This window comes from Ferrimonas sediminicola (assembly GCF_005116715.1).
Lineage (GTDB): Bacteria > Pseudomonadota > Gammaproteobacteria > Enterobacterales > Shewanellaceae > Ferrimonas > Ferrimonas sediminicola.
This window is the reverse complement of record NZ_SWCI01000005.1, coordinates 1-115,343: the sequence shown is the minus strand read 5'-3', so window position 1 is coordinate 115,343 and position 115,343 is coordinate 1. Positions and strand designations below refer to the sequence as shown.

The following is a 115,343-nucleotide window of genomic DNA, read 5'->3' as shown; positions in this document are numbered from 1 at the left end:
GGATAGTGGCTGCGCAGGTGAATCAGGGTGGAGTAGCCTCGGGAGCCGGGCATCTGCAGGTCCAGCAGCACCAGATCGATTGCCGGCTCATGGGTAAGCAGTTTTTCCAGAGAGTCGGCACTGTCTGCCTCCAGCCACAGGGTATCCTCCATAAACAGACTGAGAGACTGCTTCAGCGCCTGACGAAACAGCGGATGATCGTCGGCAATGAGGATGGCGCGTGAGGGCTGGTCCATGGCTTTATGGGTCCTTTTTCTTGTAGTGCCACTACTTTATGCAAATTTGGCCGAAAAACAAAGGGGCGCCGTATGGCGCCCCTGGTCATCGGATCAGCGTTGTCGCCGCGCCCGGCTGGCCCTGGCCAGATCCCGAAGCAGGACCTCGCTCTCCTCCCAGCCCAGGCAGGCATCGGTGATGCTCTTTCCGTAGATAAGGCTTTGGCCGGGAATCACCTTCTGATTGCCTTCATTGATGAAGCTCTCCGCCATCACCCCGGCGATGGCGTGGCCATGGGGCTGCTGCATCTGCTCCATGATATCCGCCGCCACCTCCAGCTGCCTGCGGTGCTCCTTGCGGCTGTTGCCGTGGGAGAAGTCCACCACCAGCCTGGGATTGATCCCCGCCTCGGTCAGGTGCTCGCTGGCGTTGATGACATGTTGCGCCTGGTAGTTGGGGCACTTGCCACCACGGAGGATGATGTGGCCGAACGGGTTGCCATGGGTGCGGTACACCGACATCTGTCCCTCCTTGTCGGGAGAGTAGAAGATGTGGGGCACCCGCGCGGCGCGCACGGCGTCGATGGCGATCTGCAGGTTGCCGTCGGTGCCGTTCTTAAAGCCCACGGGGCAGGAGAGGGCGGAGGCCATCTCACGGTGGATCTGGCTCTCGGTGGTGCGGGCGCCGATGGCCCCCCAGGTGACCAGATCGGCAATGTACTGACCATTGACCATGTCCAGAAACTCGGTGGCGATGGGCAGGCGCAGCTCAGAGATGTCGGTCAACAGCTTGCGGGCCTTGCGCAGGCCCTTGTTGGCGCTGAAGCTGCCATCGAGATCCGGATCGGAGATCAGCCCCTTCCAGCCGACGATGGTACGCGGCTTCTCGAAGTAGACCCGCATTACGATCATCAGGTCCTCGGCCAGCTCCTGCTGAAGCTGAGAGAGACGCTTGGCGTAGTCCAGGGCGGCATCGGCATCATGGATGGAGCAGGGGCCAATGATCACCAGCAGACGGGGGTCCTCACCGCTGAGAATCGCTTCCACCTGGCGGCGTGCGCCGAGCAACGCCTCTGCTGCACCATCGGAGAGAGGGTATTCGCGGGCCAGCTCCGCCGGGGAGATCACCTTGCACAGCAGGGTGGTCCGCAGTTCATCGGTTTTAAAAGTCATGTGTGCCTACAACAGAGCGGGACCGGGCCCGCCGTTTGCAACAAATTAGACGGATTATACCGAATCTTTCACTTTAGGTAAGGAAACAATCCAAATCCAGCCAATGCCTTGGGGTGATTTGTATTAAAAAACAACAAAAAGCGAAGAGGGGTTACCCCCTCTCCAGTCAGCATCAGCGCATGGCGGATTGCTTATCTAGGTTCCACAGCACGTTCTGGTCGCTGCCCATCATGGTGCTGGGCAACTTGCCGTCCCAGTTCTGGGCCCGGACATACTCCACCAGCAGCGGGCTCTTGGCGATCGCCTGGGCCTTCTCATGCATCGCTTCCGCTTCGGCCAGGCCCTTGAGCTTGATCGCTTCAGCTTCCGCCTGGGCTTCGGTGAGAATGGCGTAGGCGTTACCGTCTGCCCTGGCCTTCTCGGCATCCCGCTTCGCCTCGGCGGTGTTGACCTCCCTTTGTGCTTCCAGCTTCTGCCGCTCCAGGCGGTGTTTTTCGGCTGCCGCCAGGTTCTTCTCCGTCTGTTTGGTTTCGATGCTCTGCAGGTACTTCTGCGGCAGAATCAGGTTCTCGATCTGGACGCTGTCCAGTTTCACCGGGAATTCGCTCATGGTGCTGATGACGTTCTCCTCTATCTTGGCGATCACCTGGCCGCGGTTCTGGACGATCTCTTCCGCCTTATAGCGGGCGATGGCGTCCTTGGCAGCGGAGCGCAGCCTCGGATCCAGGATGCGGTTCTCGAACTGGTCCAGGCCGCCATAGTTGCGGTACAGGTCAAACGCCTCGCTGCGGATCACCGTCCAGTTGATGGAGACGTCCACATCCACCGGCATCTGTTCATGGGTGGCTGCCTTGAGGGTCTCCACATTCTTGCGGGTTCGAATCTCCAGCTTCTGCACCGAATCGGCCAGGGGGATCTTGAAGTGCAGTCCGGGATTCACCTGTTGCTGGGCTTCGCCGAAGCGCTTGACGATGCCGACGTGGCCCTCGTCCACGGTGTAGAAGGTGGAAAAGATTGCCACAGTAGCCAGAAAAATTCCGATGGCAACGGGAGCCGCTTTAGCCGCCAGCTGAGTCTTGCCTGAGTTGGTCATTGTTATCTCCTTTGTGTATTACCTGATAAGTAAATTAAATCTATGGGTTCAATATACCAATATTTTATCAATATAAAAAGCGAACTGATTGGGCTTTTACATCGATAAAACCGAATGGTGTTCTGTTTGAGGTTAACGGCGGCCGGAAAATTATGGTTTTCTCGGCAAGTTGGTGTGTCACCAACCATACTGCTTGTGGACTATGTCGATAGAGGGGGTGAAAAGGCGCCAAGTTTGAGCCAGTTGTCTCTTGGAGTCAGATCATCCCCGGTTAAGGAGAACAAGGTATGAAGAAGGTGATGGTATTGCTGAGTGTGTGCCTGGGGCTGCTGTCTCCCCTGGCCTGGTCCCACTGCCAGGTGCCCTGTGGGATCTATGATGACCATGCCCGGGTGACCCAGATGCTGGAGGACGCGGCCACCGTGGCCAAGGCCACGGCGATGATGGCCGAACTGGCGGGGAAGGAGGATGCCCAGTCCCAAAACCAGATGGTGCGCTGGGTGGTCAACAAGGAGCAGCATGCCCAGAAGGTGATCGCCACCATCAGTGACTACTTCCTGACCCAGCGGGTCAAGTCCAGCCAGAAGGATTATCAGCAGCGGCTGGTGAAGCACCACGAGGTGATCGTGGCGGCGATGAAAGCCAAGCAGAACGCCGACTCCAAATACGCCGAGGCGCTGACCAAGGCGATTGAGGCTTTGGCGCCCTATTATCCGGAGCATAAGCATTGATTGCCGGATGACCCTGATGGGAAAGGGCGCCGGCTGGCGCCCTTTTTTCGGATCTGAGTCTCAGAACATGCTCCGTTCCAGGCCGGTCTCCGAGAGGATCTTGGTGGCGATCTCCTCCACCGAGTTGTTGGTGGTATTGAGGAAGGGGATCTTCTCCTTCTTGAACAGCAATTCCACCTCCTTGACCTCCATGCGGCACTGGCGGGGGGAGGCGTATTTGGAATCCGCCAGCCGGCTCTGGCGGATCTCGGTCAGTCGCTGGGGATTGATGGTGAGGCCGAACAGCTTCTTCTTGTACCGCTTCAGTTCCGGTGGCAGCTTCAGGTTCTCCATATCCTCGGCGATAAAGGGGTAGTTGGCCGCCTTGATGCCGAACTGCATGGAGAGATAGAGGCTCGACGGGGTCTTGCCGCAGCGGGAGACGCCGATGAGGATCACGTCCGCCTCCTCCAGGTTTTTCAGGGTGACGCCGTCATCGTTGTCCATGGCGTAGTGGATGGCGTCGATCCTGGCGTTGTAGGACTCGTTGGCGATGGAGTGGGTGCGGTGGGCCTTGGGGTCGGCCTTGAGCCCCAACTGCTGCTCCAGGGGGGCGACGAAGGTGTTGAGGAAGTCGTAATCCAGCCCCTCAGAGGAGTAGATGATGGCGCGGATCTCCGGGTTCACGATGGAGTGAAAGATCAGAGGTCGCTCTCCCGTCGTAATAAAACAGTCATTGATCTGGTTTCGAACCTCCTCCGCTTTCGCCAAGGTTTCGACAAAAGGGATGGTTCTTTGTTCAAAAGCCACTGGGAACTGAGACAAAACGGCGTGTCCGAACACTTCTGCCGTAATGGCTGTTCCGTCGGAGATGTAGAATACTTTGCGGGTCATCCGGGCCTCATGTAGTAATAAAATTACAATAAAAATTGGGCTTTTATGGCGATTTGGGCCCAGTGTATGATGCCAGCGACCCCGTAGGAAGGGGCGTCATAATAAATCTGCGGTTGTGAGGACTGAACAGTGACCCAATATGTACTCTGGTACCAAGAACTTGGCATGAACGACGTCAATCGTGTTGGCGGTAAGAATGCTTCTCTCGGTGAGATGATCAGCAACCTGGCGAATGCCGGCGTTCAGGTTCCCGGTGGTTTTGCGACCACTGCGGAGGCCTATGATGAGTTTCTTGAGCAAAGTGGCCTGAACGAGCGTATCCACACCGTTCTGGATACCCTGGATGTTGATGACGTCAATGCCCTGGCCAAGGCCGGCAGCGAGATCCGTCAGTGGATCATCGACACCCCCTTCCAGCCCGCCCTGGAGCAGGCGATCAAGGAGGCCTACACCGAACTGAATCAGGGTGGTGCCGAAGATGCCTCCTTCGCGGTTCGCTCCTCCGCCACCGCCGAAGATATGCCCGATGCCTCCTTCGCCGGCCAGCAGGAGACCTTCCTGAACGTCCGCGGTATCGAGGCCGTGATGGTGGCCATCAAGCACGTGTTCGCCTCCCTGTTCAACGACCGCGCCATCTCCTACCGGGTGCATCAGGGCTATGACCACCGCGGCGTGGCCCTGTCTGCCGGTATCCAGCGTATGGTGCGTTCCGACAAGGCCTCCTCAGGGGTGATGTTCTCCATCGATACCGAGTCCGGCCACGAAGACGTGGTGTTTGTCACCTCCGCCTACGGTCTGGGTGAGATGGTGGTTCAGGGTGCGGTAAACCCCGACGAATTCTACGTACACAAGCCTACCCTGGCCCAGGGCCACATGGCGGTTCTGCGCCGTAACCTGGGTTCCAAGCTGGTGCAGATGGTCTACTCCGGTGACGAAGCCCACGGCAAGCAGGTTGAGATCATCGATGTGGACGCGGAGCAGCAGAAGCAGTTCTCCGTGACCGACGAAGAGGTGCTGGAGCTGGCCAAGCAGGCGATGATCATCGAGAAGCACTACGGTCGTCCCATGGACATCGAGTGGGCCAAAGATGGCATCGACGGCAAGCTGTACATCGTTCAGGCCCGCCCCGAGACCGTTCGCTCCAACGAAGACGCCCAGGTGATGGAGCGCTTCAACCTGGAAGGCAAGAGCGAGGTGATCACCGAGGGCCGCGCCATCGGCCACAAGATCGGTGCCGGTGTGGCCAAGGTGCTGGACTCCATCGAGGATATGGACAAGATCCAGCCCGGTGACGTCCTGGTGACCGACATGACCGATCCCGACTGGGAGCCGATCATGAAGCGTGCCAGCGCCATCGTGACCAACCGCGGTGGCCGCACCTGTCACGCCGCCATCATCGCCCGTGAGCTGGGCATCCCCGCGGTGGTGGGGTGTGGCGACGCCACCGCCAAGATCACCAATGGCAGTGAAGTGACCGTTTCCTGTGCCGAAGGTGACACCGGCTACATCTACGACGGTAAGCTGGGCTTCTCCGTAACCACCTCCCGGGTGGACGACCTGCCTGAGCTGCCGATGAAGATCATGATGAACGTGGGTAACCCTGACCGCGCCTTCGACTTCGGTCGTCTGCCCAACGAGGGGATCGGCCTGGCCCGCCTGGAGTTCATCATCAACCGCATGATCGGTGTGCACCCCAAGGCGCTGCTGAACTACGACGATCAGGAAGCCGATGTGAAGGCGGAGATCGACGAGCTGATGGCCGGCTACGCCAACCCGGTTGAGTTCTACATCGCCCGTCTGGCGGAAGGTGTGGCGTGCATCGCCGCCTCGGTTTACCCCAAGCGTGTGATTGTGCGTCTGTCTGACTTCAAGTCCAACGAATATGCCAACCTGGTGGGCGGTGATCGCTACGAGCCCGAGGAGGAGAACCCCATGCTGGGCTTCCGCGGGGCCTCCCGTTACATCGACGACTCCTTCCGCGACTGTTTCGCCCTGGAGTGTGAGGCGATCAAACGTGTCCGCGGCGAGATGGGCCTGACCAATGTCGAGATCATGATCCCCTTCGTCCGGACCCTGGGCGAAGCGGAAGGGGTAATCGCCGAGTTGGCCAAGAACGGCCTGAAGCGTGGCGAAGATGGTCTGCAGGTACAGATGATGTGCGAGCTGCCCTCCAACGCCCTGCTGGCTGACCAGTTCCTGGACCACTTCGATGGCTTCTCCATCGGCTCCAACGACATGACCCAGCTGGCCCTGGGCCTGGACCGCGATTCCGGCATCATCAGCCACCTGTTCGACGAGCGTAACGACGCGGTCAAAGCGCTGCTGTCCATGGCGATTCAGGCGGCCAAGGCCCGAGGCAAGTACGTGGGTATCTGCGGTCAGGGTCCCTCCGATCACGAAGACTTCGCCGCCTGGCTGGCCGAGGAGGGGATCGACTCCGTCTCCCTGAACCCGGACACCGTGGTGGAAACCTGGCTCTACCTGGGCAAGACCCTGACTCAGAAATAAGTCTGGTCAATACTAGGATAATGAGGGGGGCGCTGCTAAAGCGCCCCCTTTTTTTATATGATTCGGGCAAGTATTCATCAGCGGACTTGCGGTCACATGATCCCATCCTTGCCTACGGCGCAAACAATGGACGCGCGCTACAAGAACTTTACGGAACAGTTGGCCCAACGGGGGTTTAGTGGCGAGATCGATCTCAGCTACAGTGCCCGGTTGGCGATGGCGGTGGACAACAGCGTCTACCAGTTTATGCCCCAGGCGGTGGTCTACCCCAAGGATGCCCATGATCTGCAGCTGATGCTGCGCCTGGCCCGCTCCCCGGCCTTCAAGGGGCTCCACTTCGCCCCCCGGGGGGGCGGCACCGGCACCAATGGCCAGGCCCTCAACTTTGGCCTGGTGGTGGACACCAGCCGTCACTTCCAGAGGGTCAGTAACATCGATCCCCAGGCGCGCAGGGTCGAGGTGGAGTGTGGAGTGATCAAGGATGCCCTCAATGACGCCCTGCGCCCCCACGGGCTGTTCTTCGCCCCGGATCTCTCCACCTCCAACCGCGCCACCATCGGCGGCATGATCAGCACCGACGCCTCCGGTGCCGGTTCCCTGATCTATGGCAAGACCTCGGATCATGTGCTGGGGGTGACCTGTGTACTGGACGACGGCACCCTGCTGACTACCGGCCCCTGGGATGCGCGGGCCCGCGAGGCCCTGACCGGCCGTGCCAGCGAACTGGCGGAGGCGGTGCTGACCCTGTGTCGTGACAAGCAGGCGCAGATCAGGCAGACCTTCCCCGAACTGAACCGCTTCCTCACCGGCTACGATCTGCGCCACGTCTACGACGCCGACAGAGACACCCTGGATCTGACCCGGCTGATCTGCGGCAGCGAGGGCACCCTGGCCTTCGTGGTCAGTGCCACCCTGGATCTTACCGAGATCCCCACCGACCGGGCCCTGGTTAACATCAGCTACGACAGTTTCGACTCTGCCCTGCGCCATGCGCCCCGGTTGGTGGAGGCCCAGGCCACCGCGGTGGAGACCATCGACTCAACGGTGCTGGGGCTGGCCAAGGAGGACATCATCTGGCACCAGGTCTCCGAGCTGGTGCCCAGCGCCTTCGACGAGACGATGGCGGGGATCAACATGGTGGAGTTTGCCGGCTCCAAGGAGGAGGTTGACACCAAGCTGGCCAGTCTGGAGACGCTGCTGGGGGAGGGGACCAAGGGGGTCCTGGGGCACCGGGTGTGCCTGGACAAGGGGGAGATCGCCCGGGTTTACCAGATGCGCAAGAAGGCGGTGGGGCTGCTGGGCAACGCCAAGGGGGCCCGCAAGCCCATCGCCTTTGCCGAGGACACCGCGGTGCCGCCGGCGCAGCTGGCCGACTTTATCGCCGAGTTCCGCACCCTGCTGGACGGGCACAAGCTGCGCTACGGTATGTTTGGCCATGTGGACGCCGGGGTGCTGCACGTACGTCCGGCGCTGGATATGTGCGATCCGGCGGACGAGGCGCTGCTGCGCACCGTCTCCGACCAGGTGGAGGCGTTGACGCGAAAATATGGCGGCCTGATGTGGGGCGAACATGGCCGCGGGGTGCGCTCCGAGTATGGTCCTGCGGTGTTCGGTTCGTTGTTCGATGACCTGCGCCGCATCAAGGGCTGGTTTGACCCGGGCAACCGTCTTAACCCGGGCAAGATCTGCCCCCCCTTCGACTCCCAGGAGGAGCTGTACAGCATCGATGAGATCAAGCGGGGCAGCTTCGACCGCCAGCTGCCACAGGCGGCCCGCAGCCAGTTTGACAAGGCAATCAGCTGCAACGGCAATGGCCTCTGCTTCGATTACAACGCCAACAACCCCATGTGCCCCTCCTACAAGGTCACCGGCAACCGGGTGTGGTCACCCAAGGGCAGGGCGACCCTGATGAGGGAGTGGCTGAGGTTGCTGGAACAGGAGGGGGTGAATACCGCCGATCTGGACGCGGTGCCGATGGCGTCCCTGCGTCAGCGCATCAAAGCCAGCCTGGGACAGCATAAGCGTCAGGACTTCTCTTATGAACTCTATGAGGCGATGCAGACCTGCCTGGCCTGTAAGGCGTGCAGCGGCGGCTGCCCGGTGAAGGTGGACGTGCCCGATTTCCGCGCCCGCTTCCTGCACCTCTATCACAAGCGCTACCTTAGGCCTGCCAAGGACTACCTGGTGGCGGGGATCGAGTCGGCCCTGGGGTGGATGGCCAGGGCCCCCAGGCTGGTGAACCTGATGACTCAAAATCCGCTTTCCGGCTGGGCCGCAGGCAAACTGTTTGGCTATGTGGATACGCCGGCGCTGTCGGTGCCTACCCTGGCCCGGCGCCTGCCCGCCGCGCTGCGCCTGGATGAGGCGGAGCTGGCCAGATTGAGCGAGGAGGAACTGGTCAACACCCTGGTGATCGTCCAAGACCCCTTCACCAGCTACTACGATGCGGTGGTGGTGGAGCGAGCCGCCCAGCTGTTGCAGGCCCTGGGTTACCGGGTGCGGGTGATGGATTACCAGCCCAACGGAAAGCCGCAGCACATCAAAGGCTTCATGGACAAGTTTACCGAAACCGCCACCCGCAGCGCCCGCGCCCTGAACCGGGTCGCCAGCTTCGGGGTGACTCTGGTGGGGGTGGACCCGGCCCTGGTGCTCACTTACCGCGATGAGTACAACCTGGTTCTGGGCGATGCCCGTGGCGACTTCCAGGTGCTGCTGCTCAACGAGTTTCTGGTGACTCAGCTGGAGCGCTGGCCGTCAAAGCCCAGGGGCGAGGCGGTGTACAAGCTGATGACCCACTGCACCGAAAACAGCCTGAGGCCTCAGGCGGTGGCGGAGTGGCAGACCCTGTTCAGTCACTTCGGCGGTGCGCTGATCCATCAGCCCGGCGGTTGCTGCGGCATGGCCGGTACCTTCGGTCATGAGAGGGGCAACCTGGCCATCTCCAGGGATCTCTATGAACTCTCCTGGAAGCCCGCCATCGAGGCGGCCACCGAGGAGGTGCTGGTCTCCGGGTACTCCTGCCGATCCCAGGTGAAGCGTCATGAGAAGCAGCGGCCCCGTCACCCTCTGGAGGCATTGCTCGATCTGGTGGTCTAGGCCGGTATCGATGGCATAAAAGGGCGCTTCGGCGCCTTTTTTGATCCTGGTGCGAACGCCCCGGGCGGCCATGTGATCCGGATCCCCCTGGCTTCGGCGAAAAACCAACCGGGATCACGCTCTTGGCTGAATATGAATAATCTGAAGCGGGTTTGCTGAGGTAGGGGTGGGGCACAGCAGAGGGGATAACGTCGTATCACCACTCTGCCGGCGACCTTGTCACCTTGTATATGACGCGGTCGACGCGATCAGGACAGTAGGTAAGGGAGCACTGTCTGACCGGGCCCGGCAGCGAAACAAAGGGCTAACTCGATGGGTTCACTCACTGGTTTTGTGAACCCTGTCCCGCTGTCGACCCTTGCATGCTACTTAGTCTTGCGCCCTTACGACAGCGAATTATCATTATCCTCGAATTAATCCCGTTAATCCGAGGTGGCTATGCTAAACGGCGCGATACTCTCTTCGCTGCACTGCTTTGAGTGCGCGGCCCGTCATCTGAGTTTCACCAAGGCGGCGGAGGAGCTCTACCTGACCCAGTCTGCCGTCAGCCACCGCATCAAAAAGCTGGAGGAGCAGCTGGGGTTCAAGCTGTTCCTGCGCTTTAACCGTCGGTTGCAGCTGACCGACCAGGGCGCTGGATTGCTGGCGGAACTGGATCAGTCCCTGGGTAGCCTGGAGATCGCCATCCGCGATCTGAAACAGCAGGACTTCTCCTCCACCCTGAGCATCGCCGTGCCCCACAGCTTTGCCCGCTGCTGGCTGGCGGAGCGGCTGGGGGATCTGCACTCCAAGTTTCCCCGGCTGACCCTGCAGGTGCGGGCCCGCTCCCGAGCCACCGATTTCCAGCACGAGTCGGTGGATCTGGCGGTGTACTACTCCGATCATCTGGCCACCGGCCTCTACGGGACCGACCTGATGGAGGAGAGCCTAGTGCCGGTGTGCAGCCGGGAGTATGCCGATCTGCATGAGTTGTGGAACAGTCCGGAGCGCCTGGGGCAGTGTCTGTTGCTCCATGATGAGACCGCCTGGCAGAGCGCCGGCTTCTATACCGAGTGGCAATACTGGGCCCGCCTGGCGGAGATCGAGGGCTTGTCGGTGGACCGGGGCTTCGTGTTCAACCGGGCGGACCTGGCTTACCGGGCGGCGATGTCCGGCCAGGGGGTGGCCATGGGGCGCTGGAGCATGGTGGCGCCCCAGGTGGAGGCGGGCAACCTGGTGGTGCCCATCGAGTCCTTCGTCCCCGCCGGGCAGCGCTACTACCTGGTGTGCCACCCGGACCGCAAGGACACCCCGGCGGTGAAGGCGATGTTCGACTGGATGCAGGAGCAGGCCGCCCAGCGCATCTCCCTGGGGGAGGCCAGCATGGCCAAGTACGCCGACCAGGCCAGCCAGCGCGCATTCTAACCCCCCTGCTATAGTGTAAACGTCGCTTCATCCGGAGTGGGACGGCGCGTTGTGGTTGCAACCGTCTCCCGCCTGTGCCACTGGTCTGTCCATCTGAGCCCGGAAAGTCGGTATCCTGTTGGGTTTAGAGTTATTACGCCATTTAAGAGATGCTTCTGAAGGAATGACAGTGCTTCAATACCACGCCAACCAGATCCCCACGACGATCCCCCTGATTGCCCGCGCCATTCTCAAGCGTACGCCCCCGGCGCAGCTGCCTGAGAAAGCCATCGAGGTTCAGGGATTTCGCTTCGATGCCGGCAAGCTGGAGAAGTACAACACCTTCTGTGGTTTTCCCAAGGAGAGCTTGCCCCTGAGCTACCTGTTTGTGGCAACCCAGCCGGTGCAACTGATGCTGCTGACTCAACCCGACGTGCCGGTCAAGCCGTTGGGGATGATCCACCTGGGCGTCAGCTTCGAGCAGCATGCTCCCATGAGCCTGGATAAAAGCTACCAGTTCACCCTGAAGGTGGGTGACCAGCAGGAGACCATTAAGGGGCTGGAGTTCGAGCTTCTGGGTGAGTTCCGCGACCAGGGTGAAGTGACCGCCAGCTACGTCAGCCGCTGCCTGCTGAGGCTTGAGGGCCCGCGCAAGCGCGGTCGTCCCGCCCGGGAGCCGAGGGTGGCCTATGACTGGAAGCCGGTGTCCAGCCTGACGATGCAGGAGTCCGATGCCCGCCGCTACGCCGCCATCTCCGGGGATTACAACCCCATCCACCTGCACCGCCTCACCGCCAAACCCTTTGGCTTCGAGGCCCCCATTGCCCATGGCATGTATATGGTGGCCAAGATGCTGGCCAGTGCAGCCGAGCCGATCGGCAGCGCCAGCTTCCAGTTCCAGCGTCCTGTGCTGATGCCCTGCGAAGGTACCATCGAGCGTGATGGCGAGGGGATGCGCCTGGTGAACGAGGCGGGCAAGGCCCTGGTCTCCGCCAAGATTGGCTGATCCCAGTGCCAGGCATAAAAAAGGCTCCGAGTGGAGCCTTTTTTATGGTGCGATATGGTGCTATCAGTGCAGCAGGGTCTGCTGACTCAGCTCGATCTCCGGGGCGGAGGGCTGCTCCTCCTCCACCTCATCGGGCAGGGCATAGCCCTGGTCGTGGAGCCACCTGAGCAGCTGGATCTTGACTTCGCTGTGGTATCCCACGAAATCGGCAAACTGTGCTTCGGAGAGGCCGGCGGCGGTGCGCACATGGGTGGTGATCACCAGCTTGGGCAGGGTATCGTCCATCAGTTCGATGAAGATCTTCAGCTCATTGTGCCTGTTGTTCAGCTCGCCCAGCTCGCTGTGCAGCTTGAACAGGGTCGCGGGGCGAAGCTCCATGGAGGTACTGAACTGCAGCAGGCCCTGCTCCTCAATCAGCTCCAGCTTACTGTCGAACACCCCGGGAAGCTCCTGCATCTTGGTCAGGTGAAAGCCGTCGCAGGCGCCGCACAGGTAGAACTCCATCTGCATCGCTTCCAGCCAGCGATGGATGTCGGCGTGTCCGGGTTGAGAGATTTGAGGCATAGAATCGGGAACGTTTTGCTGTGTCTTAGGGGGGAAGAGTAACATTCACCTCCCCGGAAACCAAGGTGGCAGGCCAGAGAGTGTGTTACATCTCTTTAATTGGCCGCCGCCAACCTGGCGCAGGACAGGTGAGGGTGGTAAAAAAACGCCCCGCAGTGCGGGGCGCTGTGTCGCGTCGGGCTATCAGGCCTTGGCAGCACGGGCCTTGGCGATGATCTCCCTGGCCATGATGTCGGCCACTTCACCGGTGGTTTTGCCCTGCTCTTCCGCCTTGGCGAAGATGGTCAGCAGGGTGTCGTAGATCTTGCGCACCTTGGCTTCGGACTTGGCGGCGTCGTACTCCTTCTCGAAGGAGACGTTGATGATGCCGCCGGCGTTGATCACGTAATCGGGGGCGTAGAGGATCCCCTTCTGCTTGAGGATCGCACCGTGACGGGGCTCGGCCAGCTGGTTGTTGGCGCAACCTGCCACGATGGAGGCCTTCAGCTGGGGAATGCTGTTGTCGTTGATGGTGGCCCCCAGGGCGCAGGGGCAGTAGACATCCACATCCTGGCTGTAGATCTCATCCAGGCCGACGATGGTGGCGCCAAATTCGGTGGCCGCTCGGTCAAGCTGCTCGGCGCTGAGGTCGCACACCACCAGTTCGGCACCGGCCTCATGCAGGTGACGACAGGTGTCGAAGCCCACGTGGCCCAGCCCCTGTACGGCCACCTTGATCCCCTTGAGGCTGTCCAGTCCCCGCTGGTGCTTCACCGCGGCCTTGATGCCCAGGTAGGTGCCCAGGGCGGTGAAGGGGGAGGGATCGCCACTCTGCCCTTCCAGGCCGCACATGTAGGGGGTAACCTCATGGGCTTTCATGATGTCGGAGGTGTTGATCCCCACATCTTCGGCAGAGAAGTAGCGTCCACCCAGGGCATCGACGGCGCGACCGAAGGCGTGGAACAGGGCATCAGATTTGTCGGACTTGGGATCGCCGATGATCACCGACTTGCCGCCGCCGAACTCCAGGCCGGCCAGGGCGTTCTTGTAGGTCATGCCGCGGGAGAGGCGCAGTACGTCGTTGATGGCGTCCTCTTCGCTCTCGTAGGGCCACATGCGGCAACCGCCAACGGCGGGGCCCAGGGTGGTGTCGTGGACGGCGATGATCGCCTTCAGGCCGGAGGCCTTGTCGTGGCAGAACATGACGTGCTCATGTTCGTCAAATGAGATGTGCTCGAAAATGGACACTGGCTTGCTCCCTGTGCAGTTTGCCTTTGTTTCAGGCTTTCTTATATGTGATTATGGTCGCCACCATACCAGTGACGCCCTGGTGCGCCAAGTCGAACCAGGGCCTGAGAGGGCGTCAAATGGCAAGCAAAGTTGACATAGATCACGCTAGCCACCCCTCTGGACAAAAGTTGACTGGTTTAGGACGTATCGAGAAGGAAGAGGCAATGACAGAACAACAACAGCCCCAAATGCAGGAGCAGCAGTGGATCCGTACCCAGTTTCAGAAGGCCAACCGCCACATGGCGGAGAAGGGGCTGATTCCGGGCAAGGTCTATGACAAAGAGAGCCGGGTGCTGCCCCCCTACCTGACCCTGTGGAAGATCATGGAGAGCGGCAAGGGCCAGAAGTACTGGGTCCTCAGCGGCGACCTGCCCACCGACCTGGTGGAGGACACCCACATCAAGAGCGCCCGCGAGGCGCTGCGCCACTTCTCCCTGAACTGGCAGTTGAAGGCGGAGAACATCCGCCGCACCAGCACCGACAAGACCCAGCTGCAGTTTGCCGCGCTGATGATCAGCCGCGCCGAGTCCATGGCCCAGATGCAGATGGATGACCGCCTGTGGGCGGCAGAGGCCGGCGCCTGAGGGGCAGTCCAGTGTGACGAAAGGGGAGCCGGTGGCTCCCCTTTTTCTATTCCCCCTTGGCCAGTCGGCGACTGAGGGCGCTCTGGCTGATCCCCAGCATCTTGGCGGCGGCGGTCTGGTTGTTGGCGGTGCGGCTCATCGCCTCCTCGATGAGGGCACGGTTGACCTCGGCCAAACTGGGCAACTGCTCCGGGAAGCGCAGCTGCTGGCTGGGGCAGGCCTCGCCGAGGTGTTCCTGCATCGCCTCGACGAAGGGGGCGATGTTCAGGTGGGTATCATCGCTGCGGCTGACGGCGTCAAACACCATCCCCTTGAGCTCCTGCAGGTTCCCGGGGAAGGGATAGCCCGCCAGCCTGGGGGCCAGATCCGGCGGAAGCAGCGGCGCCGGCCTCTGCATCTGCTCACTGGCCTGCTCGATGAAGTGGTTGAGCAGCAGCGGCAGGTCCAGGGGACGCTCCCTCAGCGGCGGCAGGTTGATGCGATGGGCCCGCAGCCGGTAGAGCAGGTCGTTGCGGAAACGCCCCGCTTTTTTCAGCTCCAGCAGGTCATGCTGGGTCGAGGTGACCACCCGGCAGCGCACCGGGAAGGGACGGTCGCTGCCGATCGGGTAATACTGTCGGTAGTGAAGCAGATCCAGCAATTTGGCCTGGGCCTCCAGCGGCAGGTCGCCGATCTCATCCAGGTAGAGCAACCCGTCGCCGGCGCTGTGTACCAGGCCGGCACGGGCCGGTTCATCCTCCCCGAAGGCGCCACGCACCTGGCCAAACAGGGTGGCTTCGAACCCCTCCAGGCTCTGGCCCGCCAGGTTGACCCGGACAAAGGGGGTCTCCGGGCCGATCAGGCGGTGCAGGGCCTGGGCAAAGAGATCCTTGCCACAGCCGCTTTCGCCGGTGATCAGGATCGGTTCCGGACTGATGGCCAGGGCTTCCAGGTAACGCAACCGGTCCAGCATCGCCGGTTCGCAGGTGAGGATGTGGTTGAACGCCTCCGGCTGAGCCAGCTCGCGGCTGAGGAAGCTCTCCTTGATCTGCTGGTAGCTGCGCTCCAGTCCCACCACCTCCAGTGCCCGGCGGACGGTGCTGGCCAGGTCCTCCACATTGCCGGTCTTGATGAAGTAGTCATAGGCACCGCGCTTCATGCAGCGCACGGCGGTCTCCACTTCGTTGACCCCGGTAACGATGATCACCCGGCAGTTGGGGAAACGGCCGCGGATCTCTTCCAGCAACTGTTCGCCGGAGTGGAACGGCATGGTCAGATCCAACAGTACTAGGGCGTACTCCTTGAGCTCCATGCGGTTGAGCACCTGGCGGCTGTCCACACAGGTGTCCAGGCTGGCTTCGGGCACCAGGCGGGTCAGGGTCATGGAGAGGGTGCGCAGCCACTGGGCTTCGTCGTCCACCAGCAACAGGTTTCTCACCAGCTTCATGCGTGTTTCTCCTCGGGAAAGTAGAGGGTCATGGTGGTACCTTCGTCCGGGACGGAGTCCACCAGCCATCTTCCGTTGTGTTCATTGATGATGCGGCTGCACACCGACAGCCCCAGTCCGGTGCCACCCACATGGCGGCGGGTGGTAAAGAAGGGCTCCTTGATCCGTTGTACCGTCTCCTGGTCCATGCCGCAGCCGTTGTCCCGCACCTTGATGTAGGCGCCCTGGTGATCCTGCCCGGTCTCCAGCCTCAGGACGCCGCAGTCCGAGCTCATGGCATGGCAGGCGTTCTGGATCAGGTTGATCATCACCTGCTGAAGCTGTTGGGCGTCGCCGCAGATCCTGGGATCGCTCTCTGCCAGGGTGGTCTGTACGGCAAAGCGTTTTACCTGGTTGGCGGTCAGGCGAAGAGAGACCTGTATGACCTCGTTGAGGCTCAGCTTCTGGTGGCTGGCCTGGTGAACCGGGCGGGCATACTGCTTGAGGTCGTCGACGATGCGGGCGATGCGCCTGGCGCCCTCTTCGATGGTGTGGCTGCCGTTATCCAGCTCCCTCAGGGCGCGGTCGGGGTCCAGTCCGGCGATCAACCAGAAGGGATCCTGTTCACGGTACTGCTCAATGGCCGGCTTGAGATCCTGCATCGCCTCGCTGAACAGGGCGATGGCATGGACGATTAGCCCCGTTGGGTTGTTGATCTCGTGGGCGATACCGGCGGACAGTTCCCCCAGGGAGGCGAGGCGACTGGCCTGTTCATTGGCCTGGCGCAGCTTGTGCTGCGCGGTGGTGTCCTCCAGCATCACCACCGCCTGCTCCTGGCCGATGGGGTGGATCTGCAACTGCCAGTACCGCTGGCCGTGGTGCAGCTCCTGGACCTGGCCCTTCTGGGTGTTGAGCACCATACGCAGCAGCGGCGCCAGCTGGAAGTGCAGTCCCAGGTTGTCGAGCAGGGCGCCGGATTCCAGCATCGCCTGGTTCTTGCCGTTGCTCCACAGGCACTCCTGCCTGCGGTCGAACAGGAACACCCCGTGGGGGAGGCCGTCCAGAACCGACTGGAACTGGCGGGAGAGCTGGGAGATGCGCCGTTCAGCCAGCCGCCTTTGCTCCAGTTCGTTGTCCAGATCCAGGGTGCGTTTGTGCAGCCGTCGGCTGATGGAGAAGGTGAACACCAGGCCGATGGCGGCCAGGGTGGCGATCAGCACCGAGCCCCACATCACCTGCTCATGGGTGGAGGTCAGGTCCACCTTCTCCCGGCCTGTGCCGAACCACTTGTTGACCAGCAGGTCGTATTCGCCGGAGAGTTTGAGCTGGCGCAGTGCCTTGTTGATCTCCGCCATCAGGGCGGCGTTCTTGTCGTTGCTGACGAAGTTGAAGGCCCCGTAAATCAGCGGGTCGCTGGCACTGCGCACCGATGGGTAGAGGGGCTGCAGCCGCCGGGCAACGAAGTTCTCCGCCAGCACCACGTCCACCCGCTTCTGCAGCAGCATCTTGAAGCCGGTCTCATAGAGGTCGACGTCGATACGGATAAAGTTCTGCGGATGGCCGCGAAGGTAGACGTCCACAAAGCTGCCCACCTTGATTGCCACACGTTTGCCAGCCAGATCCTGCCAGTTGTTGATAAAGCTTTTGCCCTGCAGGGTGTAGGCCTTGGCGTGGGTGGCATAGATGGGGTCGGACTGCTGCGCTTCCCGGCTGATGGCTACCGGGCTCACCACGCAGATGACGTCGATGTCGCTGTCGGGGTTTTGCACGTCCCGAACCAGTTGCTGGAAGGACTTGCGCCTGGGGTGGATGGTGTGACCGGTGAGCTGGCCGATCCGTTTCAATAACTCGATGTTAAATCCCTGATCAACCCCGTTTTTTCGCCACTCCAACGGGGCGGTGTTGGAGTGAACCCCGAAGACCACCGGTTCAGTAGAAGCCAGGCACAGGGAGGAGAACAGCAGCAAGAGTGAAAGGCAGTATTTCATGGGGTGATCATACCCAAGAGTAGGTAGCTGGGATGTGCAGAGGATCCCGAATCTGACTCAAGAGAACGGCCACACCTCCTCCGGCAGGGACTCGAGTGTGGTGCCGGTCTAAAAAAGGGGCCAGAAGGCCCCTTGAGTACGTTGTACAGGAGTTAGAACTTGTAGTGCAGACCCATGGTGACGATGTTGTCGCCTTCGTCATACAGCTTGGCGGCGGCGGTGGCCACCTCGGCATCGAAACGGCTGTAGTGGGCGTACAGCTTGGCGGCCTTGCTCAGCTTGTAATCGGCGCCAATGGCATAGTTGGTCACCTCGGCCTTGGTGACGTCGCCCTTGTTCAGGCCAGCCAGGCTCTTCATCACGTTGCCGGCGTACTTGCCGTTACCGGAATCATCCTGGCCATAGCGGACCTTCAGGGTGAGTACGTCAGTCAGAGGGTAGGCGGCGTCAACAACGAAACCATTGCCATCCAGGTTGTCGAAGCTCAGGTCTTTGGTGTCCTGGAACATGGCGCCCAGCTTCACCTTGCCCAGTTTCACCTGACCGGTGACACGGTAGGCTTCATCGCCGCCCAGGCCTGCGTTGTAGCCCAGGGCGACAAAGTAGTTCTTCTTCGCCAGCTTCTTGTCGCCGTACAGGGCGGACAGGGAGTACAGGTCGCCTTCGACATCGGCATCGGCGCCATAGGCATCATCTTCCAGCTGGTAGGAGCCCATCAGGGTCAGGCCGCCCAGGCTGGGGGTGGTGAAGCTGATCATGTCACCGTAACGGCTGTTGCCGGAGAACAGGCGGTTCATATCGGTGTTGGTCAAGGTGAATTGATCCACGCCGCCTTCCGCCTTCCAGAAGGCAGAGGCCATCTTACCGAAGGTCAGTTCACCGAAGCCGCCTTTCAGGCCCAGGTAGGTGTCACGAGAGGAGAAAGGGTTGCTGGCGGCGCTGTCTTCACCGCGCACCATCACTTCGGCCTTGTACACCAGGGCCAGGGCGTCGTTCAGGGCTACGTTGCCCTTGATGCCAACCAGGGAGAAGTCATTCTCAAGGGTGGTGCCTTCACCGCCGCCGATGTTGGAGGCGAAACCGGTGTCGGCGTCAGTCACGGCCAGACGCATGGCGCCGTAGAAGGTGGGCATCTCTGCCTGTACTGCAGTGGAGCCCAGCAGAGCCAGCAGCATAGAGGAAGCTACAATGCTTTTTTTCATCTTACATACCCTATTTTATTTGGTGTGGGATTGCTTGGCGAAGAGATTAAGAAATAAATAGCCGGCATAATGTGATCTGAAGTGGAATTTACCTTTATTGAATTAATTGGGTTTTTAATATTTGTCCTAATTCTGTTTTTGTTCCTTTTTTTTGATGCTCCTGACGCCAGTCTATGCAAAAACGCATAGTTGACTCTGGTGCGATGCACTACTGCATAGGGCCTAAATCGAGCTGTGACAGTCGCTTCACTTCTGTTCTTTCATAAGCGTTCTGACTTGAATTTCCCCCCTGCCTCACCAAAGATAAAAGGTAAAAGAGGGTCGAGATTAATTGTTTCTGATTGTTTGTGTCGGCAAATGAATATAACTGCCCCTTTATTGACGACATGGGGAATTTGTTTCCATGCTCGTAAAACCACCTAGGAGATATTGATGAACGCTCGCAAATATGCACTGTCTCTGAGTGCACTTTTGGTGTCCGGTGTATTGTCTGCTTCCACTCTGGCAGCAGATAACCTGGCCGATTTCCACGCTGACAACCTGGGCTGTGAAGCCTGCCACACCGAGAGCATGGAGCTGTCCGACGACAACCTGAGCCACGAAAATGGCCAGTGCGTCGGTTGTCACGGCGATCTGAAGGAGGTGGCCGAGTCCACCCAGCATGAGCACTTCAACGCTCATGACTCCCACTTCCCCGGAGAGCCAGCCTGTACCGCGTGTCACGCCGGCCACCAGAAGTCCCTGAACTACTGTGATTCCTGCCACAGCTTCGACTTCGACATGCCTTACCACGGCAAGTGGGAGCGTCACGAGCCCTCCATCGCCGAACTGCACAAGGACAAGGCCGACCGTGAAGCGGCCCTGGCTGCTGCCCCACGTGACACCGTCGATGTACTGGTTGTTGGTTCCGGTGGCGCCGGTTTCTCTGCTGCCGTGTCTGCTTTCGACAACGGTGCCAAGGTGATGCTGATTGAGAAAGAGCCTGTGATCGGCGGTAACGCCAAGCTGGCGGCCGGTGGCATGAACGCCGCCGAGACCAAGCAGCAGGCTGCCAAGGGCATCAAGGACAGCATCGAGCTGATGACCAAGGACACCATGAAAGGTGGCCGCAACATCAACGACCCAGCCCTGGTTAAGGTTCTGGTTGAGCACTCCGCAGGTTCCATCGACTGGATGACCGGCATGGGCGCCGATCTGAGCGATGTCGGCCGTATGGGTGGCGCTTCCGTTAACCGTACCCACCGCCCAACCGGTGGTGCCGGTGTCGGTGCCCACGTTGTTCAGGTTCTGTATGACAACGCCGTGAAGCGTAATATCGACATGCGCATGAACACCCGTGGTGTTGAAGTCCTCAAAGACGCCTCCGGCAAAGTAAAAGGCATGCTGGTTAAGGGCAAGTACACTGGCTACTACTGGGTGAAAGCCGATGCCATTGTACTGGCGACCGGTGGCTTTGGTAAGAACAATGACCGTGTGGCCAAGCTGGATCCCAAGCTGAAGGGCTTCAAGGCCACCAACCAGCCTGGTGCCACTGGCGACGGCCTGGATGTGGCCGGCGAAGCCGGTGCCGACATGGTTGACCTGAAGTACATCCAGGCTCACCCAACCCTGTCCATCAAGGGCGGCGTGATGGTGACCGAGGCGGTGCGTGGAAACGGCGCCATCCTGGTCAACCGCGAAGGTAAGCGTTTCGTCAACGAGATCACCACCCGTGACAAGGCTGCTGCAGCCATCTTGCAGCAGACCGGTAAGACCGCCTTCCTAATCTTCGACGATTCTGTACGCAAGTCTCTGAAGAAGATCGAGAAGTACATCGGCCTGGGTGTGGTTCCCGCCAACGCCTCCGCGGTCGAACTGGGCAACTCCCAGGGCATCAACGGCGAAGAGCTGAAGAAGTCCATCGCCCGCTACAACGAGTTTGTGGCTGCCGGTAAAGATGCTGACTTCGAGCGTCCTCAGCTGCCTCGCGCCCTGAACGAAGGCCAGTACTACGCCATCGAAGTGGGCCCTGGCGTACACCACACCATGGGTGGCGTGAAGATCGACAACAAGTCCGAGGTTCTGGACACCAAGGGCAAGGTAATTCCTGGCCTGTACGGTGCCGGTGAGGTGACTGGCGGCGTTCACGGTGCCAACCGTCTGGGTGGTAACGCCATCTCCGACATCGTGACCTTCGGTCGCCTGGCCGGTGAAGAAGCGGCCAAGTACTCCAAGCAGTAACAGTTAACATCAGTTTCATTCCTGCACGCTTTTGGGAGGGCCTTGCGCCCTCCCTTTTTTTGTCATGGCATCGTCCCGTCGCCATCCCGCCAGTCTGAACTCTGTTTGTTTCTCCCTGCGTCAGTGACCCGCTCTCTCTATGGCCGTCGGCGCCGATGGTCCTGCTGTCCACTGGCGTAACCTCAGCGGAAGCCGCTGCCGAACGCAAATAAAAATGTGATCAAGGTCACATTATCTGTTAGATCATATAGGGAGTGGCGGCCTACTGCCGCAAAGCACGCGCTACAGGGAGAACAACAATGCGTACACTGATTGCAACCGTGGCCATGGCGATGGCTTCCATGGCGACCGCCAATACCCTGACTCTGCCCACCGGCTTCTATGCCCTGGAGGTCAATGGGGCACCGGCCCAGCAGCAGGGCCGCAGCCTGGCGCTGGGTGAGGGCAAGCAGGTGGTGACCCTGAGGTACATCAACCCCTACATCAGCCACCCCGAGTCCAACGACTTCTACAGCTCCAAGCCCCAGTACCTGGTGTTCGATGCCGGCCAGGGCGAGCACGGTCTGATGCTGGTGTTGGATGATCGTCGCCAGTATGACCCCTATAAGGCGGATCTGAAGTTCCACCTCGAGGCCGACGGCCAGGCTGTGGCCATGGAGCGCTACAGCGGTCACTCCGCCATCGCCGCCGCCCTGGCTGACTAGTTTCACCCGCACGCAATAGGCAAGAGTTTGGGGAGCCACCGGCTCCCCTTTTCTCTATTCCAGGTACCAGTAGCCCAGGTTGATAAACGCCAGCAGGGTTTCGGCATCTTGCCGGTCCGCCAACAGCGGAGCCAGGGTGGCGCCGTTCAGGCGCGGGGCCTCCCGCAGCGGCAGGGCCAGCGCTTCGGTGTTCAACAGCCAGTGCTGGCCATCGAGGTAGAGGCTGCCCGGCAGATCCCCCTCCAGGTGCAGGACCTTGAGGCCACCGATGCGCACCAGTTCCTCCCCCTGGTCGAGAGCACTGCTGAGCTGGCGGAGATCCAGGGGCGTTTCCGGCGGCAGGGGATCCAGTTCGAAGCGGTTCTGGCTGAGCAGGGTGCCGAGCATGGGGCGCAGGGTGTCGGGATCGGTCATCAGCTCAGTCATCAACTGCGCCAGCCCCTGTTGATGAGCGCCGCTGATCAGCGATGCCGGCTCCGGCTCCGAGTCAGAGGTAAACCGCCTTTGTCCCTGGCCTGCCTGCTGCAGCTGGTCTGCCAGCTGACACAGCAGCTCCTGCTGACTGGGGGCGCGAAATCCCACCGAGTAGGAGAGGGAAGGGGCCAGGGTCTGACCGCAGTGGGGGTAGCCAGGGGGAATGTAGAGCAGATCCCCAGGGGCCATCTCCACATCGATAATGGGTTCGAAGTCCTCTACCAGCGCCAGGGCCCCGCTGTTTGCCCTGGGTTTGTGCTCACCCCGGTCGCCCACCTGCCAGCGGCGCCGGCCCTGCCCCTGGATAATAAACACGTCGTAGTTGTCGATATGGGGCCCCACGCCGCCGCCAGTGGCGGCAAAGGAGGCCATCAGGTCATCGAAACGCCAGTCCGGCAGGAAGCGGAAGCTGGCGGCGAGCTGTGCCGCCGCCGGTTCCAGGTGGTTGACCGCCTGCACCAGCAGTTGCCAGTCAGATTCGCCCAGGCGTTCGAAGTCGGTGACCGGCCCCGGTTCGCTGCGCCACTGGCGACCCTGCTGGATCACCAGCCGGCTGCTGACCGACTCCTCGGAGGCCAGGCCCGCCAGCTCATCGGGCTCCAGGGGATCGACGAAGCCGGTGAAGGCGCCTTTGACAAACAGCGGCTGCTTCTGCCAGTGGTGCTGCAGAAAGTGGGGGGTATCCAGGTTGAGTCGGTACATGGGCGTCCTTGGGTCCGGTTTCGGCGGACAGTCTAGCTAAAGTTGGGGCAATAAAAAACGCCACCCTGGGGTGGCGTCGGTTTCCTGAGGCGGGTTACAGCTCTTCGAGGAAGCGCTGGGCCCGGCCGGTGTAGCTGGCCGGGGTCAGCTGCTTGAGCTCCGCCTTCACCTGGTCGGGCAGGGCCAGGCCGTCGATGAACTCCGCCATCATCTGCTGGTTCACCCGCTTGCCTCGGGTCAGCTCCTTGAGCTTCTCGTAGGGCTTGTCGATGCCGTAGCGGCGCATCACCGTCTGGATCGGCTCGGCCAGCAGCTCCCAGTTGCTGTCCAGCTCGGCCAGCAGGCTGGCCTCGTTCACCTCCAGCTTGCTGATCCCCTTGAGGGTCGCCTGATAGGCGATCAGGCTGTAGCCGGCGCCCACGCCCAGGTTGCGCAGCACGGTGGAGTCGGTCAGGTCGCGCTGCCAGCGGGAGACCGGCAGCTTGGCCGCCAGGTGCTGGAACAGGGCGTTGGCCAGGCCCAGGTTGCCTTCGGAGTTCTCGAAGTCGATGGGGTTGACCTTGTGGGGCATGGTGGAGGAGCCGATCTCGCCGGCCACGGTCTTCTGTTTGAAGTGGCCCAGGGCGATGTAGCCCCACACATCCCGGTCGAAGTCGATGAGGATGGTGTTGAAGCGGGCGATGGCGTCGAACAGCTCGGCGATGTAGTCGTGGGGCTCGATCTGAGTGGTCCAGGGGTTCCAGGTCAGGCCCAGGCCGTTGACGAAGCGTTCGGACAGCTGGTGCCAGTCCACATCGGGGTAGGCGGACAGGTGGGCGTTGTAGTTGCCGACGGCGCCGTTGATCTTACCCAGGATCTCCACTGAGGCGATCTGCTTCACCTGACGCTCCAGGCGGATGGCGACGTTGGCCATCTCCTTGCCCATGGTGGTGGGGCTGGCGGGCTGGCCGTGGGTGCGGGCCATCATCGGGATGGCGGCGTAGCGTTGGGCCAGATCCTTGATGGCATCCACCAACTGCTGGCAGTAGGGCAGGATCACCTGGTCACGGGCTTCGGTCAGCATCAGGCCGTGGGACAGGTTGTTGATGTCCTCGCTGGTGCAGGCGAAGTGGACGAACTCGTTGATGGCATGCAGCTCGGCGTTGTCGGCGATCTGCTCCTTGATGAAGTACTCCACCGCCTTGACGTCGTGGTTGGTGGTGCGCTCGATCTCCTTCACCCGGGCGGCGTCCGCCTCGCTGAAGTTGGCGACGATGCCGTCCAGAACCGTCAGCGCCTGCTCGGAGAAGCAGGGCACCTCGTTGATCTCAGGGCAGGCGGCCAGCATCTTCAACCAGCTGATCTCAACCTGAACCCGGTACTTAACCAGACCGAACTCGCTGAAGATGGGGCGAAGAGGGGATGTTTTGCTTCCATAGCGGCCGTCAACCGGAGAGATGGCAGTGAGGCTGGAAAGCTCCATTTAGGACTCCTTGGGTACAAAATCAGAGGGTGTGACCCGGGCTCGTGCCCGGGTTCGTTATAGTTGGGGGCAATTCTATCAAAGGCCGACCCGAAGTTGGAGAGTCGTGCCGCCCCAAAAAAAGATGCGCCCGCCGGGCGCATCCTGCCAATTACTTGAGGGCCTGCATGGCCGCCTTGACCATGGCTCCCCGGGAAAACATCAGCTGGCGCCGTTTGCCGCCCAACTGACGCCAGAGTACGGCGGCGCGGATCGCACCCAGCAGCAGGGCGCGGATGCGGGCCTGGTTGTTGCTTTGCTGCAGCTGCTCGGGGTTGCCCACCACCTGGATCTTGGCGCCCAGCGGGCTGATGACGTCGCTGTAGATGGAGGCCAGGTTGGCCAGTACCTGGGGGTCGGTCAGCTCGAAGTGGTGCAGCTGGCGTTTGACCTGGTTGATGCGCTCGCTGAGCATCCCCAGGGCGGCGGAGTTCTTGGCCAGCTTGCGCTCCAGGGCCAGGATGCCGACGATGTAACGGGTCAGGTCGACGTCTTTGCGGTTGCCGTCGCCGATCTGATCCACCAGGGTGCGAAATCCGGCATTGAGCTGATGGCGGTCATACACCGACTCCACACTGTCCGGGTCGGTGATCATCACCGCCCCCAGGGTGTGGCTCATCGCCTCTTCATCGGCCCGGCCGTAGCGGGCCAGCTGCTGCACCTGCCACACCGCCTGACAGAGGGCGGCGAAGGCCAGGGTGCGCGCTTGCAGGTTATCTTGCATCTTGTATTCCGTTAGCGAATGACAGTGTCGATGATGCCGCCGCCCAGGCAGACGTCACCATCGTAAAACACCGCGGACTGGCCCGGGGTGACCGAGGAGACCGGCTCATCGAACATCACTTCCAGATCGCCATTATCCAATACCTTGAGGGTACAGGGAATATCCTGCTGGCGATAGCGGGTCTTCACCGTAATCCGGCTGCCGTCAGCCGGACCCTGGCGATCCACCCAGTGCAGTTGGTTGGCCACCAGACCACGGGAGTAGAGCCGGGGGTGATCGGCGCCCTGGGCCACCAGCAGCACGTTGCGCTCCAGATCCTTGTCCACCACGTACCAGGGCTCGTCGCCGGAGTTCTTCAGGCCGCCGATGCCCAGTCCCTTGCGCTGTCCCAGGGTGTGGTACATCAGCCCCTGGTGGGTGCCGATCACCTCGCCATCCACGGTTTCGATGTCACCGGGTTGGGCGGGCAGGTACTTGGAGAGGAAGTCGGTGAACTTGCGTTCGCCGATAAAGCAGATGCCGGTGCTGTCCTTCTTGGCGGCGGTGACCAGATCCTGCTCCTCGGCGATGCGGCGCACCTCCGGTTTCTCCAGTTCGCCCACGGGGAACAGGGTCTGGGCCAGGTGCTCGCTGCCCAGGGTATAGAGGAAGTAGCTCTGGTCCTTGTTGCCATCGAGGCCGCGCAGCATCTGAAAGTGGCCGTCTTTGCCCTCGCGGCGGCGCACATAGTGGCCGGTGGCGATGTAGTCGGCGCCCAGGGCCTCGGCGGCAAACTCGAGAAACGCCTTAAACTTGATCTCTTTGTTGCACATGATGTCCGGATTGGGGGTGCGCCCGGCCTTGTACTCCTCCAGGAAGTACTCGAACACGTTGTCCCAGTATTCGGCGGCAAAGTTGACGCTGTGCAGTTCGATCCCCAGCTTGTCGCATACCGCCTGGGCGTCGGCCAGATCCTGCGCCGCCGCGCAGTACTCTTCGGTGTCATCCTCCTCCCAGTTCTTCATGAACAGGCCCTCGACCTGGTAGCCCTGTTGCATCAGCAGGTAGGCAGAGACCGAGGAGTCGACGCCGCCGGACATACCGACGATCACCTTTTTGGAGCTGTTATCTGACATAGACAAGCGAATTCCGGTTAGTGGTTTGGCTCAACAAAAAACGGCGCCCGCAGGGCGGGCGGCGTCAGATTTTATCATGAAATGGCCACATGGGGTTAGTGCCGGGACGCTTCAAGGGCGCAGGGCACGAATTTCCAGTGAATTGGGGTCAATCGTCCAGCAGCCGGTACTCGCCGCTGGCGAGTCCATCCAGGGTCCAGTGACCCATGCGGTAGCGGATCAGCCGCAGGGTGGGGTGGCCGATGTGAGCGGTCATTCGCCGCACCTGGCGGTTGCGCCCCTCGACCAGGGTGACCGCCAGCCAACGGGTGGGAATGGACTTGCGCTCGCGGATGGGGGGATTGCGCGGCCACAGGTCGGCGGGAGGTGCCATCCGCTCCACCTTGGCGGGCAGGGTGGGGCCATCTTTGAGGGTCACCCCCCGGCGCAGCTGCTCCAGGGCCTCCTCGCTGGGGATCCCCTCCACCTGCACCCAGTAGGTTTTGCTGGTCTTCCTGCCCGGCTGGGTCAGTTTGGCCTGCAGCTTGCCGTCGTTGGTCAGCACCAGCAGCCCTTCGCTGTCCCGGTCCAGGCGGCCGGCGGCGTACACCCCGGGCAGGGGAATGTAATCCTTGAGGGTGGCCCGGTTCTGGTCATCGGTGAACTGGGTCAGCACGTCGAAGGGCTTGTTGAACAGCACCACCTTCCTGGGACCCTGAGGGGGGCGGGGGCGGGGGCGGTTCGCCGGGGCGGGCCGGCGCTGGGGTCGGGTGGGTTTTCTGTTTTGCATCGTCCCAGTTTACCTAGCTTATTGCGGGGGCACTAGACCAAGGTTCAATGGTATGACCCTATTGATGAAGTCATACTCAGTGGCGGCCTGTGGCGGTCGTTTCTAATCTCGCCGGTCTGTTATATGATGACGGCGAAATGTGACAAAGCTCATGATTCGGCCGGACGGGCCGGCCGCCCTACATACGCAAGGAATAAGGAGAATAACATGGAGTCTAAGATTGTCGTCCCAGCTGCTGGTCAGAAGATCACTGTTGCCGACAACGGCGTGCTGACCGTTCCCAACGAGCCCATCATCCCCTTCATCGAAGGTGACGGCATCGGTGTGGACGTGACCCCACCCATGCGTAAAGTTCTGGATGCCGCGGTAGAGAAAGCCTACGGCGGCGAGCGCAAGATCCACTGGATGGAGATCTATTGCGGTGAGAAGTCCACTCAGGTCTATGGTGCCGATACCTGGCTGCCTGAGGAGACCCTGGAGGCGGTAAAGGAGTATGCCGTGGCCATCAAGGGTCCGCTGACCACCCCGGTAGGCGGCGGCATTCGCTCCCTGAACGTGGCCCTGCGCCAGGAGCTGGATCTATACGTGTGCCTGCGCCCGGTGCGCTACTTCCAGGGCACCCCCAGCCCGGTAAGGCACCCCGAACTGACCAACATGGTGATCTTCCGTGAAAACAGCGAAGACATCTACGCCGGTGTCGAGTGGCAGGCGGGCAGCGCCGAGGCGACCAAGGTGATCAAGTTCCTCACCGAAGAGATGGGCGTCACCAAGATCCGCTTTGAAGAGAACTGCGGCATCGGCATCAAGCCGGTCTCCAAAGAGGGGACCGACCGTCTGGTGCGGGCGGCGATCCAGTATGCCATCGACAACGACCGCGACTCGGTGACCCTGGTCCACAAGGGCAACATCATGAAGTTCACCGAGGGTGCCTTCAAGGACTTCGGTTATGAGCTGGCCCAGCGCGAGTTTGGCGCCGAGCTGCTGGACGGCGGCCCGTGGTGCAAGATGACCAACCCCAACACCGGCAAGGAGATCATCATCAAGGATGTGATCGCCGATGCCTTCCTGCAGCAGATTCTGCTGCGTCCTGCCGAGTACGATGTGATTGCCACCATGAACCTCAACGGCGACTACATCTCCGACGCCCTGGCGGCCCAGGTGGGCGGCATCGGCATCGCTCCCGGTGCCAACATCGGCGACGGAGTGGCGCTGTTCGAAGCCACTCACGGTACCGCGCCCAAGTACGCCGGTCAGGACAAGGTCAATCCCGGTTCACTGATCCTCTCCGGTGAGATGATGCTGCGTCACCTGGGCTGGCTGGAAGCCGCCGACCTGGTGGTCAAGGGGATGGAGGGGGCCATCGCCGCCAAGACCGTGACCTACGACTTTGACCGTCTGATGGAGGGGGCCACCCTGCTGAGCTGTTCCGAGTTCGGTGATGCGGTGATCAGCAACATGTAACCGATTGCAGCCAATAAAAAAGCAGACCATCGGGTCTGCTTTTTTTACGCCAAATCGGTCCTACTTGACGGGAGTGATGTTGGAGGCGTGCATCCCCTTGGGGCCCTCCTCCATCTCGAACTCCACTTGCTGGCCGGCTTTCAGCGTACGATATCCATCCATCTGGATGGTGGAGTAGTGGGCAAACACATCCTCACCTCCGGTTTCAGGGCAGATAAATCCGAATCCTTTGGCGTTGTTAAACCACTTCACTGTTCCGTTAGCCATACTTCGACTTCCTTCCATTAGTCTTGAATCGTCTTGTAATCGTCTGGCTTCACCCATATAACAGGAATAAGGATGAAACTTAGCGGCCAACTATTGATGTTGACCCCCTATCTATTAACAAACGGATAACATCGGAGTCAAGCCCTAATTGAATCACAATCTTCAACAAACCCCCTCGGAGTGACTAAGCTTTTACAATGAGCAGAGAGACCCTACCAGACTTGGTTGTCGAGAAAGAATCTCGGCAACAGGCTGTGGAGCCGCCGCCTCAGTACAAGGTGATACTGAATAATGATGACTACACACCCATGGACTTTGTGGTTGAAGTACTGCAGAAATTTTTTTCCAAGCCCGTCGAGGAAGCGACGGAGATCATGCTGACGATCCACTACCAGGGAAAGGGCGTATGTGGATTGTATAGCCTGGACATTGCCGAGACCAAGGCGATGCAGGTAAACCGGTATGCCCGTGAACACGGTCATCCGCTGTTGTGCTGCACCGAGCGCGTGTAACCAGCATGTCCAACGCAACTCAGGGGAACTCCATATGCTGAATAAAGACCTCGAACTGACCTTGAACACGGCGTTCCAGCGGGCCAAGAACAGCCGCCACGAGTTCATGACCGTTGAGCATCTGCTGCTCGCCCTGCTGGACAACCCCGCCGCCAAAGAGGCCCTCGAGGCCTGTGGCGCCAAACTGGTGACCCTTCGCCAGGAGATTGAGGGCTTTATCGAGCAGACCACGCCGCTGATCCCCGTCGATGACGAGGAGCGGGAGACCCAGCCTACCCTGGGATTTCAGCGGGTGCTGCAGCGGGCGGTCTTCCACGTGCAGAGCAGTGGCCGCAACGAGGTGTCCGGTGCCAACGTGCTGGTGGCCATCTTCAGCGAGCAGGAGTCCCAGGCGGTCTACCTGCTGCGCAAATCCGACGTGACCCGCCTCGACGTGGTCAACTTTATCGCCCACGGGGTGGTCAAGGGTCACGACGATATGGACGCCGGTGGCGAGGAGAGCCAGGAGGAGGTCCAGAGCGACGAGTCCGCCGAAGGCAACGAGAAGCTGGAGAACTTTGCCACCAACCTCAATGAGCAGGCTAAGGCCGGGTTGATCGATCCTCTCATCGGCCGTGACAACGAGCTGGAGCGGGCGATTCAGGTGCTGTGCCGCCGCCGCAAGAACAACCCGCTGCTGGTGGGGGAGGCCGGTGTCGGCAAGACCGCCATCGCCGAAGGTCTGGCCTACCGCATCGTCAACGAGCAGGTGCCCGAGGTGATGGCCGAGGCGATCATCTTCAGCCTGGACATGGGGTCGCTGCTGGCGGGCACCAAGTACCGGGGGGATTTCGAGAAGCGCTTCAAGGCGGTGCTGCGACAGCTGCAGCGGCGCAAAAACGCCATCCTGTTTATCGACGAGATCCACACCATCATCGGCGCCGGCGCCGCCAGCGGCGGCATGATGGATGCGTCCAATTTGCTCAAGCCGCTGCTCTCCAGCGGCAAGCTGCGCTGCATCGGCTCCACCACCTACCAGGAGTTCCAGGGGATCTTCGAGAAGGACCGGGCGCTGGCCCGCCGCTTCCAGAAGATCGACGTGGTGGAGCCCAGCGTCGAGGATACCATCCGCATCCTGCAGGGGCTCAAGGAGAGGTATGAGCAGCACCATGGTGTGCGCTATACCCAGTCGGCCCTGACCGCGGCCGCTGAACTCTCCGCCAAGCACATCAATGAGCGTCACCTGCCGGACAAGGCGATCGACGTCATCGACGAGGCCGGCGCCCGTATGGCACTGCTGCCGCCATCGAAGCGCAAGAAGACGGTGTCGGTCAACGATGTAGAGGCGATCATCGCCAAGATGGCCCGCATCCCAGAGAAATCGGTGTCCGCCTCGGACAAGGATCTGCTGGCCAACCTGGATCGCAACTTGAAGATGGTGGTGTTTGGCCAGGATCCCGCCATCGATGCCCTGACCGCCTCCATCCGCCTGTCCCGGTCCGGGCTGGGCAACGAGGACAGGCCGGTGGGCAGCTTCCTGTTGGCGGGGCCCACCGGGGTGGGTAAGACCGAGGTGACCAACCAGCTGGCCAGGCTGATGGGGGTCGAGCTGATCCGCTTCGACATGTCCGAATACATGGAGCGCCACAGCGTCTCCCGTCTGGTGGGCGCGCCTCCGGGCTACGTGGGCTACGACCAGGGTGGCCTGCTGACCGACGCGGTGCTCAAGCACCCCCACTCGGTGGTGTTGCTGGATGAGATCGAGAAGGCCCACCCGGATGTCTACAACCTGCTGCTGCAGGTGATGGACCACGGCACCTTGACCGACAACAACGGCCGCAAGGCCGACTTCCGCAACGTGATCCTGGTGATGACCACCAACGCCGGGGTGCAGGAGACCATCCGCAAGTCCATCGGCTTCCGCCAGCAGGACCACAGCCTGGATGCCATGAGTGAGATAAACCGGGTGTTCAGCCCGGAGTTCCGCAACCGGCTGGATTCCATCATCTGGTTCAATCACCTGGATATGCAGGTGATCGCCAAGGTGGTGGACAAGTTCCTGGTGGAGCTGCAGGCGCAGCTGGATGCCAAGAGGGTAACCCTGCAGGTGGACGAGGACGCCCGGGTGTGGATGGCCGAGAAGGGCTACGATCAGAACATGGGGGCCCGTCCAATGGGCCGGCTGGTCCAGGAGCAACTGAAGAAACCCCTGGCCAACGAGATCCTGTTCGGTCGTCTCCAGGGGGGCGGCGAGGTTCAGGTGACCGTCGAGGGGGATGCCCTGACCTTCCATTACGCCCCGGAAGAGGTGGCTCAGGCCTGATCTCCAGGCAACAAAAAGCCCAGCAAACGCTGGGCTTTTTTGAATCCGGCGGGGGCCGCCTCGGCGGCGCTGCAACAGGGATTAACGAGAACGGAAGACGATGCGACCCTTGCTCAGATCGTAGGGGGTCAGAGCTACAGTCACGGTATCGCCAGTGAGGATACGGATGTAGTTCTTGCGCATCTTGCCAGAGATGTGGGCGGTCACGACGTGGCCGTTTTCCAGTTCGACCCGGAACATGGTGTTGGGGAGGGTCTCCAGGATGGTGCCCTGCATCTCAATACTGTCTTCTTTTGCCATTAAGTGGTTATCCTGTTACGAAACAAAAATCGGGCGTATCATGCCGTAATTTAAGGCTAGTGTAAAGTTGGCTTAGGACACCGTGTGCCAGCCGCCGATGGTCAGGGTCTGGTAGGGCCGGTACTGGGTCTTGTAGGCCATCTTGCGGCACTCTTCGATCTGGTAACCCAGATAGAGGTACTGTTTGCCTTCGCTCTTGGCGTACTCCAACTGTTTAAGTATACCGCACACCCCGAGAGAGCGCTTATCCAGCTCCGGTTCGAAGAAGGTATAGACCGCCGACAGGGCCTGGCTCAGGCGGTCGGTGACCGCCACCAGCACCAGCTTGCCGTCGAGACGCCCCTCCAGATAGCCCTGCTCCAGCCAGTCGCAGGGAAGGAAGCGGTTGAACTGCTCATCGGTGGGCGGGTACATGGGGCCATCATGGTGACGGCCGCGGATGTACCTGTGATACAGGGTCCGGTGCTCATCGGTGGGCTGGCTGACCACCCGCCAGCTGAGGTCCCGGTTCCTGGCCAGCACCCTTTTCTGTGACCGGCTCGGGGTAAACTCCCTGACCAGCACCCGTACCGGCTCGCAGGAGCGGCACTCCGGACAGTGGGGGCGGTAGACATCGCTGCCGCTGCGCCTGAATCCCAGGCTCATCAGCCCCTCGAAGTGGCCGGGGTTCATCTTGCTCTGCACAATCAGCAGCTGCTCTTTCTTCTCTGGCCGGTAACTGCACTCAAAGGGCTGGCTCAGTCCCAGGGGCAACCGGCTTACTTCAGACATCCAGGCAGATCTCCTGTGGTTGCCAGTGGCTGGGGTCGACCCGCTGCTGGCGGCACTCCGACAGCAGCCGCAGGAATGCCTCGCGGGAGAGGCTTTCGCTGCCCAGGCTGGCCAGGTGCTCGTTGGGCACCTGGGCATCGATCCACTGGATATTGCATGACTTCAGGTGGTGGTTCAGGGCCCAGAAGGCGACTTTGGAGGCATCGGTCTGGCGGTGGAACATCGACTCGCCACAGAACAGCCCCCCCACCAGAACGCCATACAGCCCGCCCACCAGGGTGCCGTCGTGCCACACCTCCACCGAGTGGGCGTGGCCGAGACGGTGAAGCGCCAGGTAGCTGGCGCGCATCTGCGGCGAGATCCAGGTGCCGTCCTGTTTGGCCCTGGGGGAGGCACAGCCATCCACCACCCCGGCAAAATGGTGATTGAGGGTCAGGCGCCAGCCCCGGCGCCGCAGCGAGCGTTTCAGGCTGCGGGAGGGGCGGTGGCGGGCCACCTGGAACAGTGCCCTGGGATCCGGAGACCACCATAGGATCGGTTCGTCCGGGTTGAACCAGGGGAAGATGCCACGGCTGTAAGCCTGCATGAGCCGTTCCGGCGAGAGATCACCGCCGATGGCCAGCAGGCCGTTGGGCTCGGCCAGGGCCTCTTCCGGTGTGGGAAACCAGTGATGTTCGTTATTGAGGTAGCGGACAACCTTGACCATAACGCGTACTATAGAACCTGTGTCTTACTTAAAGTTAGCGAAAAAACCATGCGGGTGATACGAGGATTGTTGGCGCTGATGCTTCTCGGCGCCTCCCTGGCCCATGCCCAGGTCTATAACCGCAACCAGGCGGTGCCGGTGCAGAGGGTGGATTATGCCACAGTGGAGTCGGTACGCCAGGTGGAACAACAGGAGCTTATCGAAGATCGCAACCGGGGCTGGAAGACCTTTGGCGGCGCCCTGATCGGCGGCCTGATCGGTAACCAGTTTGGTGACGGCTCCGGGCGGGATGTGGCCACCGTGGTAGGGGCGCTGCTGGGGGCCAACCTGGCCCACAACCGCAACCCCGGCTACCAGGTGCGTCAGGTGCGTCTGGTGGAGCTGATCGTGGTGACCGAGTCCGGTGAGCGGCTGATGGTGTTGCAGGACAGGGATCCGTCGATGCTGTTCGCCCCCGGGGATGAGGTGCGACTGGTGTTCCTCTCCAGTGACAATGTCCGGGTCGATAAGGCGATGTAGCCGTCACCGAGCAAAGAGAAGGGCGCCCCTGGGCGCCCTTCGGTGTTATTGACCGGCGACAATCCGTCCCTGCTCCATCTGCACCACCCGGTCCATCCTCTCCAGGCCGGCACCCTTGTGGGTCACATAGAGCACACTGCGGCGGTCGGTCAACAGCCGTGCCAGCACCCGTCGCTCGGTGTCATCGTCCAGCCCCTCGGTGGGTTCGTCCATCAGCAGCACTGAGCCCGGGTGGAGCAGGGCCCTGGCCAGGCCGATGCGGCGGGCTTCGCCGCCGGAGAGCTGACGCCCCCCTTCGCCCAGCCACTGGTCCAGCCCCTGTCGCTCCAGCAGTCCATCCAGGCCCACCGCCGACAGGGCTTCGGACAACTGCCGGTCGTCGGCTCCGGGCCGGGCCAGTAGCAGGTTTTCCCTGAGGGTACCGCTGAATACATGCACCCGCTGTTCCACCAGGCACACTTCACCGCGCAGAGCGGATTCGCTCAGCTGGAACCAGGGGAGGTCTCCCAGGGCCAGGGTGCCCGAGTCCGGCTGCCACTCCCGGCTCAGCAGGCTCAGCAGGCTGGACTTGCCGCATCCGGTCTTGCCCACCAGCGCCACCTTCTCGCCCGGGGCCAGGGTCAGGTTGATGCCCTCCAGTGCCGGCAGGGGGCTGCCGGGATAGGCGAAGTTGATGCCCCTCAGGGTGATGGGACCGCTCTGCCAGGGCTGATCGCCAAAGCACAGCGTCGAAGGCTGCTCCAGTACCGGCCTTAGGCGGCCGGCGGCGTTGATCGTATGGCTGAGGTGCTGGAAGGCGCCGGCCACCGGCACCAAGGCCTCGAAGCTGGCCAGGGTGACGAAGGCGATCAGCGCCAGCAGTGGCCCCGGAGGGGTCAGGCCGCCGATCTGGTCCGCTGCCAGGTAGAGCATCAGTACCAGGGTCCAGCCGTTGAGCAGTTGCAGCAGCGCCTGGGAGGTGGCGGTGACCCGGGTCAGGCTCACCTGGGCGCCGATCAGCGCCTGTTCGGCCTCGACAATGCGTCGACGCTGGTCCCGGGTGCCACCGTAGACCGCCAGTTCGGTCTGGGCACCGATAAAGTCCACCAGCTGCTGACGCAGGCCGCGGGTGCTCTCTCCCAGCTGTCGTCCTGGGCGCCGCCCCAGCCGGTAGAAGATCAGCGGCAACACCACCAGCAGCGCCAGCAGAATCGCCACCAGCAGTCCCGCCAGGGCGGGATCGAACAGCGATACCAGTATCCCCACGGCGGCGATGGCGACGATGGCCGCCATCAGGGGGGAGACCAGCCGCAGGTAGAGGTGATCCAGGGTATCCACGTCGGCCACCATGCGGTTGAGCAGGTCGCCGTCGCGAAGATCGCCCCGATCGGCGGGGGTCAGCGGGGCCAGGGCCCGGAAGAAGCGGTCGCGCAGATCGGTGAGCAGCCGGAAGGTGGCGTCGTGGCTGACCACCCGCTCCGCCCAACGGGCGGCGGTACGCAGGATCGACAGTCCCCGCACCCCGCCACTGGGGTACATGTAGTTGAACTGGCCGCGGGTGGCCACCACCAGGCCGGCGCTGGCCGAGGCCGCCAGGAACCAGCCGGAGAGGGAGAGCAGGCCGATGCTGGCACACAGGGTAACGATCGCCAGCAGGATCCCCAGCCCCATCATCCGCCAGTGGGGACGGAACAGGGCCAGGAAGGGTTTAAGGTCATTCATGGTCGGCCTCCCTCGGCAGAATCTCCAATACCTGGTCCAGCTCCTCCAGCGCCTGACGGCGGTGGCTGACCAGGACCACGCTCTTCTGGCGCCAGTGTTGACGCAGGCCATCCATCACCAGGGTTTCGCTGCGGTGATCCAGGCTGGCAGTGGGTTCATCCAGCAGCAGCAGTGGGGCGTCCTTGAGCAGCGCCCGGGCCAGGGCCAGCCGCTGGGCCTGGCCGACGGAGAGGCCGCTGTTGCGGTCGCCAACCCGGTGATCCAGCCCTGCGGGGAACAGGGCCAGGGCTTCGTCCAGGTGGGCGAGGGCGCAGGCATGGGTCAGCTGCTCGCCGGTGATCTCGGGGTGACCCAGCAGCAGGTTGTCACGGACGCTGCCGTGCACCAGGGCCGGATTCTGACCCAGCCAGCTGTAGTGACCCATCCAGTGATCCCGTGCCAGCTCGCGCACCTCGGTGCCGTTGACGGTCAGGCTGCCCTGGTAGGGCAGCAGGCCCATCAGCGCCTTGAGGATGGAGCTCTTACCCGCGCCCGAGGGCCCCACCAGCCCCAGCTTGCGGCCGCTGGCCAGGGTGAAGCTGACCGGCCGGGTCAGCGGCGTGCCATCCGCAGCGGTGACCACCAGGGCCTCCGCCCGCAGTGCGATCGGCTCTCGCCGGGTCAGGACACCCTGGGTCGCCGCCTCGGGTTCAGGCTGCTCCAGGAATTCGACGATCGACTCGGCGGCGCCCAGGGCCTGGGCTTTGGCGTGATAGAAGGCGCCCAGGTCCCTTAGGGGCTGGTAGAACTCCGGGGCCAGCAGCAGCACCAGGAATCCGGTAAACAGGGTGATGCCGGTGCCATAGTGGCCAAAGTCCAGATGGCCCAGGTAGCTGAAACCGAAGTAGACGGCGACCAGGGCGATGGAGATGGCGGCGAAGAACTCCAGTACGGCGGAGGAGAGAAAGGCCAGGCGCAGCACCTCCATGGTGCGCTGGCGAAACTCATCGGAGGCCTGGTGCAGGGAGCGGGCCTGGGCGTCGACGGCGGCAAACTGGCGGACGGTGCTGATGCCGCGAAGCCGGTCGAGGAAGATGCCGGAGAGGCGCCCCAGGGCCTGGAAGTTGCGTTTGTTGGCGTCGGCGGCGCCCATGCCGATGATTGCCATGAACAGCACCGTCAATGGGGCGGTGCCCAGCAGGATGAGGCCGGCGACCCAGTTGATGGGGAACAGCAGCACCAGGATCAGCAGTGGAATCATTCCCGCCAGCATCATCTGCGGCAGATACTTGGCAAAGAACTCCTGTATCTGCTCGGTCTGCTCCAGCAGCATGGTGGTCCAGGCGCCCTGTGCCCGGCTGCCGGTGTAGGCCGAGCCCAGGCGCTCCATCTTGTCGAGGATGGCCGCCCGGGTGTTCTGGCGCACCAGGGCGCCGATGTTGAAGCTGAAGCGCTCCCTGCCCGCCAGGGCCAGGGATTTGACGGCGATGAGGGCGGCGAGGAGGAGGAACGGCTGGGTCAGCTGCTCCCTGGCCACCTCCTCGATGATCAACTGGTGCAGCAGCTCGGCCAGCACCCAGGCCTGGCCGATGATGGCCAGGCCGGCCGCCAGACCGCAGCCCAGGGTCAGCATCAGCCAGCCCCTTGCCGGTTTTGCGGCGTTTCGCAGCCAGCGGGTCAGGTGGCGCTGTAAGGCTTTATCCATAGAGGGTCACGTCGTTCAAAGGCGAAAAGGGGGAGACAGCGCTCCCCCTCGAATCGTTAGTGCGGGTCGTTACTGGGCGTCCAGATAACGCTCGGCGTCCAGGGCGGCCATGCAACCGCTGCCGGCGGAGGTGATCGCCTGGCGGTAGTTGTGGTCCATGACGTCGCCGGCGGCGAAGACACCGTCCACCGAGGTGGCGGTGGCGTTGCCCTCCAGACCGCTCTGGACCAGGATGTAGCCATCCTTCATCTCCAACTGGCCCTCGAAGATCTGGGTGTTGGGCTGGTGGCCGATGGCGATGAAGGCGCCGTCGACGCTCAGCTCTTCGGTGGCGTCGGAGTGGGTGTCCTTGATGCGAACCCCGGTGACCCCCATGTCGTCGCCCAGCACCTCGTCCAGGGTGCGGTCGGTGTGCAGCACGATGTTGCCGTTCTCCACTTTGTCCATCAGCCGCTTCACCAGGATCTTTTCCGCACGGAAACTGTCGCGGCGATGGACCAGGTGGACCTCGCTGGCGATGTTGGAGAGGTAGAGGGCCTCCTCCACGGCGGTGTTGCCGCCGCCGACCACGGCCACGGGCTTGTTGCGGTAGAAGAAACCGTCACAGGTGGCACAGGCTGATACGCCGCGCCCCTTGAACGCTTCCTCGGAGTCCAGGCCCAGGTACTTGGCGCTGGCACCGGTGGAGATGATCAACGCATCACAGGTGTACTCGCCGCTGTCCCCCTTGAGGCGGAAGGGTCGGGTCTTCAGATCCACTTCGTTGATGTGGTCGAACAGGATCTCGGTGTCGAACCGCTCCGCATGCTCCTGCATCCGTTGCATCAGGCCGGGGCCGGTCAGGCCTTCAGGGTCACCGGGCCAGTTCTCCACCTCGGTGGTGGTGGTCAGCTGGCCGCCCTGCTGCATGCCGGTGATCAGCACCGGATTGAGGTTGGCGCGAGCTGCGTACACCGCCGCGGTGTAGCCGGCGGGGCCGGAACCAAGGATCAAAAGGCCACAGTGTTTTGCCTGGGTCATCAGAGTCTCCATTCATAAGCGTATGCCCGGATTCTATGGGCCGTGGGGGTAAAAGAAAAGGGGGCGACTGCCCCCTTTTTTCGATTGCGTTGTCAGGTTTTTTATCCAGCCAGCAGCGAGCGGGGGTCGACACACTCCAAGTTGAGGGCTTCGGCCACCTCGGCGCAGGTGATCTTGCCGTCCATCACGTTCAGGCCGTTGAGCAGATGCTTGTCATCCAGCAGCGCCTGCTTGTAGCCCTTCTCCGCCAGGGCGACGATGTAGGGCAGGGTGGCGTTGTTCAGGGCGAAGGTGGAGGTGCGCGGCACGGCGCCGGGCATGTTGGCCACGCAGTAGTGGACTACGTCATCGACGATGAACACCGGATCCTGATGGGTGGTGGGCTTGGAGGTCTCGACGCACCCTCCCTGGTCGATGGCGACATCGACGATGGCGGCACCGGGCTTCATCTTGGCGATATGTTCGCGGGTCACCAGCTTGGGGGCCGCCGCGCCAGGGATCAATACGCCGCCGATCACCAGGTCCGCGTCCAAAACGTGCTTCTCCAAGGCCTCGGCAGTGGAGTAGATCACCTTGGCGCGGTTCTCGAACTGATGGTTGAGATCTCGCAGCACATTGACGTTGCGATCCAGGATGGTGACGTCGGCGCCCAGGCCGACCGCCATCAGGGCCGCGTTACGGCCGACCATGCCGCCGCCAATCACCACCACTTTGGCGGGCTCGACGCCCGGAACACCGCCCAGCAGCATGCCTCGTCCCTGGTGAGATTTCTCCAGCGCCTGGGCGCCGGCCTGGATCGACATGCGACCGGCCACCTCGGACATGGGTGCCAGCAGCGGCAGGCCGCCTTTGTCGTCGGTGACGGTCTCATAGGCGATACAGATGGCGCCGCTCTTCACCAGGTCCTCGGTCTGAGGCAGGTCGGGGGCCAGGTGCAGATAGGTAAACAGGATTTGACCGGGGCGCAGCATGGCGCGTTCCACGGCTTGAGGCTCCTTCACCTTGACAATCATCTCCGCCTGGGCAAACACCTCCTCGGCGCTGCCGAGGATCTCGGCACCGGCGTTGATGTAGTCCTGATCCTCGAAACCGATACCGCTGCCTGCCTGGGTCTGTACCAGAACCTGGTGGCCGCGGCGGGTCAGTTCCCGTACGCTGGCGGGCACCATGCCGACGCGGTATTCGTGGTTCTTAATCTCCTTTGGCACACCAATGATCATATTGTCCCCTTTTTGTAATTTCTATTAATCCACAGGCGTAAGTATGGAAAAACTACCCCTGAATATGATTTTTTCGTGGCTATCGGGCGCGAATCAGTATATTATTCAGTCGGAAGTTTTTCTTCCGATATATTTGGGCATTATTAGGACAAAAACCCAACCAAGAAGGGAAAAGGAAGCACAAAATGGCATATAATAAGAAAAAGCCACTCAAAGAGTTGGACAGAATCGACCGCAACATCCTGAATGAACTGCAGAAGGATGGCCGCATCTCCAACGTCGAACTGTCCAAGCGTGTGGGTCTGAGCCCCACTCCTTGTCTGGAGCGGGTCAAGCGCCTAGAGCGCCAGGGATTCATTCAGGGCTACACCGCCCTGGTCAACCCCCATTACCTGGGCGCCTCTTTGCTGGTTTACGTGGAGATCACCCTGAACCGTGACTCCCCGGACGTCTTCGACAAATTCAACCAGTCGGTCATGGCGCTGGAAGATATCCAGGAGTGCCACCTGGTATCCGGCGATTTCGACTACCTGCTGAAGACCCGAGTAAGCGACATGTCCGCCTACCGTCAGCTGTTGTCTGACACTCTGCTCAAGCTCCCCGGCGTCAAGGACACCCGCACCTACGTGGTGATGGAGGAGGTCAAGCAGACCAGCCGGGTCCAGATCAGCCAGACAAACGTCCCAGCCTGATCCCCAGGCCAGCAGTGCCTCCGGCGGAGGCGCTGCTGGGTTTCACCCTCCCTCCGCGCCTCCCGATAACTGTATAGATAACCATGCATCCGCCGCCATTGTCTGATATGGTAGGCTTCTCTATTGAATCTGCGAGTAAAAAAGGTACCCGCCTTGAGTGAGCAAGAGACTCAGACACGCACTCTAAATGGCATTCAGCGACTGCTGGAACTGGGGCTTATCCTCTGCTGCGCCCTCGCTCTCTACCTACTGGCCGCCCTGGGCAGCTTCCACCCGGCCGACCCCGGCTGGAGTCAGACCGCCTGGGACGGGCAGGTACACAACTCCATGGGGCGCGTCGGCGCCTGGCTGGCAGACCTGCTCTACTTTGCCTTCGGCATCAGCGCCTGGGCGATTCCGGTGCTGACCGCCGGCATCGGCTGGCTGATGTTCCGCCGCAGCTACCGCATCGCCGAGATCGACTACTTCTCGGTGGCCTTGCGTATCGTCGGCCTGCTGCTGATGCTGCTGGGGTTTGCCACCCTGGCGTCGATCAATGCCGATGATATCTACTACTTCTCCGCCGGTGGCGTCATCGGCGATGTGATCCGCGACGCCATGCTGCCCTACTTCAACCTGATGGGCACCACCCTGCTGCTGCTTTGTTTCATCGGCGCGGGCTTTACCCTGTTCACCGGATTGAGCTGGGTCACCGTGGTTGAGGGGGTGGGGGCCGGGGTGATCATTGCCCTGACCTGGACCTGGGCGCTGCCGTCGAGGCTGTTGAGCCTCGGAAAGCGGGGCGAGAAGGCGCCGCAGGACGATATTCTGGCACTGGCGCAGAAACACCAGGGGGCCGAGTCCGTCGCCGCCCCGGCCTATGCCTCGGTCACCGTGGCCCCGGAGTCGGCGGTCGACCGGGAGGGGAGCGACGAAGAGCCGACCGACTGGCTGGACACAGTGCCCTTCCTCTACCGCTTCCGCTGGTTCAACCGTTTCGTTGCCTGGTATGACGAGCGTCGCTACGGGCCGGAGGAGGCGATGGAGGCGCGGCCCGCCGGGGAGCCGCCCAGACTGGCCCCCGAACTGGACGGCGAGGCACTGTTTGGTGCGCGCACCGAGCCGGTGTTGGGCGTAGAGGCCGGGACAGAGGAGCCCGCGCTCTCATCGACCACCGGGGAGGCGGTGCCGGCCAACAGGGCGTCCAGGCCGGCGGCAGAAGCCAAGCCCAGGAAGGAGAGTGTTGCCACCGTCGCCGAGCCGACCACACCGGAGGCACAGACACTGATGCCGACCCTGGAGTTGCTGGACCGGCCCAACAAGAGCAAGAACCCAATCAGCCGAGAAGAGCTGGATCAGATCGCCCGGCTGGTGGAGCTTAAGCTGGCAGATTTCAACATCTCCGCCAAGGTGGTGGATGTGCATCCCGGACCGGTGATCACCCGGTTTGAACTGGACCTGGCCCCCGGGGTCAAAGTCTCCAAGATCACCAACCTGGCCAAGGACCTGGCCCGGGCCCTGTCCGCCGTCAGCGTGCGGGTGGTGGAGGTGATCCCCGGCAAGTCGGTGATTGGCCTGGAGCTGCCCAACAAGCACCGGGAGATCGTCTTCCTGCGGGATGTGCTGGGCTGTGACCAGTTTGAGCAGGCCAAGTCCAACCTGGCCATGGTGCTGGGGCAGGATATCTCCGGGTACCCGGTGACCGTGGATCTGGCCAAGATGCCGCACCTGCTGGTGGCCGGAACCACAGGCTCCGGTAAGTCGGTGGGGGTCAATGTGATGATCCTCAGCCTGCTTTACAAGTCCACGCCCGAGGATGTGCGGCTTATCATGATCGACCCCAAGATGCTGGAGCTGTCGGTCTACGAGGGGATCCCGCACCTGCTGTGCGAGGTGGTCACCGACATGAAGGAGGCCGCCAACGCCCTGCGCTGGTGCGTGGGCGAGATGGAACGCCGCTACAAGCTGATGTCTGCCCTGGGGGTGCGCAACCTCAAGGGCTACAACGCCAAGGTGAGGGAAGGCAGGGAGGCGGGTGAGCCCCTGACAGACCCGCTGTGGAGCGCCACCGATTCCATGGACACCCAGCCGCCGGAGCTGGAGAAACTGCCTTCCATCGTGGTGGTGGTGGACGAGTTTGCCGACATGATGATGATTGTCGGCAAGAAGGTGGAGGAGCTGATCGCCCGCATCGCCCAGAAGGCGCGAGCCGCAGGTATCCACCTGATCCTGGCCACCCAGAGGCCGTCGGTGGACGTGATCACCGGCCTGATCAAGGCCAACATCCCCACCCGAATCGCCTTCCAGGTCTCCAGCCGGGTCGATTCGCGCACCATCCTCGATCAGCAGGGGGCGGAACAGCTGCTGGGGCAGGGGGACATGCTCTACCTGCCGCCGGGCACCGGCGTTCCCATGCGGGTCCATGGTGCCTTCGTGGATGATCATGAGGTGCACCGGGTGGTGGCAGACTGGCGTGCCCGGGGTGAACCCAACTACATCGAGGAGATCCTCGCCGGAGAGAGCGGTGGCGAACAGGTGCTGCTGCCCGGTGAGAGCTCAGACGCCGAAGGGGAGAAGGATCCCCTGTATGATGAGGCGGTGGCCTTCGTCATCGAGTCCCGCCGGGCCTCCATCTCCAGTGTTCAGCGCAAGCTGAAGATTGGCTACAACCGGGCGGCGCGCCTGGTGGAGGAGATGGAGGAGAGTGGGCTGGTGAGCCCGCCGGGGCACAACGGCAACCGCGAGGTGCTGGTGCCCGCAAGAGACTGAGAGAGAGTATGACGCGAATTTTATTGGTGGCGGCACTGCTGCCCGCCCTGGCCCACGCAGGGGCCGAAGAGAATCTGAAGCAGAAGCTGGCCAAGCTGAAGCAGTTCCAGGCCGGGTTCAGCCAGCAAGTGTTCGATGATCAGGGCAATCTGATCCAGGAGGGGCGGGGGCGCCTGGCCGTCAGTGCCCCGGACCGGTTCCGCTGGCAACTGACGGCGCCGGAGGAGAGCCTGGTGGTGGCCGACGGCAACGCGGTGTGGGTGTACGACCCGCTGATGGAGGCGGTCTCCATCTATCGCCAGGACGACGCCATCGCCCAGACCCCGCTGACCATCCTCACCCGTACCGACGCCGAGGCCTGGGATCAGTACCGTTTCAGCGAGCAGGGGCAGTGTTTCACCGCCGAGCCAAAGAGCGAGGACAGCCACGTCCGGATGATGTCGGTCTGTTTCGACGGCGAACGGATCGCTTCGCTGGCCATGGTGGACAGCCAGGCGGTGCGCAGTGAATTTGCCCTGTCCGGGTTCACCTCTGAAGGGGTGGCCATGAGTGAGTTCCGGTTCACCGCGCCCGAGGGGACCGAGATCGACGACCAGCGCGGCCAATGACCAGCCTGAGCCTGGATTTCAGCCCAGATTTCCGCCCCCTGGCGGCGCGGATGCGCCCGGAAAAGCTGGAGCACTACATCGGCCAGGAGCACCTGTTTGCCCCGGGCAAGCCGCTGCGCCAGGCGCTGGAGGCGGGCCGGGCCCACTCGATGATCCTGTGGGGGCCACCGGGGACCGGTAAGACCACCCTGGCTGAGCTGGTGGCCAGCTACTCCAACGCTCACGTGGAGCGGATCTCCGCGGTAACCTCCGGAGTGAAGGAGATCCGCGAGGCGATCGCCAAGGCCAGGGAGGTTGCCCAGGCCCAGGGGCGTCGCACCCTGCTGTTTGTGGACGAGGTGCACCGCTTTAACAAGAGCCAGCAGGACGCCTTTCTGCCGTTCATCGAAGATGGCACGGTGATCTTCGTCGGCGCCACCACCGAAAACCCCTCCTTCGAGGTCAACAGCGCGCTGCTCTCCCGGGCCCGGGTCTATGTGATCAGGAAGCTGGATGCCGAGTCGATCAAGCGGATCCTCGGTGACGCCCTGACCGATGCCGAGCGGGGGTTGGGCAAGCTCAACCTGCGGATGGACGACGAGGTGCTCGGTACCCTGGCGACCCTGGTGGATGGCGACGCCCGCCGCGCCTTGAACCTGCTGGAGCTGATGGCGGACATGAGTGAGGACGGCCACCTGACCCAAGAGATGCTGACCGAGGTGGCCGGTGAGCCGGTGGCTCGCTTCGACAACAAGGGCGACCAGTTTTACGATCTGATCTCCGCCGTCCACAAGTCGGTTCGAGGCTCCAACCCCGACGGGGCCCTCTACTGGTACTGCCGTATCCTTGAGGGGGGCGGCGATCCACTGTACGTGGCCCGCCGCTGTCTGGCCATCGCATCGGAGGATGTGGGCAACGCCGATCCCCGGGCGATGGAGGTGGCGCTGAACGCCTGGGACTGTTTCCATCGAGTCGGACCGGCGGAGGGGGAGCGGGCCATCGCCCAGGCCCTGGTCTACCTGGCGGTGGCTCCCAAGAGCAACGCGGTCTACACCGCCTTCAAGGCGGCCCGGACCCGCGCCTGCGACACCGGTCACCTGGAGGTGCCGGTGCATCTGCGTAATGCGCCCACCAAGATGATGAAGGAGCTGGGTTACGGCGCCGAATACCGCTATGCCCATGATGAGCCCGGCGCCTACGCCGCCGGCGAGGTCTACCTGCCACCGGAGCTGGAGCGGGAGCGATACTATCGGCCGAGCGACCGGGGGTTGGAGAGGAAGATCAAAGAGAAACTCAATCAGTTGGCGGAAATGGACCGCCAAAGTGGGAACAAACGCTATGAATAACCTGATTGCAGTGGCCCTGGGGGGCGCGGTGGGAGCAAGCGCACGTTATGGCACCTCACTTCTTGCGCTAAAGCTATTCGGAACTGGCTTTCCCTTTGGTACACTGATCGTCAATTGCATAGGTTCTCTGATTATGGGGGCGCTCTACGCCTGGGGCGATGTCACCAATCTGTCCCCGACCCTGAAAGCGTTCGTTGGTGTTGGCATGCTGGGTGCGTTAACCACCTTCTCCACCTTCTCCAACGAAACCGTCCTGCTGCTGCAGGGGGGGTACTGGATCAAAGCCATGTTGAATGTATTGCTGAACGTCGGCCTCTGTTTTGCGATGGTGGTGTGCGGTCAGCAGTTGGTTTATGCACGACTCTAAATAGAAGCGATATGTTAGACAGCAAATACCTAAGAGCCGACCTCGAGCAGACTGCCGAGCGTCTGGCCACCCGAGGCTACATCCTGGATGTGGCGCGTTTGACCAAACTGGACGAACAGCGTAAGGCGCTGCAGGTCGAAACTCAGGAACTGCAAGCTGAACGTAACAGTCGCTCCAAGTCGATCGGCAAGGCCAAGGCCAATGGCGAAGATATCGCCCCGCTGCTGGCGGAAGTGGCCAGCCTGGGCGACAAGCTGACGGCGACCAAGGCGGAGCAGGATAAGCTGCTGGCCGAGTGGGACGACATCGTTGCCGGCATCCCCAACCTGCCTGACGCCTCCTGCCCCATCGGTGCCGATGAGGAGGAGAACGTCGAGGTGAGCCGCTGGGGCGAGCCCCGTCGTTTCGACTTCGAGGTCAAGGACCATGTGGACCTGGGCGAGGGGGTCGAGGGTCTCGACTTTGCCGCCGCCGCCAAGCTCTCCGGTTCCCGCTTTATCGTGATGAAGGGCCAGGTTGCCCGCATGCACCGTGCCCTGGCACAGTACATGCTGGACCTGCACACCAGCGAGCATGGCTACACAGAGATGTATGTCCCCTACCTGGTGAATCCGGACAGCCTGCGTGGTACCGGCCAGTTGCCCAAGTTTGGTGAGGACCTGTTCCATACCGAGCAGCTGGAGGAGGACACCGATCGCCGCCTGAGCCTGATCCCTACCGCCGAGGTGCCGCTGACCAACATGGCCCGTGACGAGATCATCGATGCCAAGGCGCTGCCGGTGAAGATGACCGCCCACACCCCCTGTTTCCGCAGCGAAGCCGGCGCGTCGGGCCGGGATACCCGAGGCTTGATCCGCCAGCACCAGTTCGACAAGGTGGAGCTGGTACAGCTGGCCAAGCCCTCCGAGTCCATGGCGGCCCTGGAGGAGCTGACCGGTCATGCCGAGAAGGTGCTGCAGAACCTGAGCTTGCCCTACCGTAAGGTGGTGTTGTGCACCGGTGACATGGGCTTTGGTTCCACCAAGACCTATGATCTGGAGGTATGGGTACCCAGCCAAGAGAAGTACCGGGAGATCTCCTCCTGCTCCAACATGGGGGATTTCCAGGCCCGCCGCATGAAGGCACGCTGGCGCAACCCCGAAACCGGTAAGCCAGAGCTGCTGCACACCCTCAACGGCTCCGGCCTGGCGGTGGGCCGCACCCTGGTGGCCATTCTGGAGAACTATCAGCAGGCTGATGGCCGCATCGAGATTCCCGAAGTGCTGCGCCCCTACATGGGTGGCCTGACCCACATCGGTTAATCCGCTCAGAGCAGAGAAAGCCCGGCCAAGTGCCGGGCTTTTTAGTGCCTGGGACCTGGGGGCCACAAGCACAGGGAGGTGTTAAGGATCCCGCTTCTCCAGCCGCTTCAGCCTCTGCCTGAGGGCCGCCACCTCGCTGAGCAGTGCGGAAGACACCAGCACCATGATGGCGATGATGGACAGTTCGCCGCTGGAGTAGCTGTCGTAGCGCATCACCGTGTAGACCACGGCGGTCAGCAGCAGGATCAGGGTGGAGATCAGCATGGTGCGGCGCCTCTTCAGGGTGGATGCCATACTCTGATAATAGACGGCGATCACTCAGATAGCATAGATTCTCCAGTCAGTTAGCCTACGGTGACAGACAGAAAAAGAGGCGCATTAGCGCCTCTTGCCTGATCTGGCGTGCCCCTCGGTTCAGAAGCGAACTTTGGCCCCCAGATTCAGGGTGCTCCCCAGCCCCTTGGTGTTGTAGCCGCCGTAGGTGAAGGCTTGGGAGGTGGCTGGGTAGTAATCTTCGTTAAACAGATTCTCGATGCCGGCGAACAGCTCCCAGTTCTCCAGCTGGTAACGGGCACTCAGGTTGACCACGTCATAGCGGTCGACCGGCGCCTGATCGCCGACATAGTTGCCCTCCACGGGCTCGAAGCGGTCTCGGCTGCCCACATGCAGGTAGGTCAGGGAGAGCTTGGCGTTGTCCACCGGCACCCAGTCCAGGTAGGCAGTCAGTTTGGGGGCGGCGATCTGCCGGGCACCCAGATAGATGTCGTTGTCGGTGTCCTTGCCTTCTACCCAGCTGTAGGTGCCCCCTAGGGCAAGGTCGCTGCTGACACTGTAGTCCACGCTGGCCTCATAGCCCCAGATCTTCTGTGGCGCCCGGACCGGCATGTAGACACCGGTGTTGGGGTCGAACTTGTTGGCGGTGCCCAGTTCGGAGGTGCTCCGGTAGGCGGTGACATTGAACCTCAGGTTGTCGAACTGGCTGCTGAAGCCCAGTTCGTAGTTGTCGATGATGGACGCTTCGGTGCGAATGTCGTTGATGTCGGTGACGGTGGCGGTGCGCAGCAGACGACCAATGTCGGAGATGTCCGCTCCCTGAGAGTAGTTGGCAAAGGGCGAGAATCGCTCGTCACCCAGGTATCTCAGGCCAAGGTTGTAGGTGGTGGCCCGGTACTCAAGCTTGCCACCGGTGACGTTCATGGGGACAGAGCATTGATCTGCGCTGCGGCACAGCTTCAGAGTTTGGTAATCATCCACATCCAGGTCGATGTTTTCATGACGGACACCGGCCTTGACCACCCAGTCATCGGCGATGATCCACTTGGTCTGCAGGAACAGGGCCAGGTTGTTCATGTCCATCTCCGGCACCCAGATCCGTCCGTCGACCAGGGGTTGAGAGGTCACGTCGTTGAGAAGGTCGGTACCATAGATAAAGGTTCCCTCAACCCTGTCCCACTCCAGCTGTGTGTTGAAGGTGGCCCTGAAGCCGCTCTTTTCCGATTTGATGTAGGACTGGCCGCCGTCGTATCCCTGCTCCGGATTGGACAGGACCGGCGAGTAGAAGAAGACGTTTTCGATCCTCTGCCAGTAGCCATCCAGGGTCATCTCGGTATTGGTGAACAGCTCGAGATCGTTGTAGCGGAGCATGACATTGTGGTTGCCTCGCGGCCCCTGGGGCTCACCCGGGTTGGGCGTGCCGGAGCTGTTCTTTACCGCATAGGTCTTTTCGCCGGCGTTGATGTCACCCAGTACATCGACCAGGTCCGCATCCATCTGTGACTCGTAATAGTTGTAGGTGAGCTGCAGGAGCTTGTCGTCATCCAGCTGGTATCCCAGTTTGGTGAAATAGTTATGGGCAACGCTGTCGGAGATGCCGTATTTGGTGCCGATAATGTCCCCCTCGGCATCCCGTTGTACCCCATTCTCCTCTCTCACCGCAGAGAGGACATAGCTGAGGTCGTCCAGTGAGCCATCTGCCACCGCCTCCAGCCTGTGACCCAGGCTGTCCTCCATTTTGACCAGGCTGGCACGGCTGGAGACCCCGAGGCGGACTCCGGTCTCCCGGCCTGGCTTCTTGGTGATGTAGTTGATGATCCCTCCCGCGGCGCCGTTGCCGTACACCGAGGTGGCACCCTTGATCACCTCGATGCGCTCGATGACAGAGGGGTCCAGGGTGCGGATGCCCAGCCCGCCATTGCGCAGCGGGGTGGACTGAGGCACCCCATCGATCATCACCAGGGCGGCCCGTCCCCTGAGGGTTTGGCCAAAGTTACTGGTACTGCCGGTGGAAGGAGCCATCCCGGGAACCCGGATCGCCAGCATGTTCTGCAGCTCCGAGCTGACCTGAAGGTCATTCTGGAGCTGCTCTGCAGTCACGATGGTGATGGAAGCCGGCACCTCGTCAATGCTCTCCACAATTCGGCTGCCGGTCACGATGATCCGCTCCATCTCCTCGTCGGCCGGAGGAGCGCTCTCGGCACTCACAGTAACGGGCACGGCCAGGGCGATGCAAAGGGGCAGGTAGGTGTTACACATGGATTACAACCTTTTGATTGGGTGAAAAACCACGACATCTTACCCCCACGTTTTGCAAATGCAAATGAGAATGATCACTATTTGGGGTAATGTAAATCCACACATAGACTAGGTGAAAAGACTTTTGGATCAGCGCATTACCCCTTCTAGCTCTAAGGTTATGCCGACCGTGACATCCGGCTCGGCGGGTGAAACGGGTTGCGACTCGTTTCCAGCCCGCGGCGTGGCGGGCGTTGCCGAAAAGTGCGTGGAAAACCGGCGCCGCTTCCCCCCTTTCCCCAAACGCGGAAAAATTTGATGGAGGGACGGTGTTGCCATCTGGCCATGCAGGAATATACTCATGCAATTATCACTAACAGTTACAAAGGGGTGACATGCCTGAGGCACAATACTGGCCTGAGGTGCTCGTGGCACTTCGGCGCATCATCAGGGCCACTGACCTGCAATCGAAACGCATGATCAAGGCCTGCGGCCTGACCATTCCCCAGGTGATGGTCCTCAGGGCCATCGATACTCTCGGGGACGTCACCGTTCGACGGCTCTCCGGCGACGTGTCCCTGAGTCCGGCTACCGTGACCACCATTTTGAATCGTCTGCAGGATCGCGGGCTGATTGAGCGGGTGCGCAGCCAGACCGATAAACGCATCGTCAACGCGCGGCTGACCGAGGAGGGTGTCAGAGTTCTGGCCTCGGCGCCGCCGCTGTTGCATGAGAAGTTCATCGATCGCTTCGAGAATCTTGATGACTGGGAGAAGACCCAGATCCTGTCATCCATGCAGCGGGTGGCTTACATGATGGATGCGGAAACCCTCGACGCGGCGCCGCTGCTGGACATCGCGTCACCGGACACGGTCAAGTAAGCTGCAGCCATCCACAACAGGCGGCCGATGCCGCCTTTTTTGTGCCCAACATCAGCGCAATAATTTGAGATCAAATGATTGGTTCGTTAACATGTAATGCCATTGCGTCCGGGTGGTTAACGAACTGTATTCCGGAGGTGATGGTTGGAGCATCACACATTTCATTTAGGACGAGAAGTAATGAAAACCAAACTGGCCATAGTCATCGGTATGATTTTCTCTGCCACCGTTTCCGCCCAGAGCAGCGAACTCGAGGAGCTCAAGCAGCGCATTGAGGAGCTGGAAAGCCGTCAACACGCGGTAGAGCAACAACAGGGTAAGGAGGAGGGCGGCATCACCCTAGGGGGGGCGGCCCGCTTCCAATACAGCTATGAAGATTATAACGATGACAACAGCGACCGGGGCGGCGACTTCGATTTCGACACCTTCAGGCTGGACGCCAATGGTGAGATTGGCGATCTGACCCTGTCCGTTCAGTATCGCTGGTACCAGTATATGGATGTGCTGCATCATGCCTGGGTCGGCTATGAGTTCAGCGACAGCCATAGCGGTCAGTTGGGGGTGACCCAGGTGCCCTTCGGCATTCTGCCCTATGCCTCCCACAGCTTCTTCTTCAGCTCCAATTTTTACACGGGCCTGGAAGATGACTACGATATGGGCCTGAACTATAAGTTTGAGTCCAAACGAAATCGACTGGACCTGGCGTTCTACAAGAACGATGAACAGGGCGGCATTGACGGCTATGTCTCCGAACGCAGCGACCGCTACTCCTACGATGTGGTCGGGGTGCGCCTGGAGGGGGAGGGCACCTACGATGTGCCGACCCTGGAGGCGGGCGAAACCAACACCTTCAACCTGCGTTATGCCCATACTCTGCAACTGGATGGGGGCTCGGTGGAGCTGGGGCTGTCCGGTCAGCTTGGCGAGTTGGAGGTCGATGGAAACCTGGACGGTGATCACTGGGCCGCCGCGATTCACGGGGTGATCAACTACGGTGCCTGGAACCTTCAGCTGCAGGCGGCGGATTACCAGTACGACATCGACGGCATGGACGTGGAGCAGATGGTGGTGGGTGCTTATGCCTTCTACGACTCCATCCCGGCCGAGGCGATCACCTACACCGCCAACATCGCCTACAGCCTGCCGGTGAAGCTGGGTCCGGTGACCAACCTGACCTTCTACAATGACTACTCGCTGATGACCGATAAACCCGGCAGCCTGGACGACACCTTCATGAACGTCACCGGGATGGCCATCAGCGCCGGCGGCCTCTACACCTATGTGGACTTCGTGGTTGCCGAGAACCAGCCCTTTATCGGCGGCACCCTGGTCGGCAGTGGCGACACCAACAAGCGTTTGAACATTAACTTCGGCTACTACTTCTAAGCCAGAAGCCCGGCGAATAGAGCCCCGCCAATTGGCGGGGCTTTTTTGGGACTGTGTCTGAATGAGCTGTTGAAGTTAGGCGATGCCTTGGTGTAACTGGGCTGGCCCATGTAGTGACACCCTCAAGCAGGAATGGCAACTGGGCGCTCCTTTCGACAGCCACTGGACCCTGACGTGCGTCAGGGTGACGATTGTGGGTGTGGTGCAGGGAGCACCTGGCAGCCAGGCTCAGTAGTCATCTTCAGGTTGCTGCAGAGTGAAGCCACTGGGCCCCGGCATTCGCCGGGGTGATGATTGTGCGTATGGAGCAGGGAGCACCCGGTAGCCAGGGTAGCCAGGCTCAGCAGTCATCTTCAGGTTGCTGCAGAGTGAAGCCACTGGGCCCCGGCATTCGCCGGGGTGACGATTGTGCGTATGGAGCAGGGAGCACCCGGTAGCCAGGCTCGGGAGTACTGTGCAGCTTGGTACAGCGTTGATTCAACCCACTGCGGCGCCCTCCAACGCGGTCATGCCGGCGCACGCCGGTATCCAGAGGCTGTGTGGGCAAGGGGGGGGGGGCTCTAGGAGGGATGTCTCCATCCCGGATACTGCTCTCGACAGACTCCGGTTCCCGGCCTCCTGCTGGGCGACGACTTACAGAGTATTGCTGAGAGCAGGTTAGTAAAAAGGGGGCGCCATGGCGCCCCCTTCTCTTTGGAGGTGAGGTTAGCCTCTTGGCTCGGTCCTCATCCCTTTCACCAGGCTGACGCACATCAGCAGAAGGATCAGGGTGAAGGGCAGGGCGGTGGAGATGGTACCGGCCTGCAGCGCCTGGATCGCCTCGGTGCCTCCAATCCATAACAGGGTGGCGGCGATGGCCCCTTCGATGCTGGCCCAGAAGATACGCTGGGGAACCGGGGCATCCACCTTGCCGCCGGCGGTGATGCTGTCGATCACCAGCGAACCGGAGTCGGATGAGGTGATGAAGAATACCATGATCAGCACGATGGAGATCACCGACAGCAGGTTGCTCCAGGGCAGGGCTTCGAAGGTGTAGAACAGAGCCAGGGTGATATCAGACAGACCATTGGTGCCCAACTCGCCCACCTTGTTGATGACTTGATCAATGGCGATGCCGCCGAACACGGACATCCAGATGATGGTCACCGTGGTGGGGATGAACATCACCGCGATCAGGAACTCACGTATGGTACGCCCCTTGGAGACCCGAGCGATGAACATGCCAACAAAAGGAGACCAGGAGATCCACCAGGCCCAGTAGAACACGGTCCAGCCGTGCATCCATGCTTCATCCTCACGGCCATGGGGGTTACTCAGGGGGATGATGGTTTCGGCGTACCCCAGCAGGGTCTGCCCCAGGTTGCCAAAGGCCACCGCGGCGCCCACCAGGGCCACAAACACCAGCAGGGCGATGGCCACCAGCATGTTGACGTTGCTCAGCACCTTTACTCCACCTTCGATCCCCCTAATTACGGAGATCACCGCCAGTCCGGTGACGAAGGCGATGACGCCGACCTGCATGCCGACGCCGCCATCGGTACCAAAGACGTGGTTGATGCCGCTGCTGGCCTGCTGGGCACCCAGGCCCAGGGAGGTGGCCAGGCCGAACAGGGTGGCCAACACGGCCATGATGTCGATGGCATGGCCAAACCAACCCCAGGTTTTATCGCCCAGGAGGGGGTAGAAGATGGAGCGGATCGACAGGGGCAGGCCTTTGTTGAAGGAGAAGAAGGCCAGTGACAGTGCCACGATGGCATACATGGCCCAAGGGTGCAGACCCCAGTGGAACATGGTGGCGCCCATGGCCACCTTGGCCGCCTCGGGGGAGTGAGCTTCCACGCCCAGCGGGGTCTCATACCAACCGGTAAAGTAGGCCACCGGTTCCGCGACTCCCCAGAACATCAGGCCGATCCCCATACCAGCGGCAAACAACATCGCCATCCAGGAGAGGTTGGAGTGTTCGGGGCGTGCCTCGGAACCGCCCAGGCGGATGCGACCATAGGGGCTGACAATCAGCCACAAACAGAAAATCAGGAACAGGTTAGCCGACCACATAAAGAGGGCGTCGAAGTTGTTTATGATTTTCCACTTGATGCCGTCGAGGGCGGCTTTGGCGGTGGCGGCATCGCTGATCAGGATGGCGGCGAGGAAAAGAAGAATCAGGCCGGCACTGATGCCGAAGACCGGGTTGTGGACATCAAATCCCCATTTCTGGATGTTGTCCTGGCCGACGGTGTAGTCGGTATTTTCAATACTGTATTTATCTATGGGGTTACTCATTGTTCCTCTCTATTATGTTTGAGAACAAACAAAATGCTGAGATTTGTTGTGTCGTTAACGACAGCCAATGCTAACAAAATGTTAGGGTCAACCTCAATTCAAACTTGTTAATTGTCCCGCCTCGGCCGAAAAAATGTTTACCATTATGGGTAAAAGTTGTTCTTGTAGATATTTAACTTACTGAAATTTAATGGCTGGTGTGTCTGTGGCAATTTCTGGTAAATATTTTCATGGGATTGGGCAGAGTAGGGTTTGGGAGGGGGATAATCCCCCCCAAACAGGACAAAGAATCGTGCTCAAATCATTATATGTGGAACAAAAGTCTGCGGGCAGGCGTTATTGATCCGGCTGGTTGAGCGTTAACCCCGCCAACCTGCCGCTCTCGGCGAGGGGGCGAAGTTGGGGATCGCTGTCTGCGTACCCCAGGTAGTCGGGTGATATGTCGATCGCTTTCTGCAGGTGCTGGCATGCCTCATCCAGTTCGCCCAGGGCGGAAGCGGCACAGGCAAGCTGGTAGAACGCGTGACCATTCTCCGGATCGATCTGCAGCGCCTGACGGCAAAGGTTGATGGCCCATTTGGGTTCACTGAGTTCCAGGGCCGCATCCGCCTTATAGGTCAAGGCCTCCACATCATCGGGTCTTAACTGGAGGATCTGGTCATATATGGCGATCTTCTGCTCTTCACTGACCTCCTGACTTGCCCTCAACCACAGGGAGTGGACCTCGTTGGTACGTTCCAGCTCGCTCTTGTTTTCTGAGATCAGCCGCTCCTTGTCATTCATCTGCTCCTCGACACTTTTCAGCCTCTTCTCATAGCGGCTGACCAGCTTGGTGACCTCCTGATCGGTCAGGGAGAGTGCCTTCTCCTTGATGTCTCTGATGGAGGTCCAGCCTACCAGAACCAACAGGGAGGAGACGCCAGCCACCAGGTAGAAGAAGTAGGTGACCGTGTCCGTGGCGTAGGTCACCGAGTGGTTGGCCAGGGTCAACTGTTTGCGATTTAACTCGGTAAGAAACTCCGCCCGCTGTGATTGCAGCTCGGTCCTCAGGGCTTTGACCTCGTCCAGCAGGTAACGCTCGATAAAGGGGTTGTAGAGAGGTTTGTCCAACTGGCTGACCCTGTTTCTGACTTCCGGCTCCTCTGCAGTGGACTGTTGCTCCGCCAGCGATGCCTGGCTGAATAGCAGTGTGACGAAGAGCAGTAGGGGGATCGGTGTGAGTCGCATAAAGGTTCCTGGCTCGTTACTGAAATGCTAGAGCACAAACTATACCCTTTCTCGGTCTCGAAGAGAAATGGCGCAACTCACTCTGTAAGCCCCTGATAAATTGATGGTGCAATTCCGATTTTTGATATTTAATGCTTAGAGCTGTAACATTATCTCTGGTCGGTAGTGGATCTGTCCCCTCTCTGGCAGGGACCACTGGCGGCTAACGGCGTTTCAGAATCGGAATTGGAGGCAGTTGTGAGCGAACCAGGTAATCTGGCACTGGATTTTAAGTCGATGGCATCACTCAGGCACTGGGAAGAGATCCCCAAAGTGGCGGGGGCAAGAATGAAATCCGCAGCGCAGGTACACTGTGGCTGGGGCCGGGTCCTGTTTGGTCACACCTTTTCGAACCACCAGCAGCTGATCGATCACCTCGATGGCGAGGAGCAGCTGCGTTCGGATGTGGTGTTTTACTGCCGAGAACCCCAGGTCCTGGTGTCCAAAGCCCCCCAGCAGCTGTTCATCGACCCGTCCCTGACCTATCGGCTGGCGCTCTCCACCTTTGACTCTTCGGCCACTGAGACCGGCAGGATCCGGCTTCGCCCCATGATGGGCGGCTGGGACGAACACAACATCAATACCCTGCTGCTCAGCCTGGGTCGGGTGGATCTCGGTGAGGACTTTACTCACAAGATGTTTGCGGATCCTTCGCTGTCCATGCTGCTGGCCGAGGATGAGCAGACCGGCAAGCTGCTGGGGTGTGTGACCGGCATCGACCATAAACTGGCGTTTAATGATCCCGACAACGGCTCCAGTGCCTGGGGGATGGCCATCGACCCGGACTGTCCGGTGGAGGGGGTGGAGCGGGCGTTGATCACCGGCCTGGCCAAGCGCTTCTCCGGGAAAGGCAGGCGCTTCATGGATCTCTCCATCGTTCACGATGACCGCCATGCCTGCTCGCTAGTGGAGCAGTTGGGGTTTGTGCGCGTTCCGGTGTACTCAGTTAAAAATCGCAACGCCATCAACGAACCGCTGTACACCGCCGAAGCCGAATGTGACTCGAACCTGCTGAGTGCCGACACGGCGATGTTGCTGGATCAGGCCCGTCGGTTGGGGCTCTCCGTACAGCTGGAGGATCCGCAGAGGGACTTCTTCTCACTTCATCTGGCGGGCCAGTCCGTGCGTTGCCAGGGTTCGATGCCGGAGAGCAGCAGCGCGGTAGCGGTGCGCGCCTGCGAAGATCGCCGGGTGACCCATGCACTCCTCTCCAACTCGGGGGTGGCAGTACCGGCACAGGCTGAACTCACCGCCTTTGAGGATTTTCAGGCGTTCGCCATCCCCTTCAGGTCGGTAGACCTGGTGCCGGCGCTTCGAGCCGACGACGGCGAGGCGCGGCGGCAACTGATGACCGACCCCCAACTCGCCGAGGCCTGGCAGGGGAGAGAGGAGTCCCACCGACCATGGTTGGCCCAAGAGAGTATCTTTGGCCACACCCTGAATGTGCTGGTAATAGGAAACGAGGTGTTTGCCGCAGAGGTGGGGACTCAGTATCGGGAGGATCAGGCGGTTTCAGCCGAGGATGGTGCCGACCGTGCCGAGGGCGGCGGGGGTACTCAGGATGTGACCGAGCGGTTGCATCCCGCCCTGAGACGCGCCGCCCTGCTGGCGGCTCACTCCCTGGGGCTGTCCGTGGTTGGCCTGGAGATGACGGTGGCCTCCCCCTGTCAGCCGGACTACAAGGTGACCGATGTCACCGCTCAGCCGGAGCTGACCTGCCATTCGCCACAACCGGTGATGGAGGCCTGGCTGCTGTGGCTGTTCCCCTCCCTGAGGATCGAACCCCAGAGGTCGTGACCTCGGGGGCCCGATGCGGGCGGCGTCTCAAGCCTCGTTGGCGATATAAGAGGGGAGCATGGAGAATGCTCCCCTCGCTGTGTGGCCGGTGCGCTGTGTATCGGCCCAATCTGGAGCGGGTACTACCTCAGTGGTTTGTACCAGACGTTCATGGTTTCGATGCGCCCGCCGATCTGGGTGTTGTTGGTGAGACGGCCCGCCATTAGGTATCGGTGTCTGGCAAAGGTGCGGTTCATTCCCACCGAGTGAGCCCGGGCTATGGTGTAGGCCAGCCTGTATCCCTGATGCGAGATCTGCCGCTCCATCTGCTGCAGCAACCGCCCGGCGAAGCCATGGCCCTGGGCGTCGGGAAGGGTGGCGAAGTCGGTCATCTCTGCGGTCAGGGAGTGCGGCGCCTTTTCCGCCGCGGCAACCGCCAGCATCCGCCCCTGTTGCTCTATGCAGAAGTAGTCGACGTTGTCCCTCATGCTGTCGAGCAGAAAGTCGGGATCATCGATGGCGAAGGGGTAGCTGGGAAAGACCCGCCGATACAGCCTGGCCATTGTTCTAACGTCTTCTGGGGTACAGCGGCGCACACCGGTGTCGACGGCGGTGGAGGGCACCGGAGCCAGGTTGCGCTTTGCCAGTTGCAGCACCCGGTGCAGTTGGTGTGTCTCGCCGTCAAGGGCTCGTCGAGGGTCGGGATAGTGACCGAGAAACAGCGCATCACACTCAGGGTAGAAGTCTGGGATCCGGGCTTCCAGCCTAAATCCCTTGGCCAGGAACTGACTGGCGCGATGTTCGGGAACCTTGGCAAAGATCTTGCCGTAGCCCTTTTCTGCAGCCAGATCCTGCATCTGGTCGATAAGCCGGGCGGGGTCTGCCTTGCCCAGCTCCATTAGATAGATGCGGTTGTTGTTGGGGCCATGCTGAATCTGGGCTCCCTCCAGTGACGCCAGGACGTCGTACGGAGCCTGCGGCGGTGGGGATGCCAAGAGGTTACTCATGGACCTCTCCTTGAGTCGGGTTGTTGGAAAAACAGTGTTGAATCAGATGAGTGCCAGCCATCGCCATGGCCGCGACGGCCAAACCAAATACCCCTGCATCCAGTCCGCTCTCCCGAATCGGCGTTGGCGTGGGCAGCGCTGGCAGCATCAGCCACAGCGCGGTGAGGCTGCCTGCCAGCATCGACGCCAGGGCCGCGCCTGTCTGCACCGATGGCCAGAACAGGCAGGCGAGGGTCGGCATCACCAGTCCGGAGATCATCAGGGTATAGGCCATCAGGATGGCCGAGAGTACCGATTCCGCCTTGGCTGCCAGAAGGATGGCGACCAGCCCCAGCAGCAAGGTGGCCAGCATCGAGTAGCGAACGGTATCTCGGTCATTGTCCTTGAGGCCGATAAGGTCGTTGATCAGGTTACCCGAGCAGGCCATCAGGCAACTGTCGGCGGTGGACATGATGGCGGAGAAGTAGGCGGCGACCACCAGCCCGGTGACACCGATAGGCAGCAGATCCCGGATCATGGCCGGTACCGCGCTCTCCGCTTCCATCTCCGGCAACAGCACCCGGGCGCACATGCCGAGCAAGACGCCGCTGAACGCCATTACCGGATACTCCAACAGCCCGGCCAAAAACCAGGCTCGACGGGCGGTTGCCTGATCGCGACAGGCAAAGATCCTCTGATAGAGGGTCATGGCGACAAACCAGATGGGGGTGATGGTCACCATCCAGTTGATCAGGGTGGGGGCACCGAGGCTGCCGAGGCTGAAAAAGCTGGGAGGCAGAGACTGGTTCAGACCATCCCAGCCGCCCACCTGGAGCCAGGCCAAGGGCAGCGCCAGGCACAGCAGCCCCAGCAGCAGTATCAGCCACTGGATGCTGTCGGTCATGATCACCGCCTTCAATCCCCCGAAGGCGGTGTAGAGGATGGTGGTGCCTCCGATGACCCACAGCGCCAGTGTCAGCGGGCTCTCCAGGGGCAGAGACGCCGGAATCAGGGTCGCCGAGGCCAGTTTGGCACCGGCGAGCAGTTGGGCCGCGGTGAAGCCCAGGTAACCTACCGCCGAAATAACCGCCGCCGCCATGGCGACCCTGGGGCCGAAATGGTGGCGCAGCAGGTCCGGGTAGGTAAACAGGCTCTGGTGGCGCTCCCGCTGCTTGATCTTGGGGATCAGCAGCACCGCTGACAGCCAGGCGCCCAACAGGCCGGTAAACAGCAACCAGCTGGCGGAGAGCCCCATGGTAAATCCCAATCCGGCGAGGCCAATGGAAAATCCACCGCCCACGTCGGTGGCCGCGATGGAGAAACCGACATGCCTGGCGGGCAGGTTGCGGCCCGCCAGGTAGTAATCCTCCCCACCGCTGTGGCGACGGTAGAAGTGGAACCCCACCATCAGCAGGACCACCAAGTAGCCCAGGAACAGCAAGTAGTCGATGGTGTGCATCGGCCAGACCTTAGAGCAGGTAGGAGACGTCGGCGCTGCGGCCTTCGAAGTTGGTGGCTTCCAGCCTGGTCTGCTCACCGTCCTGCACTTTACGGACATATTCCGGCTGCACCGGCATCTTGCCCAGTCCGCCAATGCCATCGACGATGAAGGTGGGGATGGCTGGCCCGGAGACCCAGCCACGAATGCCGTGGTAGATCTCCAGCATGCGGTCGTAGCTCACCTGGAATTTGCTGTTTCCGGGCGCAGGATCCATGGAGTAGACGTAGTAGGGGCGAATGCCGTTGGCCACCAGATCCATCACCAGATCCCGCATCACCTGCACATCGTCGTTGACTCCCTTCATCAGCACACTCTGGTTGCCCAGCATGATGCCTGAGTGGCGCAGCATGGCGATGCGCTCCTGAAACAACGGGGTGATCTCCTTGGGGTGATTCACCTGGGTGTTGATCAGGGTGACGCGGTTTTTCACCAGGACCTCACACAGTTCGGGCGTCACCCTAGTGGGAAGCTGGGCCAGCAGGCGGCTGCCGATGCGTAGAATTTTCAGGTCGGGGCGGGCTTCGCGGATCATAGACAGGATCTGGTCCAGCTTACCGTCGGTGAGCAGCAGGGGATCGCCGCCGGAGAGCAGCACGTCCTGAATCTCCGGGTGCTCCCGAAGGTAATCCACCGAGCGGCGGATGCGTTCCATGGAGATCACGTTCAGTGGGTCGGACACCATCCGTTTTCGGGTGCAGTGTCGACAGTAGGCGCCACAGATATTGTGGACCAGGAACAGCACCCGGTTGGGGTAGCGGTGAACGATGGAGGTGCCTTCCGGCATCATGTCGTCTTCGGACAGCTGATCACCCATCTCATGGGGGGCCACATTGAGCTCGTCCTGCTCGGGGACGTATTGAATACGGATGGGACAATTGGGATTCCGCTCATCCATCAGTTGGGCGATGTAGGGAGTCACCCTGGCGGCAATTACCTGGTAAACCTGCTGATCGACCGGGCGGACGTTTTGTAAAACCTTGGCCAAATCTCTGTCGGTCTTGAAGGACTTGGCCAAGGTTTCACGCCAGGGGTGGGCGGAGACATCGAAGCTCATCAGGTCGCTGCGGTTGGCAAAATGCTGTGGTGAGGTGGGTTCGATCAGGGTGAGGGGGATGGCCTTTCTGGAGGGGGTGGAACTCTGCTTCTCAGCGGTATTGGTCGACATGTTGAACATCCGTTTGTTGAAAAGTTAGTGCTGAAACCATTAGTGCTCAAATTAAAATACCGTCAAATTGCGGTGACTTCAACTGGGGACGCCTGAGCAACTCATGAGTAAACCTAGTAATATGTTGTAAAACAACGAAATATGTGTGTTGTGGATTTTGGGTGTGTATGACGTAACGAATGGTTAACGTTTTGTTTTGGTGGGTTCTTGGGTGCGTAGGTTAGATCTCAAACTTATGGTCGATGGGGAACAAGGTGTCGTATGGGGGCAGGCCGAATGGCGCCGCCCCGAGTGGCGGACTACCACCTCTGTCCGGTGTAGTCCAGAAGGCGCACGTTTTTGTGGCCCAGGTTGAAGGCCGCCCTGAGGCCGCCGCTGTGGCGAATCGCCCTTTGTGAGGGCAACTGCAGGTACAGGGGGAGCTGAGTCTGGCTCGGTGGACTGGGCTGCCAGTTGCCCGGTTCCGTTTCGGCGAGCACCTCCAGGAACACAGTGACGATCAGGGCCCGGCTGTCGTTGCCTGCCAGTCCGTAGCCCAGCTGATGGACGGGATAGAAGGGGTTGTCCAGAGGATAGCGGCTTCCCGAGGGGACCCGATAGCGAAAACGGTAGCTGAGGTGTGGTGATGCCCGCATAGGGTAGGTGAGGGTCAGGGGGGCGTCATAGTAGCGTCCCTGACTGTCGAAGAAGGGGGTCCTCTGCTTGCGCCGGGCGTCAGCGGAGGGCGCATCGAAGCACAGAGGCCGCTCTCCCTCGCCCGCCAGATAGCGGTAGATCAGGCAGCTGACTTCCGCCGCCAGTTGTCTGATCCCGAGGGCCAGATTCGGGTCGCGGCTGAGGTCACTTATCCGTTGTGTCTCCTTCTCCGCTGCATTGAGTGCCAGGATCCCCTGAATGACGCGGCGATTCTCCGATGTCGGCGGGTACCAGTGATTGCCGGAGATGGCGTAGTCGAATGAGCGCAGGTGATCGACCTGGTAGTAGAGTTTGGGGTAGGCGTGCTCGGCCCAGCCGGGCGGTGAAACCGACATCAGGGAGAGCAGCAGCAGGGCAAGTCTCATGGTGTTTCTCCTGGAGATGCTGGTCAAATCATACTCAACTCCCCCTGGGCTGTTAAGCTTTATGGTTAAAAATCAACTTATTCTCCCATCAACTCCGGGCGTTGAGGCCAGGCTGGGAGGCCGTTTTGTGCAAGCGGGGCGGCCACGCCGCCCTGAGCTGGCGCACACAGTCAGAGGATCGAGAAGCTATGAAGACCATCGGCATCATTGGCGGCATGAGCTGGGAGTCCAGCGTCAGTTACTATCGGCAGATCAATCGGGGTATTGCCGCCGCTTTAGGAGGCCTGCACAGCGCCAAACTGGTGCTCTACAGTGTCGACTTTGCCGAGATCGAGGCGCTTCAGAGTGACGGTGACTGGCAGCGCGCCGGGACGATGCTGGCGGATGCCGCCCGAGCCCTAGAGGGGGCGGGGGCGGAGTTGGTCCTGATCGCCACCAACACCATGCAAAAGGTGGCCAGCCAAGTCTCCGAGGCCATCGGTGTGCCCCTGCTACACATCGCCGACGCCACCGCGGCGCGCCTGAGTGTCGCTGGGATAGACAGGATCGGATTGCTGGGCACCCGCTTTACCATGGAGCAGGCCTTCTACCGGGAGCGGCTTCAGACCCGGGGGATCGAGGTGCTGGTGCCCGATGACCCGGGGCGCGCCTTGGTGGACCGGGTGATCTACCGGGAACTGTGCCTGGGACGGGTGGAGCCCGCCTCCCGCGAGGCCTACCTGGAGATCATCGATGAGCTGGCCAGCAGGGGGGCCCAGGGGGTGATCCTCGGCTGCACCGAGATCGGCTTGCTGGTGACCCAGAGCGACACCCGGGTGCCCCTGTTCGATACCACCAGGATTCACGCCGACGCGGCGGTTGAAAAGGCACTGGAATCGTGAGAAAAAGAAAAAACATCTAAAATTTTCAATGAAATAGACAAGGGAGAACCCATGATCATCCGTGCAGCACGCCCCGAGGACGCCGTCGACATCTGCCAAACCATGGCCCAGCCGGAGTGCTATGGCAATACCCTGCAGCTGCCCTATCCCACGGAGCAGATGTGGCATCAGCGCCTGAGCGGCAAGCCGGAGAATCTTCATCTGCTGGTGGTGGAGCTCCAGGGCAGGGTGGTGGCCAACGGAGGCCTGGAGCTGTCGACCGCCCCCAGGCGGCGTCATGTGGCCAACCTGGGGATGGCGGTACATCCGGAGTTCCAGGGACAGGGGGTGGGCACCGCCCTGCTGTCGGCTCTGCTGGAGCTGGCGGATAACTGGCTGGCGCTGCGCCGGGTGGAGCTGGAGGTGTACACTGGCAACCAGCCGGCCCTGGCACTGTATCGCAAGCAGGGGTTCGAGGTGGAGGGGACCGCCCGGGAGTATGCGTTCCGAGACGGCCACTATGTGGATGCCCTGCTGATGGCCAGGCTCAGGCCCCAGGCCGGCTAGTCAGGGCAGGGTCAGGGTGACCGAGGGGGACGCCCGGTTCAACTGCCAGCTCTGGGTGTCTTGGAAACCCTGCAGGTTGAGGGTGTTCACCTGGCTGGGTTCCACCTCCTGCAGCAGGGTCAGGGTGATGGTCAGGGGCTGGCCGCGGTATTTGGCGATGGGCAGCTCCTGGTAGATGAGCAGGTCGCGGACATTGGGGTCGATGCCCACCCAGTCGGGCCGCAGTGCCAGACCGGTATCGGTTTCCACCCTGAAGTGCTTCTCCATATAGGCTCGCAGCTGGGGCTCGGCGTCGGCGAACCCCTTGCTGGCGGGCAGCTCCAGCGCCAGTCCCATATCCCGGGCACTGTAGCGGTGGATGATCTCCAGGGAGTGGCCATCTCGGCTCAGGGCCATCTCCGTCAGCCCGAAGTGGTATTGATGGGCCCAGGCACTGCCGCAGAGCAGTGCCAGCACCAGAAGCCATGGCCTCATCCGTCCTCCTTACCGCTCTCCTTCAGGGGCTCGGCGTAGTTCTGCATCATATTCTTCTTCTTCTTCTCCTTAAACAGCTCCAGACGCGAAGGCAGGATCTGCCTTGGGTAGTGATTGTTGTCCACGTCGGTGTCGGCGGTCTGCCAATGGGGATCCACCACCACCGAGGTGAGCCGCTTCTCCCTGGGGCGTACCAGCATCTTTGTCACCTTTTGGGCGTTCTTCACCCAGATCTCCGCCGGCAGGGTCAGGGACTCGCTGCTGCCGTCGTCGTAGCTGAGCTCGAGGAGAATGGGCATCACCAGGCCGCCGAGGTTGGAGAAATCCAGCAGGTAGACGTTGTGGTCATCCTGCAGCAGATCCCGTTCGAAGGGCTCCAGTTTGGCCAACATGTCGGCGTAGTCGTTGCGGGCCTGGTTGGTGGCGGTGAACTGGTCATGGTCGTTGTAGAAGTCGTGCAGCTCAGGTTTGCCGTCGATAAACCTGGGCATCCCCTGGTTGCGCTGTTCGGTGATGGTCTCCGGCTTCTCCTGATGCTGGCGGCGCTGCCACTGGGACTCGATCTCCGGATCCTTGGTGTTCACCGTGAAATGACGCACGCGGTCGATGCTGATGTCCACATGGTCGGTGGTGTAGAACCAGCCGCGCCAGAACCAGTCCAGGTCCACCCCGGAGGCGTCCTCCAGGGTGCGGAAGAAGTCGGCAGGCATGGGGCGCTTGAACTTCCAGCGCTCGGCGTATTCGCGGAAGGCGAAGTCAAACAGCTCACGGCCGAGGATGGTTTCCCGCAGGATATTGAGGGCGGTGGCCGGCTTGGCGTAGGCGTTGTTGCCAAACTGCAGGATCGACTCCGAGTTGGTCATGATTGGCACCTGACCCTCGCTTTTCATGTAGGAGATGATCTCCCGGGGTTCGCCGCCCTTGGAGGGATACTCCTCCTCCCAGGCCTGCTGGGCCAGGTACTGGACGAAGGTGTTCAGCCCCTCATCCATCCAGCTCCACTGGCGCTCATCGGAGTTGACGATCATCGGAAAGTAGTTGTGGCCCACCTCGTGGATGATGACGGTGATCAACCCGTACTTGGTGCGCCTGGACCAGGTGCGGTCGCTGCGGTCCTCCTTGTTGATTTCGGGGCGGGGACCGTTGAAGGAGAGCATGGGGTACTCCATTCCGCCCACCGGACCGTTGACCGAGATTGCCACCGGGTAGGGGTAGTCGAAGCTGTAGCGGTTGTAGACATCCAGAGTGTGGACGATGGCGGCGGTGGAGTACCTGTCCCACAGGGGGGTGGCCTCCTCCGGGTAGAGAGACATCGCCAGGGTGTCGGTGCCGCCCTTGTTGTAGCCCTGGGCGTCCCAAAGGAACTTGCGGGAGGAGGCCCAGGCGAAATCGCGCACCCGGTCGGCTTTGAAGCGCCAGGTCTTGGTGTCCTCGCTGCGGCGCTTCTCATTCTCCAGCGCCTCGGTCTTGGTGATGATCTGCACCGGCGTGTTGGCGTTTCTGGCCTGCGCCAGCCGTTGCCGCTGGACCGGGGTGAGTACCTCCTCCGGGTTGGTCAGGATACCGGTGGCGGTGACCACATGATCGGCGGGGACGGTGATGTTTACCTGGTAGTCGCCAAACTCCAGGGTGAACTCACCGTGACGCAGGAACGGCTTGTTGTGCCAGCCGTGGGCGTCGCTGTAGACCGCCATCCGGGGGAACCACTGGGCCACTTCGTAGAGGTAGTTGTCGTCCCGCTCGAAATACTCATAGCCGGAACGCCCGCCCAGGGCCTTCTGCTCGTGGATCTGATACTGCCAGCCTATTGTGAGTTCGAAGCTCTGGCCGGGCTTCAGGGCCGTGGGCAGGTCCACCCGCATCAGGGTGTCCACCAGGGTGTACTTCAGGGGCTCACCGCCCTTGCCGTTGACCCGGGTCAGGTTGATCCCTGAGGGGTGCACCTGGGTCATCAGTTCCCGGCGGTAGCTGCCCATGTCGATGCGGTTGGCCTTGTCCCCCTCGTCGGCCACGGACACGGTGCGCATGCGGTTGGCCATGGAGTCCTGGCGAAAGCGGTTGGCATCCAGTTGCAGCCACAGGTAGCGCAGGGTATCCGGGGAGTGGTTGGTGTAGGTGATCACCTCTGTGGCCGACAGGCTCTGGTTGGCGTCATCCAGGGTGACGTCGATGTGGTAATCCGCCTGCTGCTGCCAGTACTGGTGGCCGGGGGCCCCGGAGGCGGTGCGGTAGCTGTTGGGGGTGGGCAGCAGCTCTTCGAGCTGGCGGAACTTGTCACCGGCGACCAGCAGCGGGTCGGCGGCCAGGGCTGTGGTGGCGATCAGCGACAGCCCCAGGAAAAGGGAGCGAAATGACACGGACGGTTTCCTTCTTAAGGGTGTATCCCCGGCCGCTCTGGTTATGAGAGTGGTGCGGCGGGGCGTTGTGGCGCGGGCAAGATACCATAGGGTCTGCACCGGGGAAAACCGCCGTCTGGCGCCCGGGCGAACAGCCAACCAACAAATATTATTCAAGAATCTAAGCTGAGGTTAACATCCGGGATTTACTGGTGAAATCCACCGAAAGTGGGGGAAATGGGAACAGGAAAAATTGTGTAAGCTTTTCTTTTTAAGAGGGTCAGTTCAGCCACTCCCGGTTGAGTTGGCCCCTGTCCTCGCCCAGGTAGTCCAGTACCCAGGCCAGCAGCCGGTTGCTGTCGTCCTTGCGCCAGGCGAGGCAACAGGGGCTGGGGCTGCGCGGGTCGGGCAGGGACTTTTCCACCAGGATGCCCCGGGCAATCAAGGGGTCGGCATAGTGGCGGGGCATGCATCCCAGCCCCAGCCCCTCGCTGAAGCAGGCGATGGCGTTGGGCCAGTCCGGCACCATCAGCCGCCGTTGCTGGGGCAGTTGCCAGTTGCTGCGTTTAGGCAGGGTGCGAGCGCTGTCCTCCAGGCTGATGGCGGGGTAGCGGCCTATGGCCTCCTCGCTTGGACAGGCCTCCTTGGCCAGGGGGTGGTGGGAGGCCATCACGAAGGCCCATTCCAGATCGCCCATCTCCAGGTAGCCAAAGTCACCGCCTACCGGGATGGCCGAGGTGGCGCCGATGGCGATATCCGCCCGGCCCTCAGCCAGCGCGTCCCAGACGCCGTTGAACACCTCCATGCCGATCACCAGTTCGGCGTTATCGAAGTGGCGGTAGAAATCACGCACCAGAGCGGTGATCCGCAGCGGCTTGACCACGTTGTCCAGGGCCAGGCGCAGGGTCTGCTGCCAGCCACTGGCCACCCGCTGAGTCTGGGCCTTGACCTCCTCCATCTGGCGCAACATGGCCCTGGCCTCGCCGATGAAGTGCCGGCCGGCTTCGGTCAGTTCCACCCGGCGTGGCAGACGATGGAACAGGGTGACCCCCAACTCCCCCTCTATCTGGCGCACCCGATAGCTGATGGCGGAGGGGACCTTGTGCAGCCGCCCGGCGGCGGCGGTGAAACTGCCCAGGCGGGCGACACAATCCAGCAGTTCCAAGTCGGCTTTGGCAAACATAACCAATCAAATATTTTGAACGATAACCCAGAATAATATCGTTTAATTTTCCGGATAGCGATCAATACAATTCACAGCCTCAATATACATGGGGCTGGCGCCACCTCGCTCGATGAAAAATGTTGAAAGGTATTTGATGTGAAAACCACCAAACTGGAGATGCTCTACCTGGCGGCCCTGTCGATGCTGGGGTTTGTGGCCACCGACATGTATCTGCCCGCCTTCGAGCGGATGCAGGGGTTCTTTGGCAGCGGCCCGGAGGCGGTGGCGCTGTCGCTGTCGGTGTTCCTGGCCGGCCTGGCCGTTGGCCAGCTGCTCTGGGGCGTCCTCTCCGATCGCTTTGGCCACCGCACCGCGCTGCTGGCCGGGCTGGCGGTGTTTGTGGCGGCTTCGGTGGCCATCGCCTTTACCCAGGCCATCTGGCAGCTGCTGACCCTGCGTGCCCTGCAGGCGTTGGGGGTCTCGGCGGCGGCGGTGATCTGGCAGGCGATGGTGGTGGGCGAAAAGAGCGACCGTGAGGCTCAGCGGCTGTTTGCCAGCATCATGCCCCTGGTGGCGCTGACTCCGGCGCTGGCGCCGCAACTCGGGGTGGTTCTGATGCAGGGGTTCGACTGGCAGGGGATCTTCATCGGGCTGGCGCTGATGGGGGGAGGCTGTTTCCTGGCGACCCTGAAGCGCCCCGGCCGGCCGCCACAGCCCCCCCAGGGCAGCATTGCCGCCGATTTCGGCCTGTTGCTGCGACGCCCTGGCTACGTGGGTAATGTGCTGATCTACAGCTTTGGCTCGGCGGCGTTCTTCGCGTTTCTCACCGGCCTGCCCAGGGTGATGAGCGGGATGGGCTACGGCGCCGGCGACATCGCCCTGGTGTTCCTGCCCCAGACCCTGGCCTTCCTGGGCGGCGGCTATCTGGGCAAACGGTGGGTGGAGCGCTTGGGGGATGGCTGGATGCTGAAACAGCTGCTGGTGCTGTTCGGGTTTGCCTCGCTGCTGCTGACGGTCGTCTCCCTGCTGCCCCTCCCCGTTATCTGGCCGATGCTGGCGCCCTTCTGCCTGCTGGCCGCCGCCAACGGTGCCCTCTATCCTATCGCCGTCAACCGGGCCCTGGGGTGCGCCAGGGAGTGCCCGGCCACCGGCGCCGGCCTGCAGAACAGCATCCAGATCAGCGTCAGCTTCGCCGCCAGTGCTGCCGTGGCCCTGTTTGCCGGTCAGGCCCAGGCCGCCGTCGGCATCGCCATCGGCCTGAGCTGTATCGGGGTGATGCTGGGGTATGTGCTGTCCGAGCCCGGCCAGCGCCGTCAGTGGGCGCTGCCGGATCCGGCCCGGGTTGCCATCGATGAGCGGGAGTCATAGAAAAAAATGGGGCGCTTGGCGCCCCTTTTCTATGGAATGAAGATCACTTCACTTCGGTGACGAAACGCTCGCGGGGGATGCGGACCTTGGCGGCCTTGTCCAGGGTGTTGAAATCCTCGTTGGAGCGTACCCCCACCAGGGCGGTCACCACCGAGGTCAGCCCCTTCTCCTCCAGACCCATCAGTGTGTCCAGATCCTCGGGCAGGAAGCCCTCGACCGGACAGGCGTCAAGCTCCAGCAGGCCACAGGAGAGCAGGAACTGACCGAACAGCAGGTACACCTGCTTCTTCAGCCACTCCTGGCGATCCGCCGGGTCCATCCCCTCGACGTAGTTGGTCATCAGGGCGACGCGGTCCTGGTTCACCTCGGTGCCGCGCACCTCCGCCACCAGCTGTTCCAGCTCCATCACCTCTTCGGCCCCAAATTCGGTCTTGGCACAGAACACGAACAGGTGGGAGGCATCGTGGAATTTGGGCTGGTTGTAGTCCCAGGCGGCCTTGGCCAGGCGCGCCTTCTCTTCGGGGTTGGAGATAACAAACAGCTGCCAGGGCTGGCTGTTGATGGAGGAGGGCGCCAGGCGCAGGGTATCGATCAGGGCCTGGACCTTCTGTTCGTCGGCGCCTTGGCTGGCGTCGAACACCTTGGTGGAGTAGCGCTGTTCCAGCACCTGTTGCAGTGTGTTTATCATGGTTGTTTGCTTCCTGTTCAGACCAGAGCCTCAGTGTGACCCCAAAGGGGGAAAATTCAAGGAGGCAGATCATGTTGCGTGGCGCCGGCACTCTGTCGTTATCAGTGCAGGCTGCCGAGTTTCGGGCAGAAAAAAGCCGGCCTCCGGGGCCGGCTCGTTCAATCTCTAAAGAGTGACTTAGAGAGAGATACCACGGCGCTCCAGCAGGGCGGTGGTATCCGGCTTGCTGCCCTTGAAGTCCAGGTAGGTCTTCATCAGGTCTTGGCTGTTGCCGCGGGACAGGATGGTGTCTCGGAAACGCTGACCCATTTCGCGGGTCAGACCGCCGTTGTCACGCATGTGAGCGAAGGCATCGGCGGCCAGGATCTCGGACCACATGTAGGCGTAGTAACCGGCCGAGTAACCACCTGCGAAGATGTGGGCGAAGTACGCGGACTTGTAGCGGGGCGGAATCGCCTCCACATCAACGCCGTGCTTGGCCAGGGCGGCCTTCTCGAAGGCTTCCACATCGGTGATCTTGGCGGCTTCCTCAGCACTCAGGGCGTGCCACTCCATGTCCACCAGAGCGGCGGCCAGGTACTCCAGGGTGTCGAAGCCCTGGTTGAACTTACTGGCAGCCAGTACCTTGTCCAACAGCTCCTTAGGAATCGGGGAGCCGGTGTTGTACTGCTTGGCGTAGTTGGCGATCACCTCTGGGTCGGCAGCCCAGTCCTCCTGGAAGGTGGAGGGGAACTCCACGAAGTCGCGGGAGACGTTGGTGCCAGCCAGGCTTGGGTAGTAGACGTCGGAGAACAGGCCGTGCACGCCGTGACCAAACTCGTGGAACATGGTGGTCACTTCATCCCAGCTCACCAGCTGAGGCTCGCCTTCTGGGGCCTTGGGGATGTTCATCACGTTGATGATGGTGGGCTGGGTGCCCTTCATGTTGGATTGGCTGACAAAGGTGTTCATCCAGGCTCCGCCCCGCTTGCCTTCACGGGCAAAGTAGTCGGCGTAGAACAGGCCCATAGAGCTGCCGTCCTTGTCGAAGATCTCATACACCTTCACATCCGGGTGGTACACAGGGATGTCGGTTCGAGGCTTCAGGGTGATGCCGAACAGACGGTTCATGGTGTAGAACACGCCATCTTCCAGAACGCGGTTGAACTCGAAGTACTGAGACACTTCGGCAGAGTTGAGGTTGTACTCCTTCTGGCGCACCTTCTCGGCGTAGTAGAGCCAGTCCCAGGGCTTCACTTCGAAGTTGGCCTGGTCCTTGGATGCCATGGCTTCGATGGCTTTGGCTTCGTTGGCAGCATTGGCGGCTACCTTGGGGGCCATGGATCCCAGCAGGTCCAGGACCGCTTCGGGGGTCTTGGCCATGCTGGTCTGCAGCTGGTATTCGGCCCAGCTGTTGTAACCGAACAACGCAGCCTTTTCGGCACGCAGCTTCACCAGTTCCAGCAGCACGGGACGGTTGTCGTATTCACCGCTGGTGGCGCGGTAGGCAGAGGCACGCCACAGTTTTTCACGCAGGTCACGGTTGGTCAGGCTGGAGAGAGCGGACTGACGAGTGGTGTTGGTCAGGGTCAGCAGGTAGCCCTTTTTGCCCGCGCTCTCGGCGGCCAGTTTGGCGGCGTTGATCTCGCCTTGGGACAGACCGTCAAGCTCTTGGGCGTCGGTTACCAGCAGGGCACCCTCCTGGCTGGCGGCGAGGATGTTGTCGCCAAACTTGGTGGTCAGGGTGGACAGGCGCTTGTTCAACTCGCGAACCTTGCTCTTGTCCGCGTCGTTCAGGTTGGCACCGGAGAGCACGAAGTCCTGGTAGTAGTTCTCCACCAGACGCAGGCCTTCGGGATCCAGGCTCAGCTCGTTGCGCTGGTTGTAGATGGTCCTTACCCGCTTGAACAGCTTGTCGTTCAGGTAGATGTTGTCGTTGTGCTCGGAGAACTTGGGGCCCATCTCGGCGGCCAGCGCCTGGCGGGCGTCGTTGCTGGTGGAGCCGACCAGGTTGTAGAACACGCTGGCGGCGCGGCTCAGCAGTTCGCCGGTTTTCTCCATGGCCACCACGGTGTTCTCGAAGGTGGGGGCGTCGGGGTTGTTGGCGATCGCTTCGACTTCGGTCAGTTGTGCGGCCATGCCCGCTTCCATGGCAGGCTTGAAGTGGCTGTCGTCGATCTTGGTAAAATCTGGGGCACGGTAGAGCAGGGGGCTCTCGTTCTTCAGCGGGTTGCTGTCGGCCAGTTGTACCGCCTGGGCGGTGTCGGCTTTGGTGCCGGTGTCCACGGAGGTGCATGCAGCAAGCGACAGCATTACGGCTGACGCAAGCAGGGATTGTCGAAGCATCATGTCTTCCTTCTTAAATGGCTTGTCGCATTCGCCCCAAGGACGGGAGCGCCTTTGGCTGCGTGCGTTCTAGTTATGATCCTCTGTCGTTAGCAACCAGAGGGGGTGGCGATACCTTATCGTAAAGGGCTGGTGAACGAAAATCTCCAGCTGCCGGGATCTGTAATCAAGTGTTTCAACTTGCTTAGCTTTTGGGCGAAAGTGTTGAAACCGGGAGGTTGCTCTCCATCAGGGCTCGTTGGGGGTTCGGCCTCCGGGGCATGGTGCCATCGTTGAAGGGAGGCACTGGGGGCCGAAACTCCTCTGCGCACCAGGTGGTGCCCCTCAAGGGGATCGCTGCCGGATGACAGGGCAACGCCTGCCAAACTCGGGCCGAAACGACGTTTGTGGCGCTGGTCACAAAACAAGCGCCTGCCGGGTGATAGCTTCCTTGTATGCGATCTGTCGCCCGCCGAACTCCAGGGGGTGGGGTTAGCAGGCCAGGGGGAGGCCAACATGTCATTGAAGGATTTCAGCGAAGAGACCATCTTGCGGGTTGCCGCCATGAGCGGTGACGTTACCCTGGGATTCAGCACCTGCGACTTCCTGGAGCGCTGTCGGGAGGAGCTGGGCTATCAGCCCTCTCTGGAGGAGGCAAATCGCGTCCTCAGCCACTATTTCGATACCCCCAGCACCGGTCCGGACAGCGAGAATCACGGTTGGTGGGTGAACCCGAGTACGCCTTAATCCTCCCTGCAGATTGAAAGGCTTGGTGGAGAGGGTGGTGGACGGGTGCCGCAACGGCGTTAACCCCGGAGGGGCATCCAGTGTTCTCCAATCAACCTGGGACCACTGGGCTCTTGGGGCTTGTCGGCTCATCCTGCATCGGAACTCCACGAATCGCGGCTCCCTCCATCGAGCTATGAGCAATCCCTTTTTGAATTCAGTTCTTGAGTTGAGTCGAAATAACGGACCCTTCCACCCTTAAAAATGTGAATCAGGTAGAGGTTATAATTTGACCAGGTTGTATATTAGGAGTTCCTGACATAAGTGGATATAACATAATGAAAAAGTATTCCTTTATCCTGTTGCCCTTGTTGGCCGCTTGTGGCGGTAGTGGCGATTCAACTCCTCTGAACCAGCCGGACCCAAAGCCTGAAGGTGTGGTGTCGATTGCCATCTCGGATGCCCCGGTAGACAACGTGTCCAGTGTTGTGTTGCAACTGTCCTCAATCGACCTGACCCTTCGGTATCAGGGCGGCTATGGAGAGGTGGTTAACATTGATTTGTCTGACCAGGAGGTTGATCTGCTTCAGTATCAAGGAGATGCAGCTGCCTGGCTGATAGAGGAACAAAGCATCCCGGCGGGTGAGTATATGGCCCACCTGAATGTGGTTGATGGCAGTGGTGACATTGGCTCCTACGTAGAGGACGGAAACGGTAAGCACCCGCTGGACATCATTCAGCCCCATTTGCCATTGGGTGCGATTACCGTGCTTGAGGGCGAGGCCGCATCATTTACTCTGGATGTTGAACTGCGTAATGCGCTGCTGTTCGATGAAGTGAACGGTTACTCTCTGGATATCCGCGGAATGCGCTGGGTGGACAATCGTTACATGGGGCATCTGAACGGACTGGTCGACCAGGCGTTGATCGACGCTTGTGAAGCCGATCATGCCGACCTTGCCCGCCAGGACGGTAGTTTCACCCATGTCGCCTATCTCTACCCCACGGGCTCTGCCATCGAGGCCATGGATGACATGGCCCTGGAGGCCGAGGCCGGTAAGCTGTTGCCAACCGCGACAGCACCAATTCTTCAAATGTATAATGGCGATTGGCGATTCCAGATGGGGTATCTGCCCGAAGGTGAATATCAACTGGGTTACACCTGCCTGGGTCACTTGGACCAGCCGGATACCAATGAGGGTATCGGCAGCAACTTCGAAATCTACGATGACGGTGGTGCCATCACCATTATTCGTGGGTCCAATGGTGGCTACAATAATAACTGCCAGATGGGTCAAGGAGGACGCAGAGGCGGCGGACGCGGCTGAGTCAACGACGAGCGCAGCTTAGGCTGCGCTCTTTGTTTTTTTGCCTTGGAAGCAAGTGGCCAACTTTCGGCAATCTAAGGCTAATTTCGGTGCAATGAATAAAGGTGTTGGAGATTCGCGATGGCACACGAGCACTTCTGGTTTAGCGGCATGTGGTTTTTTCCCGTTTTTTTCCTTTTGGTCTTTCTGGTGTTTGCCTACCTTGCGTTCAGAGTTCTGAGTAGTCGTTGCGCCGCAAGTGACCAGGTGTCAAGCTCTGACAGTTTGAATTCTCCCCTCGAGGTATTAAAGATGCGCTATGTAAAGGGAGAAATTTCCCGAGATGAGTTTGCGCAGATAAGGAAAGATATTCAGGGAGAGAACGAAGGGGACGGCCGAATGTGTTAGAAGCGTGAAATGTCATGCTGTCTATTTACAATAACATTGCCTGTTGGCTTTTGCTGATGTGGCGGCCGTTATCCAAAACTACACCGGGATGGATTCATTGCTGATCCCAATTGTCCTAGGATAACAGTTAACGTTTTAGTTAAAAAGATAATAACCGACTTAGACGAAAGGTCTCACGTAGACACATGCTGATGGGTGGGATGTGATCATGGTGTTCAGCCCTCGTCAAACGAACGCTTTGCTCTGTAAGTTATCTGCTTCTCCCGATCATTTGTAAACACCGTTGTGCCTAGCAAACGTTTGCTTTGTATCCTGACTTAGGTTCTGCTCGGAACCCTCCTCATTTCAACCAAACGCTCTCACCCCAGCAGAAAGCGCTGTGCGGTGGCTGGGCTTATATTGGTCGGTTGGGTGTCAGCATAAGTCAGAGCCAACGAAGAGTTGTTAATGACATTGATGGCTGAGCTGGGAAGAGCCCTTTGCTATTCGGATAGAACGTTCGACAGGCAGGCGTGTTGATTCTGAGCGTCATTATTGGAACACCCTGTTGAGTTTTAGGTTGTGAGGTACGGGTGCAATAGACGCCATGACTGGGAATTCTTCTCTGTGTCAGGGCCCGACTGTCAGCCATATTGGGCCCAGTTCAACCGTGTCTTTTAGCACGGGTGTTACTGCCCCAATTTGGTGACTCTGCACCGCCTTCGATCATCCGCTGGCGATTGCGCACTGAATTGGTGCGTCTGCGTGTTGCTGCTCGGTGCATCAATTTTCTATCTCTTTGTAATAGTGAAATTTCTGTTGTTGGCTCCTTTTTTGCAGATAAAGAGCTTCGCCCTGACCCAAAAGGAGTCATTTCGAACTTCAACGGGCGGGCGCGCACTGCCTGAATCAACGCTAAGGGGGAAGTTGTGAAACTTGTTACCGCAATCATCAAACCGTTCAAGGTCGACGACATTCGTCAGGCCCTGTCGGACGTGGGGGTACAAGGGATGACCGTGACCGAAGTCGTCGGCTTTGGCCGCCAGAAGGGACATACCGAGCTGTACCGCGGTGCCGAGTACGCCGTGGATTTTTTGCCCAAGGTGAAGCTGGAGATCGCCATTGCCGCCGAGTTGGCCGACTCGGTGATCGACACCATCGTCGCCGTGGCCAGAACCGGAAAAATCGGGGACGGCAAGATCTTTGTCCGTGATCTCGAGCAGGTGGTGCGCATCCGTACTTCTGAAGAGGGCGAAGAGGCAATCTAGATGAACAAGATATTGATGTTAACCATCCTGGCCTGTTGCTCCTTCGGCGCGTCCGCCCAGGAGATGAACGGCGCCAATACCGCCTGGATCCTCACCTCTTCCGCCCTGGTGCTGTTGATGACCCTGCCGGGGCTGGCGCTGTTCTATGGTGGTCTGGTGCGCAGCAAGAACGTGCTCTCCATCCTGATGCAGTGCTTCTCCATCGCCGCCATCGCCTCGGTACTGTGGCTGCTGCTGGGGTACTCCATCGCCTTCGACGAGGGCAACGGCTTCAGCGGCGGGCTGGGCAGGGTGATGCTGGCCGGGGTGAACAGGGAGACCCTCAGCGGCGACATTCCCGAAGTGCTGTTCATGCTGTTCCAGATGACCTTCGCGGTCATCACTCCCGCCCTCATCATCGGTGGCTTTGCCGAGCGGATGAAGTTCTCGGCGGTGCTGATCTTCAGTGCCCTGTGGCTGCTGCTGGTGTATGCGCCCATCACCCACTGGGTGTGGGGCGGCGGCTGGCTTGCCGAGATGGGCCTGTACGACTTTGCCGGCGGCACCGTGGTCCACATCACCGCCGGTGTCGCCGCCCTGGTGACGGCCATGGTGCTGGGGCCGCGCAAGGGCTACCTGCAAACCGCCATCCTGCCGCACAACATGACCATGACTGTCACCGGGGCCGGGATGCTCTGGGTCGGCTGGTTTGGCTTCAACGGTGGCAGTGCCCTGGGGGCCAACGGTGACGCGGCCATGGCGATCCTGGTGACCCATATCTCCGCCTCCATGGGGGCCATGACCTGGGCGGCCATCGAGTGGCGCAAGTTTGGCAAGCCCAGTGTCCTGGGGGTGGTCACCGGCATGGTGGCCGGCCTGGGATCGATCACCCCGGCATCGGGGTTTGTCGGGCCGGGTGGGGCGGTTGCCATCGGCCTGGCGGGCGGAGTCATCTGCTTCTACGCCACCGTTTACATCAAGCAGAAGTTGACGATCGATGACTCCCTCGATGTGTTTCCGGTCCATGGCGTCGGCGGCATCCTCGGGACCCTGCTGGCCGGGGTGTTCAGTTCCACCGAACTGGGGGTGTTCAGCGGCTATGGTTTTGCCGACGGCATCACCAACATGGCGGGCCAGCTGGGGGTTCAGTTCATCGGCGTCGCCGCCACCCTGGGGTACACCGCCGCGGTCAGCTACCTGCTGCTGAAGATCGTTGGTTTCCTGGTGAAGGGACTGAGAGTGGGTGAGGAGCAGGAGGTGTCCGGACTGGATATCCATGAGCATGAGGAGGCGGGTTACAACCTGTGACCGGCACCAGGGAGCTACCAGACACGTCAGAGCCGGCCCGGGGCCGGCTCTGACGTTGACGGCGTCCAGCTCTCTGGCTAGTTGTCGTTCAGAGACCGTTGCAACTCGTCGAGTATTGTCGCTTCCCAGTCGCTGGCGAACACCGTGGTGCGTAGCGAGCGTTTGCTGGAGATCTTTACCGAGGTGCCCGGTTCGGTTTCCCTGATCTCGATAAAGACATTTTCCCCCCAACTGAACGCGCTGATCGGCGCCTGGGCATAGATCTGCCTGTTGCGGGTGTCGGCGTAGACCAGATCTAACGCGGAAGCGTCGATGATCTCGATGGTTTTTGCCCAAACAACGTCGATACCCTGATTGAAATGGGTCGCTTCATGGTTGTTGATGTCCAGTTTGGCGTCCTTGATCGTGGTACAGGCAGCCAGGAAAAGCGTCGCCACCAGCAGTGTGATCAGATTTTTCATGTGCAGTGTCATTCGTATTGATGTCATGGCCAGTTGTGACCGGCCGCCACTGGTCAGAAGCGGTAACCCAGATCGACCATCAGGTTCTTGGCGTCGGCACCATCCAGATCCAGCCACTGGTATTTCACGCCCAGGCTGAAATCACCGAGCAGATACCGGTATCCGGCCGCTGCCACCAGGGCACTGCCGGATTTGTTGCCGCTAAAGCCACCACTGGTGACATCGGCCTTGAATCGACCATACCCCAGGTCCAGGTACAGCTGATGGTGGTCAGACAGAACATAAATCGGCTTTACCTTGGCAAATGCGCTGTCGTAGGACACCTCAAAATCGTCCATGCCCAGGCTTGCCAAGGTGTTCAGCTCCATGGAGAGCGCTTTGACGTATTCGACTCCGACAGACAGGTTGTCAAACAAGCGGTATTCATAGGTGATGTTGTGGACAAAGCCGGTATCTGAACTCACGCCCTTGAGATCAAAATCGGACAGGCCGAGCCCATACGAAACGGTATGTTTCAGGTCGGGGGCGACCTCCGACTGCGCGGTAAATGCAACCCCGGACAGCAGGGCACACAGGGTGAGATGTTTAGTCAGAGGCTTGGTTCTTTTCATGCGGGTACTCATTTTTTAGCTATGAATCAATATATTGAATTTATTTTATATCTTTCGTGCTGTAGGGGTGTAAGGCGAGGTAAGCGGGTGTAGGCTAATCCCGAACTTGTGGCTGATCGTCCGGTTCAACCTATAGGCTGGCCGGTGATGCTGTGGGCTGGTGTCCCGGTCGCTCCGGGTGAGATCAGGGGAGGGGCTGACAGAACAACAGCCCGCGAGCTGGTTTTCTTATCCCCTTTTCTCAGTGGGAAACGCGTTCGACAAAGACTTGGCTGAGTCGGCCGTCGGGTAGGGGGCGGCGCTGGGCTTCATTGAGAGTGGGGCCGGGTAGACCGTTACTCCAGAGGCCCACCATTCTCGCTTGAGATCGATGTGGGGAGAGTGGTGGGAGTGCAAGAGGCGGTCCTATTGTCCTCCTTTTGTCACTCAGCCACTCGATGGGGGATACAGCCGTTATTGGGTGATTTCTGACAGCAGTTTAGGGTTGGTCACAAGGTTTCTTACCCCGTGGGCGTGGTCTTCGTTGAAGGGGTTGCCCTGGCACCACTGTCCTACGGAGTCGATATCCACTTTGACCACCTTGGGGCGCACGCTCCAGCTGACCTGGAATGGCGAGCCTTGTTCATTGTAACCGGGGCCAGTGGTGGAGCCGGCGTATTGTACCGGCTTGCCTGTCGAGTCAGGAATATTCAGTGCCTGATGGAAGCCCTGAACTTCACCGATTTGGGTGAGATCCATGAAGTTTGCAGCGTTATGGTCATTCACCAAAACAAAGACTTGGGTTTCTACTCGCAGTTGAGGGTTATTGATCGATTCGTTCAGGCACGAACCCAGAGTTGGCCCGGGGGTGACTTGAGCCGTCGAGTGTACGTAATGAACTTCAATGGTCTCACCGGGGTAGAGACTGTCGTGAGCGCTGGGGCAAACCTCATGATGAACCGGGGCAAGTTCGGAGCTGGTCAGGCTGCCGGTGTACTGGTAGCCGCCCAGGTAGCCGTGACCGTCACCGTTTCCGGCATAGTGAGTGAACTCTCCTCCTTTATGCTCTGCATTTTTATGAAAGTGGATATTACACAAGTTCATATTGCTGTATGCCGGAGCAGCACCGAAGGTGATGGGGTTTTCCCCTGCGATGGAATCGATGTCACGAGGGGATTGGGGGCCGAACCCCTTGCCAACCGTATTTTGTTCCAGCTTTTCACGTTGGGATTTTATAAATTTATTAGTGACTTGTTCATGTTGGGTGGTATGGGCCTCATTGGCGAGAACACTCATGGGGAGAAGCAGGAGAGTAGGCAAAACAAACTTCTTGTTTATGAACATTATGGGTTGGCCTTATTCTTCATGGATAGATAACAAGAATAGATTATACTTGCGCGGATGTTTATGAATTGGTGAAGTATCATTTTTGCTACCCATCTCATGACGGGTCGATGAGTGGTGTGTCTTTTGTAGAGTTTCTTTATGGCTTGTGATGAAATTCAAGTTTTGGAACTGGATGGGTTTCTCATATAAAGGACAAATCTTTGTGTGAGCCAGATCATTCACGGTTGAAGCGCACATGAGAGTGCAGGCAGCCTCTTGGCGCTGAGCTCTCGAGGTGCCTCCCTAGCCAACTGTCGATAAGCTTTTGATTGCAAAATAGTTTGATGATGGATTGACAGTAAACTTGGCTAACAAGTTCTCTAGGGGCACTTATCATGGTGATCGTTGATATTTGATTGAATGTCGGCTTTGGGCAGGTTGCCTGTTTGATGATGTTTCCGTGCATTAATAATGATTGAATACCTTATTGAATCTGGACTAATTCCGGATTTCGGTATTGTTCTTTATTGATAAAAAAGGCTTCGGCAATGGTCACGAGTTTAAGGTGAGAGCGATTAAAATAGTGACCAGGCCAAAAGCGATCGGCAACAGACATCTCTAAGTTGATCTCGAGATGGAATCAGTCGCCTGCTGGGACTCCAAAGCTAATGCCTCTTTGAGCAACGGTTATTCGTTGTTAGTTTGGTTGAGGGAGGCATAAAAAAACCAGCCCGCAGGCTGGTTTTTTTCGCTCTAGGGCAAAGCTTAGAAGTTGGCGCTGCGAGGGGCGCGCGGGAAGGGAATGACGTCACGGATGTTGGACACCCCGGAGACGTAGCTCACCAGTCGCTCGAAGCCCAGGCCAAAGCCGGCGTGAGGCACGGTGCCGTAGCGACGCAGGTCGCGGTACCAGTACATCTCCTCCTTGGGCAGGCCCATCTCGTCCATGCGCTTGTCCAGCATCTCCAGGCGCTCTTCACGCTGGGAGCCGCCGATGATCTCACCGATGCCCGGGGCTAGAACGTCCATGGCGGCAACGGTCTTGCCGTCGTCGTTCATACGCATGTAGAAGGCTTTGATGTCCTTAGGATAGTTCTTCACCACCACCGGGGCCTTGAAGTGCTCTTCCGCCAGGAAGCGCTCGTGCTCGGAGGCCAGGTCGATGCCCCACTCCACCGGGAACTCGAAGCTCTTGCCGCAGTTCTGCAGGATCTCTACCGCGTCGGTGTAGTCCACTTGGGCGAAGTCCGCCTTGATGAAGTCCTGCAGGCGGGTGATCACCTCTTTGTTGACCCGCTGCTCGAAGAACTTCAGGTCGTCCATGCGCTCGGTCAGCACCGCTTCGAAGCAGTATTTGAGCATCTCCTCCGCCAGGGAGGCGACATCGTCCAGATCGGCGAAGGCCACTTCCGGCTCCACCATCCAGAACTCCGCCAGGTGGCGGCTGGTGTTGGAGTTTTCGGCGCGGAAGGTGGGGCCGAAGGTGTATACCTTGGACAGGGCACAGGCGTAGGTCTCGGCGTTGAGCTGACCGGATACGGTCAGGAAGGTCTCCTTGCCGAAGAAGTCCTTGTCATAATCCACCTCACCTTTGTCGGTGCGGGGCAGGTTGTTCATGTCCAGGGTGGAAACGCGGAACATCTCACCGGCGCCTTCACAGTCGGAGGCGGTCAGGATCGGGGTGGCGGCCCAGATGAAGCCACGCTCGTGGTAGAAACGGTGGATCGCCTGGGACAGGCAGTTGCGCACCCGCATCACCGCGCCAATCAGGTTGGTGCGGGGACGCAGGTGAGCCACTTCGCGCAGGTACTCGATGGAGTGGCGCTTGGCGGCCATGGGATAAGTGTCCGGGTCTTCCACCAGGCCCACCACCTCGACGGCGGTGACCGCCATCTCGAACTGCTGGCCCTTTCCGGGGGATTCCACCACTTCACCGGTCATCTTGACGGAGCAACCGGCGGTCAGGCGCAGCACATCTTCCTGGTAATTATTCAGATTATTGGGTACCACGCCCTGAATAGGATCAAAACAGGAGCCGTCGTACACGGCCAGGAAGGAAATACCGGCTTTGGAGTCACGGCGGGTACGCACCCAACCCTGTACCGTTACTTCGCTGCCTACTGCGTAAACGCCCTTCAGGACGTCAGCGATGGTTGCCACACTCATTCTCGGTTGTCTCTCCAGCGAGATAAAAATCAATACTCGGTCAGCGAACCACAGATTGTGGTCGGCTGCAAACCGTTAATCTTACCTTGCTGACCCTGATTCTCAAGAGATAAAGAGGGATTTGCGAGGGGGGAGTGGTGGAAAAAGCGCTTTGGCCTCAGAGCTGTGCCCTGGGATAGCCGAGATGGCGCACCAGTTGCTCCAGCACGGCGGCGGTGGCGCCCCAGATCTGGTGATGCTGCCAGAACATGAAGTAGACCCGGTGATCGGCGCCGCGGCGCTTCAGATCCACCGCCCGGCGGTTGGCCGGTTCGCACAGGTGGGCCAGGGGGACGAAGAAGCACTCGCTCACCTCGTCCTGGCTGAGGACAGGATCGAAGTCGCCGTCGAAAAACGCCAGCTGCGGCATCATCCGGAAGCGGGAGATGGTGTGAAACTCAGGCAGTTCGCCCACCCGGGTCAGCCGGTCCGGTGCCAGCCCGACCTCCTCCCAGGCTTCGCGGGTGGCGGCGTGCCAGGCGGAGGGATCGGTGGCGTCCACCTTGCCGCCGGGAAAACTCACCTGGTTGGCGTGGTGACGCAGGTGGCTGGCGCGGCGGGTCAGCAGCAACTGCAACTCTCCCTCCCGTTCGGTCAGGGCAAGCAGCACCGAGGCGGGTTTAAACAGACCGGCCTTGGGATGGGCCGCGATGGGGTCCTCCACCCCGGAGATGGGGCTGAGGGCAAACTGGGCGAGAAACTGCTGACGGTTCAAACGGCGTCACCTCCCTGAAGAGCACTCTCTCCAAGATAACAGAGGCGGCAGCGCGGGGGAATCCGCCTTTGGCTTAGTCGCGTTCGCCGCAGGGTGCCACCACAGCAGTCTTACCAGCGCATCGCCGGCTCACAGAAAATGGGGCGCGGTGGAAAACAGCGAGTAGCGCCGATAGGCCATCGCCCGCTGCAGTCGCGTCTGGGCCAGCGACTCGGCGGCCTGCCTGGGCAGCAGCGATTGCGCCTTCATGATCGCCAGCATCTGCTCGGTGTTGCGGAGGATCTTCTCCTCGATCGCCTCGAAGGCCGTCGCCTGGGTAGCGCCGTGGTACTCCATGGAGGCGCAGATAACGCCACCGGCGTTGCCGATGAAGTCGGGCAGGCACAGCACCCCCCGGCGGTGCAGCAAGGCTTCCGCTTCCGGGGTACAGGGGATGTTGGCGCCCTGGATCACCGCCCGGGTATTGAGGCGGCCGACGTTGGCCCGGTTGATCACATCGGGTCGGGCGGCGGGGATCCACAGCTCACACTGGATCTCGATCAGCTCATCGGCGGAGATGGCGCTGGCATCCGGGTAGTCCACCACGGAGCCGCCCTGTTGCTTGAGGGCGATCAACCGGGCCACATCCAGCCCCTGCTCATTGCGGATGGCGCCGCGGGAGTCGGACGCTCCCACCAGCACCGCCCCCTTGTCCCCCAAGAAGCGCGCGGCATGCTTGCCGACTGCGCCGAACCCCTGGACCACGAAGCGTGCCCCGGCCACCGGGAAGCCGCACTCGCCGGCGATCACCTCAACGGCGTGGCTCAGCCCCCAGCCGGTGGCGCCAAGCTCGTCCAGGGGAATGCCGCCCAGCTCGCTGGGCAGGCCTACCACCCGGCCCACCTCGTCGCGGATCCAGGCCATGCACTGCTCATCCATTCCCATGTCGGGGGCGAATACGTAGCTCTCTTCGTTACGCAGCCCCTGGGCAAAGGCGCGCACCACCTCCTGCTTCCGTTGGGGGGGCATCTTGGGATCGGCCCAGATCACCGCTTTGCCGCCGCCATGGGGCAGGCCCGCCGCGGCGTTCTTGTAGGTCATGGCCCGGGCCAGGCGAAAGCACTCCTCGGTGGTGACATCCTCGGCCATGCGGATGCCGCCGATGGCGGGACCCAGGGCGACGTTATCCACCACCAGTGCCGCCTTGAGCGGCAGGGAGGGCTCATACAGGTGGATCACCTTGAAGGGGCCGAACTGGTCACAATAGGGGAAGCTGGTGTCCACGGGGGTACCTCATCAGGGTTTGAGCTCACTAATTAAGGTAGTCGCGGATCGGGCTGACGGAGGGATTTTGGGCCAGGGCCCGGTGGCGATCCGGGGCCCTGGCGGCAGGGGGGCAGTTAGGGCTGGGCCAGCACCGGCAGGATGCGGGCCAGCTTATCGAAACACTCCTGATACTCCGCCTCGCCATGGGAGTCGGCGACGATGCCGCCCCCGGCCCAGCAGTAGATCCGGTCGCCCTTGGCCACCAGGGAGCGGATGGTGATGCTGGTGTCCATGCGCCCGTGGCAGCTGAGGTAACCGATGCTGCCGCAGTAGAGGCTGCGGCGCCACGGCTCCAGTTCTTCGATGATCTCCATGGCACGGATCTTCGGTGCACCGGTGATGGAGCCGCCGGGGAAGGCGCCGCGAAGCAGGTCACAGGGGGTGACGCCCGGGGCCAGGGTGGAGGTCACCGTGCTCACCAGGTGGTGTACCGCCGGGAAGCTCTCGATGGCGAACAGCGAGGGCACCCGGACGCTGCCGGGGGCACTGACCCGGCCGAGGTCGTTGCGCAGCAGATCGACGATCATCAGGTTCTCCGCCCGGTCCTTCTCCGAGTGGGCCAGCGCCAGGGCGGCCTGGTTGTCCTGACGGGAATCCGGGCTGCGGGGGCGGGTGCCCTTGATCGGCTTGGTCTGCACTTGGTCCCCCTCCACCAGCAGGAAGCGCTCCGGGGACAGTGACAGCAGCGCGGCGTCCGGCAGTCGGATAAAGGCGGAGAAGGGGGCCAGGTTATGGGCGCGCAGGGTCAGGTAGGCCTGCCACTCGCTGCCCCGGTAGGGAGCGTGGAATCTCTGGGTCAGGTTGATCTGGTAACAGTCGCCGCTTCTCAGGTAGGCCTGCACCCGGTCGAACGCCTCAAGGTAGTCGCCGTGACTGGTGTCGTGCTGCCAGGCTCCGGTCAGGCTGAACCTGTGCCCGGCCTGGGACCGCTGCTCAACCAGCCACTGCAGCCGTGCCTGCCACGCGTGTTCATCCCCCACCACCACCAACTCGACCCTGTCCCGGTCATGGTCCAGGATCAACGCCCAGTCGTACAGGCCTACCGCCATCTCAGGCAGGCCGATGTCATCGCCGGCACGCCGTGGCAGGCGTTCGAACCGCCGTCCCAGATCGTAACTGAAGTGGCCCAGGGCCCCGCCACAAAATGGCAGATCCCGGTGACCCTCTATGGTCGGCAGCCGGGTGGTCAACTGCTGCTCCAGCAGGATCAGGGGATCGTCGTCGCTGACAGACACACCGTCATCGGCGTGGATGCGGGTGTGGTGGCCTTCGGTGGTCAGGGTCGCCAGGGGATCGGCCACGATGATGTCGACGCTCGCATCGGGGTGGGGGGCGGCGGCGTCAACCGCGGAGTCCAGCAGCATGGCCCAGGGCAGATGCTGTAGCGGGGTAAACAGCGCCGAGGCGTCGCAGGCCCACTCCAGCGGGCGGCGAGTCAGGTGTGGCATAAGGCTCTTCGGTTCTAATCGTTTGCCGGGATCATACCAGCTCCTCCGGGCCTCGCCTATGGCCCCTTAGGCGGGGCGACGCTGAACCCGATAGGGCAGCCCCTGGGCCTCAAGGAAGGCTTCCGCCCGCTCTCCCTGCAGCATCGCCAGGGTGGCGATAAGGCCGGCATCGGTGCAGCGCTGGGCCTGGACGGTGACACTGGCCGGCGCATCAGCCACCGGATAGCCGCTCTTTGGGTTGAGGATGTGGCTCAGGCGCCGGCGCCCCTGCATCAGGTAGCGTTCGCTGTCACCGCTGGTGGCCACCGCGCCGCCGCAAAGGGCGAGGGTGTCTGCGGGGGCATCGTCGTCGACGGCACTGATCCCGACACGCCAGGGGGTGGGCGTGGGGGAGGCGGCGAGGTCGCCGCCGAAGTTGACCAGCACCTCGACCCCAGGGAAGTGGTGCTGCAGCAGCGCCAGGGCCCGATCGACGGCGTACTCCTTACCCAGGCCGCCAAAGTCCAGGGCCATGCCCGGGGGCAGGATGACCCGGCCCGGCTGCAGCTGCACCCTGTCCCAGCCGATGTGGGGTAGCAGCGCCGCGATCTGGGCCGGGGAGGGCAGCCGATCCGCGCCATCGAAGCGCCAGATCCTGCCCAACACGCCACTGGTGATGTCGAACAGCCCGTCAGAGAGTCTCCAGGCGGTGTCCGCCAGGGTCAGCAGCTGCCGGGTTTCCGGGTCGATGGCCACGGCCTGGCCGTTGCTGTGGTTGAGGGCCTGGCAGATGCCGTCGCCGCGGTAGCGGCTGAATTTGTGCTCGATGCGCAGCGCTTCCCGGGCGGCGACGCCCAGCACCCGGCGGGCCACGGACTCGTCACCGGTGCGGATCAGCAGCTCACAGCGGCAGGCCATCGCCTCGAAACTGCCGCGATACTGCCCTGGCTCCGAAAGAGCCAGGGTCAGGGGTCGCTTCTCTGCCAGGTTGACCATCAGAAGTGGTAGCTGGTTTGCAGTATCAGGCTGTCCAGGCTGGGATAGAGGTCCAGCTGCTGAAGCTGGCCCGGTTCCGCCTTGCCAACCGACTGCGGAGTCTGGTGGTACCACTCCAGGCGCACCGCCAGCCGGTGGCCATTGGTCATCCGGTAGCCGTACTTGAGCCCCAGGGTGTAGGTGTCCAGCTCACCGAGACGATAGTCGCCGCTGGCGAAGCCTGGGCTCTCCCCCTCGAGCAGGAAGGGCTGATAGAACTCGGCGGCACTCTGGGTGTAGTAGCGCAGGTGCGGCTCCAGGCTGTGAGGGCCAAACTCGAACAGCAGCCGGGCATCCAGGGTGTGGGAGTCCACCTCCCAGTCGTCGCTCATGTAGCGGTAACTGAGATCCAGAATCGGACCGAAGTGGTACTTGGCCTGGCCAAACACGCCCCACTTGGCGCGACTGTCCGGCCTGGACTCGTACAGGTAGTGTTGGGCCTCGCCCTGGCCGTCGACCACGGAGAGTACCTTCAAAAAGTCGTTCTGATAGCCGTCGACCTGGGCGTAGGTCAGGGTGCCCTGCACGATCAGCCGGCGGCTCAATACCTGGCTCAGGCTGGCGCGGATGTCCCAGGTGGTCTTGGTGTCGTCGCTGTCCCCTCGGGTGGCGTCGAACGCCTGTTGGAAGGCGTCCTCGGTGGAGAAGTCCTTGCGGATGGCCATGGTGCTCAGGCCCACAGGGATGCCCCCCTCGGGTTCCACGGTGTCATAGAAGTAGGAGCCTGCCAGGGAGAGCCGGGTGTTCTTCTGGTTGAAGTCCCGGTTCAGACCTCCGTTGATCCCCAGCGACAGGTAGTCGTACTCCTTGGAGATGTGCAGTCCTGTGGTGTAGCCCATGGCCCGGTTCAGCGGACTGGTCCACTGCAGGTTGAGCTGAACCCGGGTGTCCTTGAAGGTGTCGTCCAGGGGGGTGGCGCCCGGCGCCACCTGGTACTCGCCCTTGCCCGAGGGCCGGGTAAAGGTCTGCACTGTGGTTTGCGGGGCGGCGCCGTTGGGGGAGGCGCCGGTCAGCACATCCAGGGTGCCGGTCAGGGCCAGCACCTGATCATTGGCGTTGGTGCGGATCGCCTTGAGCGCCGCCTCGTAGGCGTCGACCCGGCTGTCTCCCTCGCTGTAGTAGAGGAAGGCGGCGTCGAAGTCCCACTCCGGCTCGAACGGGCGCTCCTGCGCCTGCACCTGGGTCAGCGGCAGGGTGGCGGTGGCCAGGGCGGCGGTGATGTTTCCCAGTGTCTTTAGTTGCATCCGCAGCCGCCTCCTGCGCTACCTCGGCCACCGTTGGTGGCCTCCTTGCTGAAATAGATGTGATCGTCAAATGCCTTGTCCAGGGCATCCGCTTCCAGGGCCATGGCGGGGTGGGCCAGCAGATCACGCTCGTAGGGCTTGACCCCCAGGGTGCTGCAGCCGGTCAAAGCCAGCAGGCACAGGGCCAGTAGAGTTGTTTTCACCTTATTTCTCCTGTGGCTCTTGGGTTAACAGGTTATCCAGGGTGGTTCGGGTAGCGTCGGCATCACCGGGGCGGAAGCCGATGTGGGTTTGCACGATTTCACCGTCCTTGATCAGGTAGCTGCTGGGCATGCCGCCGACGCCGTAGGCGTCAGCCAGGGCAAACTCCGGATCGTAGACGATGGGAAAGTTGGCGGGAAACTGCCGCAGAAACTTGGCCGCGTCCTCCCGGTCCACATCCAGGTTGACGGCCACCACGGTCACTCCCCTGGGGCCATAGTCGGCCACCAGCTGGTTCATAAAGGGGAAGGAGCGGCGGCAGGGGCCGCACCAGCTGGCCCAGAAGTCCAGGTAGACTGGGCCCCGATGGCTGAGTTCCAACAGGGTCTGATTCTGTCCGCCAATCTCTATCTTGAAGTCGGGGGCGGCGCGGGCCGCCAGCTGGGCAGCGGGCAACAGCAGTAGCAGGGTCAACAACAGGGGGCGCATCATCGGTCCTTGGTGGTTACGGCTTAGGTTCATCATTGCACAGTTTGGTAACAGCTTGCCAACCTGAGCCTAGCGGTTCCGCTGTGAAAGAAATGTCGATGAGCGAAATACAAGCTACTGTCTATGCTGAATTATTAGTTGAAACAGTGACCTTTTCAGGTTCACAGGGAGCGCGTCCGAGATCGGCTCTTGAGTCATTCGGGGTGGGGGGCCCCGGGAGGCCAGCCGCCTTGGCAATATCAGGGCGTATGGTAGGCTCAGTCCAGCAGAGAGAGGATCGAACAGATTCATCTGTGCCCAGTGACACAGGCAACCGGCCTGTCGGGATCTTAGACCTTCCGCCCACTGGCCAGGCGGCCCTGGCTCGGGGTATCATGGTCCGGATTTCACAACCACAATAAAAACACAGGCATAGTGAGAAGAGGCGGGACGCCTCCGTGGAGTAGAACAAATGGCCGTGATCTGCAAAGAGGACTTCATCAGCTCGGTGGCTGATGCCCTGCAATACATCTCTTATTACCACCCCAAAGATTTTGTCGACGCAATGAACGCTGCCTATGAGCGGGAAGCCAACCCGGCAGCCAAGGACGCCATTGCACAGATCCTGATTAACTCCCGCATGTCCGCCGAGGGCCACCGTCCCCTGTGCCAGGACACCGGCATCGTCACCTGCTTCGTCAAGATCGGCATGCAGGTGCAGTGGGATTCCGATCTGACCGTCCAGGAGATGGTGGACGAAGGGGTGCGCCGCGCCTACAGCGATGCAGGCAACCCATTGCGGGCCTCCATCGTGGCCGACCCCGCCGGTGCCCGCAAGAACACCAGGGACAACGCGCCCGCCGTGGTCCACATCGATATGGTGGCCGGCGACAAGGTGGAGGTGTTCCTGGCCGCCAAGGGGGGCGGCTCCGAAAACAAGTCCAAGATGGTGATGCTCAACCCCTCGGACGACATCGCCGCCTGGGTGGAGAAGACCCTGCCCACCATGGGTGCCGGCTGGTGTCCCCCGGGTGTGCTGGGCATCGGCATCGGCGGCACCGCCGAGAAGGCGGCGGTGATGGCCAAAGAGTCGCTGATGGAGCATATCGACATCCATGAGCTCAAGGCCCGTGGCGCCGAGACCACCGAAGAGAAGCTTCGCCTGGAGATCTTCGACCGGGCCAACCGGCTGGGCATCGGTGCCCAGGGCCTGGGCGGGCTGACCACGGTTCTGGACGTCAAGATCAAGAGCGCGCCGACCCACGCCGCCTCCAAGCCGGTGGTGATGATCCCCAACTGCGCCGCCACCCGCCACGTCCACTTCACCCTGGATGGCTCCGGTGCCGCCCAGTTGCCGGTGCCCAAACTGGAGGACTGGCCGGAAGTGACCTGGGAGGTGGGCGACAACGTTAAGCGGGTGGATCTGAACACCATCACCAGGGAGGAGACCACCAGCTGGAAGGCCGGGGACACCCTGCTGCTCAACGGTAAGATCCTCACCGGCCGTGATGCCGCTCACAAGCGGATCAAGGATCTGCTCGACTCCGGTGAAGGCCTGCCGGAAGGGGTCGATTTCAACGGCCGCTTCATCTACTACGTCGGTCCGGTGGATGCCGTCGGTGACGAAGTCGTGGGCCCGGCCGGTCCCACCACCGCCACCCGCATGGACAAGTTCACCGAGATGATGCTGGAGAAGACCGGCCTGATGGGGATGATTGGCAAGGCCGAGCGGGGCCCCGCCACCGTCGACAGCATCGCCAGCCATAAGGCCACCTACCTGATGGCCGTCGGCGGTGCCGCCTACCTGGTGGCCAAGGCGATCAAGCAGGCGCGGGTGGTGGCGTTCGAAGAGCTGGGCATGGAAGCGATCTACGAGTTTGATGTCCAGGACATGCCGGTGACGGTGGCGGTGGACTCCTCCGGCAGCAACGTGCACCAGACCGGCCCCGCCATCTGGCAGGCCAAGATTGAGGAGCTCGACGCCGAGCTCAGCAAATAACAACACAGGTGCCGCTCGAGGGCACCCAAATGAACTTGGCGGCCAGTGGCCGCCTTTCGCATTCAAGGGAATAGCAACGATGAAGAACAGCCTTCTGCTGGGCGCGGCCCTGACGCTTTGCGCGTCGGCCATGGCCAAGCCGGTGACTGCACCGTTTGACGTGAACCAGCTCAACACCCTGAGCAAGCTGCACTCCACCCTGGTCCTGCCCGGCGGCGAGGCGGTGATCTACGGGGTCAAGAAGAGAACCGACAAGGGTTACCGCTCCGAGCTCTACCTGCAACAGCTGGGGGGCGAGGCGCGTCAATTGACCAACCACAAGGGCACCGAGAGCAACCTGGTGGCCTCGAAAGACGGCAAGACTCTCTACTTCCTGAGTGGCCGTAGCGGCTCCAGCCAGATCTGGGCCCTGCCCCTGGATGGCGGCGAAGCGGTGCAGGTGTCGAACCTGCCCCTGGGCGTCGACGGCTTCAAGTTGTCCAAGGACGGCGGCCAGGTGGTGATGCAGCTGCGGGTTAACGTGGAGTGCGACACCCTCCAGTGCAGCGCCGACAAGCAGAAGGCCAACAAAGAGAACAAGCAGAAGGGGCGCCACTACGACCAGCTGATGGTGCGTCACTGGGACACCTGGGGCGATGGCCTGCGCAACCACCTGTTCGTGGCCAAGCTGCAGGGTCAGTCACTGTCCGAACCGGTGGATGTCACCGCCGGCCTGGACACCGAGGTGCCGCCGCTGCCCTTCTCCGGCATGGAGGAGGTCGCCTTCACCCCCGACGGCAAGCATGTGGTCTACAGTGCCAAGGCCCCCAGTCGCGACCAGGCCTGGCAGACCAACTATGATCTGTGGCAGGTGCCGGTGTCCGGCGGTGAGGCGGTCAACCTGACCGCCGACAACCTGGCCTGGGACAGCCACCCGGTGTTCTCCGACGATGGCCGCTACCTGGCCTACCTGGCGATGAAGCGCCCCGGCTTCGAGGCGGACCGTTTCGCCATCATGCTCAAGGATCTGCAATCCGGTGAGACCCGCGAAGTGGCTCCCCTGTGGGACCGCAGTGCCCGGGAGATCGCCTTTGCCGAGGAGAGCCACACCCTGTATGTCAGTGCCCAGGATCTGGGGCAGGTGGCCATCTACGCTATGGACGTGCGCTTCGGTGACAAGCGCACCCTGGTGGCCGAGGGCAGCAACGGCCTGGTGAAGGTGACCAATGGCAAGCTGTTCTATACCCACAATGATCTGTCCGGTCCCAATGACCTGTATGTGATGGGCCTGGACGGCAGCGGCCAGCAACGCCTGACCGATCTCAACCGGGACCTGCTCAACAAACAGGGGCTGGGTGAGTACCAGCAGTTCTCCTTCAAGGGGTGGAACAACGAGACCGTCTACGGTTACTGGATCAAGCCCGCCGGCTATGAACAGGGCCAGAAGTACCCGGTCGCCTTCCTGGTGCACGGCGGCCCCCAGGGCAGCTTCGGCAATCGCTGGCATGGCCGCTGGAACGCCCAGCTGTGGGCCGCCGCCGGTTTCGGGGTGGTGATGATCGATTTCCACGGCTCCACCGGCTACGGCCAGGCGTTCACCGATTCCATCTCCCTGGACTGGGGCGGCAAGCCACTGGTGGATCTGCAGAAGGGCCTGGCCGCGGTGGGCCAGCAGCAGCCCTGGCTGGACACCAGCAACGCCTGTGCCGCCGGCGGTTCCTACGGCGGTTACATGATGAACTGGATCGCCGGTAACTGGCCCGACGGTTTCAAGTGCCTGGTGAACCACGCCGGCCTGTTCGACATGCGCAGCTTCTACAATGTCACCGAGGAGCTGTGGTTCCCCGAGCACGAGTTTGGCGGCAGCTACTGGGACGCCACCGAAACCTATGAGCAGTTCAATCCGGTGAACCACATCGACAAATGGCAGACCCCGATGCTGGTGGTGCACGGTGCCAAGGATTACCGGGTCCCCCTGGAGCAGGGGCTGGCGGCCTTTACCGTGCTGCAGCGCAAGGGGATCGATTCCGAGCTTCTCGTTTTCGAGAAGGAGAATCACTGGATCATCGACAAGGACAACCTGGTGCAGTGGTACGACGTGGTCCTGGGCTGGATGAAGCGTCATACCGGCCAGCAGCCGGCCAGCGACGCCAACGAAGCGCTGCGTCAGGAGATGCTGGGCAGCCAGGCGGAGTAATCTGATCCGATCTCAACGAGGCCACCAACAGGTGGCCTTTTTTGATCCTGTCGGACTACAACAGAAATCGGTGGGGATTTCGATCCGGAAAAAATGTATTTAAAAACAATTGTTTATTTTTGCGCGTCTTTTTGGTTGATAAATTTCTTTAAGTTTTTCAAGGGATGGGGCGCCTATCTTGTGGTGACAGTACACAACGCATCTCACGGAGATATACCCATGCTTTCAGTACATACTAACTTCCCCTCACTGGTTGCCCAGAACTCTGTTGGCAGCAACAACAACGCCCTGAACAGCGCCATGGAGCGCCTGTCCACCGGTCTGCGCATCAACTCTGCCGCCGACGACGCAGCGGGTCTGCAGATCGCCAACCGCCTGAACGCCAACGTGACCGGCATGAACACCGCCCAGCGCAACATCGGTGATGCCACCTCCATGCTGCAGACCGCCGACGGCGGCCTGGACGAGGTGAACGACATCGCCATGCGTATGAAGGAGCTGGCCACTCAGGCGGCCAACGGCGTGAACTCTGTTGACGACATGGCCGCTCTGGACGCCGAGTTCCAGGAGCTGTCTGCCGAAATCGATCGTATCGTGACCAAGACCGAGTTCGCCGGCAACACCCTGTTCGCCGGTACCGGCCTCTCCAGCGCCGCCGGTGTGACCTTCCAGATCGGTGCCGACAAGACCGAGACCCTGGCCGTGTCCATCGACGTGGCGACCGACAAGATCGACAGCAGCCTGTTCACCGCCGACCTGACCACTCAGGCCAACGCCTCCACCACCATGGGTGAGATCGACGCCCTGATCGACAACGTCGGCACGCACCGCGCTACCCTGGGTGCCAACATCAACCGCCTGGAGCACACCGCCAACAACCTGGCCAACGTCTCCCAGAACACCCAGGCGGCTGCCGGTCGCATCATGGATGCCGACTTCGCCACCGAGAGCGCCGCGATGACCAAGAACCAGCTGCTGGTTCAGTCCGGCACCAACATCCTGGCCCGCGCCAACCAGAACACCAACCTGGTGATGGGTCTGCTGGGCTAAATCCCACTCTCCCTTTCAATGCCGGGCAACTGCCCGGCTTTTTTCTGCCCGTCAGTCTGCCCATCCGCCTGGTGTGAGACTGGCTTGGAATGAGTCATCGATCGGAATAGGTCACTATGTCAGCGGAAACCGCCCTCCAGATTATTGAACCGGCCTTCGTGCGAAACTTTCAGTGCATTGGGGCGGCCTGCCCGTCCAACTGCTGCCATTCATGGAACATCTCTCTGGATAAGAAAGCCTTCAAGGCGATGCGCAAGTCCAGCGACAGCACCATCAAGAATCTGTCTAGGCGTCATTTCAAACGCAATGACAGCGGCACCCTGAACCCGCAGGCCTATGGCACCATCCTGCTGGATGGTGACGGGCACTGCCCCATGCTGGATGGGGCGGGACTGTGCGAGGTGCATAAGCGCCTGGGGGAGGAGGCCCTGTCGGTGACCTGTCAGCAGTATCCCCGCATGCCCCTCTACTTCGGCAACCGGCTGGAGCTGAGCCTCTCCCTCTCCTGTCCGGCGGCCGCCGCGGAGATCCTCTACAATCCCGAGGCGATGATGCTCAGCCAGGTGACCGAGTCACCGGCCTACCGCCGTTACTTCACCCCCTCGGGGACCAGCGCGGCTCAGCTGCCCCTGTGGGCGGATCTGTTGCGTGATTTCAGCTTCGAAGTGATGCTGTTGCCGGACCACAGCCTGTCCGAGAAGCTGTTCATCCTCGGTCTCAGCTATCACCAGATCGATCAACACCTCGACAATCCTATCCAGGTGGAGCTGCTGCTGGCCAAGAACCGGCGCCACATCCTAGATGGCACCCTGAAGAGGTCGTTCCAGGCGCTGCCGCAACTCGAGGGACACAGATGGAAGATCTTTGTCCCCCAGGTGCTCAATATCACCAGTGACATGCGCAAGCTTCGGGACGTCACCGCCAGGCTGCTGCCGTCGGACGCGCGCTTCCTGGCGTTTCAGACGCCGCTGATACGTCAGCTGAGTCAGGGGCTGGGGACGGAGGACGCCGATCTCGGCACCCTGGCCACCTCCCTGCAGGCGGCCGGGGATTCGGGGAGGGTGGCCCGGGTGTTCGATGAACTCATCGCCAGGGCCCGCGAACAGGTGATCACCCCCTACTTCAGCCAATACCCCCAGGTGTTGCTGAACTACCTGCTGTATCAGCTGTATCACAACCAGTTTCTGTTGGGCAGCGGCAAGCGCCCCATCCAGTTCTTCCAGGTGCTGATGGTCGATCTGCTGGTGATCGAGGGTTACCTGGCGGGGCTGGCGTTGGAGGAGGGGAGCCTGAACCGGGAGTCGGTGACCGGACTCTTTGCCGCCTATGCCAAGAAGCGTCAGCATGGCCGGGGCTTCGTCGATGAGGTGGAGCAGATCCTGAAGCGGGCGTCCACCGATCCGCTGGCGGCGGTGTTTGGCCTGCTGGCCTAGAGGCCGATCCGCCTCTGGGGCGAGGGCCGCTCGGCTGTGTTAATCTGGCCTCTGCAACTTTAGGAGGTGAGATGGCTCAAGGAGAGAGTCCTCAGGGAAGGCGCGCCGACACCATAGATGCGGCCCTGGTGCTGGCCGCCCTGGAGGGGGCGCTGGCGAAAGGGATCGAGGTGGAGCCCCTGCTGGCTGAGGTTGGCAGCAGCCGCCGGCAGCTGCTGATGGGGGAGGGGATCTCTCCCGCACGGTTCAGTTCGCTGCTGCGCAGCTTGTGGACTCTGCTGGATGATGAGTCCTCGGGGTTTGCCTCTCGTCCCTTGAGGGGCGGCTGCTTCCGGATGATGTGCCATGCCACCATAGGGTGTTTCAACCTGCGTCGGGCCTTGATACGCGTCGGGGACTTCTTCCGTTTGCTCTCCGATGAGTACCAGTGGTCGCTGGAGGAGCAGGGGGAGCAGGCCAGCCTTGTCCTGGGGGGCGAGCAGGGCAGTGACCGCGCCTTCCTGCTGCTGAGCCTGTGCGTCATCCTGCATCGCTGGAGTGCCTGGATGATCGATACCCCCCTCACCCTGACCCGAGTCGACCTGCCCTTTGCGGAAGAGCGATTTGATCTGCCCCTGGCACCGCTGCTGCAGACCCAGATCGAGTTCGAGGCGGCAGTCACCCGCTTGGTGTTTCCCCGTGTCATGCTGCAAAAGCCCATTAAACAGTCCAGCGAAACCCTGGGTCCCTTCCTGGCTGACTCCCCGGAGCGGCTGCTGACCCTCTACCGACCCGATGATTCTCAGGCCTTTCAGGTGCGGCGTTACCTGGAGGGGCACCCGCAGCTTGAGAGCCTGTCCCAGGAACAGGTGGCGGCTCAGTTCAACATCAGCGTGGCCACCCTGGGAAGACGGTTGAAGAGGGAGGGGCACCAGTTTCACAAGCTGAAGGACAGGGTGCGCCGTGCCCAGGCGATCAAGCTGCTTCTCGGCAGTGATCAGGCGATCTCCGATATCGCCCTGGCACTGGGCTATTCGGAGCCATCGGTGTTTTACCGGCGCTTTCGCCGCTGGGCCGGCATGACGCCTGCGGAGTTTCGTGAACGCCATGGTTGATCAATGTGGTATGACCACTTGGGTGGTGTGAAAAAATTATTAGATATAACATGGAGATATATTATCCCGCGCCGGATCACTCCCCTCTGCTGACGGTTCGAACTCTTGCGCCGGGACCTTGAACTGGGCAAGGTAGAAATCTGCTGGTAGGAGCGTCGGCAGCCGCAGTATGCGCCACATCAAGGAAGAACCATGAGAACACAAGCAACCCTGCTGGCCGCCTGGATTCGGCCCCTCCTTTACTATCTGCAGTCGCAGGGCCATGACCCGGACCGGTTGCTCAAGCGGGCAGGCATCTGCGCCGAGCCGCTGGGGTTGCCCGGGGCCCGGTTGCCGGTGGCGCAGGTGCGCCACCTTTGGGGCGAGGCCTCCGAACTGACCGGTAACCCCTACATGGGGCTGATGCTGTCCCGGTGGGGGGATCAACTGAGGGGAGACACCCTGCTTACCGCGATGATCACCAGCCGTGACATGGAGGAGGCGTGCCGGCGCATGTGCCGTATCAGCCACCTGGTGTGCGATGCGGTCGATCTCTCGGTTGAGCAGGATGAGCGCGATCTGCGCCTGGTCTATGAACTGACCGAGGGGGAGCGAGCGGGGTTTTCCGACGCCGGTCTGAACCTGGCGCTACTGCCGGTGCTGACCATGATGGAGCAGGGGGTAATGGCGCGCAGCGGCATCCGCCGGCTCGAACTGAACCGTGCCTACCCAGGGGAGGCCTCGGCGACCTATCTGGCGTCGATTCTGCCCTGCAACATCCTCTATGGCTGCGCCAGGGACAGCCTGGTGTTGGACCGGCTGGCCACCAAGCAGCAGAACCCTTTCTGGAATCCCGCCCTGGCCCAGGCCTGTGAGTCGCTGGCCCTGGATGAGCTGGCCCAGTTGGGTAAGCAGAGCATCGTCAACCGGGTCACCGGCTTGATTATCAAACACCTCTCCGGGGGAGAACCCCATCAGCAACAGGTGGCCCATGAGCTGGCCATCACACCCCGCCACCTGCAGCGCAAACTGAAGCAGCAGGGGTATAGCTTCAGTCGGTTGCTGGAGCAGGTTCGCCGGGAGCTGGCCTGTCACCACCTCAGCCGCCCCGATACTTCCCTGGCGGAGATCGCCCGCCAGCTCGGGTTCCAGGATCAAAGCAACTTCTGTAAGGCGTTCAAGCGTTGGCAGGGGGAAACTCCGAGTCAGTATCGGCGCCGTCACACCCTGCTGCACTGACGGATCGGGAGGTTGTTTCACCAAGTTTGCGAGAAGACAGCTCTGTTTGTAGAATCGCTAATATTAGTTGTTTCGTAATTGGGCGGTGCGGGTGAAAGCGAAGCTGGGCCAGATGGTGTTGGGTGCGTCGGTCATCGCCCTGGGGATCTTGGGCCTCCAGGAAACTGCGGTGCCCAAGCAGGGCCAGGTGGGGCAGAGTGCCCGGGCAATGGAGGCGCTGATCCTGGGGCAGGAGCGCAAGCCCGAGCTGACTCTCGATCTGGACGTTTACGGCGGCGAGCGCCGCTGGCTCTATGGCATGTACCACAGTGCCATCGGTCACCCGCCCGGCCCCCAGCGGCAGCGGGCGCTCGGTGAGCTGGTGGAGGCGGCCCTGGCCGCCGACGACTTCAACATGGCGTTGCTGGCCGCTCAGCAGGTTCCCTCCGAGCGGGTGCGCTCCAGCCTGCTCGGGCAGATCGTCGATCGCGCCATCGCCACCTCGTCACAGCTGGAGTATGCCGCCCTGGCGGTCACCATGATCCCCTCAGTCCAGGGCCAGAAAGCGGCCATGGACAGGCTGGTGAACGCCTATGTCGAGCTGCTGTACCGCAGTGGCGGCAAACATCCCGGGGAGAAGCTGGAACTCTGATTACCCCCTGGTTCATGTATGCAACTCATTAAATCTTATTAACTTATTTGAAAATTGTGTTGCGTTAACGCTTGGTCAACCCTATCTTCTGAATGGGTATGCACTACTGACAGTAACAACAAGGAGGTTTTATGTCGGTTCGTGAGCCTGACCCGGTAGAGGATCTTCTGCCCTTTCCCCAGCGCAATGACATGGCCCGTCTGGATGCCCAGATCTGCTACCTGCTGATGTGTGCTGCACTGGTGATTGCCCTGATAGGCGTGATGCACGGCTGGTTCTTTTTCTTCGCGGCGATCCTGTGGGTCGGTGGCGGTGGTTGGGGAGTGGTCAAGCGACGAGAGGGACATCAGACGCTCTGGGAAGATCATTTTGACAACATCATCTTTGTCCTGACCTTCAGTGGCGCAGCCGTGCCGGCCGGCGCTGCCCTGGTCTGGTATTTCGACACCTGGCTGCCCCTGGGGATGCTTTGGCTGTGGGGAGCGCTGCGCATGTCGTTGGCGTTCTACCGGCTGCTGGACCAGCGGCCATTTCACTAGGGGGAGCCCCCACACTGGGAGCAAAATCGATGCCTTTGACGATCACCGCACTGTATCTCTCCTTCACGGCGCTGCTGGCCCTGGTCCTTGCCTATCGGGTGGTGCGCCTGAGGCGCAGCCGCGGCATCGGATTGGGGAACGGCCAGGACAAGGATCTGACCCTGTCGGTGCGTTGCCACGCCAATCTGCTGGAGTATGCCCCCCTGGTGATGTTGATGCTGGCCAGTGCCGAGCTCAACGGCGCCCCTGGGCTGCTGTTGCACCTGTGCGGCAGTGCGTGGCTCTTGGGTCGGGTGCTTCACCCCTGGGGCCTGACCCGGGGGCGGGGCGGCTATCACCTGGGGCGTTTCTGGGGCACCCTGCTGACCTGGTGTGTCACCCTTGCCCTGGTCGGGCTGAACCTGACGCTGGCGGTGGCCTAGCCCTCCTCCAGGGCATGCCATCTCGACGGGACATTGGGGTGGTTCTGGATTGGCGCACTGACGGCCGTCGGCGATCAGCAGAGACTGCTTCACCCGCTGCGTCAGGGTTTCTAACAGGCAGCGGCCGCCGGAGTGCAGCTGGAGCCGTCCCTGGTAATAATCGATGACCGGGTGACAAAAACTCAGCCGATAGCCCGGCAGAACCGTCTGCCCCAGGTTCTTGGGGGCCATTGCCGAGACTGAGTACCGGCAGGTGCTCAAGGAGATCGAGATCACCCAGAATGAGCCGATCGCCGCCAAGGAGGGTCTGAGTTGGAAGCAGGCTCAGCTGACCCGTTTCATTGAGCAGAACCGGGGGGCTCAGCCGGTTACCGCAAGCCTGCTGGACGAGCTCAACTCGGTGGAGAGTGTCCGGGTCGGGGCGGTTACCACCGAGGCCTCCATCGAGTGCAACCGGGCCAGCGCCGATAAGAAGTGGTTTAACCTGGAGCTGCAGCCGCTATCGGTGCAATCCACCGCCCCAGGCCCGGAGCATGGGGTGTCTCTTCTCTAGGTCATCTGGTTAGCCCGGACCTGGGAGTGACGCGCCCGGTAGAAGGCGTAGAGGAAGATCAGCATAAACAGGGCATCGTTGAGGCCGTAGACGCTGAAAAACAGTCCGGTAAGCCACTGTTGTTCAAACAGCTGGGGTAACTGGCTGCCATGGTTGGAGAGCCACACACACCAGGCGACCACGTAGAGCAGTTTTTCCGCTGCAAACACCAACGAGAGTCCGGGCAGCTGCAGGTAGCGACTGCTGGCGGCAATGTAAGCGCCCCCCCACAGCATGATAAGCAGCAGACCGAAGGGGCTGAACAGCACCGGGTCCCACTGCCACAGGGTGTCGTTGGTCAGGCCTCTGGAGAACAGCAGGACCCCGGCAATATTGATGATGCCCGCAGCGACAAATGCTCTGCTGATCCACACGTTGCTCATGCTCTTCTCCTGAGGTGCTTTTTTCCTAACTTGCCCGATTGCCATCCCCGGTACAAGTTGCCTCCCCTTTGGCCAGTTGGATCATCGGCAGTTGGCGATCGGCGGTGGGGACGGTTAGGATTGGGGTATTGCCGCGACAGAGTCTCGTTTATGAATGCCGAACTGATTGAGATCCAGGGTTTTCTGGCCCAGTATCCCCCTTTTGACAACCTGCCTGAGGAGACTCTGGCCGAGGTCGTCACCCAGGTAGAAATCGCCTATGTCCGCGAGTTTCAGCCGATTTTGGCTCTGGGCCAGGAGATCCACGACCTCTATGTGGTGCGCAGCGGCGCCGTGGAGGTCTATCGGCGCAACGGTGACCTCTACAATCGCCTGGATGAGGGAGGGGTCTTTGGCCAACTGGGGTTATTGACCAACAACAAGGTGCGTTTTCCCGCCACCGCCATCGAGGACACCCTGCTTTACTGCATTCCGGAGGCGGTGTTCAACAGGCTCAACGACGGTTTCGACTCCTTCGCCGAGTTTGTTGAGGTGGAAAACACGGTGCGATTGCGTCAGGCGGTCTCCAGCGGTTTTGACACCAATGATATGACCACTTCCAAGGTGGTGACCCTGCTGACTGGCGAGCCGGCCTGGGTGGAGAGCAAGTGCTCCATCCACACGGCGGCGGCCAAGATGGCCGAGGAGAACCTCTCCTCTCTGTTGGTGTGGGATGAGAGCGCCGAGGATGAGGGGGACCAGCTGCAGGGCATCGTCACCGAGAAGGACCTGTGCAGCAAGGTGGTCGCTCAGGGGCTGGACATCACCCTGCCCATCTCAGAAGTGATGAGCACCGAGGTGATCACCCTGGACAACAACGCCTATGTCTATGAGGCGATGCTCTACATGCTCCGGCAGAATGTCCACCACCTGCCGGTGGTCAAAGGCAACAAGCCCCTGGGGATCATCTCCCTCACCGACATCGTCCGCTATGAGTCCCAGAACAGCCTGCTGTTGGTGAGTTCCATCTTCAAGCAGCAGAGCGTGGAGGAGCTGGAGCAGATCGCCGTACAGGTGAGGGAGTGTTTCGTCCGGTTGGTGAATGAGGACGCCAATGCCCATATGGTGGGCAGCGCCATGGCGGTGATCGGCCGCAGTTTCAAGCAACGGATTCTCGAACTGGCCGAGGAGGCCCTGGGGCCGCCGCCGGTGCCCTACTGTTTCCTGGCGCTGGGCTCCATGGCCCGGGATGAGCAGTTGATCGTTACCGACCAGGACAACGCCATTATCCTCGATGATGAGTACCGTCAGGAGCTGCACGGGGATTACTTCTCCTCCCTGGCGGAGTGGGTGTGTGACGCCTTGGATCGCTGTGGCTATCCGAGATGCACCGGCGGCATCATGGCGACCAACCCCATGTGGCGGATGACGCTGCAGGAGTGGGAGGCCTGTTTCGCCGACTGGATCGACGATCCCAACCCCAAGGCGCTGCTGAACTCCTCGATCTTCTTCGATCTTGACGGGGTGTATGGCCGGGTGAAGTGGGCCGAGCAGCTCAACGGATTCATCGTGCGCCGCGCGCGCCGGAACAACCGCTTCCTGGCTTGCCTGGCCCGCAACGCCCTGAACCGGACGCCGCCACTGGGCTTCTTCAAGGAGTTCGTGATGGAGAAGGATGGCCGCCACAACAACTCCATCAATCTCAAGCGACGCGGCACCGCGCCGCTGGCAGACCTGATTCGTGTTCATGCGCTGGCGGTGGGGTCTCGGGCGCAAAACTCCTTCGAGCGCCTGGACGACATCATCGATGCCGGTATCCTGCCCAAAGGAAAAGCCGAGGATCTGCGCGATGCCATGGAGTTTATCTCCATGGTCCGCATTCGCCACCAGGCTCTAGACGTCGAGCTGGGTCAGGAGCCGGATAACAACATCGAGCCCGAAAATATGTCCGATTTCGAGCGCCGCAACCTCAAGGATGCGTTCCAGGTTCTGAGCAATGCGCAGAACTTTCTCAAGTACCGTTATCAAGCCAGCAGCTTTGCCTAGGGAGCCCGGATGTTTGGATGGTGGAAGCGTCGTCAGCCCGATGATAATTGGGCGGCCTACTATCAGCAGGGAGCGGCCCGGGCGAGGGATCCCAGGTTGCAACGCTTTTATGGGCATGGGGTAATGGCCCCGGAGACGCCCCTTTCCCAGGTCCCTTTCGTGGCCCTGGACTTTGAGACTACCGGGCTGAATCCCGAGCGGGATGCTATCGTCTCCGTCGGCTGGGTTCCCTTCGATCTCCATCGGGTCTACTGCCGTCGGGCCGGCCAGTTCCTGGTGCAGCCGGAGCGTCCCCTGAAAGAGGAGTCTGTGGTGATCCATGGAATTACCCACAGCGATGTGGACGAAGCCCCCGATTTCACCCAGGTGATCACGCCGCTGCTGGAGGTGTTGACGGGTGCCATCGCGGTGGTGCATTACAAACAGATTGAGCGGCCCTTTCTCGATCAGGCCCTGAAGAGCCGCCTGGGCGAGGGGATAGGCTTTCCCTTGGTGGATACCATGGAGGTCGAGCAGAAAATATTGCAGCATCAGATGGGAAGCCGCTGGAATCGGTTGGTGGGAAAGAAGCCGCCGTCGGTCAGGTTGGGTGCCTGTCGAGGACGCTATGGACTGCCGGTCTACCAGCCCCATCATGCGCTGACCGATGCCATCGCCACCGCAGAGCTGTTTCAGGCACAAGTGGCCCATCACTTCTCACCCCAGACGCCCATCGGCGACATTTGGGGCTAGCCCAGAGAGAGAAAAGAGGCGCCGGAAGCGCCTCTGTAAGTGTGACGCTGACTCCTAGCGGAACCTGGACTCGGTGCGCATTCCCATCAGCAGGCTGACACACATCAGCAGAAGGATCACCGTGAAGGGGAGGGCGGTGGAGATGGCGCCCGCCTGCAGCGCCTGAATCGACTCGGTACCGCCGATCCACAGCAGGGCGGCGGCGATGGCGCCTTCGATAAAGGCCCAGAAGATCCGTTGCAGCACCGGGGCGTCCACCTTGCCGCCGGCAGTGATGCTGTCAATCACCAGAGAGCCCGAGTCGGAGGAGGTGATGAAGAACACCATCACCAGGATGATGGCCACCACAGAGAGCAGGTCGCTCATGGGCAGGTTTTCAAACATCTCAAACATCGCCAGGGGCACTTCCCGCAGCCCGTGGGTGCCCAGTGCTCCGACCTGGTTGATCACCTGATCCAGTGCCAGGCCTCCGAAGACCGACATCCACACCAGGGTCACCAGGGTGGGGACAATCAGGACGGCGATGATGAACTCGCGCACCGTGCGACCCTTGGAAACTCGGGCAATAAACATGCCGACGAACGGAGACCAGGAGATCCACCAGGCCCAATAGAACACGGTCCAGCCGTGCATCCAGGCTTCATCGGGACGCCCGTGAGGGTTACTCAGGGGGATCAGGTTTTTCAGGTAGGCGATCAGGGTGGTGGGGATGGCGCCCAGCACCACAGCGAACCCCAGCAGGGAAACGAATACCAGCAGCAGCAGGGCCACTATCATGTTGATGTTGGAGAGCAGCTTGACGCCGCCCTCGATGCCCCGATAAACCGAGAGCACTGCCAGCAGGGTGACCACGGTGATCACCAGGATCTGCAATCCCATTCCGCCGTCAATGCCAAACACGTGGTTGATGCCGCTGGCGGCTTGCTGGGCGCCCAGGCCCAGGGAGGTCGCCAGACCAAACAGGGTGGCGAGCACGGCGAGGATATCGACGATGTGCCCCGGCCAGCCCCAGGTGCGATCCCCCAACAGTGGGTAGAAGATTGCCCTCATGGAAAGGGGCAACCCCTTATTGTAGGTGAAGAAGGCCAGAGACAGGGCGACCACTCCATAGATGGCCCAGGGGTGCAGCCCCCAGTGGAACATGGTGGCTCCCATGGCCAGCCGGGCCGCCTCGGGAGAGTAGGCTTCCACCCCCAATGGCGTTTCGTACCAGCCGGTGAAGTAGGCCACCGGTTCGGCCACACTCCAGAACATCAGGCCAATGCCCATGCCAGCGGCAAACAGCATCGCCAGCCAGGAGAGGAAGGAGAAATCGGCTTCGGCACTTTCGCCGCCCAGTCTTATCTTGCCATAGGGCGAGAAGACCAGAGCCAAACAGAAGATCACGAAGATGTTGCCGGACCAGATGAACAGTCCGTCGAAGTTATTGATGATCTTCCATTTGATGCCGTCGAGGGCGGCCTTTGCGGTGGCGGCGTCGGTCACCAGCGCAGCGATGAGGAATAGGATGATCAGTCCGGCGCTGATGCCGAAAACCGGATTGTGGACATCAAAGCCCCATTTTTGAACGTTATCTTGACCTATGGTGTAGTCGGTGCTGTCGATACTGTATTTATCAATGCCCTTGGTCAAATCGTCCTCCCTAGTTGGGTTGAGATTAACCGAATCGATATCATTCTAAAAAATCGATTGCGGCGGTTAAAACCCAACAGTCTAACAGTAGGAGTCGCGCTCTTACACCGCCAGGATCACAAAACGATTTCAGTCGGGGTGGGCTGGGATTTGCCCGGGAACTGTTGGGGGATAGTCAAAAACACTGAGGAAATTAAGTGTTATGAGTCAAGAGCATTCGGTGTCGGTACTATTCGCCCCCTCCCTTCATCGTTCCGAGCTCACTTCGCAGATGCTCAGGGCGACTCGACAGGTTGAGGGACGTGTTCAATATCCAGCGGATGGCGGCGAAGTTGAGTCTGGCACTACGGACTGGTGTAGGGGAAGAGGACGTGGGGAACCGGGGGGCTGTGTGCCAGCCCCCGGGGGATTACAGCTGGGTAAAGATCTCCTGCTCGGTCAGGCGCGACTTGGGCAGGCTGGCGTTAAAGTCGCTCTCCTTGCGGTAGCCGAGGGCCACCATGGCCACGGCGGTGTACCCTTTCTCCAGCAGGTCAAACTCCTGATTGAGTACCCTGGTGTCCAGCCCCTCGATGGGCAGGGCGTCAAGGCCGAGGGCGGCGGCGCCCAGCAGCACGGTGCCCATGTTGAGGTATAGCTGCTTCTCCATCCAGTGCTGGGCATCCTTGAGGTCGAAACGGTGGATGTTGACGAAGGTGGAGCGGCCCAGGTGCGCCATCTCCTTGTGTTCAGGCTCGGCAAATCGCCCATCCCGATCCTCGGTTTCCAGCAGATGGCGGGTGTAGTCGTCATCGATCTCGGTTTTGGCGCAGAACAGGATGATGTGTGAGGCGTTCAGCACCTTGGCTTCGTTGAAGGAGAAAAAGCCCTGGGTGCCCTTGGCAATGCGTTGACGTCCCTCCTCAGAGTCGGCAATCACGAAGTGCCAGGGTTGGGAGTTGACGCTGGAGGGGCTGAACCGCAGCAGCGCCCTTATCTGGTCAAACTTTTCGGCCGGGATGATTTTGCTTGGGTCAAACTCCTTGGTGGAGTAACGGGCTTGCACAACCTCTTTCAGGTTCATGGTGGGGCTCCTAATTGGCGTATTCATGATCATTGTGGTGTGTATAATATGGATACATTTGCTCAAGACAAGTACGCACAGAAATGTGCTATAGGCACAAAATGGATACTGTAAAGCGCAACAGATACGAGTCCTACGACGGCAAAGGCTGCCCGGTGGAAGCCACCCTGGAGCTGTTCAGCGGTAAGGGTAAAGGCATGATTTTATTCCACCTTCTTGATGGTACCCTCAGGTTTAACGAGCTGAAGCGCCGGGTGGGCTGCATCACCCAGAGGATGCTGACCAAGCAGCTTCGGGAACTGGAGGCCTATGGCTTGGTGCACCGGAAGGTGTACCCGGAGGTGCCGCCCAAGGTGGAGTACAGCCTGACCGCGACCGGTCAAACTCTCGAGCCCATCCTGTTGGCGCTGAAGAGCTGGGGGGAGCAGCATGCGATGCCGACACTGGCGGCCATAAAGAGCGAGGCAGAATTGTCGGGTCATTCCTGAGCATGGGTAGGGGTCGATAGTGCCCAAGTTTAGGTACTGTTTGGCACTGAAAAAAACATTCTGCGCATCGAATGGATGCAGAGAGGCCGTTTGGCAGTTCAAGGTGCCGGCAAGCAGACTAGATCGAGGCAGATTAATAATCGATGCGAAATATCATTGAGAGTATGTCGTTGAATCTTCCGCGGGCCTTTTGATTAGCTGCAACCGAGAGTTAAAACACACGAAGTATGCTGGTTCTTGGATTAGCGGAGTGATCAAAAACAGCGTGTTTCTTGATGGCTGTAGAGGTTTGGGCAGGCTTTAAGGCAAGCGATCTGAACGAGCGATAGCAAGGGGAGGCTATGCGACCTGGTCGAAGGACTGACTTTTGATGTGGTAGAGAGTGTGGGGTTTGGTTTCAGCTGGCGCAGATGAGGATTGTCATCTGCGCCACATTTCGATATTAGAGCACTACAACATTAGCTGCTTGAGGGCCTTTTTGGCCTTGCTCTACATCGAAAGATACCTTCTGGCCCTCTTGCAGGGTCCGGAAGCCTTCGGAAACGATTGAACGGAAGTGAACAAACACGTCAGAGCCGCCATTTTCCTGAGAGATGAAGCCAAAGCCCTTGTCTTCGTTGAACCACTTAACAGTACCAGTTGTTTTGTTAGACATAATGTGTCCCTTTTTAATGATTAAAAAATGTCGCAATTGCAATGCGATGCACTGAAATTATGAATTATTAAATCTGACGATGAAGCTAAGGGAAACACTTAGGACTACAACAACAATGAAGGTGTTCTGAGGGTTTTGCTTTTACTTGATGTGTCATTAATAACTCTGCTATCAGAGCAACGCCAGTATGGAGTCTGGGCGCAGGGAAGTAAAGCTTTTTCGACCAGGGCACCCATTTTATTTATAAGTGGTTGTTTACCGGGCTTGCCGGTTGTGTGGTCTTTTCCTTGTGAGGCACTAAACCATCAGTGGATGCTGGGCCATATCTATTGGCTTTATGGAAATTTGTCGAAACGTTCTGTTTTTTGTTTTGAAAAGAGGTGCCATAGAATCCGCGGAGCATGAGTGGTGGCAGTTGGCCACAGGATACCGCTGCACGCGGCGGCACAGCACCTCTTCATCGGATTGCTGATTCCGGCCCATCCCGGTTGGAGACATGGTCGCCCCCCCTCTCTGCAACCGGAACGGTACTGTGGGTTGTTGCTGTCAAACCAGGAGCGGTGGGCGAGCCAGGACCGGATGACAGTTGCCGGCAGAGTCGGACAGCAGACAAGCAACAAGCCCTCACTAGGCGGGCTCCTTTGTATGGCGGAGAGATAGGGATTGATGCCCTCACGTCGTTCGGCCGCCTTCGGCGTTACTCGCTCCGCTCGTTGCGAACCCTGGCTAGGGTTACTCCCTCGCAGGCTCCTTGCTGCTCCCTATCTCTTCGAACACAGAAAAGCAAAAAGCCCGCACTAGGCGGGCTTCTTTGTATATGGCGGAGAGATAGGGATTTGAACCCTAGAAGGGCTATTAACCCTTGCCGGTTTTCAAGACCGGTGCTTTCAACCACTCAGCCATCTCTCCAACGGGGATGCATGTTAGTGAACCGGCGGGGCGCTGTAAAGGGGGAGGGGGTTCAACCGTACAAGCTATGAGCAAAACCCGGCTTGGAGTGTGGTGAATGCTCTATTTCTGTTCTGTTCGCCACTCTTGCGGCTTGACTAGACTTTAGCCGGAGTTGACCGATCAAATGGCGGAGAGAGTCATGAGTTCACCCTTTGAGACCCACGGCGCCCACAGCTGGCAAGAGTTGTCTACTTCTGACCCGGCGGCGGCTATGGTGTTCTATGGCCCCCTGTTCGGTTGGACCTTCACCGAAAAGCAGATGGAGATGGCCAGCTACCACATCATCGAGAACGGCGGTGTCGGGGTGGGGGGGATCATGCAGGCACCTGAGCCGGGCATGCCTGCTGTCTGGACCGGCTATGTCACGGTCACCGATGTGGACGCCGTTGCCGCCAAGGCGGTCGAGTTGGGTGGCGAGCTGCTCTATGGCCCACAGGACATTCCAGAGGTGGGGCGCTTTTGCTGGATCAGGGACCCACAGGGGGCGGTGATTGCCGCCATCAGTTACGCCATGGGCTAGAGGTGTTCGGCGTCAGGGGATACACTGTTGCGCTCCCATGCCTATTCCACGGAGATGATGTGAATCCAGTCGAATTGTCCAAGGCGCAGCGTGAAGCGCTGGTGGAAGCTCTGCAGAGCTACAGTGAGCAGGAGATGGAGCAGGAGCTTGGTCAGTTTGAGGCGGAGTTCCTGCTGGATTTCATGCTCCCGCGCCTGGGAACCCTATGTTACAACAAGGGGTTGGAGGATGCCCGCATCGCCATCCTGGCGCGGATGGAACTGGCCACCGAGGTGGTGTACGAGATGGAGCAGCCCTGTGACCTGTGATGCCAACGTCACGGAATAGGTGCTCACTGTTGCGGTTTCAACTGTTTCACTCTGTGTCGTGAGGCTTGCTGTTTGACTCACTAGCGGCCGTACCCCACGTCTCGACTGGATGGGCACATCTCCTCCGGCGTATCAGATTGACCAGTCACCTACTAATGACCTTTGTATAAAGTAAAACCCGCCAGCTGGCGGGTTTTACTTATTTGCGGCGTTTGCGCTTTTTGGCGGCGCGCAGCTCTTCCTTAATCTTCTTCTCTTCGGCGGCCCTGGCGGCGCGGATCTCCTCCTGTGCCTTCTCCTTCTCCACCAGCTCCGGGGTTTCCAGGGTCAGGGCGCCCAGGGCGCCGGCGCGAAGCTCGTGCAGCAGGATCTCCGAGACCTTGTGCAGGTCGGCAATACCCCCTCGGCGCAGGAAGCCCCGCTTGGCGGCAATGGCGTCCAGCACACCGATGTCGTCTTCCGGCAGCTCTTCCAGGTTGTAGCGCTGGCACAGGGCTTCAGGGTAGGTGGTGCGCAGGTACTCTGCGGCGAACAGGGCCACTTCCTCATACTCCACCACAGTGTCCTTGATGGCGCCAGTGGTGGCCAGGCGGTAGCCGCACTCCTCCGGGCTCAGCTTGGGCCAGAGGAAGCCGGGGGTGTCGTGCAGCACGATGTGATCCTCCAGGCGGATCCGCTGCTGGGCCTTGGTGACCGCCGGTTCATTACCGGTCTTGGCGATGATGCGCCCCGCCAGGGTGTTGATCAGGGTGGATTTGCCCACGTTGGGGATCCCCAGGATCAGGGCCCGCAGCGGCGTTTTCGGCACCATCTCCTTGGCCAGGGTCAGCAGGCTCTTTACCTGGGCCTTGTTCTTCTGGGTTAGGGCGATGGTTTTCACCCCCTTCTCCTGCTCCAGGTAGGCCTGCCAACGTTGGGTCATCTCGGGATCGGCCAGATCGCTCTTGTTGAGGATCTTGATGCAGGGGGTCTCGCCTCTGAGCTTGGGCACCAGAGGGTTTTCGCTGCTGAAGGGGATGCGCGCATCCAGCACCTCGATGATGAGGTCGATTTGCGGCATCAGCTCGGCGATCTCTTTTCTCGCCTTATGCATATGGCCCGGGAACCAGTTAATCGCCATGGGTCATGCTCTTGTTAATGGTCAAAGGCGCCATTTTACGTGATCCCACCTCAGTTTGCTTGGTCAATTGTCCGCCACCAAAAAGCGCGCCGTGACAGGCGCGCTTCAATAGGAGGGGGCGGGCTAGAACAGGTCTTCGCGATATCGTCCCTGCTCAATGAGCCCATTGAGCCGCGCCTGAGCCTGCTCAGGCCCCGCTCCCTGAGAGATGAAAATTGACAACAGGGCCTGGCGCACCCCTTCACCCAGGGCGGGGTGGCCGCAGACATAGAGATGGGCCCCCAGCTCCAGCCAGGCGCAAACCCGCTGTGGGTTTTGCGCCAGCCGGTCTTGGGCGTAGATCTTCTGCGACTGATCCCGGGAGAACGCCAGGTCTAGGTGATCCAGGGCTGTGCTTTGCTGGTGCCGGAGCAGCTCGTCACCATAGAGGAAGTCTCCCTGCTGATGGCGGTTGCCAAACAGCAACCAGTTTTTCTGCTGCGGACGCTGACGAATGAAGCCCATGAAGGGGGCGATACCGCATCCGGCGGCCACCATGATGATGGGGGCGGAGTCCTCCGGCAGCCTGAATTCGGGGTTGGCGGCGATGCGGCCTTGCAGGAGGTCGCCCACAACGGCCTTATGGCACAACTGCCCGGACATCCGGCCGGTGTGAGTTTCGCCATCGAGCTGCCATTGGTGCAGGGTCACGCAGATCTCCAGGTTGTTGCCGCCGGACGCCGAGGCGATGGAGTAGGCGCGCTCGGTGCCGCCCTGGGCAGGGCGCAGCTTCAGCAGATCGCCGCAACGGTAGTCGAGGGGCGCTGAGCTGCTAAAGCGCAGGCGCCAGGTCTCTCGGGTTTGCCCCTGGCCATCATCCAGACGTGTCCTCTCCTCGAGCTTAAGCGGGACTGTATTGGCCATGGATTTCGGTTGTTCATTGCCGGTGGCGCCGATCCAGCTTTGCCACACCTGGGCCGGATCGCCGTCGGCCAGAGCCAGTCCGCCCACCAGTGAGGCGCCACTGCGTCGCAGGGCGCCATCCAGATCCTGGGCCGCCTGGCAGAACTTGGCATAGCGGCGGTCACCCAGGCCCAGCAGTTGGTAGTTCACCCCTTTGAGGCTGACTCGCTTCAGGCTCTCCAGGAAACCCTGCCCCTGAACCGGCATCTCGCCGTCGCCGCAGGTGGAGACCAGCAGCCGCACCGACAGATACTGGGTCAGATCTTCCGCCTTGAGCTGGGCCAGGGAGCACAGGTGCACCTTGTCGCCGCGGGACTGCAGCAGGGAGCCGGTGTCCTTGGCCAGTTCGGCGGCACTGCCGGTCTGACTGGCGTAGGCCACCAGATGGCAGGCGCCCTCCGGGGCCTTGCTGGGCCGGCTCAACCGGGCACGCCGAAGCCAATTGTAGAAGCCGGTGCCCCAGAGCACCAGGACGCTGATGCACAGCAGGGCATAGATAAAGGCCGCAGGGCGGCCGCCAAAGCTGCCGTCATGGAGGATGCGGGTCCAGCGGGTGGGTTGGGTGACAGCACTCTCCTGCTGATCCGGTTGCCATTGCCAGCGGGTGCCCTGCTCATTCTCCCAGAAGAGGGTAATCCCCTGAGGCGAACGCCGCACCATGCGCATGGCCGCCACCTCGGCGTCATCCAGTTTGGCGAAGGCCTGGTCCAGGCTCATGGGGGAGGGGTGAGGCTCCTGCTTAGGCCGTTCACCGCCCATGGGGTGGAGCATCAGCAGACCGGTGATGGTGATCAGCAGCATCAGTGGCGCACCAACCCAGCCCAGCGCGGTGTGCCAGCCCATGGCCCCCTTGGGGGATTTGGGCCGGGCCAGGAACAACCCGGAGAGGCTGAGGAACAGCATCACCCAGGTGCTGAGCTCCACCAGCCAGTTGGCGTCCACCAGCAGCTTGATGTGCAGTCCTATGGCGAAGCGGTTGAGTTGAAACTGCCAGGGCAGCTCGGTGGGTTCACCGCTGTAGAGGTCCAGAAATTGTCGTCCCTTCTGGCCTTCGAAGGCCACCATCACCAATTGGTGCTCGGGCAGGGCGAAAGCGAAGCGGATGGGGCCCTGCTGCCGTTCCAGGGTCTTCAGGGTGTGTTGAAACTGGGCCGGCGTCGGCTTGGTCTCGGCGTCTGGGGTGAGCAGGGGAGTGATTGCCAGCAGCAGGCCCGAGAAGATCACCAGCAGCAGGGGCAGGGCGACCAGGGCAGCCAGGTAGCGATGGAGTTTGGCCAGCATGGGTGGGTTCCTTTAACGCAAACAGGCAGGCCACCTTGGGTCTGCCTCTATCGGAGTAACAATCAGTAGTTGAACTGGGCGGACAGGCGGAAGCTGCGCTCGGCACCGATGCTCAGATCGGAGTGGGAGCCGCCTGCCATGTAGTCCTTATCAAACAGGTTCTCGACGTTGAACCTGAGGTTCATCTCCACCTGCTTGATCATCCTCTTTAAGGAGGCGCCGGCATCGACGCGCACATAGCCATCTTTGGTGATGGTGTTGTTCAGATCGGCGTAGCGGTCTCCCTCGTAGAAGGCACCCAGGTTGAATGCCCACTGGTCGTTCAGCTTGTAACGGGTCCAGGCGGAAGCGGACCACTCTGGAGCATCCATGGGGCGTTTGCCCTGGTAGGTGTCGTGGTGGGTGTATTCCGCATCCAGATACATCAGTGAGGTCATCACAAACCAGCGCTCGGAGGCCTGCCCCTGGGCGGAGAGCTCAACGCCGCGGTGTTGCTGCTCGCCACCCTGGGTGGTCTTGGTCTGGCCGTTGCCCAGGTCCTCGGTCACGGCGATGTCGGTCTTGGTGATGTCAAACAGGGCGCCGTCCACCATCAGCCGGCCATCGGCCAGCTCCCATTTGCTGCCGAGCTCCCAGGATTTGCCGGTTTCCGGTTCCAGATCCATGCCGTCGTTGACGTCATCCTCCTTGGCCACCACCCCCTGGGGCTCGAAGCTCTCGGAGTAGCTGAGGTAGATGCTGCCGTTCTCCTGAGGGTGGTAGATGGCGCCCACCTTGGGTACGAAGGATTCGTTGTTGTTGCCCGGGCCATCTTTACGCTGGATGTCGTAGCGACCGCCGAGCAGCAGTTGCCACTGCTGATTCAGGGTGATCAGATCCTGAAGATAGAAGCCGTAGTAGTTGTACTCGGACTCGTAGAGGCTGGTGTCGCGGTGGTAATCCAGATCGGGGCGCGGCGGCAGGGGCTGGCCGGGCACATGGGTCTGGGTCTGGTCCTTGTCGCGCAGCTGACCGTAGTAGTAATCCAGCATGTTGGCGCCGATGAGGAACTGGTGTTCCATGCCGGCGATGTCCAGGTAGCCGTTGAGGTCGGCGTAATAGGTCTTGTACTGCCAGTCATCAAAGCGGTCGAAGGCGGTGTAGTCGTAACGGCCGTCGGTGTAGCCCGCTTGCTGGTAGCCTACGTAGGAGTCGTAGCTGGGACTGGAGTCCAGGCGCTGGCGGGAGAACATCTGGTGGTTCAAGCCCAGGGTCAGGGTCCAGTCGCTGTTCAGGTAGAGGTCCATATCCAGGCCGTAGTTCTCCACCTCGTTGTCGGTAAAGGCCCAGGGCATGTCCCAGATGGCGTCCTTGTCGCCGATGATGTGGCCATCGCTGTCCAGCCAGGCGCCGCGGTCGATGCCGGTCTTGTCCTGGGTCATGTCGTAGTGGGCGGAGAGCTTGCCCCAGTTGCCCAGGTCATACTCCAGGGCCAGGGCGCCCAGGAAGCGGTTTCGCTCCTGGCTGCTGCCATCCTGGTACTCGCGCCAGTACTCCGCGTCCTGTTTCACCAGGGTGGCACGGTAACGCAGGGTCTCGGCCTGGTTCAGGGCGCCGCCGGCGTCCGCCTGGAGGCGGGTAGAACCCAGCTCATCGACATCGAAGGCAAACTCAAACAGGGTGTCGTAGGTGGGCTTCTTGGTCACCATGTTGATCAGGCCACCCGGCGCGGACTGACCATAGAGCATGGAGGAGGGGCCCTTAAGCACCTCGATGTGCGCCAGGGTCTCGACGGGATGCACGTAGTGGGACCAGGCCTGCTGGCCGTTTCTCAGGTAGCCGCTGCCGGAGGAGAGTTCGAAGCCGCGCAGGCTGAACACCTCCCGGTTCCACTTCTGCGAGCCGGAGGTGACGCTGGCGTCGTTGATCAGCACGTCACTCAGGGTGGTGGCCAACTGCTCATCGGCAATCAATTCCGGAATGACGGTGATGGATTGCGGGGTGTCCAGTAGCGGTATGTCAGAGCGCATGGCGCCCCTGGCGGAGTCTGACTTGTAGTTGTCGAAGGAGATGGCGGTAATCACCATGCGCTCGTCGACCCGCTCTATGGAGGAGGTGTCCGGGGTGTTTGCTAAAGCGGATTGGCCGCCCAGAGTGGCGGTAACGGCCACGACCAGGGTGGGCACGTCGTAGGACATTTGGATCTCCTGAAGACAAAACAATCGGTTAAATGCGGAACGCAGTGAAAGATAAATGAGAATCAATATTATTTGAACTCTATGGCCGCCAGGAGAGTTGTGACCGTGATCTTTGTCACGAAACGCGAAAGCAAATGATTCGCATTTTGATGCTTTGGTTTCGAAGAGTGAATAGGTGGTTGGAAAAGTCGAGGTGGGTAGTTGGAAAAGCCGATCTCAGTCGGGTGACACCGGCGCAGAGCACCTCTGCGCCGTTCTCAGTGGTGAAAATGTCGTCTTCGATGCGTACGGCGATGCCGCGCTAGCGTGGAGCCACACGCAGATCCTCTTTGCCAACGTAGAGCCCGGGCGTGATGGTTAGCACCATGCCCGGCTTGAGCCTAAGCCAGTCGCCCTCAGGGGCGTGGTAGTGCCCGACATCATGGACATCCGATCTTAGCCAATGGCCGGCTTTGCGGACGCTAAAGGGCTTGGGCAGCTCTCGTGCCATCCCTCCGTATTGCGACACTTTGAAGCGGTGTCACCCCTGTGGGTTCCCACTCTTCATGGAGTCTGGGCGAGAAGCCTATATGTTGTATTCATCCAGGGCCAGATCGCCCGGGGCAAAGCCTTGACTCAAGGTTAGGAGGGCGTCGGCGGCCGGGGTCAGCGGCAAAGATTTTCGCCAGATAAGAGCCAGATCCCAGTACAGCGCCGGTGTCATCGGGCGGAAACTGAGCTTGGCGCTGTTGAGCCTCTGACAGATGGGCGCCGGCAACAGCGCCAGTCCCATGCCGTTTTCCACCATGGTGGCCAGGAAATCCCACTGTCCGCTGCGAAAGGCCACCTTGAGCTTGACGTCATTCTGCTGGCTCAACCGGCTGATCAACTGGGCCAGTGAGAAATCTTCGTTGTAGAGCACCATAGGCTCGTTGTGGAAGTCCTGCCAGTCAATAGAGGTCTTTGCCGTTAAGGGGTGGGAGTGGGGCAGACATACCCATAAGGGATATTGGGCCAGTTGCTTGTAATCGAGCTGATCCGCGTGGGTGACCGGCAGGGCGGTGAAGGCGATATCCAGGCGGTCGGCGATCAGCGCCTGTTCACAGCCGTAGCCGCCATGCTCCGACATTTTCAGGGTCACGCCGGGATAGCGCTGGCGGAACTGAGATAACAGCTCGATCATCAGACTGCTGAGCATCGGGCAGATGCCGAGGCGAAGGGTTCCCGAGGTGAGGTCGGTTAAACTTCCCAGCTGTTGTTGCAACCGGTGCCACTGACCGACGATAGACTCCGCCGTCTGTTTTAGGTGCTCACCGGCCGCAGTCAATCGAATCCCCTGGTTGCTGCGTATCAGCAGCGGCATGCCAAGGCTCTCTTCAAGTCGTTGAATCATCTTGCTAAGCGTCGGCTGAGTCATGAACAACTGGTCCGCTGCCTTGGTATAGTTGCCGCACTTCACCAAGGCGAGGAAGCAGTTGAGGGATCGAATGGATGCGTTCATGCCTAATTGGAATCTACTTCATGGAGTCAATTCATTTTACTCATTTGCCGCCCCTGCGTACAGTTGATGCCTGTATGAGAGCACGTTGGGAGTTGCACACAGAGCCCACTTTCCCCGACGTAGATACTCCCTCGCCATTAAATGGATCGCTTTGTGTCTGGTGATTCGGTGGGCTGGAGTGTTACGGCAGCGATGGCACCCTGGAAAGAACTCTACCCAATTGTGATTGAGCCCGCTATGAGCGGGCTTTTTTTTATCCGCATACCGGCGGCCTGTGGTCATCACTATCCTTGAGATCAACAGAGGTTTATCGATAATAGCCTCATTCAGTTTCCGACTATCAGGTAAGCTCGTGCGCAAAGCAGTATTTCTAGACCGAGACGGCGTCATCAACCGCGATCATGGGTATGTCCATACCATCGAAGAGTTCGAGTTTATCCCAGGAACACTGCAGGCCTGTGCCCGGCTTAGCCAGGCAGGCTATCAGTTGGTGGTGGTGACCAATCAGTCTGGCATTGCCCGGGGCTACTACGACGAGGGGCAGTTTCGTGCTCTGAGCCAGTGGATGGGGAGACAATTTGCCGAGGCGGGGGCGCCTCTACTCGGGGTCTATTTCTGTCCCCATCATCCCGAGAAGGGGTTGCCGAAGTATGTGGGAGAGTGTGAGTGCCGTAAGCCCAACCCGGGAATGTTGCTTCAGGCGGCCGAGGAACATGACCTGGATTTGGCCAATTCGGTAATGATTGGTGACAAGGACGGCGACATAGAAGCCGGGCGCCGGGCTGGCGTGGCGACCTGCATCCAGGTCTGCTCCGGTAAACCCGTTGACGGCTCCAGCCTTCCGGACTGGATTGCGGACGACCTGGCCGGGGCCGCCGACTGGCTGTTGGGTAAAAAATAACCAAACGATTCAGGGGGGGGATTTTCCTGTTGCCAACAGAAAATCCCCCCCTATAATGCGCTCCCTGTCGACGGGGGGCACAGCGGGTCATCAAACACCGTGCTGAGCAAAACATCGACACCCGGAAAATCCTTTGAAAATAGGGGTTGACGGGGGATGAGGAAAGCGTAGAATGCGCAGCCTCGGCAACGCAAACAACGT

At 60.8% G+C, this 115,343-nt stretch carries 100 protein-coding genes and 1 tRNA gene (1 of these 101 running past the window's edge); 45 read left to right on the top strand and 56 right to left on the bottom strand.

The genetic code is table 11. The annotated features are described in order from the left end of the window. From FCL40_RS09770 to FCL40_RS09760, 3 genes are all read right to left on the bottom strand, one after another. A protein-coding gene (locus FCL40_RS09770; protein WP_136853112.1) for a response regulator crosses the window boundary here: on the bottom strand, nt 1–236 show its start. Its footprint begins 421 nt before the window's first position; the window shows 236 of its 657 coding nt (coding positions 1–236); it begins with the start codon at nt 234–236; its stop codon lies beyond the left edge, outside the window. A 93-nt stretch (nt 237–329) separates the two neighbouring features. Next, on the bottom strand, nt 330–1,388 hold the full coding sequence (locus FCL40_RS09765) for a 3-deoxy-7-phosphoheptulonate synthase (RefSeq protein ID WP_136853111.1): 1,059 nt from the start codon (nt 1,386–1,388) through the stop codon (nt 330–332). Between the two features lie 172 nt (nt 1,389–1,560). Beyond that, nucleotides 1,561–2,481 (bottom strand): SPFH domain-containing protein, encoded by a 921-nt coding sequence (locus FCL40_RS09760; protein WP_136853110.1) that lies wholly within the window; start codon nt 2,479–2,481, stop codon nt 1,561–1,563. Between the two features lie 287 nt (nt 2,482–2,768). Between FCL40_RS09760 and FCL40_RS09755 the strand changes: the two genes are divergently transcribed. Beyond that, nucleotides 2,769–3,212 carry a superoxide dismutase, Ni gene (locus FCL40_RS09755; RefSeq protein ID WP_136853109.1) on the top strand — a complete coding sequence of 148 codons (444 nt, stop codon included), beginning with the start codon at nt 2,769–2,771 and terminating at the stop codon, nt 3,210–3,212. Between the two features lie 60 nt (nt 3,213–3,272). On the opposite strand, the gene ppsR is transcribed toward FCL40_RS09755, so the two are convergent. Continuing rightward, complete coding sequence (gene ppsR / locus FCL40_RS09750) at nt 3,273–4,085, bottom strand: posphoenolpyruvate synthetase regulatory kinase/phosphorylase PpsR (RefSeq protein WP_136853108.1); 813 nt, start codon at nt 4,083–4,085, stop codon at nt 3,273–3,275. Between the two features lie 129 nt (nt 4,086–4,214). Here ppsR and ppsA point away from each other — a divergent pair, with 129 nt between their 5' ends. From ppsA to FCL40_RS09730, 4 genes are all read left to right on the top strand, one after another. Beyond that, complete coding sequence (gene ppsA, locus FCL40_RS09745) at nt 4,215–6,593, top strand: phosphoenolpyruvate synthase (protein ID WP_136853107.1); 2,379 nt, start codon at nt 4,215–4,217, stop codon at nt 6,591–6,593. A gap of 96 nt (nt 6,594–6,689) precedes the next feature. After that, nucleotides 6,690–9,689, top strand: coding sequence for a D-2-hydroxyglutarate dehydrogenase YdiJ (gene ydiJ / locus FCL40_RS09740; protein ID WP_136853106.1), 3,000 nt, complete (start codon nt 6,690–6,692; stop codon nt 9,687–9,689). Nucleotides 9,690–10,127: 438 nt separating this feature from the next. Next, a complete protein-coding gene (dsdC, locus tag FCL40_RS09735) occupies nt 10,128–11,093 on the top strand; it encodes a DNA-binding transcriptional regulator DsdC (RefSeq protein WP_136853105.1) in 966 nt (321 codons plus the stop codon). Between the two features lie 169 nt (nt 11,094–11,262). Next, complete coding sequence (locus FCL40_RS09730; RefSeq protein ID WP_169307068.1) at nt 11,263–12,078, top strand: MaoC family dehydratase; 816 nt, start codon at nt 11,263–11,265, stop codon at nt 12,076–12,078. A 63-nt stretch (nt 12,079–12,141) separates the two neighbouring features. On the opposite strand, the gene FCL40_RS09725 is transcribed toward FCL40_RS09730, so the two are convergent. Both FCL40_RS09725 and FCL40_RS09720 read right to left on the bottom strand, forming a co-directional pair. Beyond that, nucleotides 12,142–12,642, bottom strand: coding sequence for a YbjN domain-containing protein (locus tag FCL40_RS09725; protein WP_136853103.1), 501 nt, complete (start codon nt 12,640–12,642; stop codon nt 12,142–12,144). Between the two features lie 183 nt (nt 12,643–12,825). Then, the gene (locus FCL40_RS09720; protein ID WP_136853269.1) at nt 12,826–13,824 is read right to left on the bottom strand and encodes a Glu/Leu/Phe/Val dehydrogenase dimerization domain-containing protein; all 999 of its coding nucleotides are present in this window, start codon (nt 13,822–13,824) and stop codon (nt 12,826–12,828) included. A gap of 251 nt (nt 13,825–14,075) precedes the next feature. Between FCL40_RS09720 and FCL40_RS09715 the strand changes: the two genes are divergently transcribed. Beyond that, entirely contained in the window at nt 14,076–14,495 is a 420-nt protein-coding gene (locus FCL40_RS09715; RefSeq protein ID WP_136853102.1) for a DUF4826 family protein, read from the top strand. Between the two features lie 46 nt (nt 14,496–14,541). On the opposite strand, the gene FCL40_RS09710 is transcribed toward FCL40_RS09715, so the two are convergent. The 3 genes from FCL40_RS09710 to FCL40_RS09700 form a co-directional block, all read right to left on the bottom strand. After that, on the bottom strand, nt 14,542–15,921 hold the full coding sequence (locus tag FCL40_RS09710) for a sigma-54-dependent transcriptional regulator (RefSeq protein WP_136853101.1): 1,380 nt from the start codon (nt 15,919–15,921) through the stop codon (nt 14,542–14,544). Continuing rightward, the gene (locus FCL40_RS09705) at nt 15,918–17,888 is read right to left on the bottom strand and encodes an ATP-binding protein (RefSeq protein WP_136853100.1); all 1,971 of its coding nucleotides are present in this window, start codon (nt 17,886–17,888) and stop codon (nt 15,918–15,920) included. The genes FCL40_RS09710 and FCL40_RS09705 overlap by 4 nt, the downstream gene beginning before the upstream one ends. A gap of 152 nt (nt 17,889–18,040) precedes the next feature. After that, the gene (locus FCL40_RS09700; RefSeq protein ID WP_136853099.1) at nt 18,041–19,090 is read right to left on the bottom strand and encodes a porin; all 1,050 of its coding nucleotides are present in this window, start codon (nt 19,088–19,090) and stop codon (nt 18,041–18,043) included. 432 nt (nt 19,091–19,522) lie between these two features. On the opposite strand from FCL40_RS09700, the gene FCL40_RS09695 reads away from it, so the two are divergent. Continuing rightward, a complete protein-coding gene (locus FCL40_RS09695; RefSeq protein ID WP_136853098.1) occupies nt 19,523–21,310 on the top strand; it encodes a flavocytochrome c in 1,788 nt (595 codons plus the stop codon). 299 nt (nt 21,311–21,609) lie between these two features. Next, a complete protein-coding gene (locus FCL40_RS09690; protein WP_136853097.1) occupies nt 21,610–22,014 on the top strand; it encodes a DUF2057 family protein in 405 nt (134 codons plus the stop codon). A gap of 54 nt (nt 22,015–22,068) precedes the next feature. Here FCL40_RS09690 and FCL40_RS09685 read toward each other — a convergent pair whose 3' ends face one another. From FCL40_RS09685 to rluE, 5 genes are all read right to left on the bottom strand, one after another. After that, nucleotides 22,069–23,190, bottom strand: a complete 1,122-nt coding sequence (locus tag FCL40_RS09685; protein WP_136853096.1) for a ribosomal protein uL16 3-hydroxylase — start codon at nt 23,188–23,190, stop codon at nt 22,069–22,071. A 94-nt stretch (nt 23,191–23,284) separates the two neighbouring features. Beyond that, nucleotides 23,285–24,652 carry an adenylosuccinate lyase gene (purB, locus tag FCL40_RS09680; RefSeq protein WP_136853095.1) on the bottom strand — a complete coding sequence of 456 codons (1,368 nt, stop codon included), beginning with the start codon at nt 24,650–24,652 and terminating at the stop codon, nt 23,285–23,287. 151 nt (nt 24,653–24,803) lie between these two features. After that, nucleotides 24,804–25,415, bottom strand: coding sequence for a high frequency lysogenization protein HflD (hflD, locus tag FCL40_RS09675; protein WP_136853094.1), 612 nt, complete (start codon nt 25,413–25,415; stop codon nt 24,804–24,806). An 11-nt stretch (nt 25,416–25,426) separates the two neighbouring features. Next, entirely contained in the window at nt 25,427–26,530 is a 1,104-nt protein-coding gene (gene mnmA, locus FCL40_RS09670) for a tRNA 2-thiouridine(34) synthase MnmA (RefSeq protein ID WP_136853093.1), read from the bottom strand. 148 nt (nt 26,531–26,678) lie between these two features. After that, the gene (rluE, locus tag FCL40_RS09665) at nt 26,679–27,299 is read right to left on the bottom strand and encodes a 23S rRNA pseudouridine(2457) synthase RluE (protein WP_136853092.1); all 621 of its coding nucleotides are present in this window, start codon (nt 27,297–27,299) and stop codon (nt 26,679–26,681) included. A gap of 207 nt (nt 27,300–27,506) precedes the next feature. On the opposite strand from rluE, the gene icd reads away from it, so the two are divergent. Continuing rightward, nucleotides 27,507–28,760 carry an NADP-dependent isocitrate dehydrogenase gene (icd, locus tag FCL40_RS09660; RefSeq protein WP_136853091.1) on the top strand — a complete coding sequence of 418 codons (1,254 nt, stop codon included), beginning with the start codon at nt 27,507–27,509 and terminating at the stop codon, nt 28,758–28,760. A 60-nt stretch (nt 28,761–28,820) separates the two neighbouring features. Here icd and cspD read toward each other — a convergent pair whose 3' ends face one another. Further along, the gene (cspD, locus tag FCL40_RS09655) at nt 28,821–29,027 is read right to left on the bottom strand and encodes a cold shock domain-containing protein CspD (RefSeq protein ID WP_136853090.1); all 207 of its coding nucleotides are present in this window, start codon (nt 29,025–29,027) and stop codon (nt 28,821–28,823) included. A 197-nt stretch (nt 29,028–29,224) separates the two neighbouring features. Here cspD and clpS point away from each other — a divergent pair, with 197 nt between their 5' ends. Together clpS and clpA are read left to right on the top strand one after the other, a co-directional pair. Next, nucleotides 29,225–29,539, top strand: coding sequence for an ATP-dependent Clp protease adapter ClpS (gene clpS, locus FCL40_RS09650; RefSeq protein ID WP_136853089.1), 315 nt, complete (start codon nt 29,225–29,227; stop codon nt 29,537–29,539). Nucleotides 29,540–29,573: 34 nt separating this feature from the next. Beyond that, the gene (gene clpA, locus FCL40_RS09645; RefSeq protein ID WP_136853088.1) at nt 29,574–31,841 is read left to right on the top strand and encodes an ATP-dependent Clp protease ATP-binding subunit ClpA; all 2,268 of its coding nucleotides are present in this window, start codon (nt 29,574–29,576) and stop codon (nt 31,839–31,841) included. Between the two features lie 81 nt (nt 31,842–31,922). Here clpA and infA read toward each other — a convergent pair whose 3' ends face one another. The 3 genes from infA to aat all read right to left on the bottom strand — a co-directional run bounded on the left by infA (nt 31,923) and on the right by aat (nt 33,618). Continuing rightward, nucleotides 31,923–32,141, bottom strand: coding sequence for a translation initiation factor IF-1 (gene infA, locus FCL40_RS09640; RefSeq protein ID WP_028108260.1), 219 nt, complete (start codon nt 32,139–32,141; stop codon nt 31,923–31,925). Nucleotides 32,142–32,213: 72 nt separating this feature from the next. After that, complete coding sequence (locus FCL40_RS09635; RefSeq protein WP_136853087.1) at nt 32,214–32,912, bottom strand: arginyltransferase; 699 nt, start codon at nt 32,910–32,912, stop codon at nt 32,214–32,216. Then, nucleotides 32,905–33,618 (bottom strand): leucyl/phenylalanyl-tRNA--protein transferase, encoded by a 714-nt coding sequence (aat, locus tag FCL40_RS09630; RefSeq protein WP_136853086.1) that lies wholly within the window; start codon nt 33,616–33,618, stop codon nt 32,905–32,907. The genes FCL40_RS09635 and aat overlap by 8 nt, the downstream gene beginning before the upstream one ends. Before the next feature lie 48 nt (nt 33,619–33,666). On the opposite strand from aat, the gene FCL40_RS09625 reads away from it, so the two are divergent. Beyond that, the gene (locus FCL40_RS09625) at nt 33,667–34,137 is read left to right on the top strand and encodes an outer membrane lipoprotein (protein ID WP_169307066.1); all 471 of its coding nucleotides are present in this window, start codon (nt 33,667–33,669) and stop codon (nt 34,135–34,137) included. A gap of 45 nt (nt 34,138–34,182) precedes the next feature. Here the strand turns inward: FCL40_RS09625 and cydC are convergent, their stop codons facing one another. The 4 genes from cydC to ald form a co-directional block, all read right to left on the bottom strand. Then, nucleotides 34,183–35,838 carry a heme ABC transporter ATP-binding protein/permease CydC gene (gene cydC / locus FCL40_RS09620; RefSeq protein WP_136853085.1) on the bottom strand — a complete coding sequence of 552 codons (1,656 nt, stop codon included), beginning with the start codon at nt 35,836–35,838 and terminating at the stop codon, nt 34,183–34,185. After that, nucleotides 35,831–37,522: a heme ABC transporter permease/ATP-binding protein CydD gene (gene cydD, locus FCL40_RS09615; RefSeq protein ID WP_136853084.1), complete on the bottom strand. Its 1,692-nt coding sequence runs from the start codon at nt 37,520–37,522 to the stop codon at nt 35,831–35,833. The genes cydC and cydD overlap by 8 nt, the downstream gene beginning before the upstream one ends. Nucleotides 37,523–37,591: 69 nt before the next feature. Beyond that, complete coding sequence (trxB, locus tag FCL40_RS09610; RefSeq protein WP_136853083.1) at nt 37,592–38,542, bottom strand: thioredoxin-disulfide reductase; 951 nt, start codon at nt 38,540–38,542, stop codon at nt 37,592–37,594. A 101-nt stretch (nt 38,543–38,643) separates the two neighbouring features. Next, nucleotides 38,644–39,762 carry an alanine dehydrogenase gene (gene ald / locus FCL40_RS09605; RefSeq protein ID WP_136853082.1) on the bottom strand — a complete coding sequence of 373 codons (1,119 nt, stop codon included), beginning with the start codon at nt 39,760–39,762 and terminating at the stop codon, nt 38,644–38,646. A gap of 185 nt (nt 39,763–39,947) precedes the next feature. Between ald and lrp the strand changes: the two genes are divergently transcribed. The 6 genes from lrp to serS all read left to right on the top strand — a co-directional run bounded on the left by lrp (nt 39,948) and on the right by serS (nt 46,803). Further along, nucleotides 39,948–40,454, top strand: a complete 507-nt coding sequence (gene lrp / locus FCL40_RS09600; RefSeq protein ID WP_136853081.1) for a leucine-responsive transcriptional regulator Lrp — start codon at nt 39,948–39,950, stop codon at nt 40,452–40,454. A gap of 153 nt (nt 40,455–40,607) precedes the next feature. Then, nucleotides 40,608–43,202 (top strand): DNA translocase FtsK, encoded by a 2,595-nt coding sequence (locus FCL40_RS09595; RefSeq protein WP_136853080.1) that lies wholly within the window; start codon nt 40,608–40,610, stop codon nt 43,200–43,202. 8 nt (nt 43,203–43,210) lie between these two features. Then, nucleotides 43,211–43,810 carry an outer membrane lipoprotein chaperone LolA gene (gene lolA / locus FCL40_RS09590; RefSeq protein WP_136853079.1) on the top strand — a complete coding sequence of 200 codons (600 nt, stop codon included), beginning with the start codon at nt 43,211–43,213 and terminating at the stop codon, nt 43,808–43,810. After that, nucleotides 43,807–45,135 (top strand): replication-associated recombination protein A, encoded by a 1,329-nt coding sequence (locus FCL40_RS09585; RefSeq protein ID WP_136853078.1) that lies wholly within the window; start codon nt 43,807–43,809, stop codon nt 45,133–45,135. The genes lolA and FCL40_RS09585 overlap by 4 nt, the downstream gene beginning before the upstream one ends. Continuing rightward, the gene (gene crcB / locus FCL40_RS09580) at nt 45,128–45,502 is read left to right on the top strand and encodes a fluoride efflux transporter CrcB (RefSeq protein ID WP_136853077.1); all 375 of its coding nucleotides are present in this window, start codon (nt 45,128–45,130) and stop codon (nt 45,500–45,502) included. The genes FCL40_RS09585 and crcB overlap by 8 nt, the downstream gene beginning before the upstream one ends. 11 nt (nt 45,503–45,513) lie before the next feature. Next, the gene (gene serS, locus FCL40_RS09575; RefSeq protein ID WP_136853076.1) at nt 45,514–46,803 is read left to right on the top strand and encodes a serine--tRNA ligase; all 1,290 of its coding nucleotides are present in this window, start codon (nt 45,514–45,516) and stop codon (nt 46,801–46,803) included. Between the two features lie 81 nt (nt 46,804–46,884). Here the strand turns inward: serS and FCL40_RS09570 are convergent, their stop codons facing one another. Both FCL40_RS09570 and FCL40_RS09565 read right to left on the bottom strand, forming a co-directional pair. Then, nucleotides 46,885–47,097 carry a hypothetical protein gene (locus FCL40_RS09570; protein WP_136853075.1) on the bottom strand — a complete coding sequence of 71 codons (213 nt, stop codon included), beginning with the start codon at nt 47,095–47,097 and terminating at the stop codon, nt 46,885–46,887. A gap of 120 nt (nt 47,098–47,217) precedes the next feature. Continuing rightward, nucleotides 47,218–49,335: a TonB-dependent receptor gene (locus FCL40_RS09565; RefSeq protein ID WP_136853074.1), complete on the bottom strand. Its 2,118-nt coding sequence runs from the start codon at nt 49,333–49,335 to the stop codon at nt 47,218–47,220. A 374-nt stretch (nt 49,336–49,709) separates the two neighbouring features. Between FCL40_RS09565 and FCL40_RS09560 the strand changes: the two genes are divergently transcribed. Further along, nucleotides 49,710–50,195, top strand: a complete 486-nt coding sequence (locus tag FCL40_RS09560) for a MarR family winged helix-turn-helix transcriptional regulator (protein ID WP_136853073.1) — start codon at nt 49,710–49,712, stop codon at nt 50,193–50,195. Nucleotides 50,196–50,375: 180 nt separating this feature from the next. After that, nucleotides 50,376–51,581 carry a carbohydrate porin gene (locus FCL40_RS09555; protein WP_169307065.1) on the top strand — a complete coding sequence of 402 codons (1,206 nt, stop codon included), beginning with the start codon at nt 50,376–50,378 and terminating at the stop codon, nt 51,579–51,581. Between the two features lie 705 nt (nt 51,582–52,286). Here FCL40_RS09555 and FCL40_RS09550 read toward each other — a convergent pair. Together FCL40_RS09550 and FCL40_RS09545 are read right to left on the bottom strand one after the other, a co-directional pair. Next, complete coding sequence (locus FCL40_RS09550; RefSeq protein WP_136853072.1) at nt 52,287–53,861, bottom strand: BCCT family transporter; 1,575 nt, start codon at nt 53,859–53,861, stop codon at nt 52,287–52,289. A gap of 336 nt (nt 53,862–54,197) precedes the next feature. Further along, a complete protein-coding gene (locus FCL40_RS09545) occupies nt 54,198–55,088 on the bottom strand; it encodes a TPR end-of-group domain-containing protein (protein WP_136853071.1) in 891 nt (296 codons plus the stop codon). Between the two features lie 327 nt (nt 55,089–55,415). Here FCL40_RS09545 and FCL40_RS09540 point away from each other — a divergent pair, with 327 nt between their 5' ends. Then, nucleotides 55,416–56,924, top strand: a complete 1,509-nt coding sequence (locus FCL40_RS09540) for a hypothetical protein (protein ID WP_136853070.1) — start codon at nt 55,416–55,418, stop codon at nt 56,922–56,924. Between the two features lie 122 nt (nt 56,925–57,046). Here FCL40_RS09540 and ablB read toward each other — a convergent pair whose 3' ends face one another. The 4 genes from ablB to FCL40_RS09520 form a co-directional block, all read right to left on the bottom strand. Beyond that, on the bottom strand, nt 57,047–57,910 hold the full coding sequence (ablB, locus tag FCL40_RS09535; protein ID WP_136853069.1) for a putative beta-lysine N-acetyltransferase: 864 nt from the start codon (nt 57,908–57,910) through the stop codon (nt 57,047–57,049). Continuing rightward, nucleotides 57,903–59,348 (bottom strand): sodium:solute symporter family protein, encoded by a 1,446-nt coding sequence (locus FCL40_RS09530; RefSeq protein WP_136853068.1) that lies wholly within the window; start codon nt 59,346–59,348, stop codon nt 57,903–57,905. The genes ablB and FCL40_RS09530 overlap by 8 nt, the downstream gene beginning before the upstream one ends. Before the next feature lie 10 nt (nt 59,349–59,358). Further along, a complete protein-coding gene (locus FCL40_RS09525) occupies nt 59,359–60,555 on the bottom strand; it encodes a KamA family radical SAM protein (RefSeq protein ID WP_136853067.1) in 1,197 nt (398 codons plus the stop codon). Between the two features lie 299 nt (nt 60,556–60,854). After that, nucleotides 60,855–61,616, bottom strand: coding sequence for a hypothetical protein (locus FCL40_RS09520; RefSeq protein ID WP_136853066.1), 762 nt, complete (start codon nt 61,614–61,616; stop codon nt 60,855–60,857). A gap of 188 nt (nt 61,617–61,804) precedes the next feature. Between FCL40_RS09520 and FCL40_RS09515 the strand changes: the two genes are divergently transcribed. Beyond that, nucleotides 61,805–62,497, top strand: a complete 693-nt coding sequence (locus FCL40_RS09515; RefSeq protein ID WP_136853065.1) for an aspartate/glutamate racemase family protein — start codon at nt 61,805–61,807, stop codon at nt 62,495–62,497. A 51-nt stretch (nt 62,498–62,548) separates the two neighbouring features. Further along, entirely contained in the window at nt 62,549–63,043 is a 495-nt protein-coding gene (locus FCL40_RS09510) for a GNAT family N-acetyltransferase (RefSeq protein WP_136853064.1), read from the top strand. Here FCL40_RS09510 and FCL40_RS09505 read toward each other — a convergent pair whose 3' ends face one another. From FCL40_RS09505 to punR, 3 genes are all read right to left on the bottom strand, one after another. Continuing rightward, nucleotides 63,044–63,517 carry a DUF6702 family protein gene (locus FCL40_RS09505; protein ID WP_136853063.1) on the bottom strand — a complete coding sequence of 158 codons (474 nt, stop codon included), beginning with the start codon at nt 63,515–63,517 and terminating at the stop codon, nt 63,044–63,046. Continuing rightward, nucleotides 63,514–65,874: a M1 family metallopeptidase gene (locus FCL40_RS09500; protein ID WP_136853062.1), complete on the bottom strand. Its 2,361-nt coding sequence runs from the start codon at nt 65,872–65,874 to the stop codon at nt 63,514–63,516. The genes FCL40_RS09505 and FCL40_RS09500 overlap by 4 nt, the downstream gene beginning before the upstream one ends. A 259-nt stretch (nt 65,875–66,133) precedes the next feature. Then, complete coding sequence (gene punR / locus FCL40_RS09495) at nt 66,134–67,036, bottom strand: DNA-binding transcriptional activator PunR (protein ID WP_136853061.1); 903 nt, start codon at nt 67,034–67,036, stop codon at nt 66,134–66,136. Nucleotides 67,037–67,174: 138 nt separating this feature from the next. On the opposite strand from punR, the gene punC reads away from it, so the two are divergent. Continuing rightward, nucleotides 67,175–68,386, top strand: a complete 1,212-nt coding sequence (gene punC / locus FCL40_RS09490) for a purine nucleoside transporter PunC (RefSeq protein ID WP_136853060.1) — start codon at nt 67,175–67,177, stop codon at nt 68,384–68,386. 43 nt (nt 68,387–68,429) lie between these two features. Here punC and FCL40_RS09485 read toward each other — a convergent pair whose 3' ends face one another. Beyond that, nucleotides 68,430–69,074 (bottom strand): nitroreductase family protein, encoded by a 645-nt coding sequence (locus tag FCL40_RS09485; protein WP_136853059.1) that lies wholly within the window; start codon nt 69,072–69,074, stop codon nt 68,430–68,432. A gap of 177 nt (nt 69,075–69,251) precedes the next feature. Beyond that, nucleotides 69,252–71,399: a M3 family metallopeptidase gene (locus FCL40_RS09480; protein ID WP_136853058.1), complete on the bottom strand. Its 2,148-nt coding sequence runs from the start codon at nt 71,397–71,399 to the stop codon at nt 69,252–69,254. A gap of 495 nt (nt 71,400–71,894) precedes the next feature. Between FCL40_RS09480 and FCL40_RS09475 the strand changes: the two genes are divergently transcribed. The 5 genes from FCL40_RS09475 to FCL40_RS09455 all read left to right on the top strand — a co-directional run bounded on the left by FCL40_RS09475 (nt 71,895) and on the right by FCL40_RS09455 (nt 76,353). Next, complete coding sequence (locus FCL40_RS09475) at nt 71,895–72,125, top strand: hypothetical protein (RefSeq protein WP_136853057.1); 231 nt, start codon at nt 71,895–71,897, stop codon at nt 72,123–72,125. Between the two features lie 317 nt (nt 72,126–72,442). Then, the gene (locus FCL40_RS09470; RefSeq protein WP_136853056.1) at nt 72,443–73,432 is read left to right on the top strand and encodes a DUF4382 domain-containing protein; all 990 of its coding nucleotides are present in this window, start codon (nt 72,443–72,445) and stop codon (nt 73,430–73,432) included. Nucleotides 73,433–73,552: 120 nt separating this feature from the next. Continuing rightward, nucleotides 73,553–73,819, top strand: coding sequence for an SHOCT domain-containing protein (locus tag FCL40_RS18905; RefSeq protein ID WP_136853055.1), 267 nt, complete (start codon nt 73,553–73,555; stop codon nt 73,817–73,819). 908 nt (nt 73,820–74,727) lie between these two features. Next, nucleotides 74,728–75,066 (top strand): P-II family nitrogen regulator, encoded by a 339-nt coding sequence (locus FCL40_RS09460; RefSeq protein WP_136853054.1) that lies wholly within the window; start codon nt 74,728–74,730, stop codon nt 75,064–75,066. Between the two features lie 15 nt (nt 75,067–75,081). Then, on the top strand, nt 75,082–76,353 hold the full coding sequence (locus tag FCL40_RS09455) for an ammonium transporter (RefSeq protein ID WP_229360312.1): 1,272 nt from the start codon (nt 75,082–75,084) through the stop codon (nt 76,351–76,353). A gap of 77 nt (nt 76,354–76,430) precedes the next feature. Here FCL40_RS09455 and FCL40_RS09450 read toward each other — a convergent pair whose 3' ends face one another. From FCL40_RS09450 to FCL40_RS09400, 11 genes are all read right to left on the bottom strand, one after another. Beyond that, the gene (locus tag FCL40_RS09450; protein WP_136853052.1) at nt 76,431–76,814 is read right to left on the bottom strand and encodes a putative periplasmic lipoprotein; all 384 of its coding nucleotides are present in this window, start codon (nt 76,812–76,814) and stop codon (nt 76,431–76,433) included. 53 nt (nt 76,815–76,867) lie between these two features. Next, nucleotides 76,868–77,425, bottom strand: a complete 558-nt coding sequence (locus FCL40_RS09445; RefSeq protein WP_169307064.1) for a porin family protein — start codon at nt 77,423–77,425, stop codon at nt 76,868–76,870. A 453-nt stretch (nt 77,426–77,878) separates the two neighbouring features. Beyond that, nucleotides 77,879–78,748, bottom strand: a complete 870-nt coding sequence (locus FCL40_RS09440) for a delta-class carbonic anhydrase (RefSeq protein ID WP_169307063.1) — start codon at nt 78,746–78,748, stop codon at nt 77,879–77,881. Between the two features lie 747 nt (nt 78,749–79,495). After that, entirely contained in the window at nt 79,496–80,896 is a 1,401-nt protein-coding gene (gene asnS / locus FCL40_RS09435; protein WP_136853050.1) for an asparagine--tRNA ligase, read from the bottom strand. Nucleotides 80,897–81,053: 157 nt separating this feature from the next. After that, entirely contained in the window at nt 81,054–81,650 is a 597-nt protein-coding gene (locus tag FCL40_RS09430) for a CoA pyrophosphatase (RefSeq protein ID WP_136853049.1), read from the bottom strand. A 129-nt stretch (nt 81,651–81,779) separates the two neighbouring features. Further along, nucleotides 81,780–82,913, bottom strand: coding sequence for a Glu/Leu/Phe/Val family dehydrogenase (locus tag FCL40_RS09425; RefSeq protein WP_136853048.1), 1,134 nt, complete (start codon nt 82,911–82,913; stop codon nt 81,780–81,782). A gap of 116 nt (nt 82,914–83,029) precedes the next feature. Then, nucleotides 83,030–84,403: an aminodeoxychorismate synthase component I gene (pabB, locus tag FCL40_RS09420; RefSeq protein ID WP_136853047.1), complete on the bottom strand. Its 1,374-nt coding sequence runs from the start codon at nt 84,401–84,403 to the stop codon at nt 83,030–83,032. 66 nt (nt 84,404–84,469) lie between these two features. Further along, a complete protein-coding gene (locus FCL40_RS09415; RefSeq protein WP_136853046.1) occupies nt 84,470–85,378 on the bottom strand; it encodes an FAD:protein FMN transferase in 909 nt (302 codons plus the stop codon). Further along, nucleotides 85,378–86,661, bottom strand: a complete 1,284-nt coding sequence (locus FCL40_RS09410; protein WP_136853045.1) for a DUF3570 domain-containing protein — start codon at nt 86,659–86,661, stop codon at nt 85,378–85,380. Before FCL40_RS09410 ends, FCL40_RS09415 begins: the two co-directional genes overlap by 1 nt. Beyond that, on the bottom strand, nt 86,652–86,864 hold the full coding sequence (locus FCL40_RS09405; protein ID WP_136853044.1) for a DUF4266 domain-containing protein: 213 nt from the start codon (nt 86,862–86,864) through the stop codon (nt 86,652–86,654). The genes FCL40_RS09410 and FCL40_RS09405 overlap by 10 nt, the downstream gene beginning before the upstream one ends. A 1-nt stretch (nt 86,865) precedes the next feature. Beyond that, a complete protein-coding gene (locus FCL40_RS09400) occupies nt 86,866–87,351 on the bottom strand; it encodes a TlpA disulfide reductase family protein (RefSeq protein WP_169307062.1) in 486 nt (161 codons plus the stop codon). A 451-nt stretch (nt 87,352–87,802) separates the two neighbouring features. Here FCL40_RS09400 and FCL40_RS09395 point away from each other — a divergent pair, with 451 nt between their 5' ends. The 10 genes from FCL40_RS09395 (at nt 87,803) to FCL40_RS09350 (ending at nt 98,445) form a co-directional block, all read left to right on the top strand. After that, the gene (locus FCL40_RS09395; RefSeq protein WP_136853042.1) at nt 87,803–89,329 is read left to right on the top strand and encodes a fumarate hydratase; all 1,527 of its coding nucleotides are present in this window, start codon (nt 87,803–87,805) and stop codon (nt 89,327–89,329) included. A 79-nt stretch (nt 89,330–89,408) separates the two neighbouring features. Beyond that, the gene (locus tag FCL40_RS09390) at nt 89,409–91,505 is read left to right on the top strand and encodes a S9 family peptidase (RefSeq protein ID WP_136853041.1); all 2,097 of its coding nucleotides are present in this window, start codon (nt 89,409–89,411) and stop codon (nt 91,503–91,505) included. Nucleotides 91,506–91,724: 219 nt separating this feature from the next. Further along, entirely contained in the window at nt 91,725–92,555 is an 831-nt protein-coding gene (locus FCL40_RS09385) for a flagellin N-terminal helical domain-containing protein (RefSeq protein WP_136853040.1), read from the top strand. 116 nt (nt 92,556–92,671) lie between these two features. Next, nucleotides 92,672–93,988, top strand: a complete 1,317-nt coding sequence (fliB, locus tag FCL40_RS09380; protein WP_136853039.1) for a flagellin lysine-N-methylase — start codon at nt 92,672–92,674, stop codon at nt 93,986–93,988. A 71-nt stretch (nt 93,989–94,059) separates the two neighbouring features. Next, a complete protein-coding gene (locus FCL40_RS09375; protein WP_136853038.1) occupies nt 94,060–95,082 on the top strand; it encodes a helix-turn-helix transcriptional regulator in 1,023 nt (340 codons plus the stop codon). A gap of 192 nt (nt 95,083–95,274) precedes the next feature. Then, nucleotides 95,275–96,300: an AraC family transcriptional regulator gene (locus tag FCL40_RS09370; RefSeq protein ID WP_136853037.1), complete on the top strand. Its 1,026-nt coding sequence runs from the start codon at nt 95,275–95,277 to the stop codon at nt 96,298–96,300. Nucleotides 96,301–96,391: 91 nt separating this feature from the next. Further along, nucleotides 96,392–96,931 (top strand): hypothetical protein, encoded by a 540-nt coding sequence (locus tag FCL40_RS09365; RefSeq protein ID WP_136853036.1) that lies wholly within the window; start codon nt 96,392–96,394, stop codon nt 96,929–96,931. 131 nt (nt 96,932–97,062) lie between these two features. Continuing rightward, entirely contained in the window at nt 97,063–97,470 is a 408-nt protein-coding gene (locus FCL40_RS09360) for a hypothetical protein (protein ID WP_136853035.1), read from the top strand. A 29-nt stretch (nt 97,471–97,499) separates the two neighbouring features. After that, the gene (locus FCL40_RS09355) at nt 97,500–97,892 is read left to right on the top strand and encodes an MAPEG family protein (RefSeq protein WP_136853034.1); all 393 of its coding nucleotides are present in this window, start codon (nt 97,500–97,502) and stop codon (nt 97,890–97,892) included. 253 nt (nt 97,893–98,145) lie between these two features. Beyond that, complete coding sequence (locus FCL40_RS09350; RefSeq protein WP_136853033.1) at nt 98,146–98,445, top strand: hypothetical protein; 300 nt, start codon at nt 98,146–98,148, stop codon at nt 98,443–98,445. On the opposite strand, the gene FCL40_RS09345 is transcribed toward FCL40_RS09350, so the two are convergent. Then, nucleotides 98,442–98,867 (bottom strand): hypothetical protein, encoded by a 426-nt coding sequence (locus FCL40_RS09345; protein WP_136853032.1) that lies wholly within the window; start codon nt 98,865–98,867, stop codon nt 98,442–98,444. The two genes, FCL40_RS09350 and FCL40_RS09345, sit on opposite strands and share 4 nt — an antisense overlap. A gap of 150 nt (nt 98,868–99,017) precedes the next feature. Here FCL40_RS09345 and FCL40_RS09340 point away from each other — a divergent pair, with 150 nt between their 5' ends. Further along, on the top strand, nt 99,018–100,892 hold the full coding sequence (locus tag FCL40_RS09340) for a putative nucleotidyltransferase substrate binding domain-containing protein (RefSeq protein WP_136853031.1): 1,875 nt from the start codon (nt 99,018–99,020) through the stop codon (nt 100,890–100,892). Nucleotides 100,893–100,901: 9 nt separating this feature from the next. Then, nucleotides 100,902–101,624 carry a 3'-5' exonuclease gene (locus FCL40_RS09335; protein ID WP_136853030.1) on the top strand — a complete coding sequence of 241 codons (723 nt, stop codon included), beginning with the start codon at nt 100,902–100,904 and terminating at the stop codon, nt 101,622–101,624. 54 nt (nt 101,625–101,678) lie between these two features. Here FCL40_RS09335 and FCL40_RS09330 read toward each other — a convergent pair whose 3' ends face one another. Then, nucleotides 101,679–103,256: a BCCT family transporter gene (locus FCL40_RS09330; RefSeq protein WP_136853029.1), complete on the bottom strand. Its 1,578-nt coding sequence runs from the start codon at nt 103,254–103,256 to the stop codon at nt 101,679–101,681. Nucleotides 103,257–103,665: 409 nt separating this feature from the next. Beyond that, on the bottom strand, nt 103,666–104,319 hold the full coding sequence (gene nfsB, locus FCL40_RS09325; RefSeq protein WP_136853028.1) for an oxygen-insensitive NAD(P)H nitroreductase: 654 nt from the start codon (nt 104,317–104,319) through the stop codon (nt 103,666–103,668). A 101-nt stretch (nt 104,320–104,420) separates the two neighbouring features. On the opposite strand from nfsB, the gene FCL40_RS09320 reads away from it, so the two are divergent. Next, nucleotides 104,421–104,807 (top strand): winged helix-turn-helix transcriptional regulator, encoded by a 387-nt coding sequence (locus FCL40_RS09320; protein ID WP_136853027.1) that lies wholly within the window; start codon nt 104,421–104,423, stop codon nt 104,805–104,807. A gap of 442 nt (nt 104,808–105,249) precedes the next feature. Here FCL40_RS09320 and cspE read toward each other — a convergent pair whose 3' ends face one another. Then, a complete protein-coding gene (gene cspE, locus FCL40_RS09315; RefSeq protein ID WP_136853026.1) occupies nt 105,250–105,462 on the bottom strand; it encodes a transcription antiterminator/RNA stability regulator CspE in 213 nt (70 codons plus the stop codon). 818 nt (nt 105,463–106,280) lie between these two features. Next, nucleotides 106,281–106,371, bottom strand: a tRNA-Ser gene (locus FCL40_RS09310). Nucleotides 106,372–106,552: 181 nt separating this feature from the next. On the opposite strand from FCL40_RS09310, the gene FCL40_RS09305 reads away from it, so the two are divergent. Further along, a complete protein-coding gene (locus FCL40_RS09305) occupies nt 106,553–106,933 on the top strand; it encodes a VOC family protein (RefSeq protein WP_136853025.1) in 381 nt (126 codons plus the stop codon). 59 nt (nt 106,934–106,992) lie between these two features. Then, entirely contained in the window at nt 106,993–107,241 is a 249-nt protein-coding gene (locus FCL40_RS09300) for a DUF2164 domain-containing protein (protein WP_229360307.1), read from the top strand. Nucleotides 107,242–107,440: 199 nt separating this feature from the next. Here the strand turns inward: FCL40_RS09300 and ylqF are convergent, their stop codons facing one another. The 5 genes from ylqF to FCL40_RS09275 form a co-directional block, all read right to left on the bottom strand. Continuing rightward, nucleotides 107,441–108,361, bottom strand: a complete 921-nt coding sequence (gene ylqF, locus FCL40_RS09295; RefSeq protein WP_136853024.1) for a ribosome biogenesis GTPase YlqF — start codon at nt 108,359–108,361, stop codon at nt 107,441–107,443. Nucleotides 108,362–108,484: 123 nt separating this feature from the next. Continuing rightward, nucleotides 108,485–110,584, bottom strand: a complete 2,100-nt coding sequence (locus FCL40_RS09290) for a PepSY domain-containing protein (protein WP_136853023.1) — start codon at nt 110,582–110,584, stop codon at nt 108,485–108,487. 62 nt (nt 110,585–110,646) lie between these two features. Beyond that, complete coding sequence (locus tag FCL40_RS09285; protein WP_136853022.1) at nt 110,647–112,761, bottom strand: TonB-dependent receptor; 2,115 nt, start codon at nt 112,759–112,761, stop codon at nt 110,647–110,649. Nucleotides 112,762–113,062: 301 nt separating this feature from the next. After that, complete coding sequence (locus FCL40_RS18900; protein ID WP_136853021.1) at nt 113,063–113,251, bottom strand: M24 family metallopeptidase; 189 nt, start codon at nt 113,249–113,251, stop codon at nt 113,063–113,065. A 75-nt stretch (nt 113,252–113,326) separates the two neighbouring features. Further along, nucleotides 113,327–114,241 carry a LysR family transcriptional regulator gene (locus tag FCL40_RS09275; protein WP_136853020.1) on the bottom strand — a complete coding sequence of 305 codons (915 nt, stop codon included), beginning with the start codon at nt 114,239–114,241 and terminating at the stop codon, nt 113,327–113,329. Nucleotides 114,242–114,593: 352 nt separating this feature from the next. Between FCL40_RS09275 and gmhB the strand changes: the two genes are divergently transcribed. Continuing rightward, nucleotides 114,594–115,142, top strand: coding sequence for a D-glycero-beta-D-manno-heptose 1,7-bisphosphate 7-phosphatase (gene gmhB, locus FCL40_RS09270; protein ID WP_136853019.1), 549 nt, complete (start codon nt 114,594–114,596; stop codon nt 115,140–115,142). Nucleotides 115,143–115,343: the final 201 nt, after the last annotated feature.

Bases quoted from the DNA above. Each gene is read 5' to 3' on its own strand.
- FCL40_RS09765 (WP_136853111.1), bottom strand. From the start codon at position 1,388: ATGACTTTTAAAACCGATGAACTGCGGACCACCCTGCTGTGCAAGGTG.
- FCL40_RS09760 (WP_136853110.1), bottom strand. From the start codon at position 2,481: ATGACCAACTCAGGCAAGACTCAGCTGGCGGCTAAAGCGGCTCCCGTT.
- FCL40_RS09755 (WP_136853109.1), top strand. From the start codon at position 2,769: ATGAAGAAGGTGATGGTATTGCTGAGTGTGTGCCTGGGGCTGCTGTCT.
- ppsR (WP_136853108.1), bottom strand. From the start codon at position 4,085: ATGACCCGCAAAGTATTCTACATCTCCGACGGAACAGCCATTACGGCA.
- ydiJ (WP_136853106.1), top strand. From the start codon at position 6,690: ATGATCCCATCCTTGCCTACGGCGCAAACAATGGACGCGCGCTACAAG.
- dsdC (WP_136853105.1), top strand. From the start codon at position 10,128: ATGCTAAACGGCGCGATACTCTCTTCGCTGCACTGCTTTGAGTGCGCG.
- FCL40_RS09725 (WP_136853103.1), bottom strand. From the start codon at position 12,642: ATGCCTCAAATCTCTCAACCCGGACACGCCGACATCCATCGCTGGCTG.
- FCL40_RS09720 (WP_136853269.1), bottom strand. From the start codon at position 13,824: ATGTTCTGCCACGACAAGGCCTCCGGCCTGAAGGCGATCATCGCCGTC.
- FCL40_RS09715 (WP_136853102.1), top strand. From the start codon at position 14,076: ATGACAGAACAACAACAGCCCCAAATGCAGGAGCAGCAGTGGATCCGT.
- FCL40_RS09710 (WP_136853101.1), bottom strand. From the start codon at position 15,921: ATGAAGCTGGTGAGAAACCTGTTGCTGGTGGACGACGAAGCCCAGTGG.
- FCL40_RS09705 (WP_136853100.1), bottom strand. From the start codon at position 17,888: ATGAAATACTGCCTTTCACTCTTGCTGCTGTTCTCCTCCCTGTGCCTG.
- FCL40_RS09700 (WP_136853099.1), bottom strand. From the start codon at position 19,090: ATGAAAAAAAGCATTGTAGCTTCCTCTATGCTGCTGGCTCTGCTGGGC.
- FCL40_RS09695 (WP_136853098.1), top strand. From the start codon at position 19,523: ATGAACGCTCGCAAATATGCACTGTCTCTGAGTGCACTTTTGGTGTCC.
- FCL40_RS09690 (WP_136853097.1), top strand. From the start codon at position 21,610: ATGCGTACACTGATTGCAACCGTGGCCATGGCGATGGCTTCCATGGCG.
- FCL40_RS09685 (WP_136853096.1), bottom strand. From the start codon at position 23,190: ATGTACCGACTCAACCTGGATACCCCCCACTTTCTGCAGCACCACTGG.
- purB (WP_136853095.1), bottom strand. From the start codon at position 24,652: ATGGAGCTTTCCAGCCTCACTGCCATCTCTCCGGTTGACGGCCGCTAT.
- hflD (WP_136853094.1), bottom strand. From the start codon at position 25,415: ATGCAAGATAACCTGCAAGCGCGCACCCTGGCCTTCGCCGCCCTCTGT.
- mnmA (WP_136853093.1), bottom strand. From the start codon at position 26,530: ATGTCAGATAACAGCTCCAAAAAGGTGATCGTCGGTATGTCCGGCGGC.
- rluE (WP_136853092.1), bottom strand. From the start codon at position 27,299: ATGCAAAACAGAAAACCCACCCGACCCCAGCGCCGGCCCGCCCCGGCG.
- icd (WP_136853091.1), top strand. From the start codon at position 27,507: ATGGAGTCTAAGATTGTCGTCCCAGCTGCTGGTCAGAAGATCACTGTT.
- cspD (WP_136853090.1), bottom strand. From the start codon at position 29,027: ATGGCTAACGGAACAGTGAAGTGGTTTAACAACGCCAAAGGATTCGGA.
- clpS (WP_136853089.1), top strand. From the start codon at position 29,225: ATGAGCAGAGAGACCCTACCAGACTTGGTTGTCGAGAAAGAATCTCGG.
- clpA (WP_136853088.1), top strand. From the start codon at position 29,574: ATGCTGAATAAAGACCTCGAACTGACCTTGAACACGGCGTTCCAGCGG.
- infA (WP_028108260.1), bottom strand. From the start codon at position 32,141: ATGGCAAAAGAAGACAGTATTGAGATGCAGGGCACCATCCTGGAGACC.
- FCL40_RS09635 (WP_136853087.1), bottom strand. From the start codon at position 32,912: ATGTCTGAAGTAAGCCGGTTGCCCCTGGGACTGAGCCAGCCCTTTGAG.
- aat (WP_136853086.1), bottom strand. From the start codon at position 33,618: ATGGTCAAGGTTGTCCGCTACCTCAATAACGAACATCACTGGTTTCCC.
- FCL40_RS09625 (WP_169307066.1), top strand. From the start codon at position 33,667: ATGCGGGTGATACGAGGATTGTTGGCGCTGATGCTTCTCGGCGCCTCC.
- cydC (WP_136853085.1), bottom strand. From the start codon at position 35,838: ATGAATGACCTTAAACCCTTCCTGGCCCTGTTCCGTCCCCACTGGCGG.
- cydD (WP_136853084.1), bottom strand. From the start codon at position 37,522: ATGGATAAAGCCTTACAGCGCCACCTGACCCGCTGGCTGCGAAACGCC.
- trxB (WP_136853083.1), bottom strand. From the start codon at position 38,542: ATGACCCAGGCAAAACACTGTGGCCTTTTGATCCTTGGTTCCGGCCCC.
- ald (WP_136853082.1), bottom strand. From the start codon at position 39,762: ATGATCATTGGTGTGCCAAAGGAGATTAAGAACCACGAATACCGCGTC.
- lrp (WP_136853081.1), top strand. From the start codon at position 39,948: ATGGCATATAATAAGAAAAAGCCACTCAAAGAGTTGGACAGAATCGAC.
- lolA (WP_136853079.1), top strand. From the start codon at position 43,211: ATGACGCGAATTTTATTGGTGGCGGCACTGCTGCCCGCCCTGGCCCAC.
- FCL40_RS09585 (WP_136853078.1), top strand. From the start codon at position 43,807: ATGACCAGCCTGAGCCTGGATTTCAGCCCAGATTTCCGCCCCCTGGCG.
- crcB (WP_136853077.1), top strand. From the start codon at position 45,128: ATGAATAACCTGATTGCAGTGGCCCTGGGGGGCGCGGTGGGAGCAAGC.
- serS (WP_136853076.1), top strand. From the start codon at position 45,514: ATGTTAGACAGCAAATACCTAAGAGCCGACCTCGAGCAGACTGCCGAG.
- FCL40_RS09570 (WP_136853075.1), bottom strand. From the start codon at position 47,097: ATGGCATCCACCCTGAAGAGGCGCCGCACCATGCTGATCTCCACCCTG.
- FCL40_RS09565 (WP_136853074.1), bottom strand. From the start codon at position 49,335: ATGTGTAACACCTACCTGCCCCTTTGCATCGCCCTGGCCGTGCCCGTT.
- FCL40_RS09560 (WP_136853073.1), top strand. From the start codon at position 49,710: ATGCCTGAGGCACAATACTGGCCTGAGGTGCTCGTGGCACTTCGGCGC.
- FCL40_RS09555 (WP_169307065.1), top strand. From the start codon at position 50,376: ATGAAAACCAAACTGGCCATAGTCATCGGTATGATTTTCTCTGCCACC.
- FCL40_RS09550 (WP_136853072.1), bottom strand. From the start codon at position 53,861: ATGAGTAACCCCATAGATAAATACAGTATTGAAAATACCGACTACACC.
- FCL40_RS09545 (WP_136853071.1), bottom strand. From the start codon at position 55,088: ATGCGACTCACACCGATCCCCCTACTGCTCTTCGTCACACTGCTATTC.
- FCL40_RS09540 (WP_136853070.1), top strand. From the start codon at position 55,416: ATGAAATCCGCAGCGCAGGTACACTGTGGCTGGGGCCGGGTCCTGTTT.
- ablB (WP_136853069.1), bottom strand. From the start codon at position 57,910: ATGAGTAACCTCTTGGCATCCCCACCGCCGCAGGCTCCGTACGACGTC.
- FCL40_RS09530 (WP_136853068.1), bottom strand. From the start codon at position 59,348: ATGCACACCATCGACTACTTGCTGTTCCTGGGCTACTTGGTGGTCCTG.
- FCL40_RS09525 (WP_136853067.1), bottom strand. From the start codon at position 60,555: ATGTCGACCAATACCGCTGAGAAGCAGAGTTCCACCCCCTCCAGAAAG.
- FCL40_RS09520 (WP_136853066.1), bottom strand. From the start codon at position 61,616: ATGAGACTTGCCCTGCTGCTGCTCTCCCTGATGTCGGTTTCACCGCCC.
- FCL40_RS09515 (WP_136853065.1), top strand. From the start codon at position 61,805: ATGAAGACCATCGGCATCATTGGCGGCATGAGCTGGGAGTCCAGCGTC.
- FCL40_RS09510 (WP_136853064.1), top strand. From the start codon at position 62,549: ATGATCATCCGTGCAGCACGCCCCGAGGACGCCGTCGACATCTGCCAA.
- FCL40_RS09505 (WP_136853063.1), bottom strand. From the start codon at position 63,517: ATGAGGCCATGGCTTCTGGTGCTGGCACTGCTCTGCGGCAGTGCCTGG.
- punR (WP_136853061.1), bottom strand. From the start codon at position 67,036: ATGTTTGCCAAAGCCGACTTGGAACTGCTGGATTGTGTCGCCCGCCTG.
- FCL40_RS09485 (WP_136853059.1), bottom strand. From the start codon at position 69,074: ATGATAAACACACTGCAACAGGTGCTGGAACAGCGCTACTCCACCAAG.
- FCL40_RS09480 (WP_136853058.1), bottom strand. From the start codon at position 71,399: ATGCTTCGACAATCCCTGCTTGCGTCAGCCGTAATGCTGTCGCTTGCT.
- FCL40_RS09475 (WP_136853057.1), top strand. From the start codon at position 71,895: ATGTCATTGAAGGATTTCAGCGAAGAGACCATCTTGCGGGTTGCCGCC.
- FCL40_RS09470 (WP_136853056.1), top strand. From the start codon at position 72,443: ATGAAAAAGTATTCCTTTATCCTGTTGCCCTTGTTGGCCGCTTGTGGC.
- FCL40_RS18905 (WP_136853055.1), top strand. From the start codon at position 73,553: ATGGCACACGAGCACTTCTGGTTTAGCGGCATGTGGTTTTTTCCCGTT.
- FCL40_RS09455 (WP_229360312.1), top strand. From the start codon at position 75,082: ATGTTAACCATCCTGGCCTGTTGCTCCTTCGGCGCGTCCGCCCAGGAG.
- FCL40_RS09450 (WP_136853052.1), bottom strand. From the start codon at position 76,814: ATGAAAAATCTGATCACACTGCTGGTGGCGACGCTTTTCCTGGCTGCC.
- FCL40_RS09445 (WP_169307064.1), bottom strand. From the start codon at position 77,425: ATGAAAAGAACCAAGCCTCTGACTAAACATCTCACCCTGTGTGCCCTG.
- FCL40_RS09440 (WP_169307063.1), bottom strand. From the start codon at position 78,748: ATGTTCATAAACAAGAAGTTTGTTTTGCCTACTCTCCTGCTTCTCCCC.
- asnS (WP_136853050.1), bottom strand. From the start codon at position 80,896: ATGAGTGTGGCAACCATCGCTGACGTCCTGAAGGGCGTTTACGCAGTA.
- pabB (WP_136853047.1), bottom strand. From the start codon at position 84,403: ATGCCACACCTGACTCGCCGCCCGCTGGAGTGGGCCTGCGACGCCTCG.
- FCL40_RS09415 (WP_136853046.1), bottom strand. From the start codon at position 85,378: ATGGTCAACCTGGCAGAGAAGCGACCCCTGACCCTGGCTCTTTCGGAG.
- FCL40_RS09410 (WP_136853045.1), bottom strand. From the start codon at position 86,661: ATGCAACTAAAGACACTGGGAAACATCACCGCCGCCCTGGCCACCGCC.
- FCL40_RS09400 (WP_169307062.1), bottom strand. From the start codon at position 87,351: ATGCGCCCCCTGTTGTTGACCCTGCTACTGCTGTTGCCCGCTGCCCAG.
- FCL40_RS09395 (WP_136853042.1), top strand. From the start codon at position 87,803: ATGGCCGTGATCTGCAAAGAGGACTTCATCAGCTCGGTGGCTGATGCC.
- FCL40_RS09390 (WP_136853041.1), top strand. From the start codon at position 89,409: ATGAAGAACAGCCTTCTGCTGGGCGCGGCCCTGACGCTTTGCGCGTCG.
- FCL40_RS09385 (WP_136853040.1), top strand. From the start codon at position 91,725: ATGCTTTCAGTACATACTAACTTCCCCTCACTGGTTGCCCAGAACTCT.
- fliB (WP_136853039.1), top strand. From the start codon at position 92,672: ATGTCAGCGGAAACCGCCCTCCAGATTATTGAACCGGCCTTCGTGCGA.
- FCL40_RS09375 (WP_136853038.1), top strand. From the start codon at position 94,060: ATGGCTCAAGGAGAGAGTCCTCAGGGAAGGCGCGCCGACACCATAGAT.
- FCL40_RS09370 (WP_136853037.1), top strand. From the start codon at position 95,275: ATGAGAACACAAGCAACCCTGCTGGCCGCCTGGATTCGGCCCCTCCTT.
- FCL40_RS09360 (WP_136853035.1), top strand. From the start codon at position 97,063: ATGTCGGTTCGTGAGCCTGACCCGGTAGAGGATCTTCTGCCCTTTCCC.
- FCL40_RS09355 (WP_136853034.1), top strand. From the start codon at position 97,500: ATGCCTTTGACGATCACCGCACTGTATCTCTCCTTCACGGCGCTGCTG.
- FCL40_RS09345 (WP_136853032.1), bottom strand. From the start codon at position 98,867: ATGAGCAACGTGTGGATCAGCAGAGCATTTGTCGCTGCGGGCATCATC.
- FCL40_RS09340 (WP_136853031.1), top strand. From the start codon at position 99,018: ATGAATGCCGAACTGATTGAGATCCAGGGTTTTCTGGCCCAGTATCCC.
- FCL40_RS09335 (WP_136853030.1), top strand. From the start codon at position 100,902: ATGTTTGGATGGTGGAAGCGTCGTCAGCCCGATGATAATTGGGCGGCC.
- nfsB (WP_136853028.1), bottom strand. From the start codon at position 104,319: ATGAACCTGAAAGAGGTTGTGCAAGCCCGTTACTCCACCAAGGAGTTT.
- FCL40_RS09320 (WP_136853027.1), top strand. From the start codon at position 104,421: ATGGATACTGTAAAGCGCAACAGATACGAGTCCTACGACGGCAAAGGC.
- cspE (WP_136853026.1), bottom strand. From the start codon at position 105,462: ATGTCTAACAAAACAACTGGTACTGTTAAGTGGTTCAACGAAGACAAG.
- FCL40_RS09305 (WP_136853025.1), top strand. From the start codon at position 106,553: ATGAGTTCACCCTTTGAGACCCACGGCGCCCACAGCTGGCAAGAGTTG.
- ylqF (WP_136853024.1), bottom strand. From the start codon at position 108,361: ATGGCGATTAACTGGTTCCCGGGCCATATGCATAAGGCGAGAAAAGAG.
- FCL40_RS09290 (WP_136853023.1), bottom strand. From the start codon at position 110,584: ATGCTGGCCAAACTCCATCGCTACCTGGCTGCCCTGGTCGCCCTGCCC.
- FCL40_RS09285 (WP_136853022.1), bottom strand. From the start codon at position 112,761: ATGTCCTACGACGTGCCCACCCTGGTCGTGGCCGTTACCGCCACTCTG.
- FCL40_RS18900 (WP_136853021.1), bottom strand. From the start codon at position 113,251: ATGGCACGAGAGCTGCCCAAGCCCTTTAGCGTCCGCAAAGCCGGCCAT.
- FCL40_RS09275 (WP_136853020.1), bottom strand. From the start codon at position 114,241: ATGAACGCATCCATTCGATCCCTCAACTGCTTCCTCGCCTTGGTGAAG.